At 70.2% G+C, this 115,343-nt stretch carries 96 protein-coding genes, 1 tRNA gene and 1 pseudogene (1 of these 98 running past the window's edge); 61 read left to right on the top strand and 37 right to left on the bottom strand.

The window, feature by feature from the left end; genetic code table 11:
- The 5 genes from AB0K15_RS23575 to AB0K15_RS23555 all read right to left on the bottom strand — a co-directional run.
- Positions 1-1,210, bottom strand: the 5' portion of a protein-coding gene (locus AB0K15_RS23575) for a hypothetical protein (RefSeq protein WP_364054146.1). It extends 461 nt beyond the left edge of the window; 1,210 of the gene's 1,671 nt are visible here — the first part of the coding sequence; the start codon lies at positions 1,208-1,210; the stop codon falls past the left edge of the window.
- Between the two features lie 88 nt (positions 1,211-1,298).
- Positions 1,299-2,750, bottom strand: coding sequence for an SdrD B-like domain-containing protein (locus AB0K15_RS23570; protein ID WP_364054143.1), 1,452 nt, complete (start codon positions 2,748-2,750; stop codon positions 1,299-1,301).
- Positions 2,751-2,805: 55 nt separating this feature from the next.
- The gene (locus tag AB0K15_RS23565; protein ID WP_364054140.1) at positions 2,806-4,899 is read right to left on the bottom strand and encodes a PhoX family phosphatase; all 2,094 of its coding nucleotides are present in this window, start codon (positions 4,897-4,899) and stop codon (positions 2,806-2,808) included.
- 91 nt (positions 4,900-4,990) lie between these two features.
- A complete protein-coding gene (locus AB0K15_RS23560) occupies positions 4,991-6,211 on the bottom strand; it encodes an MFS transporter (protein WP_364054137.1) in 1,221 nt (406 codons plus the stop codon).
- Positions 6,201-6,677, bottom strand: a complete 477-nt coding sequence (locus AB0K15_RS23555; protein WP_364054134.1) for a MarR family transcriptional regulator — start codon at positions 6,675-6,677, stop codon at positions 6,201-6,203. The genes AB0K15_RS23560 and AB0K15_RS23555 overlap by 11 nt, the downstream gene beginning before the upstream one ends.
- Before the next feature lie 65 nt (positions 6,678-6,742).
- On the opposite strand from AB0K15_RS23555, the gene AB0K15_RS23550 reads away from it, so the two are divergent.
- On the top strand, positions 6,743-7,384 hold the full coding sequence (locus tag AB0K15_RS23550) for an HAD family phosphatase (RefSeq protein WP_364054131.1): 642 nt from the start codon (positions 6,743-6,745) through the stop codon (positions 7,382-7,384).
- A 57-nt stretch (positions 7,385-7,441) separates the two neighbouring features.
- Here the strand turns inward: AB0K15_RS23550 and AB0K15_RS23545 are convergent, their stop codons facing one another.
- Entirely contained in the window at positions 7,442-8,530 is a 1,089-nt protein-coding gene (locus AB0K15_RS23545; RefSeq protein WP_360606296.1) for an inositol-3-phosphate synthase, read from the bottom strand.
- Positions 8,531-8,602: 72 nt separating this feature from the next.
- Entirely contained in the window at positions 8,603-9,148 is a 546-nt protein-coding gene (locus tag AB0K15_RS23540) for a PadR family transcriptional regulator (protein ID WP_360606298.1), read from the bottom strand.
- 267 nt (positions 9,149-9,415) lie between these two features.
- Between AB0K15_RS23540 and AB0K15_RS23535 the strand changes: the two genes are divergently transcribed.
- The 3 genes from AB0K15_RS23535 to AB0K15_RS23525 all read left to right on the top strand — a co-directional run bounded on the left by AB0K15_RS23535 (position 9,416) and on the right by AB0K15_RS23525 (position 15,802).
- Complete coding sequence (locus tag AB0K15_RS23535; protein WP_285971410.1) at positions 9,416-9,817, top strand: DUF5318 domain-containing protein; 402 nt, start codon at positions 9,416-9,418, stop codon at positions 9,815-9,817.
- 469 nt (positions 9,818-10,286) lie between these two features.
- Positions 10,287-12,923: a transglycosylase domain-containing protein gene (locus tag AB0K15_RS23530; RefSeq protein ID WP_364054126.1), complete on the top strand. Its 2,637-nt coding sequence runs from the start codon at positions 10,287-10,289 to the stop codon at positions 12,921-12,923.
- Positions 12,924-13,183: 260 nt separating this feature from the next.
- Entirely contained in the window at positions 13,184-15,802 is a 2,619-nt protein-coding gene (locus tag AB0K15_RS23525) for a transglycosylase domain-containing protein (RefSeq protein ID WP_364054123.1), read from the top strand.
- Positions 15,803-15,931: 129 nt separating this feature from the next.
- On the opposite strand, the gene AB0K15_RS23520 is transcribed toward AB0K15_RS23525, so the two are convergent.
- Positions 15,932-16,996, bottom strand: coding sequence for a Gfo/Idh/MocA family oxidoreductase (locus AB0K15_RS23520; RefSeq protein WP_364054120.1), 1,065 nt, complete (start codon positions 16,994-16,996; stop codon positions 15,932-15,934).
- 57 nt (positions 16,997-17,053) lie between these two features.
- Here AB0K15_RS23520 and AB0K15_RS23515 point away from each other — a divergent pair, with 57 nt between their 5' ends.
- Positions 17,054-18,121, top strand: coding sequence for an ROK family transcriptional regulator (locus AB0K15_RS23515; protein ID WP_364054117.1), 1,068 nt, complete (start codon positions 17,054-17,056; stop codon positions 18,119-18,121).
- A 36-nt stretch (positions 18,122-18,157) separates the two neighbouring features.
- Complete coding sequence (locus AB0K15_RS23510; protein ID WP_364054114.1) at positions 18,158-19,741, top strand: glycosyltransferase 87 family protein; 1,584 nt, start codon at positions 18,158-18,160, stop codon at positions 19,739-19,741.
- 187 nt (positions 19,742-19,928) lie between these two features.
- Here the strand turns inward: AB0K15_RS23510 and AB0K15_RS23505 are convergent, their stop codons facing one another.
- Positions 19,929-20,657 carry a TetR/AcrR family transcriptional regulator gene (locus tag AB0K15_RS23505; RefSeq protein WP_364054111.1) on the bottom strand — a complete coding sequence of 243 codons (729 nt, stop codon included), beginning with the start codon at positions 20,655-20,657 and terminating at the stop codon, positions 19,929-19,931.
- 88 nt (positions 20,658-20,745) lie between these two features.
- On the opposite strand from AB0K15_RS23505, the gene AB0K15_RS23500 reads away from it, so the two are divergent.
- A complete protein-coding gene (locus AB0K15_RS23500; protein ID WP_364054108.1) occupies positions 20,746-21,606 on the top strand; it encodes an SDR family oxidoreductase in 861 nt (286 codons plus the stop codon).
- Positions 21,607-21,750: 144 nt separating this feature from the next.
- Positions 21,751-22,012, top strand: a pseudogene (locus AB0K15_RS23495) (IS481 family transposase); the annotation flags it as partial.
- Here the strand turns inward: AB0K15_RS23495 and AB0K15_RS23490 are convergent.
- Positions 22,009-22,782, bottom strand: coding sequence for a deoxyribonuclease IV (locus AB0K15_RS23490; RefSeq protein ID WP_285971404.1), 774 nt, complete (start codon positions 22,780-22,782; stop codon positions 22,009-22,011). The pseudogene AB0K15_RS23495 and the gene AB0K15_RS23490 overlap by 4 nt on opposite strands.
- Before the next feature lie 111 nt (positions 22,783-22,893).
- On the opposite strand from AB0K15_RS23490, the gene AB0K15_RS23485 reads away from it, so the two are divergent.
- From AB0K15_RS23485 to AB0K15_RS23415, 15 genes are all read left to right on the top strand, one after another.
- The gene (locus AB0K15_RS23485) at positions 22,894-23,733 is read left to right on the top strand and encodes a hypothetical protein (RefSeq protein WP_364054104.1); all 840 of its coding nucleotides are present in this window, start codon (positions 22,894-22,896) and stop codon (positions 23,731-23,733) included.
- Positions 23,734-23,869: 136 nt separating this feature from the next.
- Complete coding sequence (locus AB0K15_RS23480) at positions 23,870-24,799, top strand: hypothetical protein (protein ID WP_364054101.1); 930 nt, start codon at positions 23,870-23,872, stop codon at positions 24,797-24,799.
- 184 nt (positions 24,800-24,983) lie between these two features.
- Positions 24,984-25,886: a hypothetical protein gene (locus AB0K15_RS23475; protein ID WP_364054098.1), complete on the top strand. Its 903-nt coding sequence runs from the start codon at positions 24,984-24,986 to the stop codon at positions 25,884-25,886.
- Between the two features lie 92 nt (positions 25,887-25,978).
- Positions 25,979-26,305 carry a 30S ribosomal protein S6 gene (rpsF, locus tag AB0K15_RS23470; RefSeq protein ID WP_220245346.1) on the top strand — a complete coding sequence of 109 codons (327 nt, stop codon included), beginning with the start codon at positions 25,979-25,981 and terminating at the stop codon, positions 26,303-26,305.
- Positions 26,306-26,322: 17 nt separating this feature from the next.
- Entirely contained in the window at positions 26,323-26,835 is a 513-nt protein-coding gene (locus AB0K15_RS23465) for a single-stranded DNA-binding protein (RefSeq protein ID WP_360606988.1), read from the top strand.
- A gap of 43 nt (positions 26,836-26,878) precedes the next feature.
- Positions 26,879-27,127, top strand: coding sequence for a 30S ribosomal protein S18 (gene rpsR / locus AB0K15_RS23460; RefSeq protein ID WP_003098744.1), 249 nt, complete (start codon positions 26,879-26,881; stop codon positions 27,125-27,127).
- An 11-nt stretch (positions 27,128-27,138) separates the two neighbouring features.
- A complete protein-coding gene (gene rplI / locus AB0K15_RS23455) occupies positions 27,139-27,600 on the top strand; it encodes a 50S ribosomal protein L9 (protein ID WP_220245348.1) in 462 nt (153 codons plus the stop codon).
- 222 nt (positions 27,601-27,822) lie between these two features.
- Complete coding sequence (locus AB0K15_RS23450) at positions 27,823-28,368, top strand: DUF3558 domain-containing protein (RefSeq protein ID WP_364054660.1); 546 nt, start codon at positions 27,823-27,825, stop codon at positions 28,366-28,368.
- Positions 28,369-28,497: 129 nt separating this feature from the next.
- On the top strand, positions 28,498-29,076 hold the full coding sequence (locus tag AB0K15_RS23445; protein WP_364054094.1) for a DUF3558 domain-containing protein: 579 nt from the start codon (positions 28,498-28,500) through the stop codon (positions 29,074-29,076).
- Between the two features lie 147 nt (positions 29,077-29,223).
- Positions 29,224-29,592 carry a hypothetical protein gene (locus tag AB0K15_RS23440; RefSeq protein WP_364054091.1) on the top strand — a complete coding sequence of 123 codons (369 nt, stop codon included), beginning with the start codon at positions 29,224-29,226 and terminating at the stop codon, positions 29,590-29,592.
- Between the two features lie 8 nt (positions 29,593-29,600).
- Entirely contained in the window at positions 29,601-30,215 is a 615-nt protein-coding gene (locus AB0K15_RS23435) for a DUF3558 domain-containing protein (RefSeq protein WP_364054088.1), read from the top strand.
- A 39-nt stretch (positions 30,216-30,254) separates the two neighbouring features.
- Positions 30,255-31,628 (top strand): hypothetical protein, encoded by a 1,374-nt coding sequence (locus AB0K15_RS23430; RefSeq protein WP_364054085.1) that lies wholly within the window; start codon positions 30,255-30,257, stop codon positions 31,626-31,628.
- Positions 31,625-32,443, top strand: a complete 819-nt coding sequence (locus AB0K15_RS23425) for an ESX secretion-associated protein EspG (RefSeq protein WP_364054082.1) — start codon at positions 31,625-31,627, stop codon at positions 32,441-32,443. Before AB0K15_RS23430 ends, AB0K15_RS23425 begins: the two co-directional genes overlap by 4 nt.
- Positions 32,444-33,143: 700 nt before the next feature.
- Entirely contained in the window at positions 33,144-34,550 is a 1,407-nt protein-coding gene (gene dnaB / locus AB0K15_RS23420) for a replicative DNA helicase (RefSeq protein WP_360607003.1), read from the top strand.
- Between the two features lie 36 nt (positions 34,551-34,586).
- A complete protein-coding gene (locus AB0K15_RS23415; RefSeq protein ID WP_364054078.1) occupies positions 34,587-35,102 on the top strand; it encodes a GNAT family protein in 516 nt (171 codons plus the stop codon).
- 34 nt (positions 35,103-35,136) lie between these two features.
- On the opposite strand, the gene AB0K15_RS23410 is transcribed toward AB0K15_RS23415, so the two are convergent.
- Complete coding sequence (locus AB0K15_RS23410; RefSeq protein ID WP_364054075.1) at positions 35,137-35,544, bottom strand: hypothetical protein; 408 nt, start codon at positions 35,542-35,544, stop codon at positions 35,137-35,139.
- Positions 35,545-35,569: 25 nt separating this feature from the next.
- Complete coding sequence (locus AB0K15_RS23405) at positions 35,570-36,025, bottom strand: MarR family transcriptional regulator (protein WP_364054072.1); 456 nt, start codon at positions 36,023-36,025, stop codon at positions 35,570-35,572.
- A 65-nt stretch (positions 36,026-36,090) separates the two neighbouring features.
- On the opposite strand from AB0K15_RS23405, the gene AB0K15_RS23400 reads away from it, so the two are divergent.
- Complete coding sequence (locus AB0K15_RS23400) at positions 36,091-36,477, top strand: MarR family transcriptional regulator (protein ID WP_364054069.1); 387 nt, start codon at positions 36,091-36,093, stop codon at positions 36,475-36,477.
- A 69-nt stretch (positions 36,478-36,546) separates the two neighbouring features.
- Positions 36,547-37,314, top strand: coding sequence for a class III extradiol ring-cleavage dioxygenase (locus AB0K15_RS23395; protein ID WP_364054066.1), 768 nt, complete (start codon positions 36,547-36,549; stop codon positions 37,312-37,314).
- Between the two features lie 63 nt (positions 37,315-37,377).
- Here the strand turns inward: AB0K15_RS23395 and AB0K15_RS23390 are convergent, their stop codons facing one another.
- Complete coding sequence (locus AB0K15_RS23390; RefSeq protein WP_364054063.1) at positions 37,378-40,515, bottom strand: PE-PGRS family protein; 3,138 nt, start codon at positions 40,513-40,515, stop codon at positions 37,378-37,380.
- A gap of 219 nt (positions 40,516-40,734) precedes the next feature.
- Positions 40,735-41,799 carry a hypothetical protein gene (locus tag AB0K15_RS23385; protein WP_364054060.1) on the bottom strand — a complete coding sequence of 355 codons (1,065 nt, stop codon included), beginning with the start codon at positions 41,797-41,799 and terminating at the stop codon, positions 40,735-40,737.
- 337 nt (positions 41,800-42,136) lie between these two features.
- Here AB0K15_RS23385 and AB0K15_RS23380 point away from each other — a divergent pair, with 337 nt between their 5' ends.
- From AB0K15_RS23380 to AB0K15_RS23370, 3 genes are read left to right on the top strand one after another with little or no spacing between them, the layout of a single operon-like run.
- Complete coding sequence (locus AB0K15_RS23380; RefSeq protein ID WP_364054057.1) at positions 42,137-43,348, top strand: AI-2E family transporter; 1,212 nt, start codon at positions 42,137-42,139, stop codon at positions 43,346-43,348.
- Positions 43,345-44,502 carry a DUF5931 domain-containing protein gene (locus AB0K15_RS23375; protein WP_364054054.1) on the top strand — a complete coding sequence of 386 codons (1,158 nt, stop codon included), beginning with the start codon at positions 43,345-43,347 and terminating at the stop codon, positions 44,500-44,502. The genes AB0K15_RS23380 and AB0K15_RS23375 overlap by 4 nt, the downstream gene beginning before the upstream one ends.
- On the top strand, positions 44,499-45,149 hold the full coding sequence (locus AB0K15_RS23370; RefSeq protein WP_364054051.1) for a response regulator transcription factor: 651 nt from the start codon (positions 44,499-44,501) through the stop codon (positions 45,147-45,149). Before AB0K15_RS23375 ends, AB0K15_RS23370 begins: the two co-directional genes overlap by 4 nt.
- A gap of 3 nt (positions 45,150-45,152) precedes the next feature.
- Here the strand turns inward: AB0K15_RS23370 and AB0K15_RS23365 are convergent, their stop codons facing one another.
- Entirely contained in the window at positions 45,153-46,046 is an 894-nt protein-coding gene (locus AB0K15_RS23365) for a hypothetical protein (RefSeq protein ID WP_364054048.1), read from the bottom strand.
- Between the two features lie 225 nt (positions 46,047-46,271).
- Between AB0K15_RS23365 and AB0K15_RS23360 the strand changes: the two genes are divergently transcribed.
- Positions 46,272-46,925, top strand: a complete 654-nt coding sequence (locus AB0K15_RS23360) for a DUF1707 domain-containing protein (protein WP_364054045.1) — start codon at positions 46,272-46,274, stop codon at positions 46,923-46,925.
- Positions 46,926-46,983: 58 nt separating this feature from the next.
- Here the strand turns inward: AB0K15_RS23360 and ptsP are convergent, their stop codons facing one another.
- From ptsP to AB0K15_RS23345, 3 genes are all read right to left on the bottom strand, one after another.
- Positions 46,984-48,621: a phosphoenolpyruvate--protein phosphotransferase gene (ptsP, locus tag AB0K15_RS23355; RefSeq protein ID WP_364054042.1), complete on the bottom strand. Its 1,638-nt coding sequence runs from the start codon at positions 48,619-48,621 to the stop codon at positions 46,984-46,986.
- 1,187 nt (positions 48,622-49,808) lie between these two features.
- Positions 49,809-50,681 (bottom strand): ribokinase, encoded by an 873-nt coding sequence (locus AB0K15_RS23350; protein ID WP_364054039.1) that lies wholly within the window; start codon positions 50,679-50,681, stop codon positions 49,809-49,811.
- A 261-nt stretch (positions 50,682-50,942) separates the two neighbouring features.
- Positions 50,943-51,953 carry a hypothetical protein gene (locus tag AB0K15_RS23345; RefSeq protein WP_364054036.1) on the bottom strand — a complete coding sequence of 337 codons (1,011 nt, stop codon included), beginning with the start codon at positions 51,951-51,953 and terminating at the stop codon, positions 50,943-50,945.
- 98 nt (positions 51,954-52,051) lie between these two features.
- On the opposite strand from AB0K15_RS23345, the gene AB0K15_RS23340 reads away from it, so the two are divergent.
- Together AB0K15_RS23340 and AB0K15_RS23335 are read left to right on the top strand one after the other, a co-directional pair.
- Positions 52,052-52,462 carry a hypothetical protein gene (locus tag AB0K15_RS23340; protein ID WP_364054033.1) on the top strand — a complete coding sequence of 137 codons (411 nt, stop codon included), beginning with the start codon at positions 52,052-52,054 and terminating at the stop codon, positions 52,460-52,462.
- 9 nt (positions 52,463-52,471) lie between these two features.
- Positions 52,472-53,209 (top strand): TetR/AcrR family transcriptional regulator, encoded by a 738-nt coding sequence (locus AB0K15_RS23335; protein WP_364054030.1) that lies wholly within the window; start codon positions 52,472-52,474, stop codon positions 53,207-53,209.
- Here AB0K15_RS23335 and AB0K15_RS23330 read toward each other — a convergent pair.
- On the bottom strand, positions 53,206-53,943 hold the full coding sequence (locus AB0K15_RS23330; RefSeq protein ID WP_364054027.1) for a 3-oxoacyl-ACP reductase family protein: 738 nt from the start codon (positions 53,941-53,943) through the stop codon (positions 53,206-53,208). The genes AB0K15_RS23335 and AB0K15_RS23330 overlap by 4 nt on opposite strands.
- A 189-nt stretch (positions 53,944-54,132) precedes the next feature.
- Here AB0K15_RS23330 and AB0K15_RS23325 point away from each other — a divergent pair, with 189 nt between their 5' ends.
- Positions 54,133-54,987 carry an ATP-binding cassette domain-containing protein gene (locus AB0K15_RS23325; protein WP_364054024.1) on the top strand — a complete coding sequence of 285 codons (855 nt, stop codon included), beginning with the start codon at positions 54,133-54,135 and terminating at the stop codon, positions 54,985-54,987.
- On the top strand, positions 54,984-55,766 hold the full coding sequence (locus AB0K15_RS23320; RefSeq protein WP_364054021.1) for a hypothetical protein: 783 nt from the start codon (positions 54,984-54,986) through the stop codon (positions 55,764-55,766). The genes AB0K15_RS23325 and AB0K15_RS23320 overlap by 4 nt, the downstream gene beginning before the upstream one ends.
- Here AB0K15_RS23320 and AB0K15_RS23315 read toward each other — a convergent pair.
- From AB0K15_RS23315 to AB0K15_RS23305, 3 genes are all read right to left on the bottom strand, one after another.
- A complete protein-coding gene (locus AB0K15_RS23315; RefSeq protein WP_364054018.1) occupies positions 55,763-56,362 on the bottom strand; it encodes a hypothetical protein in 600 nt (199 codons plus the stop codon). The genes AB0K15_RS23320 and AB0K15_RS23315 overlap by 4 nt on opposite strands.
- A gap of 95 nt (positions 56,363-56,457) precedes the next feature.
- Positions 56,458-59,346, bottom strand: a complete 2,889-nt coding sequence (gene leuS, locus AB0K15_RS23310; protein WP_364054015.1) for a leucine--tRNA ligase — start codon at positions 59,344-59,346, stop codon at positions 56,458-56,460.
- A 162-nt stretch (positions 59,347-59,508) separates the two neighbouring features.
- Positions 59,509-60,678 (bottom strand): esterase-like activity of phytase family protein, encoded by a 1,170-nt coding sequence (locus AB0K15_RS23305; protein WP_364054012.1) that lies wholly within the window; start codon positions 60,676-60,678, stop codon positions 59,509-59,511.
- Between the two features lie 65 nt (positions 60,679-60,743).
- On the opposite strand from AB0K15_RS23305, the gene AB0K15_RS23300 reads away from it, so the two are divergent.
- Positions 60,744-61,169 carry an SdpI family protein gene (locus AB0K15_RS23300; protein WP_364054009.1) on the top strand — a complete coding sequence of 142 codons (426 nt, stop codon included), beginning with the start codon at positions 60,744-60,746 and terminating at the stop codon, positions 61,167-61,169.
- On the opposite strand, the gene AB0K15_RS23295 is transcribed toward AB0K15_RS23300, so the two are convergent.
- On the bottom strand, positions 61,166-61,747 hold the full coding sequence (locus AB0K15_RS23295) for a YqgE/AlgH family protein (protein WP_364054657.1): 582 nt from the start codon (positions 61,745-61,747) through the stop codon (positions 61,166-61,168). The two genes, AB0K15_RS23300 and AB0K15_RS23295, sit on opposite strands and share 4 nt — an antisense overlap.
- Positions 61,748-61,942: 195 nt before the next feature.
- The gene (locus AB0K15_RS23290; RefSeq protein WP_364054006.1) at positions 61,943-63,235 is read right to left on the bottom strand and encodes a cyclopropane-fatty-acyl-phospholipid synthase family protein; all 1,293 of its coding nucleotides are present in this window, start codon (positions 63,233-63,235) and stop codon (positions 61,943-61,945) included.
- A 178-nt stretch (positions 63,236-63,413) separates the two neighbouring features.
- On the opposite strand from AB0K15_RS23290, the gene AB0K15_RS23285 reads away from it, so the two are divergent.
- The 6 genes from AB0K15_RS23285 to AB0K15_RS23260 all read left to right on the top strand — a co-directional run bounded on the left by AB0K15_RS23285 (position 63,414) and on the right by AB0K15_RS23260 (position 71,888).
- Positions 63,414-64,712 carry an MFS transporter gene (locus AB0K15_RS23285; protein ID WP_364053999.1) on the top strand — a complete coding sequence of 433 codons (1,299 nt, stop codon included), beginning with the start codon at positions 63,414-63,416 and terminating at the stop codon, positions 64,710-64,712.
- Between the two features lie 116 nt (positions 64,713-64,828).
- Entirely contained in the window at positions 64,829-65,194 is a 366-nt protein-coding gene (locus AB0K15_RS23280; protein ID WP_364053996.1) for a hypothetical protein, read from the top strand.
- Between the two features lie 28 nt (positions 65,195-65,222).
- The gene (locus AB0K15_RS23275) at positions 65,223-66,605 is read left to right on the top strand and encodes a TNT domain-containing protein (RefSeq protein WP_364053993.1); all 1,383 of its coding nucleotides are present in this window, start codon (positions 65,223-65,225) and stop codon (positions 66,603-66,605) included.
- Positions 66,606-68,852: an ADP-ribosylglycohydrolase family protein gene (locus AB0K15_RS23270; RefSeq protein WP_364053990.1), complete on the top strand. Its 2,247-nt coding sequence runs from the start codon at positions 66,606-66,608 to the stop codon at positions 68,850-68,852.
- Between the two features lie 28 nt (positions 68,853-68,880).
- Positions 68,881-69,954 carry an ADP-ribosylglycohydrolase family protein gene (locus tag AB0K15_RS23265; RefSeq protein ID WP_364053987.1) on the top strand — a complete coding sequence of 358 codons (1,074 nt, stop codon included), beginning with the start codon at positions 68,881-68,883 and terminating at the stop codon, positions 69,952-69,954.
- Between the two features lie 41 nt (positions 69,955-69,995).
- Complete coding sequence (locus AB0K15_RS23260; protein WP_364053984.1) at positions 69,996-71,888, top strand: TNT domain-containing protein; 1,893 nt, start codon at positions 69,996-69,998, stop codon at positions 71,886-71,888.
- Here the strand turns inward: AB0K15_RS23260 and AB0K15_RS23255 are convergent.
- The 3 genes from AB0K15_RS23255 to AB0K15_RS23245 all read right to left on the bottom strand — a co-directional run bounded on the left by AB0K15_RS23255 (position 71,874) and on the right by AB0K15_RS23245 (position 75,709).
- Entirely contained in the window at positions 71,874-72,713 is an 840-nt protein-coding gene (locus AB0K15_RS23255) for a class I SAM-dependent methyltransferase (protein ID WP_364053981.1), read from the bottom strand. The genes AB0K15_RS23260 and AB0K15_RS23255 overlap by 15 nt on opposite strands.
- Before the next feature lie 22 nt (positions 72,714-72,735).
- Positions 72,736-74,076, bottom strand: a complete 1,341-nt coding sequence (locus AB0K15_RS23250) for an ATP-binding protein (RefSeq protein ID WP_364053978.1) — start codon at positions 74,074-74,076, stop codon at positions 72,736-72,738.
- A 187-nt stretch (positions 74,077-74,263) separates the two neighbouring features.
- Entirely contained in the window at positions 74,264-75,709 is a 1,446-nt protein-coding gene (locus AB0K15_RS23245) for a CCA tRNA nucleotidyltransferase (RefSeq protein WP_364053975.1), read from the bottom strand.
- A 113-nt stretch (positions 75,710-75,822) separates the two neighbouring features.
- Here AB0K15_RS23245 and AB0K15_RS23240 point away from each other — a divergent pair, with 113 nt between their 5' ends.
- From AB0K15_RS23240 to AB0K15_RS23195, 10 genes are all read left to right on the top strand, one after another.
- Entirely contained in the window at positions 75,823-76,329 is a 507-nt protein-coding gene (locus AB0K15_RS23240; RefSeq protein WP_285971360.1) for an NUDIX hydrolase, read from the top strand.
- Positions 76,330-76,343: 14 nt separating this feature from the next.
- Positions 76,344-78,509, top strand: a complete 2,166-nt coding sequence (locus tag AB0K15_RS23235) for a DUF6049 family protein (RefSeq protein ID WP_364053972.1) — start codon at positions 76,344-76,346, stop codon at positions 78,507-78,509.
- A 727-nt stretch (positions 78,510-79,236) separates the two neighbouring features.
- Positions 79,237-80,976, top strand: a complete 1,740-nt coding sequence (gene murJ, locus AB0K15_RS23230) for a murein biosynthesis integral membrane protein MurJ (protein ID WP_364054654.1) — start codon at positions 79,237-79,239, stop codon at positions 80,974-80,976.
- Between the two features lie 82 nt (positions 80,977-81,058).
- The gene (locus tag AB0K15_RS23225; protein WP_364053969.1) at positions 81,059-82,657 is read left to right on the top strand and encodes a protein kinase family protein; all 1,599 of its coding nucleotides are present in this window, start codon (positions 81,059-81,061) and stop codon (positions 82,655-82,657) included.
- A 31-nt stretch (positions 82,658-82,688) separates the two neighbouring features.
- Entirely contained in the window at positions 82,689-83,351 is a 663-nt protein-coding gene (sigM, locus tag AB0K15_RS23220) for an RNA polymerase sigma factor SigM (RefSeq protein WP_364053966.1), read from the top strand.
- Positions 83,348-84,148, top strand: coding sequence for a hypothetical protein (locus AB0K15_RS23215; RefSeq protein ID WP_364053963.1), 801 nt, complete (start codon positions 83,348-83,350; stop codon positions 84,146-84,148). The genes sigM and AB0K15_RS23215 overlap by 4 nt, the downstream gene beginning before the upstream one ends.
- A gap of 104 nt (positions 84,149-84,252) precedes the next feature.
- The gene (gene trxB, locus AB0K15_RS23210; protein ID WP_364053960.1) at positions 84,253-85,245 is read left to right on the top strand and encodes a thioredoxin-disulfide reductase; all 993 of its coding nucleotides are present in this window, start codon (positions 84,253-84,255) and stop codon (positions 85,243-85,245) included.
- A gap of 32 nt (positions 85,246-85,277) precedes the next feature.
- Positions 85,278-85,604 carry a thioredoxin gene (gene trxA / locus AB0K15_RS23205; RefSeq protein WP_220240252.1) on the top strand — a complete coding sequence of 109 codons (327 nt, stop codon included), beginning with the start codon at positions 85,278-85,280 and terminating at the stop codon, positions 85,602-85,604.
- A gap of 280 nt (positions 85,605-85,884) precedes the next feature.
- A complete protein-coding gene (locus AB0K15_RS23200; RefSeq protein ID WP_360609046.1) occupies positions 85,885-87,033 on the top strand; it encodes an N-acetylmuramoyl-L-alanine amidase in 1,149 nt (382 codons plus the stop codon).
- Between the two features lie 2,127 nt (positions 87,034-89,160).
- On the top strand, positions 89,161-89,709 hold the full coding sequence (locus AB0K15_RS23195; protein ID WP_364053955.1) for a DUF4287 domain-containing protein: 549 nt from the start codon (positions 89,161-89,163) through the stop codon (positions 89,707-89,709).
- On the opposite strand, the gene AB0K15_RS23190 is transcribed toward AB0K15_RS23195, so the two are convergent.
- Positions 89,710-90,354, bottom strand: a complete 645-nt coding sequence (locus tag AB0K15_RS23190; RefSeq protein ID WP_364053952.1) for a GNAT family N-acetyltransferase — start codon at positions 90,352-90,354, stop codon at positions 89,710-89,712.
- Between the two features lie 183 nt (positions 90,355-90,537).
- Between AB0K15_RS23190 and AB0K15_RS23185 the strand changes: the two genes are divergently transcribed.
- Positions 90,538-91,857 carry a PLP-dependent aminotransferase family protein gene (locus AB0K15_RS23185; protein WP_364053949.1) on the top strand — a complete coding sequence of 440 codons (1,320 nt, stop codon included), beginning with the start codon at positions 90,538-90,540 and terminating at the stop codon, positions 91,855-91,857.
- A 33-nt stretch (positions 91,858-91,890) separates the two neighbouring features.
- On the top strand, positions 91,891-92,835 hold the full coding sequence (locus AB0K15_RS23180) for a D-alanine--D-alanine ligase (RefSeq protein WP_364053946.1): 945 nt from the start codon (positions 91,891-91,893) through the stop codon (positions 92,833-92,835).
- Here AB0K15_RS23180 and AB0K15_RS23175 read toward each other — a convergent pair whose 3' ends face one another.
- The 9 genes from AB0K15_RS23175 to rpmH form a co-directional block, all read right to left on the bottom strand.
- Positions 92,836-93,447 carry a DinB family protein gene (locus AB0K15_RS23175; RefSeq protein WP_364053943.1) on the bottom strand — a complete coding sequence of 204 codons (612 nt, stop codon included), beginning with the start codon at positions 93,445-93,447 and terminating at the stop codon, positions 92,836-92,838. It lies immediately after the preceding gene.
- A gap of 154 nt (positions 93,448-93,601) precedes the next feature.
- The gene (locus AB0K15_RS23170) at positions 93,602-94,621 is read right to left on the bottom strand and encodes a ParB/RepB/Spo0J family partition protein (protein ID WP_364053940.1); all 1,020 of its coding nucleotides are present in this window, start codon (positions 94,619-94,621) and stop codon (positions 93,602-93,604) included.
- A complete protein-coding gene (locus AB0K15_RS23165) occupies positions 94,618-95,544 on the bottom strand; it encodes a ParA family protein (protein WP_364053937.1) in 927 nt (308 codons plus the stop codon). Before AB0K15_RS23165 ends, AB0K15_RS23170 begins: the two co-directional genes overlap by 4 nt.
- 87 nt (positions 95,545-95,631) lie before the next feature.
- Entirely contained in the window at positions 95,632-96,312 is a 681-nt protein-coding gene (rsmG, locus tag AB0K15_RS23160; RefSeq protein WP_364053934.1) for a 16S rRNA (guanine(527)-N(7))-methyltransferase RsmG, read from the bottom strand.
- Between the two features lie 3,265 nt (positions 96,313-99,577).
- On the bottom strand, positions 99,578-100,153 hold the full coding sequence (locus tag AB0K15_RS23155; protein ID WP_364053931.1) for a R3H domain-containing nucleic acid-binding protein: 576 nt from the start codon (positions 100,151-100,153) through the stop codon (positions 99,578-99,580).
- Positions 100,154-100,181: 28 nt separating this feature from the next.
- The gene (gene yidC / locus AB0K15_RS23150) at positions 100,182-101,405 is read right to left on the bottom strand and encodes a membrane protein insertase YidC (protein ID WP_364053928.1); all 1,224 of its coding nucleotides are present in this window, start codon (positions 101,403-101,405) and stop codon (positions 100,182-100,184) included.
- 4 nt (positions 101,406-101,409) lie between these two features.
- Complete coding sequence (yidD, locus tag AB0K15_RS23145) at positions 101,410-101,742, bottom strand: membrane protein insertion efficiency factor YidD (protein ID WP_364053925.1); 333 nt, start codon at positions 101,740-101,742, stop codon at positions 101,410-101,412.
- Positions 101,743-101,747: 5 nt separating this feature from the next.
- Positions 101,748-102,179 (bottom strand): ribonuclease P protein component, encoded by a 432-nt coding sequence (gene rnpA / locus AB0K15_RS23140; RefSeq protein ID WP_285971342.1) that lies wholly within the window; start codon positions 102,177-102,179, stop codon positions 101,748-101,750.
- Positions 102,180-102,200: 21 nt separating this feature from the next.
- Positions 102,201-102,344: a 50S ribosomal protein L34 gene (gene rpmH, locus AB0K15_RS23135; RefSeq protein WP_285971341.1), complete on the bottom strand. Its 144-nt coding sequence runs from the start codon at positions 102,342-102,344 to the stop codon at positions 102,201-102,203.
- 597 nt (positions 102,345-102,941) lie between these two features.
- Here rpmH and dnaA point away from each other — a divergent pair.
- The 9 genes from dnaA (at position 102,942) to AB0K15_RS23090 (ending at position 115,290) form a co-directional block, all read left to right on the top strand.
- Positions 102,942-104,660, top strand: a complete 1,719-nt coding sequence (gene dnaA, locus AB0K15_RS23130; protein ID WP_364053921.1) for a chromosomal replication initiator protein DnaA — start codon at positions 102,942-102,944, stop codon at positions 104,658-104,660.
- 1,007 nt (positions 104,661-105,667) lie between these two features.
- Positions 105,668-106,801: a DNA polymerase III subunit beta gene (gene dnaN / locus AB0K15_RS23125; protein ID WP_285971339.1), complete on the top strand. Its 1,134-nt coding sequence runs from the start codon at positions 105,668-105,670 to the stop codon at positions 106,799-106,801.
- Between the two features lie 47 nt (positions 106,802-106,848).
- A complete protein-coding gene (gene gnd, locus AB0K15_RS23120) occupies positions 106,849-107,739 on the top strand; it encodes a phosphogluconate dehydrogenase (NAD(+)-dependent, decarboxylating) (RefSeq protein WP_364053917.1) in 891 nt (296 codons plus the stop codon).
- Positions 107,740-107,751: 12 nt separating this feature from the next.
- The gene (recF, locus tag AB0K15_RS23115; protein ID WP_364053914.1) at positions 107,752-108,906 is read left to right on the top strand and encodes a DNA replication/repair protein RecF; all 1,155 of its coding nucleotides are present in this window, start codon (positions 107,752-107,754) and stop codon (positions 108,904-108,906) included.
- A gap of 208 nt (positions 108,907-109,114) precedes the next feature.
- Positions 109,115-109,648 (top strand): DciA family protein, encoded by a 534-nt coding sequence (locus AB0K15_RS23110; RefSeq protein WP_364053911.1) that lies wholly within the window; start codon positions 109,115-109,117, stop codon positions 109,646-109,648.
- Between the two features lie 197 nt (positions 109,649-109,845).
- Complete coding sequence (gyrB, locus tag AB0K15_RS23105; RefSeq protein ID WP_364053908.1) at positions 109,846-111,813, top strand: DNA topoisomerase (ATP-hydrolyzing) subunit B; 1,968 nt, start codon at positions 109,846-109,848, stop codon at positions 111,811-111,813.
- A 48-nt stretch (positions 111,814-111,861) separates the two neighbouring features.
- Entirely contained in the window at positions 111,862-114,465 is a 2,604-nt protein-coding gene (gene gyrA, locus AB0K15_RS23100; RefSeq protein ID WP_364053905.1) for a DNA gyrase subunit A, read from the top strand.
- Positions 114,466-114,500: 35 nt separating this feature from the next.
- Complete coding sequence (locus tag AB0K15_RS23095; protein ID WP_364053902.1) at positions 114,501-115,166, top strand: DUF3566 domain-containing protein; 666 nt, start codon at positions 114,501-114,503, stop codon at positions 115,164-115,166.
- Between the two features lie 50 nt (positions 115,167-115,216).
- Positions 115,217-115,290 (top strand) — tRNA-Ile (locus tag AB0K15_RS23090).
- Positions 115,291-115,343 lie beyond the last annotated feature (53 nt).

The following is a 115,343-nucleotide window of genomic DNA, read 5'->3' as shown; positions in this document are numbered from 1 at the left end:
AGCGCGTCGCGTCGGTGACGTCGACGGCCGCACGCATCACCGGCTCGCCCAGGAAGTCCGACGCGAGCACCGGGTGCTCGTGCCCGGTGACCCACGACCAGTACGCGCGCTCGTCGGTCACGCCGACGGCCGCGTGGTCGTTCGCGTACGGCACGCGCAGCCACCCCGCCGCGGCCACCGACCAGACGGCGACGCCCGCCAGGAGCGCGAACGTCTTGCGCGTCAACGGCAGCGCCATCACCGGCAGCAGCAGCGCGAACAACGCGGGCAGCAACATCCGGCCGTGCATGAAGTCGCCGCCGACGCGCACCACGTACACGGCCAGCAGCACCGCGCCCGCCACCGGCGCGAGGGTGAGGATCCGCGACTTCCGGCTCAGGAACGCGGCGACCGCGAGCACGGGGATCGGCAGCCAGAGGTAGTACGGGTCGACGAGGTCGAGCAGGTAGTCGAACCCGCGTGACCAGTTGCTCGTGCCCGCTTCCTTGGCCAGGGCGGTGTTCGGCACGAGCAGGCCGTAGTAGCCCATGCGGAAGACCTGGTACGCCACCGGCAACGCGAGTCCGATGCCCAGCCAGCCGAACCCGGTCCGCAGGCGCGGGCGTCGCAGCAGGACCAACGCCGCGAACGCGACGATGCTGAACAACGCCAGGTCAGGCCGCACCAGCACCCCGAGCCCGATGACGAACGCCGCGGCCTTCGACGCCTTGCCCCGCACCAGCAGCCACCAGGTCAGGCCGATCCACAGCATCGCCAGCCCGGTTTCGAGGCCGGACGTCGCGAAGTCCCGGAACGGCGGCAGCGTGCACACGATCAGCGCGCCCGCCGGGACGACCGGGCTGTCGTAGAGGCGGCGGGCGCCGTCCATGGCGAAGAACAGCCCACCGACGGCGCAGACCAGGCCGGTGCCGACCGACACCCACTCCAGCGCCGGGCCCGGGATCGTGCCGAGGGCGGCCAGCAGCCAGGTCCACAACGGGCTGGTGCTGGCCTCGACGCGCTCGCCGACGTTGAACACAGGCCCGTGACCGGCGAGGATCTGCCGGACCGTGCGCAGGACGAGCAGCCCGTCGTCCGACATCCAGCGGCGGCGCCACGAGAGGTATGCGTAGAGCGCCAGCGTCGCGAAGGTCAGCCAGGTGGTGGGGGACTTGAGCCACGGCGTGGGTGCCGCCACGGATTTCGTCGTGGCGGTGGTGGCTGTGGTCATGGCCCCTCTCCCCGGTGGTCTTTTCCCAGTCTCGCATCCGGGGGTACGGGTGGCTCGCCGCGCTGGTCGCAGCGGTGCCGTGACTGATTCAGTGCGTGGGTGCCGGGCTCGCCGAAGGGGTCGGGGTTTCCGTAGGTGCCGGGGTTGCCGAAGGTGGTGGCGGGGTCGTGCTCGAGGTCGGGGCCGGTGCTGGAGGCGGCGGGGGCGGCGGCGCCAGCCCCAGGTCCGCGTTCAGGTTCTCGTGCGTCGTCCCGCCGAGGGTGAACGCCGCCGTGCAGCCCGTGGCCGGGTCGACGTCGGAGTCTCGCGCCGCGTCGCCGGCCGCCTGCCGCGTCACGGTGAGCCCGTCCGGCAGGTGCGAGACGTCGAAGCAGACCTGGTAGGTCCCGTCCTTGCGCTTGTCGAACAGGTAGGAGCCGTCCGCCGCGGTTTTCGTGGTGGCGAGGGTGCTCCCGGCGCCGTCCTTGAGCGTCACGGGGAGGTCGGCGACACCGGGCTCACCGTCGTCCTGCAGGCCGTTGCGGTCGGTGTCGCGCCACACGCGGTCGCCGATCTTGTCGATCAGCGGCAGCGGAGTCACGGTGATCGACGCCGTGGCCGACTGGTCGGCCAGCGTGCCGCTCGGCGAGGTGACGCCGGTGATCCGCACCTTGTTCACGTGGCCGGTGTCGTTCTCGGCCAGGTTCGGGTGGTCGCAGGGCACGGCGTTCGACGCGCCGGGCGCCAGGTCGAACGCACCGGGCAGCGACGAGCACCACGAGTCCTTCAGCAGCACGCCGGTCAGCGGCTGCGAGCCCGAGTTCGTGACGGTCGTGCGGTAGTGCGCGGTCTCGCCAGCCGGGATCGTGGCCGACGGGCCCCACTCGCCGGTGGCGGGGTTCTGCACCTCCAGCTTCACGGTGTACGCCGCGAGCTGCAGGTTCACGCAGTCCCACATCACCCAGTTGCGGTTGGTGGTCGCGAAGAACACCACCGACGTCGTCTTGTCCGGCGCGGTCTGCGCGGGGAAGTCCTGGCGCGCGAGCTTGCCGTCGGACTGCACGTCGTGCGTGACGTTCTGCGATTTCTCCAGCAGCGTGCGCCCGGCGGAGTCGGTGAACCGCAGGCCGGTCGACTGGGCGTTGGCGCGGTCGGCCAGCGCGGAGCCGACGGAACCGGTCGCTGCCGAGAGCGTGTAGATGCCGCCCGGCGCCACGGGCAGGGTCTGGGTGGCGGAGCTGACGCGACCGTCGGGCGTCTGGATCTGCGCGTTGAGCTTGCCGTCGGACGCGTGCGCGGTGTCGGTGACGAGCTTCGGCACCTTGTCCGGTGGCGTGCTGCGCGGCACGGGCGCGGCGGGCGTGAAGACGTAGCCCGCCGGTGCTCCGCCGGGCGTGTTCGTCTGCTCCACGCTCGGGTTGGGGGCCACTCCGCCGCACGCCGGGGTGTCGGCTGCCGGAGCGGAACCCGGGAGAACGACGACGAGCGCACCGGCCAGCACCAGGGTGCAGGCCGACGCGCCCGCCGAACGTCCGATCGCGACTTTTCCTGCCCGCCTCACCCACCGAAGCTATTACTCCGCGCGGGTTCGGCGCAGCGGAAGCCACTCCAAAGAGTTACCGCACGCCGATGCGACCGGCGAGACCGAAGCGGCCCTTCCGCCACACCGAAACGATGGCCGGCCGCGGCTGCGAGGTGCCGCCGTCGGGCCAGTGCGACGACGGGTTCGCCGAGCTCGCCGCGTTCTCACCCGGGTGCTGCACGGCCACGAGCACCAGGTGGTCGGTGACGACCGGCCCGCACGTCTCCGCACCCACCGGCACGGACAGGAACTGCTTCACGTGCCCGCGTTCCGGACCCGACACGGGCACGGAGAACAGGCCGTCGTTGGCGCCGAGCGTGTTGCCGTCGGTAAAGATCCACAGGTTGCCGTGCGGGTCGAACGCGACGTTGTCCGGGCACGAGATCGGGCTGACCTGGCTCTTCGGGAAGCCGCCGAAGTAGGTGTCGGCCGTGGCCGGGTCGCCGCAGACCAGCAGCAGGCGCCAGGCGAACCGCGTCGCCGCCGAGTCGCCGCGCGCTTCTTCCCACTCGAGCACGTGGCCGTTTTTGTTACCGTTGCGCGGGTTCGCCTCGTCGACGCCGGCCTTGCCGGCCGCGCCGCGGTCGGTGTTGTTGGTCAGGGCGGCGTAGATCCGGCCGTTGACGGGGTTGGGCTCGATGTCCTCCGGACGGTCCATCTTCGTGGCGCCCGCCTTGTCGGCCGCCTGGCGCGTGAAGACGTACACCTCCTCGGCGGTGAATCCGTCCACAAAGGACTTTTCGCCGCTCGCCAGCGGGATCCACTCGCCGGCGCCGTCGAACTCGCCGTCCGCCGGGAGCTTGCCGGTGCCGTCGATCTCCGCGGCCGGGCTGTCGCCGGTGAACTTCGCGACGTAGAGCGTGCCGTCGTCCAGCAACGCCGAATTGTGGCGGCGGGCCAGCGCGGACGTGCCTTTCTTGTACTTGCCCTTCGACACGAACTTGTAGATGTACTCGAAGCGTTCGTCGTCACCCGAGTACACGGCGACGCGGCCATCGGCGGTGATCTTCACGTTCGCGGCCTCGTGTTTGAAGCGCCCGAGCGCGGTGTGCTTGACCGGCGCGGCGTGCGGGTCGTTCGGGTCGATCTCCACGACCCAGCCGAAGCGGTTGGGCTCGTTGGGCTCGCGCGCCACGTCCCAGCGCTTGTCGAAGCGCTCCCACTTGCGGGTGCTCTCGCCGGTGCCGATCACGTACCGCTTGAGCCGCGCGGCCTGCGCCGGATCGGTCACCTTGTCGGCGTTGGCGAAGTACTGGTGGAAGTTCTCCTCGCCGGAAAGCACGGTGCCCCACGGCGTGACGCCGCCGGAACAGTTGTTCTGGGTGCCGCGCACGCGTTTGCCCGACGGGTCGGCCGACGTCTTGAGGTACTTCGACCCGGCCGCCGGACCACGGACCTCGAAGACCGTGTCGAGCGTGATCCGCCGGTTGAGCGGGCTCGGCACGGTGCGCAGCCCGCCGCCGATCGGGTCGCGCAGCGTCTGGACCACGGACAGACCGTGGGCCGCCCACGCGATCTTCACCTGCTCCTCGGTCGGGTTGGCCGGGTCGTACTGGTCGGCCGGGAACAGGTGCACCTCGGTGGTGTACTCGTGGTTGACCACGAGCAAGTTGCGCACCCTCAGGGAATCCTGCGGGATCAGGCCGACGAAGTCATTGTTGTAGCCGAACTGCTTGGCCTGCGCGGCAGCGGTCTGCCGGTGGAAATCGAACTTCGGCGCGCCCGGCACCACGGCGTCGCCCCAGCGGATGACCACGTGCTGGTCATAGCCCTCGGGGATGCTCACGCGGTCGAGTTTGTCGGGCGCCACGGCGTCGAAGTCGGTACCCGGCACCGGACGCGGGTGGCTGCCGTCGGGCCCGCTGTGGCCGCCGGGGCGGGCCGGCGAGGCCGCGGCCGTGCCGGACAGGGCGGCGAACCCACCGGCCGCGGCGGCCATCACTGCGCCGGCCTTGAACGCGCCACGCCGCGAGACGCCCTTCGCGACGTCGCCGAAGTACTCGTTGTCCGTGGGGTTCGGCGCTTCGTGCGAACAAGCGTTGCCGCAGCGGTACTCGCAGGTCAGGGGAGAACGGCCGCCGGGGTGAGCGGCGAACAGGGGCAGCAGCCGCCCGCGTTCCGTGGACACAGGGCCTCCAGGTCACTTCAGTAGGGAACAAAGCGACCATATGCGGCCAAATCGGACCTTAAGGTGAACAACAGATGTATTCGACCTGGGTTCAGAGTTCCTCTTCGCCCACCAGAGCGGCTTCCTTCGACAGATCGTGCGAGTCGGCCTTCTTCTCCCGCAGCGACAGCAGCACCGCGGCGACGAGGCACAGCACGGCCGCGATCACGAACGGGCCCTGCTCCCAGCCGAGCCAGTCGGCGACGTGCCCGACGAGCGTGGCCGCGACGGCACCGCCGAACCACCGGCAGAAGTTGTAGCCCGCGCTGGCGACCGGGCGCGGTGCGGCGCTGATCGACATCGCGGTGCCCGTGAACAACGTGTTCAGCAGCCCCGAAACCAGGCCGGAGAGCACGATGCCGACGACCACCACGGCCTTGTTCGGCACCGCCAGCACCAGCATCAGCACCGTGTAGCCGGCCACGGCGAGCGCGGCCGCGTGCCGCTCGCCCAACCGCGCGGCGAGCTTCGGCGCCAACGCGACGCCGGCGACCGCGACACACAGGCCCCAGCCGCAGAAGATCAGGCCGACGGCGATCGCGCTCCAGCCCAGCACGAACGGCGACCACGCCAGCACCGCGAAGAACGCCGCCGTGTACAGCGCCGACGCGACCGAAGTGCGCAGCAGACCGGGGTGCTTCAGCGCGCGGATCGGGTCGAGCAGCTTGATCGGCTCACGCTTCTCGTGCGAGTCGCTCTTCAGGAACACCGAGCACAGCACGAGCGCGCCGGCCATCAGCACGGCCGTGCCCAGGAACGGGCCGCGCCACGAGATCGTGCCGAGCAGCGCACCCAGCAGCGGGCCGACGGACAGGCCGACACCCAGCGCCGCCTCGTACAGCAGGATCGCGCCGGACTGCCCACCGGCGGCGGCGCCGACGATCACCGACAGCGCGGTGGCGATGAAGAACGCGTTGCCGAGGCCCCACACCGCGCGCAGGCCCACGAGCTGCTCGATCGAACCGGCCGCGGCGCACAGCGCGGTCGCGGCGACGATCAGCGTCAGCCCGACCAGCACGGTGCGCTTCGCGCCGAAGCGCGCGGACATCGAGCCGGTGAACAGCATCGCGATCACCTGCACGCCGAGGTACGACGTGAACAGCAGCGTGACCTGCGACGGCGACGCGTTCAGGCCCTTGGCGATCGACAGCAGGATCGGGTCGACCAGGCCGATGCCCATGAACGCGATGACCGCGGCGAACGCCGTGATCCACACCTGCTTGGGCTGACCCTTGACCGCGTCCAGCAGGCTCGAGTGGTGCTCAGCGCTCATCGCTGATCAGTTCCTCCTCACTTTTCTTCCCTGGTACGACGTGGAAATCGCGGATCAGCTTGCCGAGCGCGGGCAGGGCGGCGTCGATCGCGGCGCGCTCGGAGTCCGTCAGCTCCAGCAGCCGTTCGCGCATCTGCGCTTCGCGAGCGGCGACGAGCTCGGCGTAGAAGCCTTCGCCCGCTTCCGTCGCTTCCACCAGCACGGCTCGGCCGTCGTCGGGGTCGGGGCGCCGGACCACGAGCCCGAGCCGCTCCAGCCGCCCGACGACGTCGGTCATCGACGGCATGCGCACGCCTTCGAGCTGAGCCAGCCGGCTCATGCGGCTGGGCCCGACGCGCACCAGCTCGGACAGCACCGAGCCCTGAGTGGGCGTCAACGCCTGCGAAGTCTCGCGGCGCACCAGGTAGTAGAGCCGGAACACGACCGGCCACAGGCGGTGCGCGAGATCCACGATTCCGGAAGTCACTTAGCCAGGCTAACAAATTTAGTTAGGGTAGCGAAGTAATTCGCCTCACAGACTAGGCTGGCCCCATGGACGCGGTGATCTTCGACCTCGACGGCGTGCTCGTGGACTCGGAAAAGACGTGGGACGAGGTGCGCCGCGCCGTGGTCGCGGAGCACGGCGGTACCTGGTTACCCGAATCGACCAGGGAACAGCAAGGGATGAGCACGCCCGAGTGGGCTTCGTACCTGGTCGGCACGCTCGGCGCGCGGCTGACGCCCGACGAGATCGCGCGGACGGTGATCGAGCGGATGGCACAGCGCTACGCGGCGGGCCCGCCCGTGATCGACGGCGCGCCCGACGTGGTCCGCGCCGTCGCCCGCCGCTACCCGGTGGCCATCGCGAGCTCGTCGCCGCCGGTGCTGATCCAGGCGTTCCTACAGGCCTGCGACCTCACGTCACTGGTGCCCGTGGCGGTGTCGAGCGAGGAGGTCGGTGCCGGCAAACCCGCGCCCGACGTCTACCTGCGCGCGGCGAAGCTGCTGAACGTGCCGGCCGCGTCGTGCGCCGCCGTGGAGGACTCGACCAACGGGCTGAAGGCGGCGCTGGCGGCGGAAATGGCCGTGTACGCGGTGCCGAACCCGCACTTCCTGCCGGACCCGGCCGTGCTGCAGCAGGCCACCACCGTGGTGCGCGACATCAACGAGCTCCCGGCGGCGTTGGGGCTGTGACTACCGAGAAGGGCTCCCCGGCGAACCGAGGAGCCCTTCTACCGGCGAGGAAACGCGTCAGCGCTCCAGCTCGCCGCGGATGAACTTGTCGACCGCGTCGCGCGCGGTGGAGTCGTCGTACTGCTCCGGCGGCGACTTCATGAAGTAAGACGACGCGGACAGGATCGGGCCACCGATGCCGCGGTCCTTCGCGATCTTCGCGGCACGCACGGCGTCGATGATGATGCCGGCCGAGTTGGGGGAGTCCCACACCTCGAGCTTGTACTCCAGGTTCAGCGGCACGTCGCCGAACGCGCGGCCCTCGAGGCGCACGTAGGCCCACTTGCGGTCGTCGAGCCACTGCACGTAGTCCGACGGTCCGATGTGGACGTTGCCCTTGCCGAGCTCGCGGTCGACCTGCGAGGTCACCGACTGGGTCTTCGAGATCTTCTTCGACTCGAGGCGCTCGAGCTCCTTCATGTTCAGGAAGTCCATGTTCCCGCCCACGTTGAGCTGCATCGTGCGGTCGAGCTGCACACCGCGGTCTTCGAAGAGCTTCGCCAGCACGCGGTGCGTGATCGTGGCGCCGACCTGCGACTTGATGTCGTCACCGACGATCGGCACACCGGCGTCTTCGAACTTCTTGGCCCACACCGGGTCCGACGCGATGAACACGGGCAGCGCGTTCACGAACGCCACGCCGGCGTCGATCGCGGCCTGCGCGTAGAACTTGTCCGCCTCTTCGGAGCCGACGGGGAGGTAGGAAACGAGCACGTCGACCTTCGCGTCGCGCAGCGCGCCGACGATGTCGACGGGCGCCTCGTCGGACTCCGAGATGGTCTCGCGGTAGAACCGCCCGAGGCCGTCGTAGGTGTGCCCGCGCTGCACCGGCACGCCTAGCGGCGGCACATCGGCGATCTTGATCGTGTTGTTCTCGCTCGAGAAGATCGCCTCGGACAGGTCGTGGCCGACCTTCTTGGCGTCGACGTCGAACGCGGCGACGAAGTCGATGTCGCTGACGTGGTACTCGCCGAACTGGACGTGCATCAAACCGGGCACGCGCGTGCCGGGATCCGCGTCGCGGTAGTACTGCACACCCTGGACCAGCGAGGAGGCGCAGTTGCCGACGCCCACGATGGCCACCCGAACGCGGCGGTTCTCGCCCATGCCGGTTTCTCCTTCAATCCGTTACTTCATCTGCAGGTCTGGCCGCGACGTTGCGGCCCGAGCGGCGCGCCCTCACTCCTGCGGGCCACGCTGCTCGGCTTGTTCGTGCGCGATCAGCTCGTTGAGCCAGCGCACCTCCCGCTCGCTCGACTCGAGTCCCAGCCGGTGCAGCTCGCGGGTGTAGCGGTCGATCCTCTCCTCGGCCCTGGCCAGCGCCTCGCGCAAACCTTCGCGACGCTCTTCCACGCGACGCCGCCGGCCCTCCAGGATCCGCATCCTGACGTCGGCCGGTGTCCGCGAGAAGAACGCCAAGTGGACGCCGAACCCCTCGTCGTCCCAGGTCTGCGGACCCGCGTCACCGAGCAGCTCGGCGAACCGCTCCTTGCCCTCGGCGGTGAGCTTGTAGACGCGGCGGCCGCGCCGGGACCAGGCCCGGTCGTCCGCCTCGTCGAGCTCCTCGACGAGGAATCCCGCTCGCAGCAACCGACGCAGGGTCGGGTACAGCGAGCCGTACGAGAACGCCCGGAACATCCCGAGCGTCTCGTGCAAACGCTTGCGCAGCACGTACCCGTGCATGGGGGCCTCATGCAGCAACCCGAGGATCGCGAGTTCGAGCACACCGCACCCCCTCACGGGAACAAACCGCAGCGACCGCCGTTGGCCCAGTTGCTGGTGGGACCTAGCGGGGCGACCGCCTCCGTCAACCTACTCGGCAACTATATCGCGCCGATACATCGAAGTGGCGGAAGTAACCCCCGGAAGTGGGCGGACCAGGGCGAACGTCACCAGAGAGTTATCGAATTTCCGGCGTGTCCGAACGGTCGCCCTGGGTGGCCCCCCGCAGGGGGCACTGCGCACACAGGAAGAGCCCGTACTCTGTTCCTCGTGCTTACCCAGCGGCAGGTCGTGGACTACGCCTTGCAGCGCCGTGCGCTGCTGGCCGGCGTCCGCTCCGGACGCGTCGGCGACCATGAGGTGTGCGACGCGAGCCCGTACCTGCTCCGTGCGGCGAAGTTCCACGGCAGGCCGGACGACCGCGCCTGTCCGATGTGCCGCCGGACGCCGCTGACCCTCGTCTCGTGGGTCTACGGCGACGAGCTGAAGCACGTCTCGGGATCGGCGCGGACACCCGACGAACTGGCCCGCATGGCGGGGCTGTTCGGCGAGTTCACCGTCTACGACGTAGAGGTGTGCCGGACGTGCCATTGGAACCACCTGGTCCTGTCCTACGTCCTCGGCACGGGCGAGCCCCAGCCCACCCGGCCGCGGAGGACAGCGGGCCAGTGACGAGTACCAACACCGCTGCAGAGCACAGGGCGGCGCGCACCGGCTCTTCCCGAACGCCGGTGCCGGCACAGCCGCCCTCGGAGGCCCATTCGTGAACGACGACCGCAACCGCTCCTGGCCCGGCCAGGAGCCCGATGCACCTCGCCGTGCCCAATGGCCGGAGGAAGAACCGGGTCCCGCGTGGCCGGGCGAAGACGCCCCCCGCCGCCCGCAGCGGCAGGGCCCGCAGCGACGCAGTCCCAACGGGGGCGCGCAGCGGCAGCCGCGTGGTGCCGCGCCCGAGTGGCCCAGCGGTGACGAGCCGCGTGGTGCGGACCGCCGCCGTGGTCCAGACCCACGGGGTGCGAATCCACGTGGTTCAGACGCACGCGGTTCAGATCCACGCGGTTCAGCAGATCCTCAGTGGCCCGCCGACGAGCCCCCTCGCCGTCCCCAGCGGCCGCCGCAGCGTCCCCAGCAGTCCCAGCGCGTGCCGAACGCCAACGGCCAGGGCGGCATGCCGGCCCGCCGTCAAGCCCCGCCGCCTCCGCCGCCCCCCGGTGGCCGGCCGCCGGGGCCGAACGGTCCCGCCGCCAGCCCGCCGCAGGGTTTCCGCCAGCCGGGCCCGCCCGGCCCCGGTGGTCCAGGCCGCAACCCGTCCGGTCCCGTCCGCCGTCCTCCGCAGGGCCGGCCGGCGCCGCCGCCGCCCCCCGCGTACCCGGACCGTGAACCGGACCTGATCACCCACGCCGCGCACAACGGCACGGAGTTCGGCTACGACCCGTACGACGACCGATACGACGATCGGTACGACAGCGCCGAACACCCCCAGTACTCGGACGAGGACGACTTCGAGGACGAGGGCCCCGAGCTCGACGAGAACGGCAAGCCGATCAAGCCGCCGCTCACGCCGAAGCAGCGCAAGAAGCGCCGCTGGAAGATCATCCGGCGGATCGCGTACGCGTGCGTGGGTCTGTTCATCGTCGTGCCGGCCGTCGCTTTCGTGATCACGTACTTCCTGGTGAAGGTTCCTTCCCCGCAGGACGTGAAAGCGTTGCAGAGCCAGCCCATCACGTTCTTCTACGCCAACAACCAGGTGATGGGCCGCAGCGTGCCGCCGGGCGGCGACCGTGAGCTGCTGCAGCCGAATCAGATCCCCGACGTCGTGAAGCACGCCGTGTACGCGGCCGAGGACAAGACGTTCGAGACCAACTCGGGCTTCGACATCAAGGGCATCCTGGGCGCGGTGTACAACCAGGTCACCGGCGGTACCGGTGGTGGTTCGACCATCTCGCAGCAGTACATCAAGAAGGCCACGGAGAACGAAGCGCCGACGCTGACGCGCAAGTGGACCGAGCTCGCGAAGTCGTTCAAGCTCAACAACGAAGAGTCCAAATCGGACATCATCACGGGCTACCTGAACATCGTGTACTTCGGCCGGGGCGCCAACGGCGTCGCGGCGGCCGCGAAGGCGTACTACGGCAAGGACGTGGCCCAGCTGTCCCCGTCCGAGGCGGCGCTGCTCGCCGGTCTGATCCAGGGCCCGAGCCGCTCGGAAGACCCGGCGTACACGCAGCGGCGCTGGAGCTACGTGATGGACCAGATGGTGGCCAACGGCTGGCTCTCGCAGGCCGACCGCGCCGCCGCGACGTTCCCGAAGCTCGTGCCCAAGGGCTCCCAGGCGAAGCAGGACGCGGGCACGCTGGACTACTTCATCCAGCAGCGCATCCTCGACGAGCTCGAGGCCAAGGGCTACGACCAGGACAAGCTCTACAGCAGCGGCGCGAAGATCTACACCACGATCGACCCGGCCGCGCAGCAGGCGGCGGTGCAAGCCGTGCAGGACAACATGAAGGGGCAAACCGACCCCGACATCCTGGGAGCTCTGGTCGCCGTCGACCCGAGAACGGGTGGGGTCGTCGCCTACTACGGCGGCCCGAACACGGTGAAGGACGACAACGGCAAGGACACGCTGGCCAACGACTGGGCCAACACGGCGCAGAACCCGGGCTCGTCGATGAAGCCGTACGACCTCACCGCGTTCCTCAAGATGGGCAAGGGCCTCGGCGAGACCTTCGACGGCACCAACAACCGTGAGCTCGGCGGCCGCATCGTCCGCAACGCGGGTGAGAGTGCCAGCTGTGGCCCGCAGTGCACGGTCAAGAAGGCCATGGAGGTCTCGGCCAACACCGTGTTCTACGACATGGTGCTGAACGTGACGAAGCCGGCGCCGGTCGCCGAAGCCGCGAAGGAAGCCGGTGTGCAGCCGGCGCCGAAGGGCAAGGCCAAGCTCGGCGTCAACGACGCCAACATCGCGCTCGGCGGTGGTGAAACATCGCTGACCCCGGAAGACCAGGCCGCGGGTTACGCGACCTTCGCTTCGGGCGGCATCTACCGCCAGCAGCACTTCGTCTCGAAGCTCACCAACTCCCAGGACGAGGTGGAGTTCGACGACACGACGCTGCCGGGCAAGTCGGCGTTCGACCCCGACGAGCAGAAGAGCCAGCAGATCGCGGGCAACGTCACCGACGCGCTCCAGCCGGTCATCAAGGAATCCCACCTGAAGTGTCCGACCGGCCACGAGTGCGCCGGCAAGACCGGTACGCAGCAGTACGACCCGAAGAAGACCGACCCGAAGTCGTACGACAACCGGAACGCTCAGACGTGGATGGTGGGCTACACCCCGTCGATCTCCGCCGCGGTGTGGATCGGCGGTGACGGCAACAAGCCGTTGCACGACAAGAACAACCAGCCGATCTTCGGTGCCACCATCGCCGGTCCGACGTGGCAGGACTTCATGGACACCTACCTCAAGGGCAAGCCCACCGAGAAGTTCCCGAAGGTCGACCCGATCGGCAAGGACGCGGACACCGTCACCCCGACGACCCGCCCCAGCACCTCGGTGACCACCACGCCCAGTACCACCACGACGCCGACGACCCCGAGCACGACGTCGAGCACCACATCGAGCGAGACGTCCACGTCGGAGACCACCACCTCGAGCCGCCCCGGCGGCATCTTCGGCGGTGGCACCGGCAACGGCGGTGGTCCCGGTCGCAACGGCGGTGGCGGCGACGGCGGAGGAGGGGTCGAGGTGACCCCACCACCGAGACAGCCAGGCGGATAACACATGCCGAAGGGCTCCTCTCCGGTCGGAGGGGAGCCCTTCGTCGTGTCCCAGGTCCGCAACCCCGGCTCGGAGTGACCCAGGCGACATCGCCCAGCCGCCGCCCTGGGCGTAGTTTTGTCCGGTTCACGCCGCGCCGGGGCCGTTATCCAGAGATACGTCCCGCCGGTCGAGTGAACCGACCCCACCCACGGTGCGTCCCCTTGTGGAGAGGGGATCTGCGCCCGCAGCACGCCCGCGTCCGAGAAGAGGATCCGCACGTGAACGACGACCGCAACCGCTCCTGGCCCGACCGGGATCCCGATCCGCGGCGTCAACCACCCCCCGCCGGACGGCAGGGACCGCCCCCGTGGGCGCGCAACCAGCCGCCACCGGGCGGTGCTCCCCGGACGCCGCCGCCCGGCAACCCCGCGCAGCCCGGGCAACCGCCGCGTGCGCCGCGGAACCGCCCCGGCACTCCGCCGCCCGGCTTCCGGCAGCCGCCGCCCCCGGGCGCGCGCCGTCCGACGCCGCCGCCGCGTCGCGAGCCGGAGCTGATGACGCACCACGTGCACAACGGCACCGCCGACGACGGCTACGACGCTCGGTACGACTCCGGGGGACCGCTCGACGCCGACGACGTCTACCCGGAGGAGCCGGAGCTCGACAAGAAGGGCCGACCGGTCCTCACGGCCGCGCAGAAGAAGAAGCGGCGCTGGAAGATCATCCGGCGCAGCATCTACGCGTTCGTCGGCGTCTTCATCGTGATCCCCGCGATCGCGTTCGTCATCACGTACTTCAGCGTCGACGTCCCTTCGCCGCAGAGCGTGGCGCAGGGGCAGAGCCAGGCCGTCACGTACCTCTACGCCGACGGCACCCCGATGGGCAAGGACGTGCCCCCGGGCGGCAACCGGCAGATCCTCACGCCGGACCAGATCCCCGACGTGGTCAAGCACGCCGTGACCGCGACCGAGGACGCGACGTTCGAGACCAACTCGGGCTTCGACGTCACGGGCATCCTGCGCGCCGTCTACAACCAGGTCACCGGCGGCACCGGCGGTGGCTCCACGATTTCCCAGCAGTACATCAAAAAGGCCACCGACAACGACGCGCCGACGCTCACCCGCAAGTGGACCGAGCTCGCGAAGTCGTTCAAGATGAACCAGACGTACTCGAAGCAGGACATCATCACCGCGTACCTGAACATCATCTACTTCGGGCGCGGGGCGTACGGCATCGGCGCGGCGTCACAGGCCTTCTTCCACAAGGACGTGAAGGACCTCAACTTCTCCGAAGCCGCGCTGCTCGCCGGGCTCATCCAGCAGCCGGGCCGGTCGGAGAACTCGCAGGTGGCCCACGACCGCTGGAACACCGCGCTCGACCGCATGGTGGAGAACCACTACATCACCGCGGCCGACCGCAAGGCGGCGCAGTTCCCCACGCCGATCCCCCTGGCGGAGAGCAAGGACGACTCGGGCGCGCCGTACCGCTTCATCTCCGACCAGGTGAAGGCCGAGCTCGCCGCGCACGGCATCCCGGAGGACAAGTACTACTCCGGCGGCTACACGATCCAGACGACGATCGACAAGAAGGCGCAGGACCTCGCCGAGCAAGCCGGTGCCGACGCGCTGGCGAACCAGTCGGACAAACGGCTGCTCGACGCGCTCGTGGCCGTGGACCCCAAGACCGGCGGCGTACTCGCGTACTACGGCGGGCCGACGATCGTCGACGTGAACGGCCAGAAGCAGGCCGCGCGCGACTGGGCCGACACGCCGCAGAACCCCGGTTCGTCGATGAAGCCGTACGACCTCACGGCGTTCCTCAAGATGGGCAAGGGGATCAACTCGACCTTCGACGGCCGCAACAACCGGGAGTTCGACGGGCGCATCGTCCGCAACGCCGGTGACAGCGACAGCTGCTCGGAGCAGTGCACCGTCGCCGAGGCCATGAAGATCTCGGCGAACACGGTGTTCTACGACATGGTCCTCAACGTCACGAAGCAGGGCCCGGTCGAGCAGGCCGCCGAGGAAGCCGGGGTGAAGACCAAGGACAACGGCGGCGGCAACTCGCAGATCGACATCTCGAACAACAACATCTCCCTCGGCGGTGGCGACACCAAGATCACGCCGGCCGACCAGGCGTCGGCCTACGCCACCTTCGCCGGCGACGGCCAGCAGCGCGACCGCCACTTCGTCCTGAAGGTGACGAACTCGCAGAACGAGGTGGCCTACGAAGCCCAGGCGCAGCCGGCCAAGTCGGCGTTCGCCGACGGCGACCCCGACCTGAGCAAGCAGATCGCAGGCAACGTGACCGAGGCGCTGAAGCCCGTGATCGGCTTCTCGAAGCTGAAGTGCCCCACGGGCCACGAATGCGCCGGCAAGACGGGGACGCAGCAGCACACGAAGCGCGCGGGTGAGCCGGCTTCGGCAGCCAACGCCAACGCACAGACGTGGATGGTCGGCTACACGCCGTCTGTTTCCGTGGCGGTCTGGGTCGGCGGCGACGGCGACCTGGACCTGCACGGCAAGGGCAACTCGCCGATCTTCGGGTCCACGATCGCCGGCCCGCTGTGGCAGAAGTTCATGACGAACTACCTCGCGGGCAAGCCGGCCGAGCACTTCTCCCAGGTGTCGCTGATCGGCGACGCCGCGCCGCCGTCCGGTCCGCCGAGCGACACGAACATCCCGCCGTCGGACATCACGCCGACCGACAACCCCAACGACCCGGGTAACGGCAACGGCGGCAACCCGGTGAACCCCGGCGACCCGAACGGTCCCGGCGGCCCGGGCGGCAACTTCCCGTCGTTCCCCTCGCATACGCCGAAGCCGCCGAAGCACCCGCCGTCAGGTGACCCCACCGACACCGGGGATCCCGGCGACACGGGCGTTCCCAGCGAATAGCCAGGGAGTCGCAAAGAGAAAGGCTCCCCCCATCCGGGTTCCGGACGGGGGGAGCCTTTTTTCGCGCCCGCAAAGGAAAAGCGGGGAGGCCGCGAGCTCGGCACTGGGGGTTGCCGAGGTCGCGGCGAGCTAGCCGAGCGTGATGACGCGGCCCTCGGCGCCGGAGCGGTGGGCGGCTTCGATCACGCGCAGCGCGGCCACCGAGCCGGCCGGGTCCACGGGGAACGCCGCTTCGCCGCGCAACGCGTCGCGCACCTGGGCGTAGAAGTCCTCGTAGCGGCCGACCTCGGTGGGTACGGTTTCGGTGTGGTCCGTGCCGTCGTCGACGCCGAGGGTGCCGGCGTCGGCCTCGGGCTCGACGCCCCAGCCCTCGTCGCCGGGGCGCAGGCCGTCCTTGATCTGCGGCTCCTGCACGTCGAGGCCGTACTTGGTGAAGGCGGCGCGGTCGCCGAGGACGCGGAAGCGCGGGTTGCGCGTGGCGGCCAGGGCGGAGGCCCACAGGTGCGAGCGGACGCCGTTGGCGTGGTGGAGGGCGACGAACACGTCGTCGTCCACCTGCACGCCGGCGCGGCGGCGGTCGACCTCCGCGTAGACCTGCGTGACCGGGCCGAACAGCTGCAGGGCCTGGTCGACGATGTGCGCGCCGAGGTCGTAGAGCAGGCCGCCGGCCTCGGCGGGATCGCCGAATTCGCGCCAGTTGTCCTTGATCTTCGGCACCCAGCGGTCGTAGCGGGACTCGAAGCGGAACACGTCGCCGAGCCGGCCGGACTCGATCACCTTGCGCACGGTCAGGAAGTCGGAGTCCCAGCGGCGGTTCTGGAACACGGTGAGGCCGACGCCCTTGGCTTTCGCCGCCGCCACGACCTGCTCGGCCTCGGCCGCGGTCGGCGCGAACGGCTTGTCCACGACCACGGGCAGGCCGAGCTCGATGGCGCGCAGCGCGAGCGGCACGTGGGTACGGTTCGGGGTGCTCACCACGACCAGGTCCAGGTCACCCGCCTGGGCGAACAACGCGTCGGCGTCGGGCACGATCTCGGTGCCGGGGTACTCCGCGCGGGCCTGACCGGCGCGTTCCGGGTTCGCCGTCACGATCGCCGCGGGCACCAGGCCCGGCGTCGAAGCCACCAACGGCGCGTGGAAGACGCGGCCGCCGATGCCGTAACCGAGGATGCCGACTCGCAAGTCATCAGCCATGCCGCCCATTAAACAACACTGTTGCGTAACTAGCCAGTTCTTCGGGAGGATCTCCGGATGGCCGAAACCGGAGTCAACCTGCGCGGGCTGCGCCGCTTCAACAGGGCGCTGCTGCTCGGTCACATCCTGCGCGCGGGCGGGCTCAGCCGCGTGGAGCTGGCAGAGCGCACGGGGCTGACGCAGCAGGCCGTGTCGAAGATCGTCGCCGAGCTGCTCGAGACGCAGCTGCTCGACGTCGAGCGCCAGGCCGCGGCCGGCGTCGGCAAGCCGCGCACGCAGCTGCGGATCCGGCCGTCGGCGAAGTGCGCACTCGGCGCGCAGCTGGACCGCGACGGGTTTCTCGTGCTGCGCACGGGCCTGTCCGGCGAGGTCGAGGACACCGTGGAAGGACCGTTGCCCGTCGGCTTCACACCCGAGCAGGCCGTGACCGCCGTGGTGGACGCGACGCGCAAGCTGCTCGCCGACGTCGACCCGGCGCGGGTACTGGGCCTCGGCGTCGGCGCGGTGGGACCACTCGACCACCGCGAAGGCCGCGTCCGCGACGCCACGAACATGCCGGGCTGGCACGACGTGCCCCTTCGCGACCTCCTCGCCGAGCGCACGGGACTGCCGGTGACGCTCGACAAGAACACCAACGCCGCCGCGGTCGCCCACACGTGGCCCGACACGCCGGAGACCGCGACGGCCGTGGTGCTCGTGGGCACCGGCATCGGCGTCGGACTGCTGGTCGACGGCAACGTCTACCGCGGGCCGCGCACCAACGCCGGTGAGTTCGGCCACACCACGATCGCCTACGACGGCCCGCGCTGCGCCTGCGGACGGCGCGGCTGCGTCGAGATCATGCACCGCTCGGCAGCCACCCCCGCCGAGGCCGCGCGGCTGCTGGGAATCGGGCTCGCCGACCTCGTGCAGGTCCTGGACCTGGAGCGGATCGTGTTGTTCGGCCGCACGATCCGCGCGGCACCCGAGGTCTACCGCGACACGGTGGCGGGGCAGCTGCGCGAGCTGCTGCCGGTGCCGCACTGGCAGCGCATCGACGTGGAGCTGAGCGTCCTCGGCGAGGAAGCCGTGGCCCTCGGTGGGGCTTTCGAGGTGCTTGCCGGATTCTACTCCGACCCGAAATGACAGGCGCCTGACCTGCGGGCAGATAGCATCCGCGACGTGCCCGACCAAGCCACCGCCGAAGAGCCGGACGCGGCTCCCCGCACGCTGACGCCAGCGGAGCGGATCGTGCCGAGCTGGAACGACCCGCTGGCCGCCGCGGCGACGAGACCGATCGGCGGGCCGCTCGGCGAACACGCGGCCGTGGGCAGGCACTGGTTCTGGTCACCGCAGCGCGTGGGGCTGGGTCTGGCGATCCTCGCGCTGGTGCTGTGCTGGTTCGGCAAGGCCTCCTGCATCCAGCAGTACCAGGACTCCACCGGCGCCAGCCAGCTCGACTGGCGCGCGGGCCGACCGTTCGTCGCGATGTGCTACTCGGACATCGTGCCGCTCTACAGCTCCGAGCGGCTCAACGACCCGAAGACCTTCCCGTACGTCTCGTCCTGGCAGGAAGACACGCAGACCGCGGAGAACCAGACCCGCTACATGGAGTACCCCGTGCTCACGGGCCTGTTCCAGTGGGTCAACGCGAAGCTCGCGGCGGGCTGGCTCTCGGTCGCGAACTCGGGCTGGCTGCCCGGCGCGCTGCCGGTGGCGATCTACTTCAACATCTCCGCGTTCTGGCTCTCGCTCGCGTGGCTGATCACGGTGTGGGCGACCGGGCGCACGATGAAACGCCGGCCGTGGGACGCGGTGCTGGTGGCGATCTCGCCGCTGGTGCTGGTGCAGGCGTTCACGAACTTCGACGCCATCGCCACGGCGTGCACCGCCGCCGGGATCCTCGCGTGGTCGCGAAAACGGCCGGAGATCGCCGGCGTGCTGCTCGGGCTCGGCGCCGCGGCGAAGCTGTACCCGCTGCTGCTGCTCGGGGTGCTGTTCGTGCTCTGCCTGCGCGCCGGGAAGCTGCGCACCTGGGGCAGAACAGCGGGATTGACCGCGCTGACCTGGCTGGTCGTGAACGTGCCGTTCATCCTCGTCGCCACGCGCGGGTGGTGGGAGTTCTTCCGGCTCAACACGTTGCGGCCGATGGACCCGGATTCGCTCTACAACGTCATCTCCTACACCACGGGGTGGACGGGCTTCGACGGCGTGCTCCAAAAAGGACAGACGCCGGCGATCCTCAACACCGTGATCGCGGTGCTGTTCCTGCTCTGCTGCGCGGGCATCGCGTACGTCGCGCTCACCGCGCCGCGGCGGCCGCGCTTCGGCCAGCTCGCGTTCCTCGTGGTGGCGGCGTTCCTGCTGACCAACAAGGTGTGGAGCCCGCAGTACTCGCTGTGGCTCGTGCCACTGGCGGTGCTCGCGATCCCGCGCTGGCGGCTGCTGCTGAGCTGGATGGTGATCGACGCGCTGGTGTGGGCGCCGCGGATGTTCTACTACCTCGGCGTCGACCACAAGGGACTGCCGGAGGGCTGGTTCCTCGGCACGGTCGTGGTGCGCGACCTTGCCGTGGTGGGCATCTGCGTGCTGGTGATCCGCGAGATCTACCGGCCGCGCACGGACCTCGTCCGGCTCGCCGGCGACGACGACCCGGCGGGCGGGGTGCTCGAACGGGCGCGTGACCGCGTGACGTTCCCGGGCTTCGGGAAGCACCGCCGGGCCGTGCCGACGGTGCCACCCGCACCCGGAGTGGCCGAGTCCTAGGCGTATTGACCACGAGTGTTGTCAACCGTGGGCGGTGGCGCCGTGGTCAAGGTCGGCGGCGCGTTATGGACAGGGGGAAGGCCGACCTGAGCCGTGCGGCCGCCCTTGGTCCTTCTCGATGGACGCCGCTTCATCGAACGATCTCTCCTCGGGAGGTCTGACCGGCACGAGGGGTCCTGACGCGCGATCAGGCATGCGGAGCGCCACCGTCCGCTGCCAGGCGGGTGAGCCACTCGCGCAGCAGGTGCTGCTCGGCGTCGCTCAAGACATCGGCCTCGTCGGGGAGAGCGGCGCGCAGCGCGCGGGCTGCCGCGGCGGGGCCGGTCTCCGCGGCGGGGACCGTCGGTTCGGCGCGGGTGATGGCGGCGATCATGGCCTCACGGAGGATGGACAGCAGCGCCGGATTGCGGCGTTCCGCCGGGGTGGAGTGCCAGGTGGTGACCGCGCCTCGGCCGGTGGCCTGGATGATCTGGGCGGCCAGCTCCTCGTCGACCCGCAGCCACCCGCCGGCCGCCAGGCGGCGCACCCGGCCGTGGAGGATCTCCAAGCCCGCGCGGTGCGCTATGTCCACCCCCCGGCCGGTGGCCCTGCTCATTACCGCGAACAGCTCGGGGCGGGAGATCCCGAACTCCACCACCAGGTCCCAGCCGCGGCGCAGGTCCTCCACCGCGTCCTGCGGGTCAGGGTCGAGCTGCGCACGCTTGCTCTCCAGGAACTGCGCGTAGCCGTGCTCGGCGACAGCCTCGAGGAGCCCCTCCTTGTCGCCGAAGAGGCGGTAGATCGCCGGCGGCTGCATTCCGGCCGCGGCGGCGACCGCGCGGGTGCTCACCGCGTCTGGACCGCCGCTCTCCAGTAGCTCGACGGTTGCCTCGACAATGCGGTGACGAGGGTCGGCGGTGGTGTCGCGCGTGGCCATGAACCAATGATATCGAAGATTTGGTTCCGCTGATATTCCAGTGTTACCATCAAAATGATTCCACTGGAAACAGCGTCGGGAGAACCTCATGATCATCGTGACCGGAGCCACGGGAAACCTCGGCCGCCGGGTCGTCGAACGCCTCCTGGAGCGCGTCCCCGCCGACCGCGTCGGCGTCAGCGTCCGCGATCCCCGCAAGGCTCAAGACCTCGCCGACCGCGGCGTTCGTGTCCGGCAGGGCAGCTTCGACGACTCCGACTCGCTCGTGCATGCCTTCGAGGGGGCTGAGCAGCTGCTCCTCGTCTCCCTCGACCGCACGGGCGAGGAGTGCGTCACTGGCCATCGCACCGCTGTCGACGCCGCCGTGCAGGTCGGCGTCGGCCGCATCCTCTACACCAGCCAGATGGGTGCCGCGCACGACTCCCGTTTCCAGGCATGCCGCGACCACGCCCAAACCGAGGACCTGTTGCGCGCCACCGGCCTGCCCTGGACCGCGCTGCGCAACGGCTTCTACGCGGCCAGCGCCTTGCAGTTGGTGGAGCCCGCCCGCCACACCGGCGACATCGCCCTGCCCGCCGACGGCCCCGTCGCCTGGACCGGCCACGACGACCTCGCCGAGGCCACCGCGGCGATCCTCACCGAGGAGGGCCGCTTCGAGGGGCCCACCCCGCCACTCACCGGCTCGGCGGCGCTCGACTTCAGCACCATCGCCGAGATCGCGTCCCAGGCCATCGGACGGCCCTTCACCCGCACCGTCGTCTTCGACGACGCGTTCCGCGAGCAGGCATTGGCGCACGGCGCCCCGGCACCGATCGCCGACCTGATGCTGAGCATCTTCGCGGCGGCGCGGAATGGCGAGTTCACCGCCGTCGACTCGACGCTGGCCAAGCTCATCGGGCGAGAGCCCGCCACCTTCGCCACCCTGCTGGAGCGTGCCTGGGCCGAATAGACCCTGCGGGGCGCGCAGAAGGCGTGGGCCCGCAGGGACGCACCCGGCCACGCGCCGTGATCACCCTGTGGAACACGCGCCCCTGACGCCCCAGACCAACGCGGGCGTCAGGGGCTCGCCTCCCGCGAAGTCATGACCGACGAGCGCGTCCTCACGGACAACTGCGCTGCCTCAGATCCAGGCTGTTCGGCCAGACTCTCAGCACCGCGAGCAGCATCCACCAGCGCACCCGCCCGTTTCGTCCGCAGACGAACGGCAAGGTGGAGCGACGGAATCGCACCCTGCTCGGAGAGTGGGCGTACGTACGTCCATGCTCCAGCAACGCCGAGCGCACCGGCGCCGTATCGCACTCGACGGAAAGCCACCCATCAATCGAGTCCGCAACCCTGCGGGTCGCTACACCTAGGCGGTCTGCTTGCGCAGGTAGGCGATGTCGGCCGCCTGGCCCTCGCTCGGCGTCTCCACGACGACGGGCGCGCCGGCCTTGCGGACGACGTCGGCCAGCAGCTCGGGGTCGATGGTCCCCTCGCCGCCGACGACGTTGGCGTGGCGGTCGCGGTTGGAGCCGAACTCGTCGCGCGAGTTGTTGAGGTGCACCAGGTCGATGCGGCCGGTGATGGCCTTGACCTTCTCCACGGCGTCGGCCAGCTCCCAGCCCGCGGCGTAGGCGTGGCAGGTGTCGAGACAGAACCCGGCGCCGAACTCGCCGACCTCGTCCCACAGACGCGCGATCACGTCGAGCTCGCGGGTCATCGCGTTCTCGCCGCCCGCGGTGTTTTCGATGAGGATCGGCACGGCGAAGCCGCCCTTGTCCGCTTCGCGCTCGAAGAGCTTGCGCCAGTTGGCCAGCCCCTCGGCCACATCATCGCCGGCGCCCACGTGGCCGCCGTGCACGATGAGTCCCTTCGCGCCGATCGCGGCGGCGCCCGTGGCGTGCTGCGCCACGTTCTTGCGCGACGGGATGCGGATGCGGTTGTTCAGCGACGCGACGTTGATCAGGTACGGCGCGTGGATGAACACCTCGACCGGCGACTCCTTGATCGCGTCCCCGAACGGGTGCGGTTTCGGAGCCTTCCACCCCTGCGGGTCGGACAGGAAGAACTGGACGACGTCGGCTTCTCGCTCGGCGACGGCGGCCAGTGGATCGTCGTCGCGGACATGGGCGCCAATCTGCATGACAGCACGCTACCCCCGGGTGAATCCGCACCTGACGCCCCAGTTGGTGACGCTCGTGGAGTACCGTGAGCGCGTTCCGTGATCCAGTTCGGGCCGACGGAGGGGTTTTGCATGGGGAAGCACGCCGCCCGGATCACCACGTTGGGGATCGCCGTCGCGCTGCCGGTTTTCTCGGCCGCGCTCACGCTCCCCGCCACGGCGTCCGCGGACCCGAGCCCCACGCTCGACGGCGACTGCTCGGCCACGCTGCAGAACGGCAAGTCCGGCAACGGCCTGTCGCTCGACGCGGGCGCGCCGCTCAACGCCCCCGACCGGCTCACCGTCGGCCTCGATTCGAAGGCGAAGCAGTCGGACGGGAGCAACCCGCTCTTCACGCTCCCTGTGGGCGACGTCGTGCGCACGCTGGGCGTCGGCGAGGTGCCGGTGGTCGGTGACGCGGCGACGAACGCCGTCTGCCCGCTCGCGCAGAACACGGCCAACGGCGTCGGCAATGCCACGCAAAGCCTGGTCAGTGGCGTGACCAAGCCGGTCGTGCCGCCCGCCGACAATCCGCCTGGTGACAACCCGCCCGGCACGCCTCCCGGCACCCCGCCCGGTGGACCCGGCGGACCCGGTGGGCCGGGCGAGCCCGGCACTCCCGGTAGCAGCCTCGACCCGGTGATCACCGGCTCGGGCGATCTGTCCGGCCTCGACTCCATGGCGGGCATTTTCACCAACGCCGCCATGCTGCCGTCCGGGCTCGTGCAGGCGCCGCCGGTGATCACGCAGGTCATCCCCGGCCAGCTGCCCCCGGACCAGGTGCCGACCGTCGACGCGAAGAAGTCGGGCACCGCCCAGGCGCTGCCGGCCGTGACGCCGCCGGCGAAGCTGCCGATGCTGATCGCGGTGCTCGCGCTGGCCATCGTCGCGGCGGCGCTCGTGCGGGCGTGGCTGCGCCGCAAGACCGCCTGACCTCCTGATCGACACGGGCGGTGACACCCGCTTCCACCCGAATGCCTGACATCGGTGGCTGAGCGGGCGTCACTCGTTCCCGTTACCGTCGTTGTCCAGGGGAGACAGGTTCGGACCGGACGCGGTGGAGGGCTCAATGGCCAGGCAGCACCGCACACGCAGGGCCACCGCGGTGGGAGCCGCCGCGTTCGTGCTGGCCGGCTCGGCCGCGCTCGCGGCGCCGGGCACAGCGTCCGCCGACACCCTGACCACGCCGTGCGGGTCCACGATCACCGCGAAACCGGGTGACAAGGTCAAGGCGACGACGCCGTTGCTGGGGATCCCGCTCGACCTCGGTGTGGTCGGCCAGGTGTCCGGCGTGCTGACCGGGACCGTCAACGCGCTGCTCGGCACCGTCTGCAAGGTCACCGTGAACGTGGTCGACACCGTCGTCGCGCCGGTGCCCGTGGTCGGCGCGCCCGCCGCGGGGGCGCTGAACCAGACCGTCTCGGGGACCACGAGCACGCTGCAGCAGGGCGTCGATTCGACCCAGCGCGCGCTGTCGGGCGGGGCGCCCGCGCAGCAGAACCCCGGCAGCCCGCAGCAGCCGCCGGCGACCGGTCCCGGCGCGCCGCAGGGCGGCACTCCCGCCGGCCAGACACCGATCCCGCCGCCGAACAGCCCGTTGCTGCCGCTCTCAGGTGGGGGCGGCGGCGGTCTCGCGTCGCTGTTCCCGGGCTTCGCGAACTTCTCGAACCTGCCGTTCAGCACCGGCTACGCGCCCATGCGCGACTACAGCGACATCCCGATGGCCATGGCCGGGCTGTTCTCGCCGTCGCCCGCACTGCGCTACGGCAGCCAGATCCCGGGGTACGCGCCGCAGTACGGCCTCTCGAACCCGGGTCAGCCGGCGGCCGGGAACGCGAGCGTGCAGAACGCGGGCGAGGCGCAGGCGTTACCGCCCACCGGCGACAACCACACGAACGGGTTGGACTGGCCCGTGCTGGTGGCAGTTCTTGCACTCTCCGGAGTCAGCGCGGGGCTGGTTCGGACCTGGGTGCTCCGCCGAATGGCCGCTGCGAGTTAGGCCGACTCACCAGTATCTTTTCGGGGTCCCGCTCGTTGACCAATCGGGCCGAAAGCAGGCGGGTACCCAACCGGACATTACTGGTCTGGCAACAATTCCCGCCGTGGCTGTGGTCTGATTGGCAAAGATCAACACAGTACCTGTCGCGATGGTCGACGCCCATGGACCCTGGAGGACAGCGCTCGTGCCGAAGAACCCCACCTGGCTGAGAACCCGGCGTGCACTCAGCGTCACCGCGCTGGCCGCCCTGGTGACCGGCGGCGCGTTCCTCGGCTCGGGCACCGCTTCGGCGGCCACGACCCTGGCCAACCAGTGCACGGGCTCGGTCAGCGGCAGCATGGGCGACACCGTCGCATTGCCGGGCTCCTCCGTCAGCGCGCTCGCGAAGCAGGCCGCGACGGCGAAGCAGCAGTCACTGCTGTGGATCATCCCGCTCAACGGCGTCGACCCCAACGGCGTGGCCAACGCGCTGGCCGCGAAGACGCTCACCGTCGGCACCGTGCCCAGCTCGTCGGGCGGCACCATCGACGGCAAGACCATCGGCAGCGTCGTCAACCAGGCGCTGCAGGGCAACGCCGCGCTCGGCTGGAGCGCCGACACGAAGAAGCAGGTCCTCGACGCGATCACCAGCTCGGTCACGGCGAACTGCGGCCTGACTACGCTGGCCACGAACTACACGCCGCCGGCCTCGTCGTCGACGCCGCCGAGCAGCAGCTCGCCGTCGACTTCGCCCTCGTCCTCACCGGGCTCGGACGGCGGCCCGCTCGCGAACCTGATCCCCGGGTCCACGGGCACCGCGCCGCAGCGCGACTACACCGGCATCCCGACCGCGACGCCCGGCACGGCCGTCGCCCCCGGCATCCGCTACCCGGCCAACGGCACGCTGCCCGGCTCGGCCGCGCCCGTGACCGGCGGCCAGGACACGCAGAGCCAGAGCCCGGACGTGCGCAACGCCGGCAACGCGGAGTCGCTCGCGACCTCCGGCGACGCGCCCGACATCCAGCTGCCGATGCTGCTCGCGGTGATCGTGCTGGCGGGCGTGACGGCCGGGCTGGTGCGCACCTGGGCGCTGCGCCGGGCCTCCTGACAGCTCTGTCGGTACCCCCAGGTACCCTTACCTGGACAAACCCTCCTGCCACGGACAGTCCGTGGCCGCGAGCCCATAGGAGGTGAGTGGTTGTGTCACGCCATTACGAGGTAATGGTCATCCTGGACCCCACGCTCGACGAGCGCACGGTCGCCCCCACGCTCGACAACTTCCTCAACGTGATCCGCACTTCGGGCGGAAGCGTCGAGAAGGTCGACGTCTGGGGCCGTCGTCGCCTGGCGTACGAGATCAAGAAGCACGCCGAGGGCATCTACGCGCTGCTCGACCTGAACTCCGACTCCGACGCGGTCAAGGAACTCGACCGTCAGCTGTCGCTGCAGGAGACCGTGCTGCGCACCAAGGTCATGCGCCGCGAGGTCAAGCGCGCCGCGGCCAAGCCCGTCGCCGCCAAGGCCTGAGCCGAAGGGACGTCCCCGTGGCTGGAGACACCGTCATCACGGTGGTCGGAAATCTGACCTCCGACCCGGAACTGCGTTTCACCCCGTCCGGCGCGGCGGTCGCGAACTTCACGGTCGCGTCCACCCCGCGCACCCTCGACCGCCAGTCGGGCGAGTGGAAGGACGGCGAGGCGCTGTTCCTGCGCTGCAACATCTGGCGCCAGGCGGCGGAGAACGTCGCCGAGTCGCTCACCCGCGGCGCCCGTGTGGTCGTGCAGGGCCGGCTCAAGCAGCGGTCCTTCGAGACCAAGGAAGGCGAGAAGCGCACCGTCGTCGAGCTCGAGGTCGACGAGATCGGGCCCTCGCTGCGGTACGCCACGGCGAAGGTCAACAAGGTCAGCCGCGGAGGCGGCGGTGACTTCGGCGGCGGCGGTGGCGGTGGCAACCGCGGAGGCGGCGGTGGCGGCGGCATGCCGGCCGACGACCCGTGGGGCTCCGCTCCGCCCGCGGGCGGTGGCGGCGGCGGTTTCGCCGACGAACCCCCGTTCTGATCTCGCACCTTTACACCACAAGATTTGAATCCAGGAGAACACAGTGGCCAAGCCACCCATCCGTAAGCCCAAGAAGAAGGTCTGCGTTTTCTGCAAGGCCGAGAAGAAGGGCCGCCCGGAACTGATCGACTACAAGGACACCAACCTGCTGCGGAAGTACATCTCGGACCGCGGCAAGATCCGTGCCCGTCGCGTCACCGGCAACTGCAGCCAGCACCAGCGTGACATCGCCATCGCGGTGAAGAACTCGCGCGAGATGGCGCTGCTGCCCTACACCTCGACCGCTCGCTGAGGAGGCTCGTCATGGCGAAGATCATTCTCACCACCGACGTGGCGAACCTCGGTGGCCCCGGCGACATCGTCGAGGTCAAGGACGGTTACGCCCGCAACTACCTGCTGCCCCGCGGCTACGCCATCGTGGCCAGCAAGGGTGCCGAGAAGAACGTGCGCACCATCCAGCGCGCGCAGGAATCCCGGCGCATCCGCGACCTCGACCACGCCAAGGAGATCAAGGCGACGCTCGAGGGCCTCGGCGCCATCCAGCTGACGGGCAAGGCCGCGGAGGGCTCGAAGAAGCTCTTCGGCTCCATCACCGCCGGCGAGATCGTCGACGCGATCAAGGCCCAGGGCGGCCCGCTCCTCGACAAGCGCGTCCTGGACCTCCGCGACCACATCAAGACGGTCGGCAAGCACTCCGTCAACGCCCGCCTCCACCCCGACGTGAAGGTCGACGTCCGCCTCGAAGTCAAGGCGACTTCGGTCTGACGGTTCAGCCCTGACGAAGCGCCCCTCGGGTTCCGACCCGAGGGGCGCTTCTCTGTGCCGAGGTGCCGCTCAGGGAGCCCATCGACGACTGTCCGTTATCGTCACGGCTGATCTTTGATCCGTGGACAAGACCTGGAGTCTGAGCGCCGCCATGCTGGCCCGCACCGTCCGCTTCGTCGCGTCCATTGTCACCGCACTCACCGTGGCCGGCCTGCTCGCCGCGTGCAGCGGCGGCGACAGCGGAGGCTCGACGCTCCGTCCAACGTTGCGAACCCGACAAGCTCCGCGGCCGGAGGCGCCGTCGACCCAGCACTCAAGGTGTCGACGCCGCTGCCCACCGACGCCGTCCTGAACGACCCGTGCGCGTTGTTGAGCGCGGGCCAGGCCGGAAAGATCGGCCTGAAAACCCCCGGCAAACTCGACGACCGCACTCCCAAAGCGTGCACCTGGGAGTCATCGGGCAATGCCGAGAACTCGGTGGGAATCGGCGCGCTGCCGCAGAACAAGAACGGGCTTTCCGACATTTACTCGGGCAAGTCCTCTGCCGCCTACTTCACCCCGGTCACGATCGAGGGATACCCGGCGGTCTTCACCGACAAGTCCGACGACCGCTCCAGCGGCTCGTGCCAGCTGTGGATCGGAATCACCGACCAGCTCGCCGTCTCGGTGGGCACGGTGATCAACGTCGGCGCGAACAAGCCGGACCCGCGCCCGGTCGCACAGAAGGTGGGGCAGACGATGATCGACCACCTCAAGAGCGCGGCGTGACCGTCGTCGAACCGAAAACCCACCTCGAACCCCTTTCGGGTGACTGACACTGCGGAAAGAAACCGAGTGAGTTCGGTGCGTTATCCCCGCCGCTGATCTTGCTGGGGTTTCGCAGGCCGGGGTTTCGCAATGGCACGCCGCTCTGTCCCGCTGATGGTCTCGGTCGCTGCGGCTGCCCTGCTGACCTCGTGCAGCGGAACTGCCGAACCTGCCGCCCCAACCACCACGGCGCCCGCCTCTGGACCCCGGGTCCCCGGCCCTCTCCCGACGGACAGCCTGCTCCACGATCCTTGCAGCATCCTCACCGAAGCCGAAGCCGCCCAAGTCGGCCTGGCTTACCCCGGTCGACCGGTCAACGAGACTTCGGCCAGCTGCTCGTTCAGGTCCTCGGGCAACCCACTGAACTCCATCAGCATCGGTGCCGTTCCACAGAACCCGCACGGAATCAGCGACATCTACGACCAGAAAGCCAGATCAGCGTACTTCGAGCCCGTCTCGATCAGGGGCTACCCGGGCGCTCTCGCCGACATCCACGACGGCAGAACGTCCGGCAACTGCCAGCTCTGGGTCGGCGTCACCGACGAGCCAGCGGTCTCGATCATCCCGCAGATCTCCGCGGGGCCGAACAAGAACGACCCGTGCGGCCTGGCGCAGAAGTTCGCAGCCGCGATGATCGGACACCTGAAAGCCGAATCCGGACGGTCCTGAACCGCTGGTCCGGACCGCCGCAAGATCGATTTCGGCCTACTCTCGAACTCGCCTGAACCCGAGCGGGAACCAACGGCCGTGCGTTACCATCCAACCTGCTGATCTCGCCGTTTGGGGAGCGAGAGGTAGCCAAAGGGGGTAACGCCGATGTCCGAAGTCCCACCACCTGCGCCGATCAAGGTTGGCAATTACGGGACTGCCGGCGGGTACCAGTTCAGCGAAGAAGAGGTTGACGGCGTCATCAAGAAGTGGGGCGACCTGCTCGTCGAGATGCAGCAGGACCTCCGCCGAGCCGAGCGAATTGCTTCGGTCAAAGCCCCTGCCGCGGAGTTCGCAAGTAACGACTTCGTGAGCAAGGGTGCGAACCCATCAGGCAACACGCTGCTCGAGCAGCACCAGCGCATGGTCGACTACGTAACCAACTACATCACGGCCCTGAATGCGGCAAAGAACAAGATCACCGTGGCCGAGCAGGAAGCCCGCGACGCCGCAGCCAAGCAAGGTCAAGGAGTCTGAGCGCACTCATGCAGTCCCGCACCGTTCGCCTGGTCGCCTCCACCGTCGCGGCACTGACCGCGGCTGGTCTGCTCGCTGCCTGCAGCGGCGGAGACTCCGGAGGGTCGACCACCCCGTCCAGTGCCCCGAGTTCCGGGAGCTCGGGCGGAGACGGGGTCGACCCGGCGCTCAAGGTTCCCGCCCCCTTGCCCACCGGTGACCTGCTCAACAACCCGTGCGCAGTCCTCTCGGCGAGCCAGTTGACCACGATCGGTCTCAAGACGGAGGGCGTGCCCGACGACAGGACCCCGAAGGCCTGCTCGTGGGTCTCATCAACCCTCGCACAGAACTCCGTCGGCATCGGAGCTCTGCCTCAGAACGCGGCCGGCATCAGCGACATCTACGACGGAAAGTCGTCGGCCGCGTACTTCACGCCGACCACCGTCGACGGTTACCCCGGCGTGTACACGGACAAGGCGGACCTCCGATCGAGCGGCACATGCCAGCTCTGGGTCGGTGTGACCGATCAACTTGCCGTGGCAGTCGGTACCACCATCGGCGTCGGGTCCAACAAGTCGAACCCGTGCCCGATCGCAGAGAAGGTCGCCACGGCGATGATCGAACACCTCAAGGGGGCGGCGTGACAGCCGTCGACCTGGAAGCTCGAGAAGGAGTGGCTCATCATGGGGAATGACGCCAACACCATGGGCAAGGAAGTCAAGGGGATGGCGATCGGTGCCGGGTACGGCGCCGTGATCGGTTCCGTCGTCCCCGGTGTCGGCACCGCGGTCGGTGCGGGCGTCGGCGCGGTCGTCGGCGGCCTGGTCGGCATCTTCAGCGGCGGGCCCGAAGCCCAGCACGCCGAGGCTGATCTGGGTGGTCGGTCCATCGACGCACGCGCGATCTGGGAAGCCATTCACCCGGGCAACGCGGACTCCTTGAAGGACGGCGCTGCCGCCGCCTCCGATCTGGAGAAGGACCACTCCGCGCGGTCCACCCACATCGGCGATCTCAACAAGGCGATGGACGCCGCTTGGCAGGGTGGCGGTTCCACCGCCGCGCAGGCCGGCGCGCACCCGCTGGGGATCTGGCTCGACAACTCTGCCGGAAACCTGCAGAAGAGCCACACCTACCTGAACACCCAGGTCGACTGCTTCAGCACCGTGCACAACAAGGTGCAGGAGATCGCCAAGGACCCGCCGTCGGCCGGCTTCCTGGACGGCGTCAACCCGTTCAGCGACAAAGACGACGAGATCAACAAGTACAACCAGGTCGGCACGGCCAACGTTCAGGCCTACACCGCGTACTTCAACGCTTCGGGCGCCAACGCCCAGGGGCTGCCGCAGTACAGCGCCTGGCAGGGCAACAACATCTCCGACGGCGGTGGCGGCAACAACTTCGGCGGTGGCCCCGGTGGTGGTGGCTTCAGCGGTGGTGGCGGTCCCGGCGGTGGCGGTGGCGGCAGCTTCAACCCCGCGAACATGCCCAAGTTCGACGCGAAGCCGACCGACTTCTCGACCAGCCACAGCGGCATCAACGACCCGAACAACCCCAACAACACCGGCATCCCGACCGGGACCTACAACCCCACGGGCTCGGACAGCACCACGGCGCAGGGCTTTACGCCGTCGTCGTTCGATTCGAGCGGGTTCGGGCCGGGCGGTGCCGGTGGCGGGTTCGGGCCGGGCGGTGGTTTCGGCGCAGGCGCCGGCGGTGGCAGCGGGTTCGGTGGCGGCGGTGCCGGTTCGGGTGCGGTCGCGGGCTTCGGGCCGGGTGCGTTCGGCGGCGGGTTCGGGCCCGGGGGCGCGGCCTCCGGGGCGGCGGCCGGGCTCGGCGCCGGTGAGGGCGCGGCCGGCGCAGGCATGCGTGGCGGTGCCATGGGAGGCGCGGCCGGGAAGGCCGGCGCGTCCGGGATGGGCGGCATGGGTGCGGGCGGCGCCAAGGGCGGCAAGGGCACCGAGGACGAGGAACACCAGACCAAGTACCTCGTCGAAGAGGACGCCAACGAGCTGTTCGGCACCGACGAGCTGACCGCGCCACCCGTGATCGGTGAATGAGGCCCAACGACGTGATCACCCTTGATCAACCGAACAAGTTCACCCTCCCGACGCTGTTCAACCTGATCAAGCGCCGGGGCGGTGAGCCGCACCAGGTCATCGCGGACATGCCGGTCTTCTTGGACCCGGATGCCGAGCGGACGATCGACCAGGACGTGAACAAGGTCCTGACCGAGATCGGGCTGATGGGTCCGCGCGGCATGGACCGCGACCTGCTGGCGCTCATCGAGTCGATCTGCCACCCGCAGATCGAGTACTACGGGTGGTTCGACGGGCAGTTCGACGACGGCAGCCCCTCGAACTACGCCGTGCTGGTCGGGAGCGGAAACGGCGGCGGGTTCGCGCTGCTGCGGGTCGTCGGAGAGCAGACGGTCACCGTGGTCCGGCAGCGGCCCGATCTGCTGCTCCCGACGTTCCTGGACATGATGCCCGCAGGCCAGGGTGCGGCGGGGCAGCCGCTGGTCACCAGCAAGTCCGAGTTCGAAAGTGGTCACGCCGCGGGGTCCGAGGACGTGTCGCAGCGCTCGATCATGCAGACCGGGCATGGGCGGAACGAGGCGCTCGCGCCGTTAAAGGAGATTCAGCGGATCCTCAAGGCGCCGCGGACCGGGGCGGGGTCGTTGTACGTCGCGACGCGGCCGAATGGGGGGCGGCGCCGGCGGATTCCGAAGCCGATCAACTTCGTGGACACCGCCGAGGGGCGCTGGCTGATGGAGGAGCGGCCCGGGCGGGACGACTCGCTGGTCGTGTTCACGCCGGGCACGCCGAAGGCGATCGGGGATCGGTTGCGGACCGCACAGAGCGCGTTGGGCTGACCCGTTAGAGCGCTACTCCGGGTGGGGTTTCGAGTGCGGCACGTTCAGGTGACCGCCAGGTGAACCCCACCCGGTTTTTGTGTTGCGACCGGCCTACCAGCGCGTTCTCACTCAGCGGTTACTCAGCGCACCAAAACACCGGTGCGCGAACGGCGTGGCCGCTCGTTCAGCCCACCGTGTCACGCTTCTACGCTCCGTAGCATTCATCCACAGGGATGTGTGCACGCGCCCAGGCGACACGCCGAACAACGCACCTCGCGCGACACGCCGGACGAGTTTCGACAAAGTTCTCCACAGTCTCTACACAGGCCTTGACCTGGGGATTCTATGAAGCTGATCAGTACTGTCCCCAACTTGTCCACAGCGTGGCGGCTACCTGTGACTGGTTACCTCCAGTCGTCCACAAGTTATCCACAGGACGGTCAACACCCGGAATTGCGCTCGTCCGTCCGGGGGATCTAGCGTGCCCTCTCGGTCAGCACTCACGGTGGCGCCCGGCGTGGCAAGTCATCGGTGAGGGGGACGCCGGTCCATCATCAACGAGGGCCCGGCGGTTGGGCTGGGAAAGTCGGAGAGGATCCGGCATAATCGAACAGGTGTTCGCACGAGGAGGGCTCGCGCGGCACCGTTCGACACAGGACGTGACGAGTGCAGGGGATGACCGCGGCTTTGCCCGCCGGTCGAGGAGGTGTCCGGGGCGGTGGCGCTCACCGACGACCGCGGTCCGATGTACGACGCGGACTCCGACCCGGGGCCGAGTGACCCGGGTCCGGGCGGGTTCGACCGGCAGCCGCCGCAGGACATGGCGGCCGAGCAGTCGGTGCTGGGCGGCATGCTGCTGTCGAAGGACGCGATCGCCGACGTGATCGAGGCGCTCGGGCCCGGCGACTTCTACCGGCCCGCGCACCAGGCCGTGTACGACTGCATCCTCGACCTCTACGGCCGCGGCGAGCCCGCCGACCCGATCACAGTGTCGGCGGAGCTGGAGCGCCGCGGCGAGCTCGGCCGTGTCGGCGGGGCGCCGTACCTGCACACGCTCATCGCGACCGTCCCCACCGCGGCCAACGCCGGCTACTACGCCGAGATCGTCGCCGAGAAGGCGGTGCTGCGCCGGCTCGTGGAGGCGGGCACGCGCATCGTGCAGTACGGCTACGGCGCCGCGGCCGCCGACGGCGCGAACATCGACGAGGTCGTCGACCGCGCGCAGGCCGCGATCTACGACGTCACCGAGCGCCGCACCAGCGAGGACTACGTCGCCCTCGAAGACCTCCTGCAGCCGACCATGGACGAGATCGACGCGATCGCGTCGCGCGGGGGCCAGTCGCAGGGCATCCCGACCGGGTTCGCCGACTTCGACGAGCTCACCAACGGCCTGCACCCCGGCCAGATGATCATCGTCGCCGCCCGCCCCGGTGTCGGCAAGTCGACGCTGGGCCTGGACTTCGTGCGTTCGGCGTCCATCCGCCACGGCCTGACCAGCGTCATCTTCTCGCTGGAAATGAGCCGCACCGAGATCGTGATGCGCATGCTCTCGGCCGAGGCCAAGATCCGCCTCGCCGACATGCGCGGTGGCAAGATGTCCGACGACGACTGGACCCGCCTGGCCCGCCGCATGAGCGAGGTCTCGGAGGCGCCGCTGTTCGTCGACGACTCGCCGAACATGACGATGATGGAGATCCGCGCGAAGGCCCGGCGGCTCAAGCAGCGCCACGACCTCAAGCTCGTGGTCGTCGACTACCTCCAGCTGATGACGTCGGGCAAGCGCGTCGAGTCGCGGCAGCAGGAAGTCTCGGAGTTCTCGCGTCAGCTCAAGCTGCTCGCGAAGGAGATCGAAGTACCGGTCATCGCGATCTCCCAGCTCAACCGTGGTCCGGAACAGCGCACCGACAAGAAGCCGATGCTCTCCGACCTCCGTGAGTCGGGCTCCCTGGAGCAGGACGCCGACATCGTCATCCTGATCAACCGCCCCGACGCCTGGGAACGCGATGACCCCCGCGCCGGCGAAGCCGACCTGATCCTGGCGAAGCACCGCGCCGGCCCGACGAGCACGATCGTCGTGGCACACCAGCTGCACTACAGCCGCTTCGCCGACCTCGCGCACGACTAGCCCGCTTTGTCCGACGCGACCCCCACCTTCGGCGACGTGCGACTGCGCGCCTTCGAAGACCGCGACGTGGACATGATCGTCGACTTGTCGACCGATCCCTACATCCCGACCATCGGGTCCCTCGTCGGCAACGCCAGCCGGGACGACGCCCGCGCGTACCTCCGGAGACAGCACGACCGCCTCGACGCCGGGCTGGGCTACGCGTTCTGCATAGCGTCCGCGAGCACCGACGAAGCACTGGGCACGATCGGCCTGCACCTCACCGCTCTCGCCGCCGGCCGCGCGAGCGCGGGGTACGCCATCGCCCCCGCCCACCGCGGCAAGGGGTTCGCGCGGCAGGCGCTCACCGCGCTGACGCGGTCCGCCTGGTCGATCCCGGACCTGCACCGGATCGAGCTGTACATCGAACCGTGGAACGTCGGCTCCGTGCGCACGGCCGAGGCCGCGGGCTACGAGCGCGAAGGCCTGCTCCGCAGCCACCAGGAAATCGGCGGCCGACGGGTCGACATGCTGCTGTACTCAGCCATCAAACCGGCTGACCGGCCAACGTAGGCAGACCGGCGGCCGGCCCCGCGGCACGAGCGGTTCAGCTGGGGCGCCAGGCGGCCATCGCCGTGTACTCGGCGCGCAGGACGGGCGGCAGGGTCGCCGCGGCAGCGGCCTGTTCGGACGCGGGCAGCGAGGTGAACATCTCCACGAAGCCGACCGCGATCGCGTTCTCGGCCCGGGGGTCGGACTTGAGCTCGGCGTCCAGCACGGCCGCGACGGCGCGTGCTTGCGTGAACTGGTCGGGGTCGATGGCGCGGTGGCGCCAGGTGGTGAGGTACCACGCGCCGAGGGTGTCGAAGTACAGCGTCGGCAGGAGTTCGCCGTGGGCGGAGAGGTGTTCGGTCAGCAGGGCGGCCGCGTGTGGGGCGGCAGCGGCGGCGGCCTGGGCCACGCGGAGCTGCTCGGGGGATGCGAACGGTGCGTCACCTCGGTCGGGGTCGTCCATGTCGATCACCCTGCCACCGTGAGGCTCAGCGGCCCAGGGCCTCGTAGTTCGTGGTGAAGCTCGTCAGCAGGCGGGCGAACGTCGCACGGTCCTCGGCGCTCCACGGGGACATCGCCTCCGCGAAGACGGTCCGGCGGAACGTGTGCAGCTCGTCCAGGCGGGCGCGGCCGGCCGGGGTCAGGGCGAGGACGGTGCGGCGGCCATCGGATTGGTCGGCTTCGCGGTACAGGTCGCCCTGGTCGACGGCGCGGGCGACGAGGCGGCTGGCGCGCGGCTGGTCGACGCCCAAAGCCGTGGCCAGCGACGTGACGGTGGCCGGCTTGCCGCGGTCCGCGAAGTCCTCGACGACGTCGAGCAGTTCGATCACCGGGTCGAGAGCCTGCCGGCCGCGGTCGCGGGCGATGCGGGTGAGGGCGCGGCGCTGCTGGCTCCGGCGGATGGCGATCATGGCGCGCTCGACGTCGGCCACCGGGTCCGGCATGGGTGTCCCTTCACGGAAATACATGTATATTTACATGTAGTTGCTCTTCAGCATAGGGAGTATCCATGAAACCGCTCGGCTACTGGCTACGGCACAACCACGAGTTGCTCGAAGAGGCCTTCGACCAGCCACTCGGCGCCCACCACCTCACGCGCCGGCAGTGGCAGGTGCTCAACGCGGTCGCGCAAGGGGCGCACACCGCGGACCAAGTCGACAAAGCGCTCGAACCGTTCACGGTCGACGAAGGCAGCATGGCCCCGCACCTCGACGAGCTTCAAAACCGCGGTTGGCTCACCTCGGACCACCGGCTCACCACCGAAGGCCGGGAAGCCCACCGAGAGATCGAGGCGAAAGTTCAGACCTTCCGCGCCCGAGCCACCCACGGCATCAGCGAGGACGACTACCTCACGACCGTCCGCACCCTCGAACGAATGGCTGAAAACCTCACCTGACGAAATATCCCCGGGCCGCACAGCGACGAGTACCGTAGTAGTTGAAGTTTCAAACACTTGGAGGCACGCATGGCCCGCACCCCAGTTCTCTACCTCAGCCACGGTGCGCCGCCGCTCGCGGACGACGCCAGGTGGACGCGGCAGCTCGCCGGCTGGTCCGCGGACCTGCCGAAGCCCCAGGCGATCCTCGTGGTCTCGGCGCACTGGGAAGAGGCGCCGCTGACGCTCGGGGCGACCGAGACCGTCCCCCTCGTGTACGACTTCTGGGGCTTCCCCGACCGCTTCTACCAGGTGAAATACGCCGCGCCGGGCGCGCACGAGCTCGCCGCGAAGGTGCGCAAGCTGCTGCACTCGACCACGCCCGTGCACGACGCACCGGAGCGCGGTCTCGACCACGGCGCGTACGTGCCGCTCGTGGAGATGTACCCCGACGCCGACGTTCCCGTGCTGCAGGTCTCGATGCCCTCGCTCGACCCGCAGGCGCTGTTCGACCTCGGCCGCAAGCTCACGCCGCTGCGCGACGAAGGCGTGCTGATCATCGGCAGCGGCTTCTTCACCCACAACCTCAGTGCCATGCGCGAGACCGACGGCACCGACGGCACGCCGCCGCAGTGGTCCACCGAGTTCGACCACTGGGGCGACGAGGTCATCAACCGGGGCGACGTCGACGCACTGCTCGACTTCCAGCACAAGGCCCCGGCCGCCGCCGTCGCGCACCCGCGCATCGAGCACTTCGCGCCGTTGTTCGTCACGCTCGGCGCGAGCGAGACGACGGGCCGCACCGTGATCGACGGGTTCTGGCACGGCCTCGCGAAGCGTTCGCTCGAATTTTCCTGACGCACAAAGAAAACGGGCCCGGAAGCTGGCTGCTTCCGGGCCCGTTTCGGGTTGGCTACTTGCTCACTTCTTGAAGAAGCCGGTCACCTTCGCGGCCAGCTGCTGGATCATCGCCAGGGGCGAGGAGTCCATGCCCGACAGCGCCGGGACCTGAGCCACGGGCAGCGCCGGAACGGCGGGCAGCGCCGGCAGCGCCGGCAGACCCGCGGTCGGCAGCGCCGGGACACCCGACGTCGGCAGCGTGGCGGGCACGCCCGGCAGAGCCGGCAGCGCCGTCACGGCGGGGAGCTGCTGCAGCGTCGGCAGGTTCGCCTTCACCGGGAGCTGAGCGGGCAGCGCCGGCAGAGCCGGAGCGTCGGCGCGCTCGCCGCCGAAGGGCAGACCCGGCAGGTGCACGCCGTTACCCAGGCCCGACACGGTCGGCAGGGAGGTGGCGCCCTTGAGCTGGCCCAGCTCGTTCAGGGCCGACAGCCCGCTGACCGGCAGGTCGGCGCGCTCGGCACCCGGCAGCATCGCCATGGCGGGCAGGCCCGGCAGAGCACCGGCGTCCGGCAGGGCCGGCAGCGCGGGCAGAGCCGGCGTGGCGCCGGACGTCGGGAGCGACGCCAGAGCCGGCAGCGCGGGCAGCTGAGCCGCACCGAGCTCGTTGCCGAGCGGGGTGTCGATCGACGGCTCGGACACGACGGTGTTGTCGGTGCCCTCCGCGGTCGCGGTGCCCAGCAGCTCCAGCGGGACGCCGAAGACCGGGACGTTGACCGGCAGGTGGTGGTAGAAGTTGTAGCCCGAGAGCGCACTTCCGTCACCGTCGGTGGTGGGGGTGCCACCGTTGGTCGCGGTGATGTTGTTGTCACCGGTCGCGTGGGCGACACCGGCCGCGGAAACGGCGTTGGTCACCACGTGCGGCACCGCGCTGACGGGGATGTCGAGGATGTTGCCCGAAACCGAGCCCTCGAGACCCGACGTGGTGTCGTCACCGGCAGCGGTCACGTCCTGCGAGTTCATGCTGTCGGCGGAGGACACGCCCGCCGCGGACACCGAGTCCGCCACGACCGGGACGGCCGCCAGCGGGTCGGCACCGATGACGTTGCCCGCCACCGCGCCCGCGTTGCCGTTGGTCAGCGAGGAGCCGCCCGCGGTCGACGCGACGTCGTTCGAACCGGCCGCGTGGCCCAGCGCCGCACCCGCGACACCGGTGCCCGACGGGTTCACCGCACCGGCGATCGGCGCCTTGATGATGTTGCCGGCGAGGCCGCCGCCCTTGCCGTCGGTGAGCGCGTTGCCACCGGCGGTCGAGTCCGTCAGGTTGTCGGCCTGCGCGGTGCCGATGCCGGCCACCGCGCCGCCGATCCCGTGGCCCTGGACGGGCAGCGAGACCGGGGCTTCGATGATGTTGCCCGCGCCTGCACCCCCGGTGCCCTTCGCGTGCGTGTCCCAGCCGGCACCCGAGGTGGTGTCGCCGGTCGCGTTGCCGTGGCCCTGGCCCACGAACGCGGCGCCGATGCCGAAGACCTGCACCGGGGCCGACACCGGGGCGGTGCCGAGGTTCGAGCTCAGGAAGCCGTTGTCGTCGTCGGTGTTGCCACCGCCGCCGCCCTGGACGACCTTGGTCTCGTGCGCGTCGGCCGAACCCTGGCCGATGAACGAGCCACCCACGCCGAAGACCTCGGCGGGCACGCCCACCGGGACCTGGACGACGTTGCCCGAGCCCGAGGAGTCGTTGCCCTGGCTGCCGTCGTAGCCACCGGCCGTGACGGTCTTGGTCTCGTTCGACGTGCCGGAGGCGTTGCCGATGTGGCTGCCGCCGATGCCGTGCACCTCGGGAGCGCCCGCCACCTGGCTGTTGACGACGTTGCCGCCCAGCACGGTGTCGTTGCCGCGGGTGTAGCTGCCGTTGCCCGCGTTGGCGTCGGTGGTGTTGTCGCACGCGGCGTGCGCGTTGCCGATGTAGGTGCCGCCGACGCCGCACACCTCGACGGGGAGGGCCACGGCCGGGTCGACCACGTTGCCCGCGCCCGCGGCCTGCTGGCCCGAGGTCTTGACGAAGCCGCCGGAGTCGACGGTGCTCGAGTGCGAGCTGCCGACCGAACGCTCGGGCGACATGCCCGTGGTCGCGTTGCCGATCCACGAACCCGCCACGCTCGCGACGTTCGCGATCGGGCTGAGCTGAGCCGCCACGGCGTTGCCGCCGAGGAACGACTTGTCACCGTCGGTCTCGAGGTAGGTCGGCGTGCCGGCCAGGCTGCCCGGCCGCTTGTCGCCGGCCTTCGCGTCGGCCGAGGAGGAGGACGACGCGTCGGCGTCCGAGCCCCACACGCCACCGGCGTTGCCGTTGAACTTCACCGGCAGGGCGATGGGCGCGCCCACCACGTTGCCGGTGCCCGCGCCGCCCTTGCCGTCGGTCAGCGCGGAGCCGCCCGAGGTGGCCGTGGTGTCGGCGGTGTACTGGCTGTAGCCGTTGCCCAGGATCCAGGAGGCGGCGTTGCCGGTCACCTGCACCGGGGTGGCGAACTGGCCGGCGACGACGTTGCCGGACAGGCCGGAGCCCTTGCCGGTGGTGTCGATGTTGCCGGTCTCGGTGGTGCTCTGGCTGGCCGAGCCGCCGTGCACCGCGCCGGAACCGCCCGCGAGGCCGACGCCGTTGCCGGCCAGCTGCACGGGGAGCGCCCAGTCGAGGGCGACGACGTTGCCCGCGAGCCCGGAGTTCTTGCCGGAGGTCGCGATGTCCTGGTTGTGCGAGTAGGTCTGCTCGTGCGACTTACCGTCGACGTTCGCGTCACCCAGCACACCGACGGCGTTGTCGACGATCTGGATCGGCACGACGAGGTCGCCGGAGACCTTGTTGCCCTTGAGGGCGTCGTGGGTCGGCGTCAGCTGCCGCGGCGCGTCGGCCTTCGGCAGGCTGTCCGTCAGGTTGCTCGCCGCACCGCCGGGGCTCTTCGCCGAAGCGAGAGCGTCCTTCACGGCGGAGGTGACGGGCTTGGTGCTGACCTCACCCTGGTAACCAGGAACGTCCACCTGACCCAGCGGGGTGCCGATGGCGTTGTTGTCGACGTCGACCGGAACGGTGACGTTGAGGTCGAGCGGGGAGGCCGGGGTGTCAGGGTTGACGTTTTCGTCGGCCGAGGCGATGCCGGTGCCCAGCATCAACAACCCACCCGTGACCAACGCGGTCTGGAGTCCGCGCTTTGCCCAGGTCTGCATGGGGTTTTTCTCCTTCATTTCGGGTTCCCTTGCGGGCTTGTGGGGTGCGCTTTTCGCTGTGATCAATTGAGGGAAAGCGCACCAGAGGGGTGGTGCGGTGCGAGCGCGGAAAAGGGCGCATCGCGAGAAAACCCGCGGGGTTCAGTCGGTGACGCGAAGCCGGCACGACGAAGGTGCCCGAGCTTCAGGACGCGTCAGCGACCCCGCGGGTGAGGTGAATCAGTCAGGAGTGACGCCGGGCTGCTCGCCCGGGCTGAGCGGCGTGTGCCGCACACCGGCACGGGTCGAACCCGCCACGGCGTTGTCGACGGCAGCGGTGACCCAGGAGGGGACGCCGAAGTTGAGGCCGTCGAGGTGACCACCGGGGGCGGTGTTGTTGCCGCCGCCGGGGACAGTCGGGATGGAGGGGGGCGCCATCGGGAGCTGCGCCGGGGAGAACGGGTCGGGCAGGTTGCGGTGGTCGCCACGCGAAGGCGTGTCGACGCTGTCGCCTGCTGCCGCGAGGTCCTCGTGCGCGGAGCGGGAGAAGATCGCCCGCAGCGCGTCGGAGGTGGAAACCGCTGCGGCGCCGAGGTTCTGCGCCGTGTCACCGGTGGTGCCGGTGGCGGCCGAGACCGGAGCGGCCGGCTCGACGGGCGAACCCGGGAGCCCGGGGAGGTCGACCAGTGACCCCGTGTGGCTCGGGTCGAGCAGGTCCCACACCTTGCGGCCGAAGTCCTGCGCCTCGGGCGACGGGGCCGTGGCCTCGTCGATCACGCGGCGGGTGTCCTCGGGCTTGCGGGCGATGTGCTCGATCGCGCCGAGCGTGCGCGACGCCGGGTGCAGCACGGCGTCTTCGCCGAGGTCGGTCACGGCGTCGCTGACGCGCCCGGACACCTCGTGGTCGGCCGTGGTGCGCACCTGGTCGCGGTGCGGGCCACCGATGTGGTCACGCGGGTCGAGCGAACAGATCGGCCGGTCGTGGCCAGGCGCGGACCACGTGGTGGCGTCCTGCTCGCACGCGGAGACATTCTGCACGGCGCCCGCGGCGGTACCGGCGACGTTGCCGGCGAACTGCGAGACGCCGCGCGTGACGTCGCCGAGGTTGGCGACGGTCGCGTCGGTCACCGGCGTGACGCTGGCGCCGACCTCACCGGCCTGGATGGTGTCGGCCGAGGCGGCAGAGGAGGAGACGGCCCACGCGGCGGCGGTCGCGGCGACCGCGCCACCGAGGACGAACAGCGCACGCGACGCGAGGCGGCCGACGCGCTTCGCGTCCCGCCCCTCGTTCGCCGCGTTCGTCACTCGTGCTTCTCCTCAACTCAAAACGTCTGGCTCGGAAAAAACTTTCGGGCTTTTCGGCTTTCCGGGAATCGTCGGAATTGCGTTCCCCATCGCCGGGTGTGCGACCGAGAAAACCAGGAGCCACACCCGTCACGCATCCTTGACACGACTTGATGCCACCATCGTGTGAACAACACAGAGTGTGGCCCGATCTCACGTTCGGTGATCTCCACTGGCGGAGCCGGGTTACTCCGCAGTCGGCTGTCAAGCGCCACTTCGGGCGAACCGACGGACGCGCCGCCGTCCGCGGCACCGCGATTCGCCCGGAATGACAGGGCGGACCGATACGGTGGGCTTCGTGAGCCAGCCACCACGCGGACGGCGCGAGCAACCGTTCCTCACCGAGAAGACCGACATCACCGGCCTCGTCCCGCGCGGACTGCGGGTGGCCGCGGCATTGGGATGGCGGTTCATCGTCGTGATCGCCGCGCTGTACGCGGTGGTCTGGCTGATGGGTTACCTGGCGGCGGTGGTCATCCCGGTGTCCATCGCGCTGCTGCTCGCGGCGCTGCTCGCGCCCGCCGTGGAGAAGCTCGTGCACGTCCGCTTCCCACGCGGGTTGGCGACGGCGATCGTGCTGATCGCGGGCCTGGCGGTGCTGGGCGGGCTGCTGACGTTCGTGATCACGCAGTTCTCCAGCGGCCTGCCGCAGCTGCAGCAGCAGCTGAACAACAGCCTCAACCAGATCAAGGACTGGCTCACCAACGGCCCGATCCACCTGCGCCAGGAGCAGATCCAGGACTTCCTCGACAATGCGATCGGCTTCATCCAGAACAACCAGGCCTCGCTCACGAACACCGCGCTGACCACGGCGGGCACCGTCGGCGAGATCCTCACCGGCTTCGTGCTCACGCTGTTCGTCACGATCTTCTTCCTGGCCGGCGGCAACCAGATCTGGTCGTTCCTGGTGCGCGGCATCCCCCACCGCGTGCGCAAGCGGGTCGACGTCGCCGGGCGCCGCGGTTTCGCGTCACTCGTCAGCTACATCCGCGCGACGGCCGCGGTGGCCGTGGTCGACGCCGTGGGCATCGGCGTCGGGCTGTGGATCGTCGGTGTGCCGCTGGTGATCCCGCTGGCGACGCTGGTGTTCCTCGGCGCGTTCATCCCCATCATCGGTGCCGTGATCGCGGGCGGCGTCGCGGTGCTGATCGCGTTGGTGACCAAGGGTTTCATCGGCGCGGTGATCGTGCTGGCGATCGTGATCGGCGTGATGCAGCTGGAAAGCCACGTGCTGCAGCCGCTGCTGCTCGGGCGCGCCGTGCGGTTGCACCCGCTGGCCGTGGTGCTCGCGATCGCCACCGGCCTCGTCGCCGCGGGCATCGCCGGCGCGCTGCTGGCCGTGCCGCTGCTGGCCGTGCTCAACGCGGGCATCCGGTCGCTGCTCCACGAACAAGATCCCGATCCCGAAGCCGTCGACGTGCTCCACGACCAGGCGGCGCAACCCAACAACGCCGAACCGGGCTCCGACGACGCCGAAGTGCCGACTCGGGGCGACGACGAGGAGAAGTGAGCACGCAGGCCACCCGCGACCCGGCGACGCCGCTGTGGCGCGGAGTCGTGCTGCTGCGCGTGGTCACGTGGGCGTTCGCGCTCGGCGTGGTGATCGCGCACCGCAGTGAGTTCCAGCGCGCGTGGCTGGCGTGGGCCGTCGTCGGCGCGATGGGTGTGTGGACGCTCGTGTCGGGCGTCGCGTACCTGCGCGAAGGCGGCCGGCGGCAATGGCTGGTGGTGCTCGACGTCGTGCTGACGACGGGGCTGATGTTGTTGTCGCCCTTCATCTTGTCGCCGACGCAGTACGCCGAGGCCGCGCCGCTGATCACCACGGTGTGGGCCGCGGTGGGACCGATCGCGGCGGCGACGCGCTTCGGCGCGGGCGGTGGGGTGCTGGCGGGACTCGTCGTGGCCGTCGGCACCGGCATCGCGCGCGAACGCCTGGACCTCGACGTCTTCCGCGACGGAGTGCTGCTGTGCGCGAGCAGCATGCTGGTCGGCATGGCGGCCACCACGGCGCGGCGCTCGGCGGAGGCGCTCGCGCTGGCGTTGCGCACGGAAGCCGCGACGGCCGAACGGGAACGGCTCGCGCGCTCGATCCACGACAGCGTGCTGCAGGTGCTCGCGCGCGTGCGCCGGCGTGGCATGGAGGTCGGCGGCGAGGCGGCCGAACTGGCGCGGCTCGCGGGTGAGCAGGAGATCGCGTTGCGCGCGTTGGTGACCACCGAACCGTCGTGGGCGGTGGCGAGCAACGGGACCGCGGACCTGCGTTCGGCGTTGCAGCTGCTGGCCACGCCGTCGGCGCAAGTGGCGACCCCCGCGGGCACGGTCGACCTGCCGGCGCACGTGACTGCGGAACTGGTGGCCGTCACGCGCGAAGCACTGTCCAATGTGGAGAAACACGCGGGACCCGACGCCCGCGCGTGGGTGCTGCTGGAGGATCTGGGCGACGAGGTCGTGGTGAGCATCCGCGACGACGGCCCGGGCATCCCCGAAGGACGGCTGGCGCGCGCGGAGGCCGAAGGGCACCTGGGTGTGGTGGAGTCCATCCGGGGCCGGGTGCGTGATCTCGGCGGCACCGCGGCCCTGGACAGCGCTCCGGGCCGCGGCACGGAGTGGGAGGTGCGCGTGCCGAACAAGGCCGTGCCGAACAAAACGAGGGGCGGACGATGACGATTTCCGTGATGGTGGTCGACGACCACCCCATCTGGCGCGACGGCGTCGCCCGCGACCTGGGGGAAAAAGGCTTCGACGTCCGGGCCACGGCGCCCGACGCCCCCGCCGCCGTCCGCATCGCCCGCACGGTCCGGCCGGACGTCGTCCTCATGGACCTCAACCTCGACGGCACCTCCGGCGTCGACGCGACGCGCGAGATCACGACGGAGCTGCCGGACACGCGGGTGCTGGTGCTGTCGGCGTCCGGCGAGCACTCCGACGTGCTGGAGGCGGTGAAGGCCGGCGCCTCGGGGTACCTGGTGAAGTCGGCGTCCGTGGCGGAGCTGGTGGACGCCGTTCGCCGCACGGCCGAGGGTGATCCCGTCTTCACGGCGGGTCTCGCCGGTCTGGTGCTGGGGGAGTACCGGCGGATGGCCGACGCGCCTTCGTCCGCCGAGCCGGCGCCGCCGCGGTTGACCGAGCGGGAGACGGACGTGTTGCGGCTGGTCGCGAAGGGGCTGACCGCGCGCCAGATCGCGGAGCGGCTGGTCCTGTCGCACCGGACCGTGGAGAACCACGTGCAGTCGACGCTGCGGAAGCTGCAGTTGCACAACCGCGTGGAGCTGGCGCGGTACGCCATCGAACACGGCCTCGACGAGGACTGACCGCTACGAAGCGCTGACTGCGGCCGTCTGCAGGGCGCCGGTCAGCTTGGCCTTCCCGAGCCGCCACGCGGGTTCGCCCGGGTGCCAGGCCGCGACCACCCCGTCGTCGAGCACGAGGTCGCCGTCGTCGGTCCAGTCCAGCGACGAGCGCTTGAGGTTGTCGGTGGAGAACGGCATCGACGGTGCCTGCTGCCAGGTCAGATCCGAGAGGTCGAGCAGCCACACGTCGCGGGTCTGGATGTCGGAGCTGTGCCACGCGGGCGAGCCGAAGTCGACGGCCGCGAAGGTGCCTTCCCGGCTCGGGACGACCAGGGGGTTGCTCTGGACCACCGGCGGCTGGATCTTCTCCCGGCTCCCGTCGCGCAGGTCGACGACCGTGAGGTCCGTGAGGCCGCCGAGGATCAGCCGGTCGCCGATCGCGGCGAGGATGCTCGGGGCCTGCTGCACCGTGCGTCCGGTGTCGGGGTCGATGAGGACGTCGACGGTTTCGGCGGTGCCGTTGTTCACGGTGATCAGCAGGCCGCGCGAGGTCTCCTGCCGCAGGACCGTGGTGCAGCTCGCCACGTTGCCGCCGCCCAGCTCCGAGCCGGCGAGCGACACGTGCTCGAGCCGGCAGCTGTCCGGGGCGTCCTGGCGGATGACCCACACGCTCTTGGCGTCGGCGCCCGGCGCGAGGCTCACCGCCTGGCCGAGCGGCGTGGCCACGCCCGCGTAGGCGTAGACGTCGAACGGCTGGCAGGTCTGCTGGCACGGGGGCGAGGTGAGGATCACCGGGGTGCGGCCGACGCGCCGCAAGCCGACCAGCCGATCGCCGCCCGGCACGCCGGGCACCAGGCCGTTCGCGCCGGTGTCGGCGTCGAACAGGGTCGGCGGCGACGTGGCGAGCAGGAGTTGCACGTCGATCCCACCGGTGGTGACCGACCCGGTGAGCCCGCTCGGCGGCGGGCCGCTCGGCCGGGGCGTCGCCGTGGCCTCGGGGGCCGGAGCCGGGGTGGGGGCCTCGCCCGTACACGCGGCCAGGAGGAAGCTCGTCGCAACGAGGGCGACGCCGGCGCGAAATACGGGTCTGTTCAGGGTTTTTCCCCGATCTGACGAGGGAAATACGGTTCTACCATCGTTTGCATGGCCGAGGAAGAGACGACCGGCGCGGAGGCCGCGACCGAGACGAAGCCGTTGACCGCACGCGACATCCGGGTGTCGGACGACGAGCGCGAACACGTCGTCGCCGTGCTCCAGAAGGCGATCGGGCTGGGGATGCTCAACCTCGACGAGTTCACGGAGCGCACCGACAAGGCGTTGGCGTCGCGTACACGCGGCGAGCTGAACGCCGTGCTCACCGATCTGCCGGGGCTGCTGCACCCGGAGGCGGCACCGAGTTACCCCGCCTACCAGCCACCGACCAGCACGTATGCGCCTGGTCAGCGGCTCGAGCTCAACGCCAAGTACTCGTCGCTGCAGCGCGGCGGCCCGTGGCTGGTGCCGCCGGCGATGGTCGTGCGCAACAAGTACGGCAGCACGAAGCTGGACTTCACCGAGGCCCAGGTGTCGACGCCGGTCGTCGAGATCGAGCTGGACTCCAAGTGGGGTTCGGTCGAGATCATCATCCCGCCGCAGGCCGCGGTGGACTACAACGCGATCACCGAGATCAAGTTCGGTTCGCTCGACGACAAGACCGGCAGCAACGGTCGCGCCGGCAACCCGCGCTACATCATCACGGGCCGTATCCACGGAGGCTCGCTGGTCATCCGCAACCCTCGGCGGGGCTTTTTCGGCTGACCAGCGATGCGGTGCCGGACCCGGTTTTCCATCCGTCGGCCGGGTCCGGCTCCGTCTTTCAGTTCGCTGCCGCGCGTGCCGCGACGGGATCCGCACTGGCCAGCGCGTTCGTTGCTTTCGCCTCCGCCTCGGCCAGCGTGACCGTGGCCAGCGAAGCGCCGACGGCCCGCACGGCCGCCGCGTTCATCGACAAGCTCGTGAGGCCCAGGCCCGCGAGCACCACGGCGAGCCGCGGGTCGGCCGCCGCTTCGCCGCACACGCCGGCGGGCTTGCCCGTCGCCTTCGCCGCGTCGCCGATCAGCTTGAGCAACCGCAGCAACGCGGGCTGCCACGGGTCGTTCAGCTTCGCCACGGCGCCGAGCTGACGGTCGGCGGCGAACGTGTACTGGGCCAGGTCGTTGGTGCCGACCGACACGAAATCGACGACGTCCAGGATCTCCCGCGCGGACAGCGCGGCCGCCGGGATCTCGATCATCACACCGGCGCGCTCGATGCCCGCCGCACGCACCCGTTCGGCGAACCACGCGGCTTCCTCGGCCGTCGCGACCATCGGGGCCATCACGGAGACCAGCGCGCCTGAATCCCGGGCCGCCCCGGCGATGGCCTCGAGCTGGCGGTCGAGGACGTCGGGCCGGTCGAACGCCACGCGCAGCCCGCGCACGCCCAGCGCCGGGTTGGGCTCGTCGTCGGGGTTGAGGAAGGCGAGCGGCTTGTCGGCTCCGGCGTCGAGCGTCCGCACGATCACCGGCTTGCCGCGGAACGGCGCCAGCACCGCCGCGTACGCCTTGCGCTGCTCCTCGACGGACGGCTCCGCCGGGGCGTCGAGGAAGCTGAACTCGGTGCGGAACAGGCCAACGCCCTCCGCGCCCGCCTCGGCGGCCGCCTGCGCGTCGGCGGGCGAGCCGACGTTGCCGTAGACCTTGACGACGTGCCCGTCCGCGGTCGCGCCGGCGCCGTTCCACTCCGCAGGCCCCTGCGCGACGGCGGTGATGATCGGGTCGGCCGGGTCCGCCGGCTGGATGAGACCCGTGTCGCCGTCGACGGTCAGCGCCTTCGCGTCGAGCTCCAGGATCCCCCGCACGGCCACCACCGCCGGAATCCCCAGCGCCCGGGCGAGGATCGCCGTGTGACTGGTCGGACCGCCCTCCTCGGTGACCAGCGCGAGCACCTTCGCGGGATCCAGGCCCGCCGTATCCGCCGGCGCCAGGTCCCTCGCCACGAGCACGCTGGGCGACGGCAACTCCGGCACTCCCGGCGGCTGCTGCCCGAGCAGCTCGGCCACCAGGCGGTCCCGCACATCACGGACGTCACGCACCCGCTCGGCCATGTACCCACCGGCCGCGGCCAACGCCTCGGCAAACCCCTCAGCCGCCTGGTACACCGCGCGCGCCGCGGGCAAGTTCTGCTCCGTCACCAGCTTCTTGGCCTGCGCCGCCAACGCCGGGTCGCCCGCCATGGCCGCGGTGGTGATCAGGATCGTGGCGGCCTCCCCGGTCGCCGCCTCCGCCTGCGCCTCCAGCCGCTTCGCCACGACCTCCGCCGCCGGCTCGATCCGCGCGGCCTCCACCAGCGCATCCCCGGGCGCCGGCGTACTCGCCGGCTCGCCCATGGGCTCCGCCACCCGCACGACAGGCCCCCTCGCCCGCCCCGGACTCACCGCAACCCCGCCCAGCCCCGCTGTCGTGCTCTCAGACATGGTCTAGACCATATCCCAGATACCCGCGGACGGCTCGCGGTGTCGGCCACACCACCCGGCTCTCTTGGATGCGTTGCACCCGCGCCACCTCCTACCTCGCTCTACCTCGCCCCGCCTCCCCGCGCTCCCGTGTGACGCTCGCGCTTCCCCGCCCCGCACCACAACCCCCGCCCTCTCCGGGGGGCTGCCCCGATCCCATTTTACCGAGGTCAGGGGCCTGAAAACGGGTGGTGAGGAATCTGTGGACAACTCGGGGGCCGTGGAGGCGGCTGTGGATAACTCGGGGGTGGGATGGGGGCGCAGCGGCTGCGACGCAGTGGGAGGGGTGCGGCGGGAGCGGGCCGCAATGGCACGGCAGCAGGATGAGCGGGGATGGAACTGAGGGGTCGCGGCGGTGAGGGTCCGCAGCAGCGGGGTGCGCACCGAAGGAGACATACAGGGGAGGGACGGTCGAGGGAGGCAGGCACGGACTTCGGCGCATATCGACACGGTCCGGTCAACCGCGGCAGCGGCGAAGCAACGCCCAGACCACGGAACAGCGCCGAGCGATGATCACCGGGCGCTGAGCGCGGCCGCAGGGCTGAGGACGAATGAGGCCTCCCGCCAGGTCGAAGCACGACAGCCGCCAGCGCAAACCCGGGCAGCCGATTCGCACGCTGTGAAGTCGAACAAGAACCCCACCAGCACAACCCGCGTAACTGACTCAAACACTGCGCAGTCGAACGAGAGACCTCGATCTGGGCGAGCGTGACCTCGCCGGAGCCCGTGCGGCCGCGGCCGAGCACGTCGCAGCCGCGAGCGTGTGCACCAGCGTGGCTTCCTGGATCCGCGCACACCAGCCCAGCCCCGCAGCAGCCGGGCCGTCGATCTGGGCGAGCGCGGCCTCGCCAGAGCGCGAGCCCGTGCGGGCGCGGCCGAGCGCGTTGCGGCCCGCGAGCGTGGCTTCCCATCGGCGCGAGCCAGCCCAGCCCCGCAGCAGCCGGGCCGTCGATCTGGGCGAGCGCGGCCTCGCCAGAGCGCGAACCCGTGCGGGCGCGGCCGAGCACGTCGCAGCCGCGAGCGTGCGCGCCAGCGTGACTTCCCATCGGCGCAAACCAGCCCAGCCCCGCAGCAGCCGGGCCACAGGAAAGCCCAAGCCTCCAAACCCAGTCGGCACCCTCAAGTAAAGGAGAACTCAGCCCAGCGATTCAGCCGAGTTCCGCAGCCGTCGGGTACGAAGGCTGTGCGCCAGGCCGTGTGACGCTCACCGCGGCGACGGTGGCCGCGCGTCGTGCCGCGGCGGCGAGATCGGCGCCGTCGGCCAGGGCGGCCGCGAGTGCTCCGGCGAAGGCGTCGCCCGCGCCGGTCGTGTCGACGGCCTCGACCTTCGGCGAGGCGACTTCGGTGACCCCGTCGGCGGCCACCACCACGGCGCCTTTCGCGCCCAGGGTGACGACGGCCGCGCGCGGGCCCAGATCGAGCAGCTTGCGTGGATCGGCGTCGTCCGAGCCGAGCAGGTACGCCGCTTCGTGCTCGTTGACCAGCAGGACGTCGAGCGCGCCGAGCGTCTCCGGAGACAGCTGCGCGGCGGGTGAGAGGTTGAGCAGCACCGTCGCGCCGGCGGCGGCCGCGCGTCGGACGGCGTGCTCGACCGTCGGCAGCGGGACTTCCAGCGACAGCACCACCACAGCGACGTCAGCGAGCGCCTCGGAGGTGATGTCGGCGGGCGTCAGGGCGGAATTGGCGCCGGGGGAGACCAGGATCGAGTTCTCGCCGTCCGGTGTGACGGTGATGTAGGCGATGCCGGTGGGACGATCGACGGTGCGCAAGTGCTCAGTCCGAACCCCGGCGCCGGACAGCGAATCTCGCAGCAGCGCGCCGTACGGGTCCGAACCGACGGCGCCCAGCAGAGCGACATCCGCACCCAGCCGGCCCGCCGCGACCGCCGTGTTCGCGCCCTTGCCGCCCGGGGACAGCACCGTGTCGCCGCCCAGGACGGTTTCGCCACCGGCCGGGCGGCGGTCGACGGGGACGACGAGGTCGGCGTTGGCGGAACCCACCACCAGCACGGCTGCGCACATGGTCGACACCTTGCCACGAGTGCGCTCGGGCGCAGGTCACCCACCGTCCGTGCGCAAAAGTGAAGGTTTTTGTAACTTATCCGGCGCCCAGTGCGACAATCAGGCGAGCAGCGGATGCCCGTCACTCGATCGGGGGATCCATGTCCCCCAGGCGTCACTTCTGAGACGGGTTCCGCTCTTGTGAAGCGTCACTGTCCTTGAGCCAGTGGCGTTGCCCCGACCGGAAGCGCACCGGAGAGGGCATCGGGTCGCCGGCGCCGATCACGTAGCCCCCCGAGTGATCGGCGTCGGCGGCGCCCCGACCAGCGCGGCCACGGCCCGCGCGGCCGGCATCGAAACACCCGAAGCGAGCACGAATTCACCGCCCTCGCGCGGAGTCACGCGGACGACACCGCCCGCCTCGGCCGTCAGGGCGGAAATCTCGTCGCGCCGCACCACGACCCCGTTGTCGTACCGAGGGATCCACGTGACCCCCTGACCGTCCACGGTGAACACACCCCGCGTGCCACGGTGCCGCGTCCAGACCAGCGCGCCGACGCACAAGGCGACCGCGATCAGCCCGGGCACCGTGACCGGCAGCCACATCCGCACGATCAGCACCGCCATGAGCAACGCCACCGTGCCCCCGATCGCCGCCTGACGCGCACCGGAAGCCTTGCTCGCGCGCACCTTCACGCTCTCGCCGGCCACCGGCGCCCGCTTCACCGACGCCCACCGCACCACCGTCACGGCCGTGCGCTGCAAACCGAACCCGCCGCGCCGGACCTCCAGCGACGGCCAGCGCACCAACCCGGGCCGCACCGTCTCGACGGCGGCCGCCAGCCGGTGGGCCTCGCCGGGTTCGAACAACGTCGACAGGACGAAGCCGTGGGGACCGCGGCGGCTGAACTTGTCCGCCCACCGCTGTTCGTCGGCCGGCGCCAGGTACACCTCGACCCGGTTGTGCTTCTCGACCAGCACCACCGCGCTGAATTCGTCCCACGGCAGCACCAGCCGCGCGTCGCGAACGGGGAACCGCAGGCCACGCGCCGCGACCTCGACGCTCAGCCGCTCCTTGCGCAGGCCGCGCCGCCCGAGGGGGATGCAGCCGAGCAGCACGAGCCCGATCAGCGCGATCACCGAGCCGGCGTACAGCCCGGCGCGGCTCGCCGTCATCAGGAGGCCGCCGAAGCCCGCGATCAGGAGCCCCGGAACCAGCAGCAGCAACGTCGCCAGCCGCACCTCGTCCGGCGGCACGGGCGCGGGGTAGGTGACCGTGGTGATTTCGTCCATCTCGGACGAAGTGTGACAGAACGCGGTCGGGGTTTCCCTACCCCGTTCGGCGGACGTCCGGGTGTTTTCGCAGCTCAACGGCCCCTAGCGTCGAACGCATGAAGATCTCGGACTGGAAACGCGCGGTCTACGCCCTCCTCGCCCTGCCCGCCTGTTTCGGCGGCAGACGCGCCCGGCAGCTGCTGGCGAGCCGGCTCCTGAACGTCCCGCCGCGCGAAGGGACCCCTCGCTATCTGGCCGCGGCCGGGGTGAGCGTGGTGGCCATCCCCTTTTCGCTGCTCATCGGGTTCCTGGTGTGGCGGATCGCGACGTACGGCCTGTTCTGGGACCCCTCGACCGCCGACGAATCGTGGGGTGGGCCGTCGCTCGCCGGGGCCTGGCTCGTGCACTTCTGGTGCGCGCTGGGCATGGTCGTGGTGGCCATGTGGGTGCTGCGCCCGCTCACCGATCTGCAGGCCCGGCTGCTCTCCGGCCGCGTTGTTACGGGAACAACCGTGCCGACCACCTAGAATGTCCGGATGAGCAGCCCCACGCGAAGGGGCCGCGCGCGAGCGGCTACCGAGCAGGACATCCGCCGGACCGCCCGGAGACTGCTGGTCGAACAGGGTCCGGACGCCGTGACGCTCCGGGCGATCGCCCGGGAGCTGGGCATCACCGCGCCGGCCCTGTACCGCTACTACGAATCTCGCGACGACCTGGTCGAGAACCTGCGCCTCGACGTCATCGCCGACCTCGCCGCCGAGCTCGCCGAGGACGTCGCCGTGCTGCCCGACGACGGCATGGCCCAGCTCTTCGCCATCTGCAAGGGCTTCCGCAGGTGGGCGCTCACGCACACCAAGGAGTTCACGCTGGTGTTCGCGTCGCCCACGGGCGGCGTCGGCACCACGGCGGGCAGCGCGCTGCACCGCCTCGACGAGCCGTTCGGCCGCATCTTCCTCGCCGCCGCCGGCCAGGTCCTCGCCACGCACGACCTGGTGATGCCGCCGAACGACGTCGTCCCGCCCGAGCTGCGCGACGACCTCACCGCGTTCCAGAGCGAACTGCTCGCCGTGCTCGGCGAGTCGGGCCGCGCGATCGCGCCCGAGAAGCTGGACCTCGGGCTCACGTACCTGATGATCCAGTTCTGGGCGCGCCTGTACGGCCACGTGACGCTCGAGGTGTTCGGCAACTACCCGATCCCCGTCTCGAAGCCGGACATCCTCTTCGAGGCCATCCTCACCGACCTGGCCCGCGACGTCGGGCTCTACGCCGGTTAGGCGGCGTGGCCGCCGTCGACCGACAGCGTCGCGGCGGTGATGTACTCGCTCGCCGGGCCGGCCAGGTACGTCACGGCGTCGGCGACTTCCCCTGCCGTGCCGTAGCGCCCGGCGGCGGTGAGGGACCGCTGGTCCTCGGCGAACGGACCGTCGGCCGGGTTCATGTCGGTGTCGGTCGGCCCAGGGTGCACGAGGTTCACGGTGACCCCGCGCGGCGCCAGCTCCCGCGCGAGTGCCTTCGTCAGCCCGACCATCGCCGACTTGCTCATCGCGTACAGCACCATGCCCGGCCCCGGCACGCGATCGGTGACGCAACTGCCGATGGTGACCACGCGCCCGCCTTCGCCGAGGTGCTCGGCCGCCGCCTGCGTCGCCAGGAACACGCCGCGCACGTTCACCGCCAGCACGCGGTCCAGATCCGCCAGCCCGGTCTCCGCGACGGGCGCGACGAACCCCACGCCCGCGTTGTTGACCAGCACGTCGAGCCGTCCGAACTCCGCGACCGCGGTCTCGACCGCCGCCCGCACGGCTTCGGCGTCCGCGCTGTCCGCCGCGATCGCCAGCCCTCTGCGCCCTGTCGCCTTGATCTTCTCCACGACCTCCGTCGCGCGCTCGGCCCCGCGGACGTACGTAATCGCGACGTCGGCGCCTTCCTCGGCCAGCCGCTGCGCCGTCGCTGCTCCGATTCCTCGGCTGCCGCCGGTCACGAGCGCCACTTTGCCGTCGAGCTCCATCCCCAGATCTCCTTCGTGGAAGCCGGTTTTCCTGATGACTCCATCGAATCGACCGGAGAGTGGGGGTGCTGGCGCGTTTCGGCCGTGGCGCTCGATGGTTCGGTTTTGCGCACGGCCCGACACGGTTTGTGACAAACTCACCTCCGATCTTGAAGGGGAGGGCCGGGGGTTGCTGCACGTCCAGGGCTGGTGAAGGACTACGACGGGCGCCGGGTGGTGGAGAACGTGTCGTTCGCGTTGCAGCCCGGCACGGTCACCGCGTTCCTCGGGCCGAACGGCGCCGGGAAGTCGACCACGCTGCGCATGATCTGCGGCCTGACCCGCCCCACCGCGGGCACGGCGACGATCGCCGGGCGGCGGTTCGGGGACTGGCCCAACCCGGGACACGTCGCGGGCGTGCTGCTCGACGCGGCCGCCGTGCACCCCGGCCGCACGGGCCGCCACCACCTCGTGAACGGCGCCAAGCTCATGCGCCTGCCCAGCTCACGCGCCGACCAGGTGCTCGCGCAGGTCGGGCTCAGCGACGCGGCGAACCGCCGCATCGGCAAGTACAGCCTCGGCATGCGCCAGCGTCTCGGGCTCGCGCACGCGCTGCTCGCCGACCCACCCGTGCTCATCCTCGACGAGCCCATCAACGGCCTCGACCCCGAAGGAATCCGCTCCACGCGGCAGCTTCTGCGCGGCTACGCCCAGCGCGGCGGCACGGTGCTGCTGTCGAGCCACGTACTGTCCGAAGTGGACCAGACGGCCGACCGCATCGTGATGATCGGCCACGGCCGCGTCGTCGCCGACGGTCCGCTCACCAGCTTTGCCGGCCCCGCGCGGACGGTCGTGCGCACCAACGACGTGCCCAAGCTCGGTACGGCCCTGCAACGCGCGGGCCTCGACGTCCGCCAGACCGGCCCCGACGCGCTTTCCGTCGCCGCCCCGACGGAGCGCGTCTCGGAGATCGCGTTCGCCGCGCAGGTGCGGGTGCTCGGGCTGGCCGAGGAACAGCAGAACCTGGAAGAACTCTTCTTCCGCCTCACGGGAGGTCCGCGATGATCCCGATGCAGACGGCTACGCAGCAGCAGCCGGCGTGGGCCACCGGTGCGGCGAAGCGCGCTTCATTCGGCACGGTGGTGGGTGTCGAGCTGCGGAAGATGAGCGCGACGGTGGCGGACAAGATTCTGCTCATCGCCGCGCCCATCGGGCTGGTGGTGCTCTCGATCATGTTCATGGTCGACTCGTCGCGCCCCAACACCCTCACCCGGCAGCTCGGCCCGGTGTTCCTCACGGTGCGGCTCGCCGCGGTTCTGGTCGACCTCACGCTGGTGAAGCTGATCGCGGCCGAGTGGCACTACCGGAGCTCGCAGCCGACGCTGCTGGTGCAGCCTTCGCGGATGCGGTACGTGTTCGCGCAGGCCACCATCGCCGTAGGCGCGTGGCTGCTGATCGGCGGCGTCCACGTCCTGATGACGTTCACGTTCTACTCCGGCCGCCTCGACGCGCGCGACATCCAGAACCTGCTCACCTTCCGGCCCGGCATGGTCGTCGCGGCGTGTTTCGTCGGCGCGCTCTGCATGACCCTGCTCGCGGTGACGGTCGGCTGGCTCATCCCCAACACCGCCGGCGCGATCACCACCTACGTGCTGGTGTCGCTGCTGTTCGCGATCCTGCAGGGCAACATCGACTTCGCGGGCTGGGTCGACCCGATCGAGCCCGCGCGGCAGCTGTCCGGCGTGTCCGAACACGGGGTGATCGCGCTGGTCACCTCGCTCGTCCTGTGGCTAGGGCTGGCCGCGGTCGCGATCTTCCGCGCCGGCACGCGGGAAGCCGCTTAACGGGCGAGCGAGCCGCCGCCGGGATCGACGATCTTGAGGTACGTCTCGGCGAGGCGTTCGGTCTCCGGGCAGGACTTCGCGGCGATCCGCCGGTCGGCGTCGACGCTGTCTCCCGCCAGCTCGCCATCGCTCTCGTTGAACTGGAGGGAGACTTCAAGGACCTGCTTCGCGCCGGTGTTCACCGAAACCGTGCACCCGTTCACGTCGAGGCTGTCGACCGCGTAGTAGCGATTTTCCTGTAGCAACGTTCGCCGGAAGTGGTGCAGCGTGTAGGAGTAGGCGCCCCAGGTATCCACCCAAGGATCCGGAACCCGGTCGCTCGGATCGAGTGCGCCCACGAAGGCGGTCGGGCCGCTGGCGCGGGTCAGCGAGCACAAATTCTGGTACTCGTTGAACTGCATCTTCTCGACCTCGAACGCGGCGCGGAGCTGCGCATTCTGTTCGAACTGCGCGCACGTGCCCGGAAACAGCGGCGCGCGGCTGGTGATCACCGGCAGCTGGTCGTAGGCCACCGAGTCGGCGGGCAGCGCCGGGGCGGGCTTGCCGGGGGCAGGCGCGGGCGCGACGGCGCACCCGGCGAGGGTCAGCGCCAGCAACGGCAGAACGGTGAGCGATCGACTACGCACGGCAAGCACGTTACCGGCCCGGGCACGAGACCCGGGCCGGAACGCACGAATTCACCAGCACCGGTTCACAGCACGATGTTGACCAGCCGCCCCGGCACCACGATCACCTTGCGCGGCGTCTTGTCGCCCACCAGGGCGGCCACCTTCTCCTCCGCCAGCGCCGCGGCCTGGACCACGTCCGACGACGCGTCCGCCGGCACCGTCACGCGTGCCCGGACCTTGCCGTTGACCTGGATCGGGTACTCCACCGAGTCCTCGACCAGGTACTTCTCGTCGACGACCGGGAACGGCCCGTGGACCAGGGAGTCGACGTGGCCCATGCGGTGCCACAGCTCCTCGGCCACGTGCGGCGCCAGCGGGGCCAGCAGCAGCACCAGCGGCTCCGCCACCTCGCGCGGCGTGCCGGCCGCCGAGCCGTACACCTTGGTCAGGTGGTTGTTCAGCTCGATCAGCTTCGCGCCCGCGGTGTTGAAGCGCATCTCCGCGTAGTCCTCGCGGACGCCGGCGATGGTGCGGTGCAGCAGCTTCCGGTCGGCCTCCGACGGGTCGTCGGCGATCACGCGCAGCTCACCGGTTTCCTCGTCGACCAGCAGGCGCCACAGGCGCTGCAGGAAGCGGTGCGCGCCGACGACGTCCTTGGTCGCCCAGGGACGGGACATGTCCAGCGGGCCCATGGACATCTCGTACACGCGGAAGGTGTCGGCGCCGTAGGTGTCCGACATTTCGTCGGGCGTCACGGCGTTCTTCAGGCTCTTGCCCATCTTCCCGTACTCCTGGGTGACCTCCTCGTCACCCAGGAAGAACTTGCCGTCGCGCTCCACGACCTCGTCGGCGGGCACGTGGACGCCGCGCTTGTCCTTGTAGGCGTAGGCCTCGATGTAGCCCTGGTTGAACAGGCGCCGGTACGGCTCCTTCGACGACACGTGGCCCAGGTCGTACAGCACCTTGTGCCAGAAGCGCGAGTACAGCAGGTGCAGCACCGCGTGCTCGACACCGCCGACGTACAGGTCGACGCCGCCCGGGTCGTCGACGCCGTGCTCGGCCGGGCGCGGGCCCATCCAGTAGGCCTCGTTCTCCGGCGCGCAGAACACGTCCGGGCTGTCCGGGTCGACGTAACGCAGCTGGTACCAGCACGAACCCGCCCACTGCGGCATCACGTTGGTGTCGCGGCGGTACTTCTTCGGCCCGTCGCCCAGGTCCAGCGTGACCTCGACCCACTCGGTCGCGCGCGACAGCGGCGGCGACGGCTCGGAGTCGGCGTCGTCCGGGTCGAAAGTCTTCGGCGAGTAGTCGTCGACGTCCGGCAGCACCACGGGCAGCTGGTCCTCGGGCAGCGCGATCGGCATCCCGGTCTCGTCGTAGACGATCGGGAACGGCTCGCCCCAGTAGCGCTGGCGGGCGAACAGCCAGTCGCGCAGCTTGTACTGCACGGTGCCCTCGCCGGCGCCCTGCTCCTCCAGCCACGCGATGATCGTCTTCTTCGCGTCGGCCACGCCCATGCCGTCCAGCGAGACGGTGTCGTTGGCCGAGTTGATCGCCGCGCCGTCACCGGTGAACGCCTCGCCGTCGAAGCCCTCACCCGGGTCGACCGTGCGGACGATCTCCAGCTCGAACTTCTTGGCGAAGTCCCAGTCACGCTGGTCCTGCGCCGGGACGGCCATGATCGCGCCGGTGCCGTAGCCCATCAGCACGTAGTCGCCGATGAAGACCGGGATTTCCTTGCCGTTGACCGGGTTCACGGCATACGCGCCGGTGAAGACGCCGGTCTTCTCCTTGTTCTCCTGACGATCCAGATCGGACTTGCGCGACGTCGCCAGGCGGTACTCCGCGACGGCCTCGGCCGGGGTCTTCGCGCCGCCGGTCCACACCTGCGGGTGCTCGCCGGGCCACTCGGCCGGCGTCAGCTTGTCGACCAGCGGGTGCTCGGGCGCCAGCACCATGTAGGTGGCGCCGAACAGCGTGTCGGGCCGGGTCGTGAAGACCTCGATCTTTTCGTCGCCGGAAACAAAGGCGACCCGCGCGCCCTGCGAGCGCCCGACCCAGTTGCGCTGCATGGACTTGACCTTCTCCGGCCAGTCCAGCAGGTCCAGGTCGTCGACCAGCCGATCCGAGTACGCGGTGATCCGCATCATCCACTGGCGCAGGTTCTTGCGGAACACGGGGAAGTTGCCCCGGTCGCTGCGCCCGTCGGCGGTCACCTCTTCGTTGGCGACGACCGTGCCCAGGCCGGGCGCCCAGTTCACGGGCGCCTCGGAGATGTAGACCAGGCGGTGGTCGTCGATGACCTTGCGGCGCTCGACGTCGCTCAGCTCACTCCACGCGCGCCCGTCCGGCGTCGGGCGCTCACCCGCGGCGAACGCCTTCTCCAGCAGCTCGATCGGACGCGCCTTCTGCGCTTCCTCGTCGTAGTAGGAGTTGAAGATCTGCAGGAAGATCCACTGGGTCCACTTGTAGTAGTCCGGGTCGATCGTCTCGATCGAGCGGCGCTCGTCGTGGCCCAGGCCCAGGCGCTTCAGCTGGCTGCGCATCGTGGCGATGTTCGCCTCGGTCGTGGTGCGCGGGTGCGTGCCCGTCTGCACCGCGTACTGCTCGGCCGGCAGCCCGAAGGCGTCATAGCCCAGGGTGTGCAGCACGTTGCGGCCGATCATGCGGTGGTAGCGCGCGTAGACGTCCGTGCCGATGTAGCCCAGCGGGTGCCCGACGTGCAGGCCCGAGCCGGACGGGTACGGGAACATGTCCTGCACGAACAGCTTGTCCGACGGCACCGGCTCACCCTCGACCGCCAGCGCGCCCGTCGGGTTCGGCGCGTGGTAGGTGCCGTGGTCGGACCAGTAGTCCTGCCAGCGGCGCTCGATCTGCCCCGCGAGCTCCGCGGTGTAGCGGTGCGGCGGGGTGTTCTCGGCGCCGGGAGCGCCGTCACCCGTGGTCGGGGTGGGCGCCGTGGACTCTGTCATCGCCGTCTTCCTCCGTGATCGGACCACTCCAGAAACAACTCGACCCCTCAAGCCCGAAGGCATGAGGGGTCGCCGCGCCGGCCGGGCCAAGGGTTGACCGAGTCAGCGCGGCAGGCCAAGGAGCAGCCGAGCCGTGTTCATGAGCTCATTTTAACGTGGCGGTCAAAGTCGTTCTGAAGGGACCGCCAAAGCGATGACCTGCGTCACCTGGCTCGCGGAGAAGTTGTTGTCGCTCACGAAGACCAGACTGCGCTCACCGTTCGGCAGCGCCGGGCCCCAGGTCATGCCCTCGACGTTGTCCACCGCGGAAACGTAGTCCGACAAGTCGGCGATCAGCTTCTTCTTCACCGGCTTGATCCCCTTGGCGCCGGCGAGCGATTTCACGTTCAGCACATTGGTCGCGCCGGACGTGTCGATCTCGTACACCCGCACCTTGTTGCCGACGCCGGTGACGAACGAGCGCTCCATCATGAGGAACTTCGTCGGGTCGAGCTGGTTCACCGCGAGCATCGACGACACGCCGGTGTCGGCGAACGCGTCGGCCGGCACCGGCGTCGCGAACAGCTTCTCCTGCGGGTACGCGTACTGCGCCAGCACCGGGCCCGTCCGCGCCTGCAGGGTGACCCGCGAAAGCGCGCCGGACGTCGGGGTCGGCGGCGGGCCGTCCTGCAGCAGCGGCGCCTCGACCTCGCTGGCCAGCAGCGCGCCGAACCCGGTGTAGGCGAGGCCTTCGAGCACGTAGTTGCGGCGCGGGCCGGCGTCGGCGGTCATCTTCTCGTCGGCCGGCAGCGGCAGGTCCCGCACGTAGCGGCCGTCCCGGGTGGCCTCGCGGATGGAGGGCTGGATGACCGAGTCGGCCAGCCGGTCGCCTTCCTGCGACCAGGTGTAGCCGCCGGTCCACGGGTCCACGCGCAGCTCTTCGGGGTCGATCGTCTGCTCGTTCTGCGGCGCCGTCGGGTCGTTCTGCGCGAGCGGCGGGTACGGGGTGCCATCGGGGCGCAGCAGCGGCTTCGTACCGGTGAAGGTCACCGGGCCGAGGTGGTGGGCGTCGAGGGAGAACTTCGCCGTGTAGAAGCGGGCGGGGTTGATCGCGGAGCGGTCGTCGCAGATGAAGGCGTAACCGCCTGTGCGCGGGTCGAAGTCGATCGACGACAGGCCGCCGACGGTGGTGCCCTGGAACTGAAGGGCGCCTGCCACGATCTGCTCGCCGATGAGGCGAACGGGGCGGGCGTGACTCTCCGCAGCAGTCGCCGCCGGAGCGGCGAGCAGGGAAAGGGGCAGTACCCCGATCAAGGCAGCGGTGAGCACGCGGCGTCGCTGGGACGAAGACATGGCGTGTAGCACAACGGACGAGGGTATCCACCACGTTGCCGCGAGGTCACGCTTATCCTCAGGGGGTGTTCGCTATCGCGCTCGTCCCGATCGTGCTGGGTCTCGTCGTCGGCTGGGGTGGCTTCCTCGGCTTCCGCGAACGGCTGACCCGCGAAAGCGGTACCGGTGTCCGCACGGCGGCTTCGCTGCGCAGTGACGACGCCTTCAAGCTGGCCAACCGGGTGGCGAGCGTGCCGACGCTCGCGGGCGGCGCCGTCGGCGTGATCGCCGGGCTGGCGGGCCTCGCCACGGGCACCACGGCCGGGATCATCGCCGCGGCTTTCGTTGGCGTGCTGGGCATGCTGGTGCTGGTCGCGGGCGGCGGGGTGCTCGGCGCCCGTGCCGCGCTGACCGTGCCCGCGCCGGCTCCGGCCGCCCCCGCGGGCTGCAGCGGCTGCGCGTGCGGTTCGGGTGGCTGCGGCGTGTTCCAGAAGGTCGACGCCGAAAGCTAGTTGCGCTGCAGGTCGCCCGGGTGGGTGGCCAGCAACGCGATCGGCACGCCCTGGCGGCGCAGCACCTGACCCCAGAGGTCACGGTTGGGCGAGGCCAGGATGTCGCTCGGCAACGCGGGCACGATGACCCAGTCGTCGCGCTCGATCTCGCCCGCCAGCTGCCCGGAGTCCCAGCCCGCGTAGCCGGCGAAGACTCGTACGCCACGCACCTTCGGCACCAGCGCTTCCGGGTCCGTGTCGAGGTCCACGAGCGCAACCGGCCCCCGCACGGCGATCACGCCGGGCACGCTCGCCGCTGTCTCACCCGTGCGCAGCGCGGCCAGGCACAGCGCCGTTTTCTTTTCCACCGGACCGCCGACGAACACCGACTGCGGCTCCGCCACGTGCCCACCCCAGTTGGGCAGCACGTCGTACACCGGGACGTCGCTCGGGCGGTTCAGGACCACGCCGAGCGTGCCCTCGTCGCGGTGGTCGATGACGAACACCACGGTCCGCTTGAAGTTCGGGTCGAACATCGTGGGTGCGGCGACCAGGAGCGTTCCCGGTTCAACCTCGGCGTCCGCTGGCACGCCGCCAATCCTCCCACTTCCCGCCACGAGAATTTCGTCGGCACGGGAACACCAACCACTCGTGCCCCGTTGGGAACAGTAGGCCGGCGCACTCCGTGTCCCCCGGGCTCACTGAAGAACAGCCTTTGTGGAATACCAGTTCGGCTGGAGCCACACTGCGCCAAGCCGCCGAGAGGCGACCAAGTGCGCCGGCCGCCAGCTTTTTCAGCCGTGCCACGTCCGCGGCCGCAGCGGCAGACCCGACACGCCCTCGTCCGGAGTCCGCACCGCCAGGACCTGGTTCACGCCGATGCGATTGCTCTCGAACGCGAGAGCCGACGCCGCCATGTACAGCCGCCAGACGCGGGCGCGGCCGGCTCCGGCGAGCCGCGCGGCCCGGTCCCAGTCGGCTTCCAGGTTGGCGACCCAGCGGCGCAGGGTCAGCGCGTAGTGCTCGCGCAGCGCTTCGACATCTCGCACCTCGAACCCGGCGCGCTCCAGCTGCGTGACGGTCGTGCCGATCGGCGCGAGCTCGCCGTCGGGGAAGACGTAGGCGTCGATGAACCCGTCGAGCTGGTACTCGGACTCGTCCACGCGCGGCCGGCGGCCGATCTGGTGGTTGAGCAGCTTGCCGCCCGGGCGAAGCAGGGCGTACAGGTCGCGGGCGTACTCCAGGTAGCTCTCGGCTCCGACGTGCTCGGCCATGCCGATGGAGGAGATCGCGTCGTAGGGACCGTCGGAGACGTCGCGGTAGTCCTGCACGCGGATCTCCACGCGGTCGGTCAGCCCCGCCTCCGCCACGCGCTTACGGGCGTACGTGGCCTGCTCCTCCGAGAGCGTCACGCCGACGACGCGCACGCCGTGCTCGCGCGCCGCGTGCAGCGCCATCGAGCCCCAGCCGCAGCCGACGTCGAGCAGCCGCTGCCCTTCACGCAGGCCGAGCTTCGTGCAGACGAGTTCGAGCTTGTCGCGCTGGGCCGTCTCCAGGGTGCCGCTTTCGGACCAGTACGCGCACGAGTAGACCATCGACGGGCCGAGAACGAGCTCGTAGAACTCGTTGCCCACGTCGTAGTGGTGGCTGATCGCCCGCTTGTCGCTGCGCCGGGTGTGCAGGTGGCGGGGCCGGCGCACCTCCTCGGGCGGCCGCGCGGGAGGCAACGGCGGTCCGGCGAGCTTGAGCAACTCGGCGATGGCGCCCCGCACCTCCGGGTCCCGCAGGGCGCTGAGGACGCCGCCGCTGTCCGCTTCGTCGCGCTCCCAGATCAGCCCGGCCATGGCTCCGAGCGCGGTGTAGAGGTCCCCTTCGAGGCCGAGATCGCCGGAGACCCAGGCACGGCCAAGGCCCAGCTCGCCCGGCTTGAACAGCAGACGGCGCAAGGCGCGGCGGTTGCGCACCACGAGCACGGGCGCGCCCTCCGGACCGGCCTGGGAACCGTCCCACGCACGGATCTGCAGCGGGAGCTCAGCCCCGAGCAGCTTCTCGGCGGCACCCACCAGCCGCGACGCGGCGCCGGTCATGGCCACACCCCTCTCTCGGCGACGACAGTCGGACGTCTGTCCTCTCAGTGAAACGCTTTCACGCCTCTTCGCAGTCCGCCACCGGCGTCACAGCTCAGTAAAATGCCGCCGGCCCACTGGGCGAAGTGCGCTCATTAGGACCTTCTGAGCCGTTCACCCCGTAGCTACGCTGGCCCCCGTGACGATCAGCCCGACAACGGAGCGGATCGGACCGAAGCTCCTGGTCCGTGATCGCGAGTTCCGCAGGCTGCTCTACACCCGGTTCGCCGCGCAGTGGGGCGACGGGGTGTACCGGGCGGGCCTCGCGGGCGCCGTGCTGTTCAACCCCGAACGCGCCGCCGATCCGCTGGCCATCGCCGAGGGCTTCGCGGTGCTGCTGCTGCCGTACTCCGTGGTGGGACCGTTCGCGGGCGCGCTGCTCGACCGGTGGGACCGCCGGCGCGTGCTCGTGTTCGCGAACCTGCTGCGGGTGGTCGCCATCCTCGCGTCGGCCGCCGCCGTGGGCACGGGCCTCGGCGGACCGGGACTGTTCTCCCTCGCGCTGCTGGCCGAAGGCTTGTCACGCTTCATCGGCTCGGGTCTGTCGGCTTCGCTGCCGCACGTGGTCCCGGCGGCGAGCGTCGTGTCCGCCAACGCCTTCGCGACCACGCTCGGCTCGGCACTGGCCGTGGTCGGCGGCGGGTGCGCCATCCTGCTGCGCGCGGTCTTCGGCGCCGACAACCTCGGCTCGGCCGAGACGACGGCGTTCGCCGCGCTGGGCGCGCTCGTCTCGGCGCTGATCGCCCGAAGGTTCACGCGCGGGGTGCTCGGGCCGACGGTCGTCGACGAGCCACCGAACCCGTTCCTCGCCGTCGCCCGCGGTCTCGCGGACGGCGCCCGCCACGCCTGGCGCGCGCCGAGCGTGACGGCCGGGTTCATCGCGCTGTTCGCCCACCGCGCGGCCTACGGCATCTCGCTGCTGGTCACCGTGCTGCTGATGCGCAACTACTTCACCGACGACGGGGTCTTCCGCGCCGGTCTGCCCGGGCTCGGGCAGATGGCGGCGCTCGCCGGCGCCGGCATCCTGGTGGCCGGGCTGCTCACCGCGCGGCTGATCCGCGGCTTCGGCCGGCTGCGCGCGATCCTCGGCGCGCTGCTGGTGGCCGCCGTCGCCCAGTCGGCGCTCGGGCTGCCGATGGTCCTGCCGCTGGCGTTGCTGGCGTCGTTCCTCATCACCGGCGCGGGCCAGGTGCTCAAGCTGTGTGTCGATTCGTCGATCCAGCTCGACGTCGCCGACGAGGCCCGCGGCCGCGTGTTCGCCCTGTACGACACGCTGTTCAACATCACGCAGGTGGCCGCCGTGGCCATCGGCGCGGTCTTCATCCCGGACAACGGGTACTCGCCGGGGCTGATGATCGCGGCCACGATCTGCTATTTCCTCGGCGGCGCCGGTTATCTCGTGGCACGCCGCCGCGCGGTACCGGACGGGCCGAGCTGATTCGCTGCCGCAAACCGTTGGACCGAACGGGGTCAGTGATCGTCGCATTGGCATTAGAGTGACGCGTGACCCAGCCGGGTGACCCCCGGCGAGTGCAACCGACACGGGGGGCCACCGTGAGTACCGCAGGGGACGACCGCGCCCTGGAAGCCGCTCCTGCAGTGCTGACGTCTCCTGACGGGCTGGTCCGGGCCACCGTCGGCAGCGGCGGCACGCTGGGCCGGTTGGAGTTCGCCCCGGACACCTTCCAGCGCACCACTCCCGCCCAGCTCGCGTTCACCGTCCAGGCCCTGGTGCAGCAGCTCGCCGAGGCCCCGCTCACCGACGCCGCGCCGCACCAGATGCCGTCCCCCCGGCCGACGCCGCGCCGCGTGCGCCCGCGTACGGCGCCGCAGAGCCCCGCCACGCAGGGCGCGGTGAAGCCGCAAGGACAGCTGCCTCCGCGAAGCGCCGTGCCCCAGCACCGGCGCCGCGGCTACTGACGCCGCGCACCCGGATGTGCTGAGACCTGTGGAACCACCACTTTCCGAGTCCGACCAACACGGCCGGCTCGTCGAGATCGGGCGGCTGATCCGCGCCCACCAGCCCGATGAGAGCGCGCCCGCCGGCATCGGCTTCGCGCAGGTCGGCGGCCACACCGAGGTCCAGCCGCGCAACACCGAGGCCGGCCCCGAGCTGATCGAAATGTTCCACGCGCTGCGCGCCGGCATGTACCGCCAGGGCCGCGGCACGTGGCTGCAGGCGCGGTTCGTGCTCGCGCCCGGCGGCACGTTCGACTTCGACTTCTTCGTCGACGGCGAACCGCAGTGGACGACCCCGCCCGAACCCGGCGCCTACCGCGACGAGCTCGAGACGTTCCCCCGCGAGGACGAGCACATCCCCGACTGGTGGCGGCTGCGCACCGGCCTGCCGCTCAACGTCGAGTTCCGCCGCGCCCGCCCCGCCGAGGTGGGGGAGGAGCGTGAGCCGCTTGCCGACGAAGAGCTGCCGCTCGTGCTGCAGTACCTCGAGCGCGAAGCGCTGGTCGGCGACACACACCGCACCGACGGCACGTGGCTGTGGCCCGAGACCGTGCCCCACCAGCTGCGCCGCCACGGCATCGCGCCCGAGCCGGAGCTCGTCGCGCACATCCGTGAGCTGGGGTTCCAGCCACCGTACGTCGAGCACCTCGTGCGCCGCACGGCGGAGGCCGACCTGCTCGGCCGCCCGCGGCCGCGTCCCGAACCCGAGGACGGGCAGCGCACCGCCGGCGACGTCGCCGCCGAGCTGGAGACCAGCCCCGACCCGGACCTGGCCGACGAACAGCTGCTGGTGATCCTCGTGCAGCGGCTCGGCTCGTTCGGTGTGTGGTCGCAGGCCTACCGGATCGGCGCCGCCGAGGCCGGTAAATGGTGCCTGACCAGGGACGACGACGGCTGGACCGTCACCTCGGCGGCCGGTGAAGGCCAGACCTTCGAGCACCTCGCCGACGCGGCCCAGCAGCTGCTCGGCGCGCTCCTGCTGCACCCGGCCCGCCGGACGGGCGGACGCGAGACCCCGCTCGAGACGGCGAAGGAAGTGGACGACTGGCCCATCCAGCCGACCGCGGGTGACCCGCCCCTCACCCTGCTGCGCAACAAGAGACTCACCCGGCTGCCCGAAGGTACGGTCGTCCTGCGCTTCGGGGAGGAACCGGGCAACCTGGTCCACCACGGCCAGGTACGGTTCGCCACGACGTCACTGCCACTCGAACGGGAACGAGTGGCGCACACCTACCGCCTACGACGGCCACTCTACGTGGTCACCGGAGTCACGGTGCCCTGGGCGAACCTGCCGGGCGGAGCAGTGGCGTACGTGTTGCCCAAGCCGATCGCGGAGCACGAGTCCGACGGAAGCCTGGAGAGGATCGAGTAGGTGGAAGCGGCGGAAGCGATGGAGAAGGTCGTGAACTGGCTACGCGCTGTGCACGGTCCCCAGATCGCCGGTCCTGGTGGGCTGCGGGTCGACCACGACCGCGTGCTGCGCATCCCCGAAGGCTGGTCGATCCCGTACAACACCACCGCTTTCCTTGACGACGGGCGCCCGGACAAGGAACTGTTCCCCCCGCCGTCGGTGGTCGTGCGCGAGCCCGACGGCGAGCTGCGCCAGGCACCCCCGAACCCAGGAGGGCTGAGCATCCCCGTGGCGTTCCCCGGCCAGGAGAGCTGGCGCGAAGTCGTGGACCCCGAGTACGTGAAGGCCGGGTTCGGCGAGCTCGGTGTGCCGCTGCAGGCCGTGGCCGGCTGGGTCAAGGTCGACAACGAGGGCCACCAGACCGGCGACGAGCGCGAGAACCCCGAGTACAAGGCCGGTCCGATCCGCCGCGGCTACCCGAAGCCGGAGAACACGCTGGAGACGCTGCTCGCGTTCGCCAGCGTCGGCTGGCTCACGCGTGAGCAGCTGCTCATCGGCCTGCTGCGCTGCGACGTCTTCGTGCCGCTCGACCCGAAGACCGGCGCCACGGACCGCTTCTACTTCTCTGAAGAGCGCAACGAGCTGCGCGTGTTCAGCGCGACGCGCCACTTCCCGCCGCGCGAGCACTCCTGGTGGCGCGTGGACCTCGCGACGCTGGCCGAGTTCGAGCACCCGCCGAACCTCGTGATCAACGGCGGCCCGGCGACGTTCGAGGACGTCTCCGGCGAGGACCTCACGGCCATCGCCAAGCGCTTCCCGCGCCACGAGCCGCGCATCGACCGGCACGGGCGCGGCCCCGAGGCCGAAGAGGACCTCGAGCGCCTCACCAGCGACACCGCCACGCGGATGGGCCTGCCCGAACCGGTGGCCGTGCCGCTGGTGGCCGCCGAGAACGCGCGCCGCCACGGCTTCGAGCTCACCGCCGAGGAGTGCCAGCGCACCGTGCTGGGCCAGTCGTGGCTCAACCGCCTCGCGATGGCGGAGCCGCCGCGCAGCAAGCCGAACGACTGGCGCGCCAACGGTCTCGTGCCGGGCTGGGACAACCTCGGCCGCGTGATCCCGCGCCTCGACACGTTCGGCAAGTACCCCGACCGCGACCTCGAGAACTTCCGCTACGGCTGGCAGCGCGTCGCGGGCGCGTACGTGGGCTTCGCGCTCGGCGAGGCGCTCGGCATGGCCGTGGACCGGATGCGGCTCGACGAGATCGTCACGCAGTTCGGGTCCGAGGGCGTGGCCGACCTGCCCGTCGCGTTCGACCAGGCGGGCCGCATCGGCTCGCTGACGCAGCGGCTGCTGTTCTACACCGAGGCCGTGATCCGCAGCCCGCACCGCGAGCAGCCGGAGTCGCGTGACGTCGAGCAGCAGTTCCCGTCGGTGGTGCGCGGCGCGCTGATGCGCTGGCTGCACACGCAGGGCGCGCCGTACGACGACGCCGACGGCTGGCTCGTGAAGGTGCCCGACCTGCACGTCCGCCGCACCGCGGACGACGCCGAGCTCAACGCGTACCACGCGCTCGTCACCGGATCTCCGCAGGCAGTGCCGATGACCGGGCCGACGTCCTTGATCGCCGCGCTGCCCGCCACACTCATCGCCGCCGGCCCCGGCACGGGCTTCAGCGGCGGCGTGCGCCAGGCCGTGCGTGACCTCGTCGGCGTGACGCATTCGCACGAGGACGACCTGTCGGTGGCGACGTACCTGGCGTGGCTGTTCGAGCCGGTGCTCACGAAGGACGCGTTCAGCTACCCCGTGTGGAACCTCTCGCGCGAGATCCTGACCGAGCACAACACCACGTTCGTCAACGGTCCGGAGTGGGCGCCGGTGAAGGCGATGGTGGCCGAGTCGGTGCCGTTCTTCGGCGAGCACGGGTTGCCGGACCTGCGGATGCCCGAGCTCATCGGCGACGGCCAGGGCACGCTTTCGGTGCTCGGCCGCGCGTTCGCCGCGTTGTCCGGGTTCGAGAACTACCCCGAGCAGGCCCTGCTGCGCGCCGTGAACCACTCCGGGCGCAGCGCGCTCACCGGGGCGATCACCGGTGCGCTGCTCGGCGCCCGCGTGGGCGTGCCCGGGCTGCCGCAGAAGTGGGTCGAGCAGCTCGAGCTGCGGCACCTCATCGAACAGGTCGTCACCGACGCGTTGTGGCACTTCGACCGCCGCTCCGCGCTGAGCTTCCTGGGCGCAGAGTGGGTGCAGCGCTACCCGCGGCACTGACGCCGCGGGGCTTCGAAAAGATGGGGTCATGGAGGCACAGCGGCTGAGGGGCTGCCTGCTCGCGGGCGCCATCGGCGACGCGCTCGGCGCGGCGACGGAGTTCGATTCGATCGAGCGGATCCGCGAGCTCACCGGGTCCGCCGGCATCACCGACTTCATCCCCGCATACGGCGGCGAAGGACGCTTCACCGACGACACGCAGATGACGCTCTTCACCCTCGAAGCGCTCATCCGCGCCCACGCGCAGCAACGGCGGACGGGCAGCGCCGACGTCGTGCAGTCCGTGCAGCTGGCCTACCAGCGCTGGCTGCACACGCAGGGCGTGCCGTGGGAGCGGGCGCGTGGCCCGCACTCCGCCCTCGCGGCGCCCGACGGCGAGCTCGTGACGCACGCCGCGCTGTTCAGCCGCCGCGCGCCGGGGCTGACCTGCTTCGGCGAGCTGGAGGCGTACGGGCGCTCGGGCGTGCGCGGCAGCGTCTCGCGGCCGGTGAACAACTCGAAGGGATGCGGCGGTGTGATGCGGGTGGCGCCGGTCGCGCTGTGGTCCGCCGACCCGGCCGAGGTGTTCCGGCTCGCGGCCGAGTTCGCGGCCCTGACCCACGGTCACCCGAGCGGGTATTTGTCGGCCGGCGCCTTCGCCGTGATCGTGCAGCAGGTGCTGGCCGGTTCGCCGCTGCCCGACGCCGTCGCTGTGTCCAGGGCCGAGCTCGTGCGCCACCCGGGTCACGAAGAGCAGGAAGCCGCGTTGGCGCAGGCGCTCGCGATGTCCGGACCGCCGACGCCGGAGCGGCTGGCCGAGCTGGGTGAGGGCAACGTCGGCGAGACGGCGCTGTCGATGTCGGTGTATGTCGCGCTGACCACCGAAGATCCGGATTCCGCACTGCTCGCGGCCGTGAACCACGGCGGCGACAGCGATTCAACGGGTTCGGTCTGCGGAAACCTCGTCGGCGCGATGTACGGCGAAGCGGCGCTGCGCGTCAGCTGGCTGGAGCGGCTCGAACTGCGGGACGTGATCACCAGGCTGGCGGACGACGCGCTCGCCGAGTTCGGCCCCGACTCACCGAGTGACGAGGGTTGGTTCACGCGTTACCCGGTCGACTAAGTTCTTTCCCGGTCACCGGGGGAATTGGGGAGGAACCTGACGTGCGCTACCGGGTTGAGGCGGGAGACCGCCCGGACGGCTTGTACGCGACGCTGGAGGACCGCACGTTCGCGGCCGAGCGCTCGACCACCGACGGCACACTGCTGCTGTCCGTGCTGCCGGACGAAGAGACACCCGACGGGTTCGACCGCGAGCACGAGGGCCGTCCGGCCCGCGTGGTGCTGGCCACCGAGGTGCCCGCGACGTTCACGCTGCGCACGTACTGCGAGTTCGAGGACGAGCTGTTCGAGGTCGCGCCCGGAGACGGCAAGGAGCTGACGCTGCGCTGGACGCAGCACGACCCCGCGCGCGCCGCGCAGCTCGGCCTCACTGACTTCTCGACGACCGCCGAGGCCAAGCGCGTCACGGGCCTGTGGCAGCTGCGCCGCGACCAGGGCGAGCCGCGCCCGGACCTCGACGCCGACCACGGCGCCCTGCTGCGCGCGATCGGCCGCACGCTGCGCGCCGTGCCCGGCGGCTGGACGCGCGTCGCCGCGCAGTTCCGGCAGGTCGGGGACTACGCGGAGCTGGAGGTCCGCGCCGTCGGCGACGAGAACGGGCCGGTGTCCGTGTCGCTGCCCGCGCCGCCGAAGCTGAGCGCGCTGTTCGCGCGGCTGCGCGCGGCGATGTACTCGCCCGACACCGGCACGTGGTTCCAGGGCACCTTCACGCTCGACACCGAGGCGCAGTTCGATTTCGACTTCGACTCCGAGCACGAGCCGGCCTGGCGTGTCCCGCCGAACGACGGCGGCCGGCCCGCGCCCGAGTCGTACGTCGTGGAGCTCGCGCAGTACCCGCGTCCGCCCAAGGAGCTGCCCGAATGGCTGGCCGCGAAAGCCCGTCAGCCCCTCGACGCCACCTTCCGCCACGCCCGCGTGGTCGACGCGCACAACGAGAACGAGCGCCCGGTCGTCAACCGGCCGCCGGTGCCGCCGGACCAGCTGCGCGGCGTGCTCGACTACCTGTTCCGCGCACCGCTCGTGCTGCACCGACCGCAGCCGCAGCACGACATCTTCGCTCCGGGCGCACCACCCGACGTGCCGCACGCCTTCCACACCGACGGCACGTGGGTGTGGCCCGCGGCCGTGCCGCACTACCTGCGCAAGTACGGCGTGCCGCCGGAGCCCGAGCTGGTGGACCACATCCGCGGTGCCGGCTTCCGCCCGCCGCTCGTGCGCGAGCTCGTCCGCGCGACGGCGGAGGCCGAGATCCTCGGCACCCCCCGCCCGACGCGTTCGGAAACCGAGCTCCCCGACGACAGCCGTCTCGCCCGCGCCCTCCGCGGCGACGACCTGGGCCTCGACCTGCACGCCGCCGAGACGCTGACCTTGCTGCACCAGCGCCTGGTCGAACACGGCGTGCCCGCGAGCGCGTACCGGATCGGCGCCGACGAGGTGCCGGTCGCCGACGTGTGGACCCTGCGCCGCGCCGAGAACGGCTGGGAGGTCTCCCGCCCGCCGGCCGTCGCGCCCGTGGCTTTCGGCAGCCTGGCCGACGCCGCCCGCTTCCTCCTCGGCACGCTGCTGATGCTGCCGCCGCGCGCCGCGGACGAGTCCGACCAACCCGCCGACTGGCCGATCCTGCCGTTGCGGGGCGAGCCGCCCTTGAGCTTCTTCCGCGGCAAGCGTGTCGTCGTCCTCCCCGCCGGCACCACGGTGCTGCGCTTCGGCAACGACGCCGGCAACCTCGTCCACACCTCCGGCACGCGCTTCACCGAGACGTCGCTGGCTCCCGAACGCGAACGCGAGCGCCACGAGTACCGGGTGCAGCGGACGTTGCGCGTGCTCACCGGCATCACGGCGCCGTGGGGACCGCAGCCGGGCGGGGCGACGGCTTATCTGCTGCCGCGGCCGATCGCGCACCACGTGGAGGCGGGGGCGCTATCCCGCGTGTGAACCACGCGCGGTGATGAGCACGGCGGGCGACCACCAGTAGTCCGCGAGCGGCTCCACCACAACGTCGGTGAAACCCGCGATCTCCAGCTGAGCCACCCACGCCGGCGCGGGCTGCTCCCAGTTCGTCCGCTCCGCACCCGCGGCGACGCCGAGCAGCACGGGCAGCAGGAAGCCTTGCGCCACAAGGGAAGCCTGATCGCCGTACTCGGCGACGCCGCGTTCGTAGCGCGTCACCAGCGACTGCAGAAACTCAGGCGACCCCTCGTCCAGCACGGGGATGTCGAACTCCGCCAGCACCAAGGTCTCCGTCCGCGGTCGCAATTCGCGCAGTACCGCGGCCCGCACCGGCGGCGTCATGGACTGCATCGCGAACGTCGACTGCGCAAGGTTCCACGTGGAACCGTTCTCCCCGAGGAAGCTCTCCGCCGTCGCCTCGAAGCGGTTCGCGCCGGGCAGATCGACGTCTGCCAGCAAAGCCGCCGACGGTTCCACCAGGTCGATCCGCCCCGGCCGGAACGACGACTGTGCCAGCGCCGGGACCACGGCCAGGCCGTCGCCACAACCCAAGTCCAGCAACGATTCCGGGCGCAGCACCGCGTACTTCGCGGCCAGCGCAGCGCTCAGCCGCTCGTACAGCGAGACGTTGCCACCACCGCGGATGAACGCGGTGAACGCCGCGGGCTGCTCGTACACCGGTCCGGAGCCATCGGTCGCGAGGTACGCGGAAAGCTCGGCGCCCAGCGGTGAATCAGCCCGTGAAGCGAACTCCGAAGCCCGCGAAACGTCTCCGGCCCGGTAGGCGGCAAGCGCATCGGCAAGGATCACGCGCTCTTGTGTAGCAGGCCGATCAGAACGGCACCCACAACGTCACCCGCGTGCCGCTGCCGGGCGTCGACTCCACCAGCGCCGTGCCGCCGACCTCGCCGAGGCGTGCGTTGATCGACTGGCTGATGCCGAACCCCGCCGGCCGGGAGTCGGGACTGAACCCCTGCCCGTGGTCGCGCGTGATCACCGCGATGCCGCCGTCGCGTTCCTCCACGCGCACCACGACCTTGTCCGTGCCGGAGTGCTTCATCGTGTTGCGCAGCGACTCGCGCACGGCGTCGCGCAGCGCGATCTGGCGGACTTCCGACAGCGTGTCCTCGTCGAGCTCCGCGATCACCAGCTGCGCGCGCAGGCCGTCGCGCGCCATTTCCGCCGCCAGCGCCGCGAGCTTCTCGCCCAACGGCCGCGACGCTTCCTCCTCGCGCTGCGCCGCCGCCGTCTCGATCGTCTGCCGCAGCTCCATCGCCTGCGCGCGGGCCAGCCGCTGCACCTCCACGAGCCGGTCGGCCGACTCGCCGGTGCCGCCGAGCGAGATGGCCTCCAGCGTCTGCAGCACGGTGTCGTGCAGCATCCGGTGCTGCTGCGCGCGTTCGGCGAGCCGGCCGTTGCGGATGCCGTAGGCCAGCGCGAGCCGCGTGCCGAGGCCGAGCAGGATCAGCGCGCCGATGCCGGTGAACAGGACCCCGAACATCGTCGGGTAGAGCGACCAGGCCTGGGCGAAGTTCGCCGAGCCGCTGTTGAGGAAATCGGACAGCAGCCGCACGGGCAGGCTCAGCGCCGCGAGCGCCAGCCCCGACGGGATGCCGATCGCCAGCGTCAGCAGCGCGATGTCGCCCAGCAGGTGCTTGTCCGCGACCCCGAGCGCGTCGTGGAACACCGACGTCGGCTCGGTCAGGCCGATGACCAGCTGGAACGCCACCGTGATGATCAGGTCGGCCACGAGCAGCCGCGCCGCGAGGTCGGAGCGGAAGGGCGACGAGCGCAGCATCCAGTAGATCCCGAACGCGCTCATCGCCATCGAGCACAACGCGACCAGCGCCACGGGCACCACACCGGTCGAACCGTGCGCCGACACGAACGCGCCGAACGCCCCCGGCACCGCGACGATCCGATAGGCCAGCGGCACCAGCACCACGTACCGGGCCGCCCGCAGCAGCAGCCCGTCGTTGTACCTGGCGTCGACCGCGCCCGCCATGCGCGAGATCCGCTTGAACGCCCGCAGCGGCGTCGGGTCGGCGATCTCGTCGGTGAGCCCGGTCGTCGCCGTCGCGAGCGCGGGCGTGCCGCGTTTCAACAGGGTGACGAGGAAGCTCGACGTGCGGGGCGGCCGGCCATCCTGGTCCTCAGTTGCCTGCGCCGTCATCGATCTCCCCGGTTCGGGGCGCGCCCCCTCCGGCAGCGCCCGGGGCAGCGAGTATTCCCGCTCGCCGGGCCGCGTTCCAGAGGCCAAAGGGGGATCTTGGCGGATTCGCGATCACGAATTCGACTCGTGTTCGCTCGCAAGGCCCCGCGACGACCCCAGGGTGATCACCCGTGCCCGCAGCGCGAGATCACTCGGCGGGCGTGATGCCCTCCGACTCGGCCCACTTCTTGAGCTCGGCCACGGCCTCGTCGTGGTCCAGCGGACCACGGTCCAGCCGCAGCTCCTTGAGGAACTTCCACGCCTTGCCGACCTGCGGACCCGGCTTGAGCCCGAGCAGCCGCATGATCTCGTTGCCGTCGAGGTCGGGGCGGACCCGGTTGAGGTCCTCCTGCTCCTTCAACGTCGCGATGCGCCGCTCGAGGTCGTCGTACGTCGCCTGCAGCGCGGCCGCCTTCTTGCGGTTGCGCGTGGTCGAGTCGGCGCGCACGAGCTTGTGCAGCCGCGTCAGGAGGTCGCCGGCGTCGGTGACGTAGCGGCGCACGGCCGAATCCGTCCACTCGCCATTGGCGTAGCCGTGGAACCGCAGGTGGAGGAACACGAGCTGCGAGACCTGCTCCACGATCTCCTTCGAGAACTTGAGCGCGCGCAAACGCTTGCGTGCCATCCGCGCGCCCACGACCTCGTGGTGGTGGAAGCTCACGCCGCCACCGGGCAGGAACTCGCGCGTCTCCGGCTTGCCGACGTCGTGCAGCAGCGCGGCCAGCCGCAGCACCAGGTCGGGCTCCGACGCCGGCTCGTGCGTGGTCTCCAGCGCGATCGCCTGCGCCAGCACGGTCAGCGAATGCTGGTAGACGTCCTTGTGCTGGTGGTGCTCGTCGATCGCCAGGCGCATGCCGGGCAGCTCGGGCAGCACGTGATCGGCCAGGCCCGTGTCCACGAGCAGCTCCAGGCCGGGCCGCGGGTCGGCGGCGAGCATCAGCTTCGACAGCTCCGCCTGCACGCGCTCGGCCGTGATCCGCTCGATCTCACTCGCCATCGACGTCATCGCCTCGACCACGCGCGGCGCGGCGGTGAAGCCGAGCTGCGCGGAGAACCGGGCGGCGCGCAGCATGCGCAGCGGGTCGTCAGCGAACGACTCCTGCGGCGTCGCCGGGGTGTCGAGCACCTTCAGCCGCAGCGCGTCCATGCCGTCGTGGGGATCGATGAACGTCTTCGTGACCAGGTCGATCGCCATCGCGTTGACCGTGAAGTCGCGGCGCAGCAGGTCGCCCTCGATGGTGTCGCCGAAGGTGACCTCGGGGTTGCGCCCGACCCGGTCGTAGCTGTCGGCGCGGAACGTGGTGATCTCGAGGGTGGTGCCCTTCTTGGTGACCCCGACCGTGCCGAAGGCGATGCCGACGTCCCACACGGCGTCGCCCCAGTCGCTCACGATCTGCAGCACGCGGTCCGGCCTCGCGTCGGTGGTGAAGTCGAGGTCGCTCGAGAGCCGGCCGAGCAGCGCGTCGCGCACGCTGCCACCGACCAGGTAGAGACTGTGGCCGGCTCGCGCGAACCGCTCCGCCAGCTCGTCGGCCAGGGGGGACACTCGCATCAGTTCCGTCACCGCGTTCTGCTGGGCGACCAGGTTGTTCACTTCATCCCACCATTAGCTGACAACGGGAAGTGACGTCCACTACTACGGACGCCGTCGGACACGGACACGGAGAGCCAGCGTACCTGGGCAACCGTTTGCTCTAGCATCGCAGCATGCCTGGATCTGCCGGCCGCGCCGGAGCGCCGAAGCCGCGCCGCCGGCGCAGGCGGCAGCGAGGCAGGCGCCTGACCACGGTCGACGAGACGTCGGCCGGCGGACTGGTCGTCGACGCCGGGCGGGAACACGCGGTGCTGATCGGCCGCCTCGACCGGCACGGCAGACTGCTCTGGTCGTTGCCGAAGGGCCACATCGAGGACGGTGAGACGGTGGAGCAGACGGCGGTGCGCGAGGTGAAGGAAGAGACGGGCATCTCCGCGCAGGTCCTGCGTCCGCTGGGCACCATCGACTACTGGTTCGTGGCCGAACGACGCCGCGTGCACAAGACCGTGCACCACTTCCTGCTCGAGTCGACGGGTGGCGAGCTCTCCGACGAGGACGTCGAGGTCACCGAGGTCGCGTGGGTGCCGCTGGCCGAGCTGGAGACGACGCTGGCCTACGCGGACGAGCGCAAGCTGGTCCGCAAGGCCAAAGAACTTTTCGCGCACGACGAGCGCGCCTGAGAGGGAGCACCCGAGTGAAGCGGCCCGCCGCCTTCTTCCTGTCCCTGCTGGTCTTCGCAGCAGCCGCCCTCCTCGGCGCGCCCGCGCAGGCCCAGGACGCCGCCAGCCCCGAGCCCCCGCGCCTGCGGCTCGACCTCGACCAGCTCAACCCGCGCGTGATCACCACCTCCGCGAAGACGCTGACCGTGTCCGGCACCGTGACGAACATCGGCGACCGCCGCATCTCCCGCCCGCAGGTGCGGCTGCAGGTCGGCGAGCGCCTGACCGGCGACCGTGAGTTGAAGGACGTGCTGGCCGGCGAGCCGATCCAGGACAGCCCGCTCACCGACTTCACCACGCTCACCGAGACACTGGAGCCGGGGCAGAGCGCCCACCTCGACGTCAGCGTGCCGCTCAACGGCCTGCGCGGTGGCGAGCTCGGCCGTCCCGGCGTGTACCCGATGCTGGTCAACGTCAACGGCACGCCGGAGTTCGGCGGCCCCGCGCGGCTCGCGGCCGTGAGCCTGCTCATGCCGGTGCTGTCCGCGCCCGGGAAGCCGTCGTCGCCGGGCAAGCACGCCGACGTCAGCGTGCTGTGGCCCATCACCGACAGCGCCCCGCACGTGCTGTCGTTCCCCTACGGTGGCCAGCTCAGCCTCACCGACGACACCCTCGCGGCCGAGCTGAGCCCCAACGGACGGCTGCACTCCCTCGTCGCGGCGGCCCGCGCGGCCCAGCAGGCCGACCCGGCGGTCGGCGACTCCCTGTGTTTCGCCGTCGACCCCGACCTGCTGCGCACCGTCAACGCGATGACCGGCGGCTATGTCGTCGCCGGCGCGCCCGGCAAGGGCTCGCAGCTGGCGCAGGACTGGCTGGCGCAGCTGCGCACGCTCGTCAACGGCCACTGCGTGATCGCCCTGCCCTTCGCCGACGCCGACCTCACCACGCTGGGCAAGGTCCGCTCCGCCACCGGCACGCCCGACACCGGCCTGCTGAGCACGGCCCTCAGCGGCGAGGCGACCATCCGCGACCTCCTGCACACGCAGCCGCGCCAAGGCGTGCTCTGGCCCGACGGCACGCCCGACGACCAGGCGCTCACCGCGATGTCGGCAGCCGGTGTGCACACCGTGCTCACCGACGGGTCCAAACTGCAGGCCGACACGCCCGTCAGCGGCCCCGTCTCACTGCCCGGCGGCCTGCGCGCCCAGCCGATCGACAGCGTCATCGCCGGCGCCATGACGAGTTCCGTGCCCAACCCGCAGAACCCGACCACCGTCGGCGCCGCGACGCAGCCCGCGATCGCGAGCCAGAACGGCCTCGCCGCCATCGCGTTCGAAGCCGGCCTCGGCCGCACCGGCATCGAGCCGGGCACTCAGCTGCTCGTCGCGCCGCCGCGGCGCTGGGACGTGCCGGTGGGCGAGCTCACCGCGTTCCTCCAGAACGTGGGCCAGCTCCTCGGTCCCGGCGGCGTCGCGGGCGGCACGCCGCTGCCCGACCTGCTGGACCAGGACGCTTCGGGCACGGCGTCGTTCGCGGCCGGCACCCACGACCAGCCGCTGTCGGGGGGCGGCGACGTCGCCGACGCGCTGACGGACCTCGACGGCCAGGCCGCCGGCCTGCTCTCGGCCATGCGGATGGACACCACCCGTCGCGTGCCGCCGGAGGCCATCGTCGCGCCGGTACGCGACGCCCTCGTGCGCGGCGCGTCCACGGCCTACCGCACACCTTCGGCCGGCACGGCCGGCGCGAACGCCGACGCCGAGCTCGCCGCGATCCGCGATCAGGTGACGGTCGAGCAACCGAAGCAGACGATCGCGCTTGCGTCCGGTTCGTCGCCATTGCCCGTGTTCGTGAGCAACGACCTCCCGGTGGGCATCACTGCGCAGATCGCGCTGAAGAACGAGGTCGGCATCCGCCCCGAGCAGGTGCAGAACTGGTTCTTCCCGGCCAAGGGCGGCAAGAACGAGCTGCTGCAGATCGAGGCCCTGCGCGCCGGGCGCCTCAGCGTCGATGTGTCCTTGACCACCCCGGCGGGCACGCAGCTCGGCAGCACGGCGCGCTTCGAGCTGACCTCGACGGAGTACGGCCCGATCACGATCATCATCACCGTCGTCGCTGGTTGTGCCCTGCTCCTCCTGGCGTCGCGGCGGATCTACCGGCGGGTCAAGGAAGGCCGGGCCGCCAGGGCCGAATCGCGCTGAGTCCTCGGGGGACCGGGTATCGGAGGCCGTTCCCGATTACCCTGGGTCGACCGCTGCCACAATGGCAGGGACCCTGGCACCGAGGATTGGGCGCGCGTTGGACAGAGAGCCGGGCTTACCACCCGAGCGTGCGAGTCGTCCTCGGCGCGAGGGCGCGCCTCCTCGTCGCGGCGAACGCACCGAGCAGCCGCGCCGCGCCGCCCGTGAAGGCCGACGCCAGCCGCCGCCCCAGGGCCAGGTGCCGCCCGAGCGTCGCCAGCCACCGCCGGCGAACGGGCGCACGCGCCACCTGCCGGTCCCCGCCGAAGAGCGCCTCCCGGCGCCCGACGAGCGCGCGGACCGGCCGAAGCGCCGCGTACCTCCGCCGCCGCAGCAGGGACAGCCGCGTCAGGCGTCCCGCGCGCAGGCGACCCCGCCGCCCACACGACGGCAGCCCTTGCCGCCGCCCCCGCCGTCGGGCCGGCAACCTCTGCCGCAGCCGTCCGGACCACCCGCGCCCGCCGGACCACCGCCGTCCGTACCTCTGCCGCAGCCCTCGGGCCCACCTTCCGGCCCGCAGCCGCTGCCGCCTTCGGGACCCGTCTCCGGGCCCCAGCCGCTGCCCCCGGCCCCCGCGCCGCACCGCGGCCGCGGCCCGCGTCCAGGCGCGCCGATCCGGCCGTGGCAGGAAGAGGCGCTGCGCGACCCGGAGGCCACCCGCTTCATCCCGCGCACCGCCGGCGTCCCCATGGCGGCGTCGCGCTGGCCCGTGGCCGACCCCGACTCGATGCGCCCGTACGACGCACTGGCCACCCAGGTCATGCCGCGGATCGGCGACGCGCCACTGGTCCGGCCCACCGAACCGGGCTCCACCGGTGAGCAGCCGGCCACTCCGGCGAAGGCGCCGTCGATCGCGAAGGCCAGCGGCCGGATGGCGATCGCGTCGCTGATCTCCCGCATCACCGGCTTCCTGTGGAAGCTGCTGCTGGCGGCGGCGATCGGCACGGGCATCGCCAACGACTCGTTCAACGTCGCCAACACGATGCCGAACATCATCTTCGAGCTGCTCATCGGCGGTGTGCTCACGAGTGTCGTGGTGCCGCTGCTGGTGCGCTCGCAAGATGATCCGGACCACGGCGCGGCGTACGCCCAGCGGCTGCTGACGGTGGGGCTGACCCTGCTCCTGGCGGGCACGCTCATCGCGGTGATCGCCGCGCCGGCCTTCACCTCGCTGTACGTCGATTCCTCAGGTCAGGCCAGCGCCGGCCTGACCACGGCCTTCGCCTACCTGCTGCTGCCCGAGATCTTCTTCTACGGCGTGTTCGCGCTGCTCTCGGCGATGCTCAACGCCAAGCAGATCTTCGGCCCGACCGCTTGGGCGCCGGTGATCAACAACCTGGTGGTCATCTTCACGATCCTGGTCGTGTGGGTGATGCCCGGCTCGATCGACACGGACCACCCGTCGATCACCGACCCCAAGGTGCTCACCCTGGGTCTCGGCGTGACCGGCGGCATCGTCGCGCAGGCGATCATCCTCGTCCCGCCCCTGCTGCGCTCGGGCTTCCGGCCCAAGTGGCGGTGGGGCATCGACAAGCGGATGAAGGAGTTCGGCGGGCTGGCCCTGTGGGTCATCGGGTACGTCGGCGTGAGCCAGATCGGCTACACGATCACCACCCGCGTGCTCACCAACGGCGCGCCCGGCGGTGTCACCGCCTACACGAACGCGTGGTTGCTGTTCCAGCTGCCCTACGGCGTCATCGGCGTCTCCCTGCTCACCGCGATCATGCCGCGGATGAGCCGCGCCGCAGCCGACGGCGACAACAAAAAGCTGATCAGCGACCTGTCCTACGCATCGCGGATCTCCACCGTCACGCTGCTGCCGATCTCGGCGGTGATGACGATCGTCGGCTCCTCCATCGGTGTCGCCCTGTTCACGTTCGGCAAGGGATCGCTGGAAGGGGCCACCCGGCTCGGCGAGGCGCTGGCGGTCTCGTCGTTCGCGCTGCTGCCGTACGCGCTGGTCATGCTCCAGATGCGCGTGTTCTACGCGATGAAGGACGCACGCACGCCGACCTTGATCATGATCGTGATGACCCTGGTCAAGGTGCCGCTGCTGTACCTGTGCCCCGTGGTCCTGTCGCCCAACAACGTGGTGCTGGGCGTGATGATGGTCAACGCGCTCACGTACGTGGTCGGCGCGGTGCTCGGCCAGGTCTGGCTGTGGGTCACGCTGGGCAACCTGCGCAGCAAGCGCATCATCGGGGTGATCCTGTTCACCGTCGTCGCGTGCGTGCTCGGCGTGGCCGCCGCGTACGTCGCGGGCCTGATCGTGCCGTCTTCTCTCGGCCCGACTTTGCAGGCCTGGATCAAGCTCTTCCTGCAGGGCATCGTCGGCATCGGCGTCTCGTTCGGCGTGCTCATGGCCCTGAAGGTGGAAGAGCTGAGGCCGGCCACGTCCAGGATCACCCGATTGATCAAGCGCGGGTAACGATTGATTCACGACTGACGACGCTTCCTCCAGACCTGATCCGGGTACCCTCGGTGCGGGAGCGCGACGCGGGAGAGAAGCGGTGGACACGAGACGGAGCGAACAGGCAGGGGAGGCCAACCGTGCGGGCATCCGTGCCCAGGGCGGTTCGCTGGCCCCGGGCCGGGTCGTCGGCGACGGCCGGTACCGCCTGCTCGCGCAGTTCGGGGTGGACGAACGAGCCGCCGCGCACCTGTGGCGGGCACGCGATGGGCAGCTCAAGCGTGATGTCGCGCTGACGCTGCTGGTCGGTGATCCGGCGGATCCGGAGGCCGCGAGGCTGGCCCGGCGAACGCTGGAGCGCGCGGCGCACGCGTCGAAGTTCGGCCACGGCGGGGTCGCGCGGGTGCTCGACGTGCTCAGCCTCGGCAGTGGCGTGACCTCGAACGAGGGACTTCTCGGCGTCGTCGTCGCGGAATGGACCAAGGGCAGCGATCTGGTGGACCTGGTCGCGCAGCGGCCGGTGGCGCCCGCCGCGGCCGCGCGGATGGTGCAGGCCCTCGCCGAAGCGGTGGAGCACGCGCACCAGAACGGCCTGGTCCTCGGTCTGGACCACCCCCAGCGGCTGCGCCTGACGCCCAACGGCGCGTTGAAGCTGGCGTTCCCCGGCCCGCTGCCGGACGCGACGCTGCGCGACGACGTGAAGGCCCTCGGCGCCGTCCTTTACCTCCTGCTCACCGGACGCTGGGCGCTGCCGGGCGGGCCGCCCGCGATCCCCGCGGCGCCGCTGACCCCCCAGGGTCAGGTCGTGCCGCCACGGACGCTGGTCCCGGCCGTGCCGCCCGAGCTTTCGTCGCTGGCCGTGCGCACGATCGAGGACGGTGGCAACGGCGGCATCCGCACGAGCTCGGCCATCCTGCGCGTGCTCGACCAGGCCGCCGAGGCCGAGGAGCGCACGCAGCTGATCAAGGCCGTCGGCGAGGACGCCACGGCCGAGGCCGACGGCACGATCTGGACCACGAAGAAGCCGGTGAAGGACGTCGCGCGGCGGCGGAAGCTGGCGTTCGGCGTGACCGTGCTGGTCGTCGCCACCGTGCTGATCCTGGCGTGGGGCGGGTTGATGCTGATCAACCTGTTCCAGGGCGACTCCAAGGCGAGCGGCCCGACGATCAACGTCGCGGCCACTCCCACCTCGACCGCCCCGCCGCCCGCGAACTCGGCGGCGCCCCCGCCGTCGTCGCCGGCCGCGCCGAAGCTCGGCCAGGCCGTGGAGCCGAAGGCGGCCACGATCTACAACCCCAAGGGCTCGGGCGACAACTCCAGCCGGGTGAAGAACACGATCGACGGCGACCCGGGCACGGTCTGGCGCACCGACCAGTACCAGCAGCAGCTGCCCGCACTGAAGCCCGGCGTCGGGTTCGTGGTGCAGTTCGACGACCCGGTGAAGCTCGCGCAGGTGAAGATCGCGGCCGACAGCCCCGGCACGAAGATCGAGATCCGCTCGGCCGACAGCAAGAACCCGAAGCTGGACGACACCAAGGTGGTCGGCACCGGTGACCTCAACGGCACCGACACGACGATCAACCTCGAGACGCCGACGGAGAGCCAGTACTTCGTCGTGTGGATCACCCAGCTGGGCGACGACAGCGACGGCGGCTTCATCAGCGAGATCGGAGACGTGAGCTTCCTGCCTGCGGGGTGAGCGACATCTCCCACTCAGTAGGCTCTGCCGGGTGACGGCTGCAGCTCCCACGGACGCGGATCTCATAGCGGCGCACGCCGCCGGAGACCCGCATGCGTTCAGCGAACTCGTCCGGCGGCACCGGGATCGGCTGTGGGCCGTGGCCCTGCGCACGCTGCGTGATCCGGAAGAAGCCGCCGACGCGTTGCAGGAGGCGTTCATCTCGGCCTTCCGCGCGGCGGGCAACTTCCGCGCCGAGTCGCAGGTGACGACGTGGCTGCACCGCATCGTCGTCAACGCGTGCCTCGACCGCATCCGCCGCAAGCAGGCGCGCCCCACCGTTCCCCTGCCTGAGGCCGGCTTCAACGAGCCGGCCTCGCCGCGCGACTCGATGTCCGAGAGGGAGACGAGCCTGCTCGTGCGCGAGGCGCTGGAGCAGCTGCCCGAGGAGCAGCGCGCGCCGATCCTGCTCGTCGACGTCGAGGGCTACTCCGTGGCCGAGACGGCGAAGCTGCTCGGCATCGCGGAGGGCACGGTCAAGAGCCGCTGCGCGCGAGGAAGAGGCAAACTCGCGAAGGTTCTGGGGCACCTGCGGAACCCGGATGCGAATGCGAACGTCCCAACTCACGAAAGCAAACGCAGGAGCGCCACTTCGGACGGGTCCCGGAGTGCCGGGCGAGCCGACCGCTCGCCGGGGAACGGGGAGGCACGATGACGGACGAGAGTCGGGGGGTCGGCGGGACCGTCGGTCCGCCTTGGTCTGTCGACGTGCTGGCCGACCTCCACGCCGGGGTGCTGGACGAACACGAGGCGGCGCGGCTGTGGCCGCGGGTCCAGGCCGACCCCGAAGCACGCGCGATCATCGAAGCCCTCGAGGCGACCACGGCCGACCTGGCCGCGCTGGCGGACGAGCCGGCGCCGCCGATGCCGGCCGAGTTCGCCGCGCGGATCGACCAGGCGCTGGCCGCGGAGGCCGCGTCCCGGCAGGCCGCCTCCTTTCCGGCAGCGGGGTCGGCACCGGTTCCGGCCTCGCCTGAGCCCGGCGTGGCGCCCGTGGTGGACCTCGCGGCAGCACGGCGGCGGCGGAACAAGCGGCTCGGCTGGGGCGCGGGGATCCTGACGGCGGCCGCGGCGGCGATCGTCGCGATCGCCGTGACGGTGCCCGGCACTACCCAGGAAACCGGCACCGGCGTGGCCGCTCCGGCACCGGCGGGACCGTCTGTGGGCGGCGACGGCAGCGGGGCGGAAGCGCTGCTGGGCGGGGCGATGGGCGTCCGCGACTTCGGCCCGCTCCAGGACGAGCAGCACCTCGACGCGTGCGTCGGCGCGGCCGGTCTGGACCCGGACGTGCGGCCGGAGGGCATCCGGCCGGTGACCGTCGACGGCAAGCCCGGCGTGCTCGTCATCTACACGACGGGTCAGCTCGCGCAGTTCCGGCTGGTGGCCTTCGGGGCCGACTGCGGCCCGGGTCACGCCAACGTGCTGTTCGACAAGGTCGTCGGCAAGAAATAACCGCTGGTCGGGACGGGTGAGTAGCGGCCGTCACCGTCGGGAACACCGCCACCTACCATCGTGTTGAGACCAGTGCACAGGTCACTACGAGCGGAGGTTCACGGGTGGCTGCCGAGGAAATCAGGAACCTGATCATCGTCGGGTCGGGTCCCGCCGGTTACACGGCCGCGGTCTACGCGGCGCGCGCGCAGCTCGAACCGTTGGTGTTCGAGGGCACGCAGTTCGGTGGTGCGCTGATGACGACCACGGAGGTCGAGAACTTCCCCGGCTTCCGAGACGGTATCCAGGGCCCGGACCTGATGGAAGAGATGCGCAAGCAGGCCGAGCGCTTCGGCGCCGAGCTGCGCGCGGAGGACGTCGAGTCGCTGGAGCTGACGGGCGACGTCAAGTACGTGGTCGCGAACGGCAAGCGGTACGCCGCGCGCGCGGTCATCCTGGCGATGGGCGCTGCGGCGCGCTACCTGAACGTGCCCGGTGAGCAGGACCTGCTGGGCCGCGGTGTGTCGGCCTGTGCGACGTGTGACGGCTTCTTCTTCCGCGACCACGACATCGCCGTGGCCGGCGGTGGTGACTCCGCGATGGAGGAGGCGACCTTCCTGACGAAGTTCGCCAAGTCCGTCACGATCGTGCACCGCCGTGACGAGTTCCGCGCCTCCAAGATCATGCTCGAGCGCGCCCGCGCGAACGACAAGATCAAGTGGCAGCTGAACTCCCAGATCACCGGGGTGGAAGGCGACGGCAAGGTCCAGGGCCTGAAGGTCACGGACACCAAGACCGGCGACGAGAAGACGCTGGACGTCACCGGTTTCTTCGTCGCGATCGGCCACGACCCGCGCAGTGCTCTCGTGCGCGGCCAGGTCGACGTCGACGAGGACGGCTACGTGGTGACGCAGGGGCGCACGTCCTACACGAACGTGCCGGGCGTCTTCGCGGCCGGTGACCTCGTGGACCGCACCTACCGTCAGGCCATCACGGCGGCGGGTTCCGGGTGCAGCGCGGCCATCGACGCGGAACGATGGCTGGCGGAGCACGGCGACGAGAACGCCCACGAGGCGTCCGAGCTGGTCGGCGGCGGCTACGGCGCCGGCACCCACTGACTTTCCGATACCGACCACCCGAAGGAGAAACCATGGGCAACAACACCGTCAAGGTGACTGACAAGTCGTTCGTGGACGACGTCCTGACCAGCGAGAAGCCGGTCCTGGTCGACTTCTGGGCGACCTGGTGCGGGCCTTGTAAGATGGTCGCCCCGGTGCTCGAGGAGATCGCGGCCGAGAACGGCGAGAAGCTGACCGTGGCGAAGCTCGACATCGACGAGAACCCGAACACGGCGCGTGACTACCAGGTGATGTCGATCCCCACCCTGATCCTGTTCCAGGGTGGCAAGCCGGTGAAGCAGATCGTCGGCGCGAAGCCGAAGGCGGCTCTGCTGTCCGACCTGAAGGACGTCCTCTGATCGAGCCGGCGCTGTCCAGCTGCTGAGAACCCGGGCCTGCGGGAACGCCTCGCGGGCCCGGGTTCTCGCACGTTCGGGCGAAGTGTCCGTGGCCATGATCACGCAGGTGCATGGGCGTGTCCGACCAGTGGCGGCTTGCGCACTCCCGGGGCACACCGACCGGGCCTGCGCGCTCACCGAGAGTTCACAGGGCACAATAGGTGCCCTGGGCTTACACCCACACAGGTTTTCTGTTTTCGCATCGAGCTGGTTTCGGTGCCCTAGGAAGAGCGAGGAGTGCATGCGGGTACTCCGCCGCGGTGACGCCGGTCCGGACGTCGCCGAGATCAGGTCGATCCTTGCCGGGATGGACCTGCTCCCGCCGGTGGCGGGGACCGAGCAGTACGGCACCTTCGACGCCGCCGTCGAGCACGCCGTACGGGCCTTCCAGCAGCGTCGTGGGCTGATCACCGACGGGGTGGTCGGCCCCGCCACGTTCCAGGCGATGAAGGGCGCGAGCTTCCACCTGGGGAGCCGTCCGCTGCAGTACATGCTGTCCTCGCCCGTGCAGGGCGACGACGTCTTCGCGCTGCAGGAGCGCCTCACCGAGCTCGGCTTCGACGCCGGCCGCCCCGACGGCTACTTCGGCCCCCAGACCGAACGCGCCCTGCGCACCTTCCAGCGCGACATGCGCCTGGAGCCCGACGGCATCTGCGGCCCGGCCACCATCCGCGAGCTGCACCGCCTCTCCTCGCCCCGCGCCCGCGGCGGCCGCCCCGTGTTCCTGCGCGAACAGGAGCAGGTCCGCCAGGCCGGCCCGCGCCTGCGCGGCAAGCGCATCGTCATCGACCCCGGCCACGGCGGCGAAGACCTCGGCGTGGTCGCCGGCGGCCTGCGCGAAGCCGACATCGCCTGGGACCTCGCGCGGCGGCTCGAAGGCCGCATGCAGGCCACCGGCATGGAAGCTTTGATCTCGCGCGGCCCCAACCACAGCCCCACCGACTTCGAACGCGCCCGCTTCGCCAACGACGCCGGCGCCGACCTGTTCCTCTCGCTCCACAGCGACAGCAACCCCAGCCCCCGCGCCCAGGGCATCGCCAGCTTCCACTTCGGCACCGGCAACGGCACGACCTCCACGGTCGGCGAACTCCTCGCCGGCTTCATCCAGCGCGAAGTCGTCGCCCGCACCGGCTTGAGGGACTGCCGCACCCACTACAAGACGTGGGAAATCTTCACCCGCACGCGCTGCCCCGCCGTCCGCGTCGAGATCGGCTACCTCACCAACCCGGACGACAGCCGCAAACTCGCCGACCCCGCCTTCCGCGACATCGTCGCCGAGGGCATCCTCATCGCCGTCAAGCGCCTCTACCTCCTCGGCGAAGGCGACCAACCCACGGGCACCTTCACCTTCGCGGACGTCTTGGCGCACGAGCTGGCCAAGGCTGAGTAGAGCTTTTCTGCCCTGCTTCTTGACCTCGCATCTTCTCGGCTGAGCCGGGCCCTCTTTCCCGAGGCCCGGCTCACGTCTTTTGGCTTTCGCCTCGCTTGTTTCGCTTTCGCGGCAGTAGTTTCGCCTTCGCGCCGCCTGTTTCGCCTTCGCCCTGCCTGTTTCGCCTTCGCCCTGCCTGTTTCGCCTTCGCCTCGGTAGTTCCGCCTTCGCCTCGGTAGTTCCGCCTTCGCCTCGGTAGTTCCGCCTTCGCCTCACGTCTTCTCGCCGTTGCCGCGACCTCCTGGTGACCCGCCACGAATTGCCGAGGACTCGACCGCCATGCCGAGCTCTGGCCACCGGCCGTTGATCGTCGCCCGATCAGCGGCCACCGGGTCAAGCTCTCCGGACTCCACACTGGCCCACCAACCACCGGCCACGACCTCCGATGACTGAGCCCTATCGATTTCCGCAGCCAGCCGCGCGGCTCTTGCTCCGACCACGGCGCCGGCCGCGATCGCTACAGACTGGGCACCCGATCGCCGTGCAATCCCACCGATCTCCGGAATCAGGCCGCTGCTCCAGACTGGCTCCGGACTGCGCTGCAGCTCAGCAGCGCCGACGCCGCCGCCAGGAACTACCCACTCGCGTCCGCGCCCAGGCGCAAGCCGCGGCATCGGACTGATTCCCGTTTAGCAGCCGGTCGCTGGAACCGGCTTCTGTTCGCCAGCCCTTGAGCGATCCTCACTGTTCAGCCGGCACCGAACACAGACCCGTCCGCTGCCGGACCTGTCGTCGAGGCCAGTCTCCGCCGACCGGCGCGGAGAAACGCGAGCCGAGTCCTGACCACCAGCCGTCGAACCCCACCAAGCAGACCTCGCTGGTCGGTGGCGCCAAGGCCGATCTACCGGTCGATGTGCACTGCATGCTGAGGCCTGGCCGCAAGACCCGGCTCCCAGGTTCGTCGCGGCACGCCTTCCGCGGCCAGCCGTCGCTCGCTGGTCACCAACTCAGCGCGCCGCAGTTGATCACTCCAGCTCGAGGCCACGAGGGGTCCGGCATCAGAACGCGTCGGCGCCGTTGGCAGCCCCGCACTGGTACCGCCGTCCGGCGCCTTGGCTAACGCCGCCGTCAGGCACGGTCTGGTTGACGTCGCCGTTGGAGTCCTGGTTGACGCCCCGTTGGGGCGTTGGTTGGCGCCGCCGTTTGGCGCTCTGGATGGCACGGCCGCTGGGCGGTCTGGTTGACGGCGCCAGTGGACACCTGGTTAGCGCCCCGTTGGCAGGTCTGGTCGGTGTCCCGTTGGCAGACCCGGTCGATGTCCCGTCGGCAGACCTGGTCGGTGCCGTGCTGGGGGCGTCGGTTGGCGCCGCACTATGGCGCTTCGGATGACACCGCCGCTGGGAAGCCCGGTTGAGTGCGCCGACTGTAGGCCTTCGACCGGGGTGCCGAAGCCAGGTCATCCGGGACCGGTGTCAGCCCGCCGGCTCCGAGCGCTGATCCACTACCACTCCGGCCAAGGCGCTCGCCCCACCTGAAGCCCTTCGCTGATCCCGAGCTCGACCCACCACACCCAACCCGGCCGAACCCACCCTCACCGCAGCCTCGCACCCGGCCCAACCCGGACCCAGCCGCGGCACCTCCGATGGACTTACCCACAACCACTCTGGGTAGTCATCCACATTCCCCACAACCAGCCGCACCCACCGCCCGACGCACCACCCACCGCTGGCGCCCTGTGCACAACCGCGGCCCGAACCTCACCCCAAGCGGTGCACGGGCCGACCCAGGTGGAGTAGTCCACCGCCAACCCTGCAACCGGAGCCGCGCAACCGTTTCGGCCGCCCCCGCCGACCGCCACAACCCATTGCGCCCGCCCCGCCGCGGACACACCACACCTTGGGGCAGCCCCCGCCCTCCTCGGGGGGCGTCCCCAGATCCAGTCTACTCATCCACAGGTTTTCCACGGCGTCTATCAGGGATCTGTGGATAACTCGGGGTTTCTTCCACAGTTGTGCACAGCTGGGAGAATCGGGTATTTCGGGCTGGGTAAGACCGTGGTAGGCGGAGGTCGCGAAGATCTTTCGGGGGGTGTGTCGAAGGGGCGGGGTCGGTGGCGACGTTCCGGGTGACGAGACAAGGAGGGCTGCCATGGGTGGCACGAAGTTGACCTCGGACGATGCGGTGCGTACGGCAACCGGGCGAGGATTCGGCGAGTGGGGTGAGCTGCTCGACGCGTGGGGAGCGCGTGGTCAGAGCCACGGGGACATCGTCAGTCGGCTCATCGAGGAGCATCGGATGGGCACTTGGTGGGCACAGACAGTGACCGTCGAGTACGAGCGGTCCCGGGGGTTGCGGCCGCGCAACGGGGGTCGGGACGGGCGCTTCACGGTGAGTGCGAGCCGGACGATTGAGGCGAGTGTCGAGGACGTCTACCGAGCCGTGATCGAGCCGGCCACGAGGGCACAGTGGCTCGACGGCGATCGGCTCGCCACCAGAACGACGCAGCCGAACAAGTCGGCGCGGTTCGACTGGAGTGACGGAGCCACGCGCGTCAACATCGGATTTGTCGACAAAGGCACGAAGACCCAGATCGCCTTGGCACACGAGCGCATCGTCGATGAAGAGACGGCCAATTCCTTCAAGGCCTACTGGCGCGACAGCCTCACCAAGCTCATGCAGCAGCTCGAGAGCAGCTGATCAAGCCCGCCCGAGACTCGGCTCCGCGGTCGTGATCGTCACCTGCCCGAGCAGCCGCTCCAACGCCGCCTCGACGTCTTCCTTCCAGGTGATCGCCGAACGCAGCTCCAGCCGCAGCCGCGGCCACTTCGAGTGCGGCCGAACCGTCTTGAAGCCGACGCTCTGCAGGAAACCCGCCGGCAGCACGCACGTGTGCTGGCCCATCGGGTCGACCTCGTCGGGTACGGCGTCACCGAACGCCTCGATGGCGCGGACGCCGCGTTTGGTGAGGTCCTTCGCCACGGCCTGCACGAGCATCCGGCCGAGGCCGCCGCCGCGGAACTCCGGCAGGATCTGGAACGCGGTGAGCAGCACGGCGTCGGCGCTGGGCGGCGACGTGGGGAAGGCCAGGGAGCGCGGCACGGCGTTCGGCGGCGCGTACAGCACGAAACCGACCGGCAGGGTGTCGCTGTAGACGATGCGGCCGCAGGAGCCCCACTCCAGCAGCACGCTGGAGACCCACGCTTCCTTCTCGACCTCGGTCGAGCCGAATTCCTCGGCCTGGGCCTTGAGGTGCGGCGCCAGCTCCCAGTAGACGCACCGGCGACAGCTCTTGGGCAGGTCTTCGAGGTTGTCGAGTGTGACGCCCACCACGCGACGCGACACCTGAAACCTCCCCGAATCCCTCACGACCGGCATCCGCTCCCCGCAAGAGCGCAGGAACCACCGGAAGAGCCACTCGAAGAATAGGACGATGTGATGAGCGCCGGAAGAGCGGGGACCAGGAAGAGGCCCTGGTTACACTCGATGGATCTACCCGCAGGTACCACCGAGCCCTCAGGTGTGTCGATGACCGAGAACCGCCCCGTCAAGCCGCAAGCCGGCCGCCACAATCTCGACCCTCACCTCGACCGGTACGCAGCGCGCACCGCCGGGATGACCGCTTCGGAGATCCGGGCCCTCTTCGCGGTGGCGAGCCGGCCCGAGGTCGTGTCACTGGCCGGCGGCATGCCGAACCTCGCCGCGCTGCCGCTGGACACGCTGTCGGCGCAGGTGGCGGAGATCATCGCCGACGAGGGTCTGGTGGCGCTGCAGTACGGGTCGGCCCACGGCATTCCCACGCTGCGTGACCAGATCTGCGAAATCATGGCCCTCGAAGGCATCAAGGCGCACCCGGACGACGTCGTGGTCACCGTCGGTTCGCAGATGGGCCTCGACATGGTCACTCGCCTCTTCTGCGACCCCGGTGACATCGTGATCGCCGAAGGCCCTTCGTACGTCGGCGCGCTCGGCTCGTTCGCGGCGTACCAGGCCAACGTCGTGCACGTCGCAATGGACGATCAGGGCCTGGTGCCCGAAGGCCTTCGTGAGGCGCTTCGGCAGGCCGAGAAGACGGGCCGGCGCGTCAAGTTCCTTTACACCATCCCGAATTTCCACAACCCGGCCGGCGTCACGCTCGCCGTGGATCGCCGCGTGGAGATCGTGGAGATCTGCCGTGAGCACGGCGTGCTGATCGTCGAGGACAACCCGTACGGCTTGCTCGGCTTCGACGGCCAGACCTACCCGGCGCTGCGCTCGCTCGATCCCGACAACGTCGTGTACCTCGGTTCGTTCTCGAAGACGTTCGCCTCCGGCCTGCGCGTCGGCTGGGTGCTCGCACCGCACGCCGTGCGCGAAAAGCTTGTGCTGGCAGCGGAATCCGCGACGCTGTGCCCTCCCACGTTCAACCAGATGATCGTCTCGCGTTACCTCGCGACGCACGATTGGAAGGGCCAGGTCAAGAAGTTCCGCGAGAACTACCGCGAGCGCCGCGACGCGATGATCTCGGCCCTGAACCAGTACCTGCCGCCGGGCTGCTCGTGGACGATGCCCGAAGGCGGCTTCTACGTGTGGGTCACGGTGCCGGAAGGTGTTGACACCAAAGCGATGTTGCCGCGTGCGGTCACCGCGCGCGTGGCGTACGCGTCGGGCACCGGCTTCTACGCCGACGGTTACGGCTCGCGCCAGATGCGCCTGTCGTACTGCTACCCGACGCCCGAACGGATCCGCGAAGGCGTACGCCGGCTCGCGGCGGTGCTGGAGTCCGAAATGGACCTCAGCCGCACCTTCGGTAGCGTGAAGGCACGCACCATCTCGGGGCCGGAAACCCCGTCGCCGGACACGGTCTGACCGGTCCGCAGCAAAACCTAAGGAGTTCCCACGGTGGTCGACCGTACCGTTGCCGTGCTCGCAGGCGGGCTTTCCCACGAACGCGACGTCTCCCTCCGTTCGGGCCGCCGGCTTTCGGCCGCGCTGCGCGCCGAGGGACTCACGGTCGAAGAGTGGGACACCGATGCCGGGCTGATCGAGCGCCTGCGCACGCAGCGTCCCGACGCGGTCGTCGTCGCGCTCCACGGCGGCGAGGGCGAGAACGGCTCCGTGCAAACGGTGCTGGAAATGCTCGACGTGCCCTTCGTCGGAACTTCGAGCATGGGCTGCCGCCGGGCGTGGGACAAGCCGACCGCGAAGGCGTTCGTGCAGCAGGCCGGTTTCTCGACGCCGGACTGGATTGTGTTGCCCCACAGCACTTTCCGTGAGCTCGGCGCGCAGTCGGTGCTCGACGCGATGGTGGAGCGCCTCGGCCTGCCGATGATCCTCAAGCCCGACCAGGGCGGCTCGGCGCTCGGTACTCAGGTCGTGCGCGAGGCGTCGGAGCTGCCCGCGGCGATGGTCGGCTGCTTCGCGTACGGCGACACCGTGCTGGCTGAACGCTTCATCGACGGGGTCGAGGTGGCCGTGACGGTCGTCGAGGGTGAGCACGGCGCTGAGGCGCTGCCGGCCGTCGAGATCGTGCCGGAGAGCGGCGTCTACGACTACACCGCCCGCTACACGGCCGGCCTCACCGATTTCTTCACGCCGGCACGCATCTCCGAGGAAGCGGCGAAGGCCGTCGGCGAGCTGGCCGTGGCGGCGCACCGCTGGCTCGGCCTGCGCGACATCTCGCGCACCGACGCCGTGATCACCGCCGACGGCACGGTGCACTTCCTCGAGGTGAACCTGTCGCCGGGTCTCACGGAGACGTCGACCGTGCCGATGGCTGTCGAGGCGGCGGGGAAGTCGCTCGGCTCGGTGTTCGCGGATCTCGTGGCGCGGGCCGTCGCGCGCTGATCACCGCGCTCGGTAGAGGTCGCGCAGCAGCGCGATTTCGGCGCCGTGGTGCAGCACTTCCTGGTTGACCCACCACGCGACCTCGAGGAACGGCTCGTCCGAGTCGCTGCCGTGGGGATAGGTGCACAGTCCCACGGTGTCGAGCGCTGCGTCGTCGACGCCCAGCAAAGCCCTCCGCCACGCAGCCGCGCCAGTTTGGAACGCGGCGTGCGCGGTTGCGGCGTCACCGGTGTCGACGTAGTCGTCGCGGGTCAGCGTGTGGCTGCCTGACGTGTGGTCGGTGCGCAGCAACAGCATTTCGCTCAGGTGGCTCAGCCGCCACGCGATCGTCGTGACGGGCGGCGGCCACGGGTGGGGGTGGGGCGCCGAGTCTCGGCCCCACTCGCCGCGGCCGGCGAGGAACGTCGCGCGCGGCCCCGGCCCGTCGAAGCGCCGCCGCACCGACCAACAGTCGGGCGTCGGCTCCCACCGGAACTCATCGTCGGTCATCGGGTCGACGGAGACGGGAATTCCGTCGCCGCTGTCGACCGTCGGCCCGCCGAGCCGATCGACGAGTCGTTCGCACGCGAAGTCGAACTGACTCAGCAACGGCGCCAGACGCGGAGGGATCACGAGACGCTCCTTCGGGAGAGCTGGTTCCGCCAACTCTCCCGGATTCCGCGCCGCGCGACCGCCGATTTTTCCCGCGCTCGCGACGACCACCCAGAGTGCCGGTCGCCCTTCCGGTGAGCAATCATCACCGTGACGAAACGACCCTGGGTGATCCCTAGTCGGTTTCCTCTGTCTGATTCGCCGTTTTTTCGCTCGAGTTCGCGTCGATGATCGAGACGATGCGTTCGAGATCGTCGACCGAGCCGAACTCGAGGACGATGCGTCCCTTGCGGCGGCCGAGGTCGACCTTCACACGGGTGTCGAAGCGATCGGACAGGCGGTTGGCCAACTCTTGCAGACCCGGTGCCTGAATCGGCTTGCGGGGAGCGGGCTTCGGCTTCGCCGGCTTTTCGCTCTTCTTCAGCGTGACGGCTTCCTCGGTCGCGCGCACCGACATGCCCTCCGCGACGATCCGGGCCGCCAGCTCTTCCTGGCTCTCCGGATCTTCGAGCGACAGCAACGCCCGAGCGTGCCCGGCCGAAAGCACACCCGCGGCCACGCGACGCTGCACGGCGAGCGGCAGCTTGAGGAGGCGGATCGTGTTGGTGATGACGGGGCGGCTGCGGCCGATGCGGCTGGCGAGCTCTTCGTGTGTCACCGCGAACTCGTCGAGCAGCTGCTGGTACGCGGCCGCCTCTTCGAGCGGGTTCAGCTGGACGCGGTGGATGTTCTCCAGCAGCGCGTCGCGGAGCATGGACTCGTCGGCGGTCTGCCTGACGATCGCGGGGATCGCTTCGAGCTCCGCCTGCTGCGACGCCCGCAGGCGCCGCTCGCCCATGACGAGCTCGTACTCGCCGTCGCCGAGTTCGCGGACGACGATGGGCTGCATGAGCCCGAACTCGCGGATGGAGTGTTCGAGTTCGGCGAGCGCATCTTCGTCGAAGACTTGGCGGGGCTGCTTCGGGTTCGGCTTGACGGCGCTGACCGGGATCTCCCGGTAGACCGCGCCGGCGACCTCGCCGCTGACGGGAGTCGCCGCACCGTTGGCCGCGAACCAGCCCTTGTCCTCACGCGCCGCCTTGTCCGCGGACGTGCCACCTTCGACGGGGGAGGGCACCGGGCCGGCTGTGGTGGCCGGCCCGGTCGGGATCAGGGCCGCGAGCCCCCGCCCCAGCCCTCCTCTGCGCTCAGTCATGCGGTACTGCTCCTTCCTTCGGTCGCGCCACGCTCCGCGATCTCCTTGGCGGCATCGAGGTAGCTCATGGCGCCACGTGAACCGGGGTCGTAGGAGAGCACGGTCTGACCGTAGCCAGGCGCCTCCGAGACCTTCACACTGCGCGGGATGACGGTCTTCAGGACAGTGTCGCCGAAGTGGTTGCGGACCTCGTTCGTGACCTGGTCGGCGAGCTTGGTGCGCCCGTCGTACATCGTCAGCAGGATCGTGGAGACGCGGAGCTCGCGGTTGAGGTGCTGCTGCACGAGCTCGATGTTGCTCAGCAGCTGCCCGAGACCTTCCAGCGCGTAGTACTCGCACTGGATCGGGATGAGCACCTCCTGCGCGGCCACCATCGCGTTGACGGTGAGGAGGCCGAGCGACGGCGGGCAGTCGATGAAGACGTAGTCGACGCCGATCTGGTCGAGGATCTCCGACGAGAGCGCCTCCTTGAGTCGCGTCTCGCGGTTCGCCATGGAGACGAGTTCGATCTCCGCACCGGCGAGGTCGATCGTCGCGGGCACGCAGAACAGGTTCGACGACTGCTCGCTGACGGCGGCCGCCTCGGCGAGCGACACCTCGCCGATGAGCACCTCGTAGATCGACGGCGTGCCGGAGCGGTGATCGATGTCGAGCGCGGTGCTGGCGTTGCCCTGGGGGTCGAGGTCGATCACCAGAGTCTTGAGCCCGTGCACAGCGAGGGCGGCAGCGAGGTTGACGGCGCTCGTCGTCTTGCCGACGCCGCCCTTCTGGTTGGCGACCGTCAGCACGCGGCGACGGAGCGGGCGGGGGAGCGTGCCCTCCTTCGGGTGCAGGACGCTCGCGGCTCGGACGGCTTCTTCGGCGATCGGCGTCCAGCCCAGGTCGTGGCCGGTGCTCGCAGGGTCGGACGGTCGGGGATTCACCGGTCTCGACACCTCCTCTTGATAGACGACTCGTTGGCGTTCGGACCGCGGCGTTTCACGTGGAACGTCGCGGCCGCACTCGTACGCTTAACTCCGCCTGCCACGAGGCCGAGACGGCTTCGATGGCAGGCGGCGGATCATCACGACCGTGCTGGGGACCTCGAGCACTGCCTTCCCGCACTCGGCGAGTTCTGGATCGGCACCGCCGGCCTTCCGCACAGCCACGCGGTCCCGCTCGATTTCCTCTCCCGCGCTGGCCCCCTTGAGCGCAACCAGACGACCTTCGGGGCGAACCAGCGGAAGACACCAGCCCGCGAGGCGAGCGAGAGGAGCAACAGCGCGAGCCGTGACGACGTCTGCGCCACCCAGCTGCTCACGCACAGACCGTTCCTCGGCGCGTCCACGCACGATGGTGATCGGGAGTTCCAGCTTCTCGGCGACCTCGGCCAGCCAGTCGACCCGGCGGGCCATGGGTTCGAGGAGAACGATAGCGAGGTCCGGTCGAGCGATCGCCAGCGGCACACCCGGAAGCCCAGCCCCCGACCCGACGTCCACCACGCGCGCCCCGTCGGGAATCTGCTCCCCGATCACAGCCGAGTTCAGCACGTGGCGCTCCCACAACCGCTCCACCTCACGCGGCCCGATCAGCCCCCGCTCGACCCCATGAGTAGCCAGCAACTCCACATACCCAGCCGCCCGGTCCACCCGCTCCCCGAACACCTCCGCCGCCGCAGTCCGCACCATCGCGGTGGCGCCGTCCAAGCTCACGAAACCCACTCCTCGGTCCGCGCGTTTCACGTGAAACGCGCTCGCTCGATTGTCCCCGATGCCGAGCCCAAATCGAGCCGACAGACCGCAACTGTGGACAACTCCACTCGCGGAGCCGAGTGTCCACAGCCGTGTTCCACGTGAAACCACGACGGCGAGTGCCCGACCGGGGAGGCGTGGCGTTTCACGTGAAACGCCACGCTTGTAATTCCCTCCGCCTGACTGGCTACACGAACCGACCACGGAGATCGGGATCGCCCGGCCAGCCCACGAACGAATCAACCGGCAGCCGAGCGAACATGCCGCCACGAGAGGTGACCGGCCGACCGATCCAGAGCCCGACCAGTGAGCGGCCGCGGCAGCCGGCCAGGAACGCGAGCGGGGAGTCGCAGAAGAGCTGCTAGCAGTCCACCGTCAGACATCGGTGGCAGCGGCCGCCTTGCGCGGGCGCACCCGGGCACCCGCTCGGCCACGGCCCAGGGCAAGACCGGGCGCTTGGCTGTAGATGAGAGACGCGGGTCGTGCGTGCACGAGAGCGCGGATCCGAAGCCTCAAGCAGTTAGAGACGAGGCGCCGCGATGAGTCGCGCTGCGTGAGGCAGACTCCGCCGCTACGCCGCCGCCGGGCGAAACCGGCGGGTTCGTGCGAGGTGACAGGGTGAGGGTCGCGGCGAGTACCGGTCTCGTGATGCGGTCGGGTGGGGGTCGACCGGTGTTGTCCGAACTGATCCGGCCAGCCCGGACGGGCGGACGCACGGCACCCGAGCCAGTCCGGCGCACCAGTCGGCGAATGAAGGGCAGAGGCGCCACCGGAGGCGGTCCACTGGGGTCGGATCCACTTACGCCAGGCGATCCGCGGAGCGGCGGGACGGAGAGCAGGTTCCAGCGAGCGCGGGCTGAGGCGAGCCGGTCGGGGACCACCGAGACGTGTCGAGGCGCGCTGGGAAGTGCGTCCGGTCACCCGCGACGGCAGCACCGGAGCGAGTCCGGGCGGCTTGGGCAGGCGCGGTCTCGGTGGTGCGGAGTTGCGATCAAGACCTGCGGGGCCGGCAAGACCCGTGTGCGCGGCGCGTTCAGATCGGCTCGGCGGGCGGGAGCGGAGAACCTCGCCTAGTTGGTCGATGGATGGAACGGAAGCCCTCGGTGGAGCCGGATGTCTGAAGGCACGCGAGCGACGGAGCCGCGCTGCCGCCGAGGGTTTGCGGACGCAGCGACTGCGGGGCCGTGACAGGAGACGGCGAGGTTGAGCCGTCATGACCGGAGATGCGCGAGAGTCGCGAGTGGTGATTCGGGTGGACGCGCCGGAGCACGTCGATCGGGTTGGGAGTGTGCCCGGCCGGTGCGTGCCCGGGTGGAGGCCGGGAGCGGCTGGAGATCCGGCGACGGAGCAGCCCGTCGCTCGCGCAGCCTGAGTGACACGGGGGAGGTCGCGACAGATAGTCGGACTGGGTGGAGATGAAACGGAGTCGCGGTGAGGTCAGCGCCGCTACGGAGTTAGGGACGAAGCAGGCGTGGAGTCCCGCCCCTGCAGTCCGGCACCTGCGAGCCACGATGCCGGCGCGAAGGTCCGGTGCCCTGAGTAGCTGCGCGGCCAAGAACACCGGGGCGACGGCCGCAGTAGCTGGTTCGGCCCAACGCGTGCGACGGCAAGTGCGAGATCGGCTCCGAGCCGAAGTTGCGAGACGGAAACGCGATCAGCACGGGGGCGAGCCCGGGTCACGACAGCCAGACGATAAGCACGGCAGAGGGTTCACGCCTTGGCGGCACAGCGACGAGCGGGGGAGCAGGTTTAGGCGATGGCCCGGCAGCCGCCCGGGGCACGACAGCAACCTCCGAAGCGGATGCGAGCCACGGGGGCCAAGGCGATGGGCACGAGAGGGAGTTCGAGCCGGCGGGCCAACGCGATGGGGCAACAACGAGTTCCGGCCCCGGTGCACAGCGACGATCGCGGGCATCAGTTCGAGCCACTGCGACAAGAGAGTCGGCGTGGAGAGCGGGTCTCGGAGCGGCGATGCACCTGCCGAGCATGGGGAGCAGGTTCACGGCACAGAGGCAAGAGAGTCGGCGTGCGGAGCGCGTCCGGCGTACGACCGTGAGACCCCGAGCGAGGGAACTGGTCCGGGCCATGGCGGCCAGTGGACGAGCTCAGGGAGCGGATCCGGGCACGATAGGGAAACCCCCAGCGCGGGAGCCGGTCTGGGGCACAGCGGCCAGCGGACGGGCGTGGGGAGAGCCGGTTCGGGGACACAGCGGTGAGGTCGCCCAGTGCAAGAGCCGGTTCGCCGGCATGGCGGCTAATGGGCGGGTGCCGCGGCCGGTGGGATGGCGTGGGAGCAGCCGGTGTGGGGACGCGGTGGTGAGACCGCTCTGCACGAGAGTCGGCGGCGCGTGTGGGCGTGGAGAACCACGTCTTGGCACGCAATGAGGCGATGAGCGCGACAGGAGAGCGCGGGGCACGACGGCAAGAGGACCGTCGCAGGGGAGGCAGTCCGGGGGCACGATGGCGAGGCTGCCTAGCGCGGAGTCGGCGGCGGGCGCGGGCGGTGGAGACCGGGCGCTGGCACGCAATGAGGCGATGAACACGGCAGTGGCGCGCGAGGTCTGGCGGCGAAGCGCGGAAGCGGAGCCGGGACATGGCGGCAAGGTGACCGGCAGAGGAGCCGGCTCGGAGCACGGTAGCGAGGCCACCAGGGCCGGCAGCGGTCCAAGACGAGAGGGCGCCCCGAGTGGGCCCAGGACGAGAGGCGACTCAAGGCAGGAGAACCCTCGCAGGAGCCGGCCTAGAGCGGGAGCCGGCCCAAGGCGGGAGCCGGCCCAAAGCAGGAGGTGGCGCAGAGCAGGAGACGGCCCAAAGCGGGAGGCGGAAGCGACTGCGCGTGGCTCGGGGTGCATCCCAACACGGTTCGGTACCGCTCGGGGTGATCCGGAAAATGCTCGATGTCGACCTGGACAATCTGAGCAACCGGCTGGTTCTGCACCTCCAGCTCGCGGTACTGGAACTAGAGCGGGAGCCGGTCCAAGGCGGGAGGCCACTCAAAGCAGAAAGCAGCACAAGGCGAGAGGTGGCGCAGAGCCAAAGGCGGCCCAGGGCAGCAGCCTGCCGCGTGCAGTACGGCGGAACGAGCAAGCACCGAGCGCGGGGACAAAAGAAGCGGCCCACCGGATGTCCGGCGGGCCGCTTCTGCTCAGTGCTTCGTAATACTCAGTGACGCATCCAGGTCACCCGCATCAAGCCGCGACAGGGGCGGCAGCGCGGGGCAGGAGGCTCAGCCCTCCGGGAAGATCACCACGCGGCGCTTCGGGTCTTCGCCCTCGCTTTCGCTCGTGACGCCGTCCACGGTGGCCACCGCGTCGTGGACCACCTTGCGTTCGAAGGGGCTCATGGGCTGCAGGCGGACGCGTTCGCCGCTCTGGAGCACTGACTCGGCGGTGGAGCGGCCGAGTTCGCGGAGCTCTTCGCGGCGGTCGGCGCGCCAGCCGGCGATGTCGAGCATAAGGCGGCTGCGGGAGCCCGTCTCCTGCTGGACGGCGAGGCGGGTGAGCTCCTGCAGGGCCTCGAGCACGGTGCCGCGGGGGCCGACGAGCTTTTCGAGGTCCTCGCCGCCGTCGATGCTGATGATGGCGCGGCCGGCTTCGACGTCGAGGTCGATGTCGCCGTCGTAGTCGAGCAGGTCGAGCAGGCGCTCGAGGTAGTCGCCGGCGATGTCGCCTTCCTGCACGAGCAGGTCGTCGCCGCCCGGCTTCTCCTCGGCGGCGTCGGCGGGGGCACCCGCCGCGGGTGCGGCCGAGGCCGTGGTCTCTTCGTCCTGATCGGCGTCGATCGTGTCGACCGTCTCCGACATCATTCGTCTCCTCTCCGAACCGGCTGCGTCAGCGACGCTTCCGGCCCGACTTCCTGGTCGAGTCCTTGAGGAGCCCGGAAACCCCGGTTCCGTTCTCCTTGTTCGATCCGTTCTGGGCCGGCTGCTGCGCCGGCTTCGACGGGGTCGCCTTGGTGTCCGGCTCGGACGGCTCCGATGGCTCGGACGACTTGGCCTGCGCGGCCGCCTTCGGCTGGGAGGCGGCTGCGGCCTTCTTGCTCTCCACGCCACCAGAGGAAGACGGGGGCTTCGTCTGCGCGAAACCGTGCGCCGAACCCGCCTTGGTCACCTTGCCCTGCTGCTGACCGTTGCCGGACGGGTTGTTCTTCTTCTGCTGCACCGGCTTCTGCCCGACCTTCGGAGCCGTCGGCTTCTGCCCGGGCTTCGGCCCGAGCGACGCTCGCTTCTCCGCGGCCTCCGCCTTGCGCGCGGCCTCTTCCTTGTCGATGCGCGTGTACACGAGCCGCTGCTGCATCAGCGTCCAGCCGTTGTTCGCCAGCCAGTAGAAGAGCAGGCCGAGCGGGAACAGGGCACCGAACACGAGCACGCCGAGCGGGAAGATGTACATCGTCAGCTTGTTCATGATCGCGGTCTGCGGGGTGGCCGACGCGGCGTTCTGCCGGGCCACGGAGTGCCGCGCGGTGAGGTGCGTGGCGATCGACGCGACGATCATCAGGGGCAGCGCCACCGGCAGCACGCTCCAGTGGAACCCGACCGCACCGGTCTGGCCACCGGCCACCACGCCGACGCCGTTGTAGACCGCCTCACCGAGGTTGACGCCGAAGAGCTTCGCGTTGACGTACGACTGCACATCGTGCTGGCTGAAGAAGTAGTTCTCCGTCTTCACCCCGCCGCCGGGCGGCTGGATCGTGAAGGCACGCAGCACGTGGTTCAGACCGATGAACACCGGGATCTGAAGAAGCATCGGAAGACAGCTGCCCAGCGGGTTGACGCCGTGCTCGCGCTGGAGCTTCTGCATCTCCTGCGCCTGGCGCTGCTTGTCGTTCGCGTACTTTTTCTGGAGCTTCTTCATCTCCGGCGCGAAGTCTTGCATCTTCTTCATCGACCGGACCTGGTTCACGAACGGCTTGAACATGATGCCGCGGACCGTGAACGTCAGGAAGATGATCGCGAGGATCCAGGAAATCGCCGACGCTTCCCCGAACGCGAACCCGAATACCTTGTGCCAACACCACAAGATGAAGGACACGGGGTAGTAGATGAAATCGAGCACTGAGCTACTCCTCGATCGGTGTTTCAGGCAGGTGGTGGCGCCACGAGAACTTCTCGGGTACCGGATCGCGGCCCGGCGGTGTCCACGGGCCGCACCGCCCCAGCCGGCGCAGCGCGAGGTAGGAGCCGCGGCCGGCACCGTGCCGGGTCAGGGCTTCGACTGCGTACGCGCTGCAGCTCGGGTAGAAGCGGCAGGCCGGCGGCAGGAAAGGCGAGATCGCCTTGCGATAGAACTTGATGGGGAGGAGCAGCACCCACGCGACCGGCCCGGGGCGGCGCGGGGCCGTCTCCCCGGTGACTTCGGTGCCGCCGTGGGTGTGCTCGGGAGTGGCTTGCATAGCCGTTACACCGCTGATCCGTGGTCGGGGGCCGCGTCCTGCTGACGCGGTTGCCGGGGAGCACCTTCCCCGGCGGTGCGGCGGGACGAGGTGAGTCCGAGCCGGCGCAACGCCGCGTCGAGATCGGCGCCGAGCTCCGCGCTCGAAGCGGACGCCGCCGGAGGTAATGCCCGTACGACCAACGAGCTACCCGGGGGCAGTGTTCCGAGCCGGGCCGAAACGAGATGACGCAGTTGCCGGGTCACTCGGTGGCGCACCACCGAGTTCCCGACGGCCTTGCTCACCACAAAACCCGCCCTGGCCGCATCGGGTGCGGCCGCGGACGGGTCCGTGGTCAACGCGTGAACGACGAGGCGACGCCTGCCTGCCCGGGAGCCCCGGCGGAGAACGACCCGGAAGTCCTCACTCCGCCGTAGACGTGCGGCTGCGGGCAGCACGGCGCGCCTCGACGAGCCGGATCAGGCGGACAGCGCGGCGCGGCCCTTGCGACGACGAGCGCCCAAGATGGCACGGCCGGCACGGGTCCGCATGCGGAGGCGGAAACCGTGGGTCCGCGCGCGTCGGCGGTTGTTCGGCTGGAAGGTGCGCTTACCCTTGCTCACTGCTACTCCTGTGTCTCGGCCGTCGGGCGACGGATTTCGGCCGTCTACCGGCATGTCGTGCGGGCGCACGGCAGTCTCTGGTGTCTCCTACCAACGTGTGGCCTCGTCACGACGAGCGACGACATACGTGGGCACGCGAAACGCACCCGTCGCTTACGGGAGACCTTACGAGGGTACGCACCCCGGTCGGGAGCCGTGTAGGCACCCCCTCCGCCACGCTCGGCGACCGGCCCGTGACCTCGCCTTCCCGCACGCCGGGGCACCGAATGGCAACACGCCGTACACCGTGAAATGCTTGCGCGCGACGATGCCTTGTGGCAGCGGGCGAGGCTTGTTAGCGTGCCTCTTCCGGGTCTCCGGTCGCGAGGCGAGCGGCGGGATCGCCACCGGGGTGTGGAGGCGCCCACGGCGAACGTCGAGCCCGCAGGTGGCGTGGCTGCGGGCAGCCGTACATTAGTGCACAGCTGTGGACAACTATGTGGATATTCGCTGTGCCCGCGCGCAGGTCGGTCCAAGATGACGTCCAGGGGAGTGTTTCGCGGGCGTGCTTGGGGTGATTCCGCCGTTCACGCCGACGAGGGGAGGGGAGCCAGACAGGTGTCCGAGCACCAGCACAATCTGGGCGTCATCTGGGAGCAGGTGGTGCGGGAGCTGTCCGACGGCACCCTCTCGCCGCAGCAACGGGCCTGGATGCGGGTGACGAGGCCCATCGGCCTGCTCGACGGCACCGCCCTGCTGGCTGCCCCCAGTGACTTCGCGAAGGAAGCGATCGAACGCGCCCTGCGGGGCGCGATCACCGACGCCCTTTCCCGCCGGCTCGGCCGCGCCGTGTCGCTCGCCGTGAAGGTCGACAGCGCCGAGGCCATCGCGCCCGCGTCGCGCTACGTGCCCTCACCTCCTCGGGTGGAAAACGGGCACCCCGACAACGGCCGCGTCGACAACGGTCACCTGGAACCCGGTCACCTCGACCCCGCGCACGTGGAGAACGGCCGGCCCGACAACGGCCGCCTTGACCACGGGCGGCTCGAGAACGGTTCCGCCACGCAGCAGCGCCCGCCGATCGACGGCGCCTCCATGGCCGCCGCGCGCGCCGCCCGGCCCGAGCCGCCGCGCCAGCGTCCGGTGCCGCAGCCGGCCCCGCTCGAGGAGTCCGACGACCCGAACGAAGAAGTGGACGAGGAAGGCGAAGCGCTCGCCGCCGTCCACGAGATCTGGCCGACCTTCTCCGGTCAGCCGATCGCCGGGCAGCCCTACACCGCGCCTGCGCAGCCGCAGACGTCGAAGACGAAGCTCAACGAGAAGTACACCTTCGACACGTTCGTGATCGGCGCGTCCAACCGGTTCGCCCACGCGGCCGCGGTGGCCGTGGCCGAGGCGCCGGCCCGTGCGTACAACCCGCTGTTCATCTGGGGTGAGTCCGGGCTCGGCAAGACGCACCTGCTGCACGCCGTGGGCCACTACGCACAACGGCTGTTCCCCGGCATGCGCGTGCGCTACGTCTCGACCGAAGAGTTCACCAACGACTTCATCAACTCGCTGCGAGACGACCGCAAGGTCGCCTTCCAGCGGCGCTACCGCGACATCGACATCTTGCTCGTCGACGACATCCAGTTCCTGGAAGGCAAAGAAGGTACGCAGGAAGAGTTCTTCCACACCTTCAACACCCTCCACAACGCGAACAAGCAGATCGTCGTCAGCTCCGACCGCCCGCCCAAGCGCCTCGAGACGCTGGAGGACCGGCTGCGGACGCGGTTCGAGTGGGGCCTGATCACCGACATCCAGCCGCCCGAGCTCGAAACCCGCATCGCCATCCTGCGCAAGAAGGCCGCGCAGGACCGGCTGGCGGTGCCGGGTGAGGTGCTGGAGTTCATCGCCTCGCGCGTGGAGGCGAACATCCGCGAGCTCGAGGGCGCGCTGATCCGCGTCACCGCGTTCGCGTCGCTCAACCAGCAGGCCGTGGACGTCGGGCTCGCCGAGATCGTGCTGCGCGACCTGATCCCCGACTCGCACGCGCCGGAGATCACCGCGCCGACGATCATGGGCGTCACCGCGGAGTTCTTCGACGTCACGCTCGACGACCTCTGCGGGCCCGGCAAGACGAAGGCCCTCGCCACGGCGCGCCAGATCGCGATGTACTTGTGCCGCGAGCTCACCGACATGTCGCTGCCGAAGATCGGGCAGACGTTCGGCGGCCGCGACCACACGACCGTGATGCACGCCGACAAGAAGATCCGCAAGGAGATGGCCGAGCGCCGGCGCATCTACGACCAGGTGCAGGAGCTCACGTCGCGGATCAAGCAGCGGGCTCGGCAGTAGCTCGGAGTTCGTGAAGGAGGGCGTCGTCTACGGGCGGCGCCCTCCTTTTGTATGGGGCCCGGCGCGCACAACGGCGCTCAGCGAGGCCCAGTCGGCGCTGAGACCCCGCACCGGGCCCGCGAGCCGTCCACAGCGAGACCGGTTTCCCTTACCACAAAACACCTTCCACAACGCCACGGGTCCAACGTGGACGAAGCACCCGTACACAGGCGAAGCAGCGAAGCAAGCGGCTGTGCCTTCGCCCACGTACGCACGCGTCCACAACCATCCCCAAACCCATTGATACACAAGCAGTTTTCCCCACCCTGTGCGCAGTTTGTGCACAACTCCAGCAGATCCGTCAGCTGCACCGACGCCGAAACGGTCCACATCCCGCCCACACGGAATCCACAGACTTTCCACAGGGCTGTCCACGGGGATTCCACAGGTTGCCCACACGTGATCCACATCGGGAGCCCGTCACTCTCCAGGGCGATTCGGACCCGTTTCGGCACCCACAGAACCTGGGTACAACTCCCCCCACACCTGGGGACAACCATGGGGACAACCGGCCCGAGATGTGGATGGATCGCGGCCGGGACGAAACCATCCACGGATCGCCCAAACCATCCACCGATCCACCACCAGGACTCTCCACACGCCGACGCACCCGCCGACCTGCGCGAACGAGCTCTGTCCACACAACCCACAGCCCCTATTACTGCTACTGCTCTTAGATCTTTTGAAAGAAAGAACAAAACAAAAACAGGCGATGGACGAAGTTGGGGACAAGCCGTCGAGCCTGTCTCCTTGTCGACAAAGTCAAGGGGAGGCCGAGGTGACGGGACCCCCGGTGACGGCCTAACGTGGATGCCTGCACCTGGTCCGTTCCTGCGCGCCGATCCCGGCACGCCGAAACGGGCCGGCCCGGTGGGGACTCGGTCGCGGCGTACTGGCGCAGTACTCGTGAACCGCCAGCCGCCGACCCTTCACGAGCCGAGGGGCTCGGCTGTCGAAAGGATGCGCGCATGAAGATCCGCGTCGAGCGCGACGGGCTTGCCGACGCCGTCGCCTGGGTGGCCAGGAGCCTCCCGTCCCGGCCTCCGGTGCCGGTGCTGGGCGGTGTGCTGCTCGACGCGGGTGCGGACGGGGAGTCCGACGCGCTCACGGTGTCCGGGTTCGACTACGAGGTCTCCGCCACGGTGGGCGTCCCCGCGACGATCGCCGACGGTGGCCGCCTCCTGGTCTCCGGCCGCCTCCTCGCCGACATCACCAAGGCGCTGCCCGCGCAGCCGGTCGAGATCTCCGTCGACGGCGCGCGCGCCACCATCACGTGCGGCAGCGCGCGCTTCTCCCTGCCGACCATGCCTGTCGAGGACTACCCGCAGCTGCCGTCCCAGCCCGCCTTCGCGGGTGAGCTCACCGGCGACACGTTCGGCCAGGCCGTGACCCAGGTCGTCACCGCCGCCGGCAAGGACGACACGCTCCCGATGCTCACCGGCATGCGGCTGGAGATCTCGGGCGAGACCCTCACGCTCGTGGCCACCGACCGCTTCCGCCTCGCCATGCGCGAGTTCACGTGGAAGCCGGCCGAGGGCCTGCCCGACGCCGCGGTGCTCGTGCCCGCGCGCACGCTCGCCGAAGCCGCGAAGACGCTCGGCGGCGCCGGCAGCACCGTGCGCCTCGCGCTCGCCAGCGGCGAAGGCCTGCTCGGCCTTTCGGGCAACGGCCGCTACACCACCACCCGCCTCCTCGATGCGGAGTTCCCGCCGTACCGGCAGCTGCTGCCGGCGACCCACACCTCGCGCGCCGTGATCGAGGTGTCGGCGCTCGCCGAGTCGATCAAGCGCGTCTCGCTGGTCGCCGAACGCGGCACGCAGGTGCGGCTGGAGTTCGCCGACGGGTCGCTGCGGCTTTCCGCCGGCGGCGACGACGAAGGCAGCGCCGAAGAAGAGCTGCAGGTCGACTACGAAGGCGAACCGGTCACCATCGCCTTCAACCCCGGCTACCTCGTCGACGGGCTCGGCGCGCTGCACAGCGACCGCGCGGAGCTCACCTTCACCACCCCCAACCGGCCGGCGCTCATCAAGCCCGCCGACGCCGAGGGCAACGTCGTCCCCGGTTATCTCTACCTGCTGATGCCGGTTCGCCTCCCGGGCTGACCGGTCCGTCACAACCGAGGATTTTCGTTACTAACTAAGGGGATCTCATGGTTCAGCTCGGTCTCGTGGGCCTGGGCAAAATGGGCTTCAACATGCGCGAGCGGCTGCGTGCCGCCGGGCACGAGGTCGTCGGCTACGACCGCAACCCGGCCGTCACCGATTCCGAGTCGCTCGCTGACCTGGTGTCCAAACTGGACGCGCCGCGCATCGTCTGGATCATGGTCCCCGCCGGCGACCCGACGCGGCAGACCGTGGTGGAGCTCAGCCAGGCGCTGTCCGAGGGCGACCTCGTGATCGACGGAGGCAACTCGAAGTTCACCGACGACAAGCTGAACGCCGACCTGCTGGCGGCCAAGGGCATCGGCTACCTCGACTGCGGTGTCTCCGGCGGCGTGTGGGGCAAGGACAACGGCTACGGCCTCATGGTCGGCGGCGCCGGTTCCGACGTCGCCCGCGCGATGCCGATCTTCGACACGCTGCGTCCGGAAGGCCCGCGTGAGGAAGGCTTCTCGCACGCCGGCGAGGTCGGCGCAGGTCACTACGCGAAGATGATCCACAACGGCATCGAGTACGGCATCATGCAGGCCTACGCCGAGGGCTTCGAGCTGCTCGAGGCCGCGCACGTGGTCAAGGACGTGCCCGCCGTGATCAAGGGCTGGCAGCGCGGCACCGTCGTGCGGTCCTGGCTGCTCGACCTGCTGGTGCGCGCGCTGGAGGAGGACCCGGAGCTCGACGACCTCGAGGGTTACGTCGAAGACTCGGGCGAGGGCCGCTGGACGCTGGAGGAAGCCGTGAACAACGCGGTGCCGGCGCCGGTGCTCTCGGCGGCGCTGTTCGCCCGGTTCTCCTCGCGGCAGAAGGACTCCGCGGCGATGCGGGCCGTCGCCGCGCTGCGCAACCAGTTCGGTGGCCACGCTGTGAAGAAGGCCGGGAGCTAGCCTCCCCACCCCGTGTATCTGCGACATCTCCAGGTCACCGACTTCCGGTCCTGGCCGCAAGCCGACCTCGCCCTCGAGCCGGGGCCGGTCGTGCTCGTCGGCCAGAACGGCCGGGGGAAGACGAACCTGCTCGAGGCGATCGGCTACGTCGCGACCCTGGGTTCCCACCGGGTCGCGACGGACGCCCCGCTGATCCGGCACGGGTGTGAGCGCGCGCTCGTGCGCGTCGCCGTGGTCAACGACGACCGCGAGCTCACCGTCGAGCTCGAGATCACGGCCGGACGCGCCAACCGCGCCCGCGTGAACCGGGGCGCGGTCGGCAAGCCGCGCGACGTGCTCGGGATCCTGCGCACGGTGCTGTTCTCCCCGGAGGACCTGGCGCTCGTGCGCGGGGACCCGAGTGAGCGCCGCCGGTTCATGGACGAGCTGCTCGTGCTGCGCGCGCCTCGGTACGCGGGCGTGCGCGCGGACTACGAGAAGGTGCTCAAGCAGCGCAACGCCCTGCTCAAGACCGCGGGCAAACGCCGTACCGGCAAGGAGGACCCGTACGCGCTCTCGACGCTCGACGTCTGGGACGACCACCTGTCGGTGGCCGGCGCCCAGCTGCTGGCGGCGCGGCTGAACCTCATCGCCGACCTCGGGCCGTACGCGGCGGAGGCCTACATGGGGGTCGCGCCGGACTCGCGGCCGGCGTCGATCGCGTACAAGTCGTCGCTCGGCGAAGCGCTGCCACCGGGCTACGGCGTGGCCGGCGGCGAGCGGGCGGACGCGGAAGTGCTGCGTGAGCTGCTGCTCAAGGCGCTGGCCGACGTCCGGCGCAACGAGCTGGAGCGCGGCATCAGCCTCGTCGGCCCGCACCGCGACGAGCTGGAGCTGATCCTCGGCGAGGCGCCGGCGAAGGGGTACGCGAGCCACGGCGAGTCGTGGTCGTTCGCGCTGGCTCTGCGGCTCGGCAGCTACGAGCTCCTGCGTGGCGAAGCGGGCGAACCGGTCCTGCTGTTGGATGATGTGTTCGCCGAGCTCGACCGCAAACGGCGGGCGCGGCTCGCGGAGGTCGCCGCGGGTGCCGAGCAGGTGCTCATCACGGCGGCGGTGGACGAGGACGTGCCGTCGGAGCTGGCCGGCAGCCGGTTCGTGGTGGCGGATGGCGAGGTCAACCGTGCCTGAGTCCCCGGCCCCAAGATCAAGTCGGCCACGGCGGGTGACCGCGGTCACAGAAGTTACCCACCGATCTGGGGACAAACCTGTGGACAGTGTGGATAAACCCGGGAACGGGTTATCGCCGCGCGTGACGAAACGGCCTGATGAGGGCCTTGACATCCCTCGAGCGGGGAATCACCCACGTGGGCAAGCCGATTCCGGCACCGAGCGTGACGTGTCCGCTGGGCCGAACGGGAAGCCCTCCGGGCGGGACCTGGCGCACGCCGCGCTCGAGGCCGCGAAGGCCAAGGCGAAGGAACGCGGTGCTCCGCCGAACCTGCGCCGCGGCCGGATCACGGGCGGCGGGGGCCAGAACCCGCGCCGTCGTCGCTGGTCCGGGCCCGGAGCCGACGCTCGCGACCCGCAGCCGCTCGGCCGGCTCGTCTCGCGGCTGGTCTCCGACAGCGGCTGGCAGGACACGATGACCAACGCGCGCGTGTTCGGGCAGTGGGCCCGGCTCGTGGGTGAGGACGTCGCCGAACACGCCCAGCCGGTGGCGCTCAAGGACGGTGAGCTGACCGTCCGCGCGAGCTCCACGGCGTGGGCCACGCAGCTGCGGCTGCTGCAGGGGAAGCTGCTCGCGAAGATCGCCGCGGGGGTCGGCAACGGCGTGGTGAAGCGCATGCGGATCCAGGGTCCGACGGCGCCGAGCTGGAGGAAAGGACCGCGGGTCGTGCCGGGTCGCGGGCCGCGTGACACGTACGGCTGACTCCGGTTGCGTGTCGGCGGGTGAGTTCCCCGAGAACCGCTTGACAACCCGCGAGCTACGAGATGACTCGCCTTTGAGCGATTTCGCGGCTCTGTGACGCAGTGAGGGGTGTCCTTGCCGCATGTCAGCGCGCGCGGGCAAGTACACTGGAGGAGTAGCGAGCGTCCGCTCGGGCGAGACGAGGAGAAACAACGCCGGTGACCGAGAACAAGAGCGAGTACAACGCGTCGTCCATCACCGTGCTCGAAGGCCTCGAAGCGGTCCGCAAGCGCCCCGGTATGTACATCGGTTCCACCGGTGAGCGCGGTCTCCACCACCTTGTCCAAGAGGTCGTGGACAACTCCGTGGACGAGGCGATGGCCGGCTACGCGACCAAGGTCGAGGTTACTCTCCTCGCCGACGGTGGGGTGCGCGTCGTCGACGACGGCCGCGGCATCCCGGTGGACATGCACCCCAAGGAGCAGAAGCCGACCCTCGAGGTCGTGCTCACCATCCTGCACGCGGGCGGCAAGTTCGACAGCGACTCCTACGCGGTGTCCGGCGGCCTGCACGGCGTCGGCGTCTCGGTGGTGAACGCGCTGTCGACGAAGCTCCTCGCGGAGATCAAGGTCGGCGGCCGCAGCTGGCGCCAGGAGTACACCAACCAGATCCCCGGCCCGCTGGAGGACCTCGGTCCGGCCGACGGAACCGGCACCACGATCACCTTCTGGGCCGACCCGAACATCTTCGAGACCACCACGTACAACTTCGAGACGATCTCGCGTCGTCTGCAGGAGATGGCGTTCCTCAACAAGGGCCTCACCCTGTCGCTGCGCGACGAGCGCGTGGCCGACGAGGAGACCGAGGAAGACGCGGAGGGCAAGCAGGCCCGCGTCAAGGAGAAGGTCTACTGCTACCCCGGCGGGCTCGAGGACTTCGTCAAGCACATCAACGGCAGCAAGGACCCGATCCACGAGAGCGTGATCTCGTTCGACGCGAAGGGCCCCGGCCTCGAGGTCGAGGTCGCGATGCAGTGGAACAACGGGTTCACGCCGTCGGTGTACACGTTCGCCAACACGATCAACACCCACGAGGGCGGCACCCACGAAGAGGGCTTCCGCGCGGCGCTCACGCGCGTGGTCAACGCGTACGCGCGCGAGAAAAAGCTGCTCAAGGAGAAGGACGCCAACCTCACGGGTGACGACGTGCGCGAGGGTCTCGCCGCCATCGTCTCGATCAAGCTCTCCGAGCCGCAGTTCGAAGGCCAGACGAAGACGAAGCTGGGCAACAGCGAAGCCAAGACGTTCGTGCAGCAGCAGTCCAACGAGTGGCTGGCAGACTGGTTCGAGCGCAACCCCACCGAGGCGAAGACGATCATCAACAAGTCGATCTCCTCGGCGCAGGCGCGCATGGCCGCCCGCAAGGCGCGGGACCTGGTGCGCCGCAAGGGTGCGCTGGAGATCGGCGGCCTGCCCGGCAAGCTCAAGGACTGCCGCTCCAACGACCCGGGCGAGTGCGAGCTCTACATCGTGGAGGGCGACTCGGCCGGCGGCTCGGCCAAGGAAGGCCGCGACTCGATGTACCAGGCGATCTTGCCCATCCGGGGCAAGATCATCAATGTGGAGAAGGCGCGCATCGACCGCGTCCTCAAGAACACCGAGGTCCAGTCGCTGATCACGGCGCTGGGTACCGGTATCCACGACGACTTCGACATCTCGAAGCTGCGCTACCACAAGATCGTGCTGATGGCCGACGCCGACGTCGACGGCCAGCACATCACCACGCTGCTGCTCACGCTGCTGTTCCGCTTCATGAGCCCGCTGATCGAGCACGGCCACGTCTTCCTCTCGCGGCCGCCGCTGTACAAGATCAAGTGGCCGCGGTCCGAGCCGGAGTACGCGTACTCCGACAAGGAGCGCGACGCCGTGATCCAGGCGGGTGTCGAGGCCGGCCGCCGGCTGCCGAAGGACGACGCGATCCAGCGCTACAAGGGTCTCGGCGAGATGAACGCCGAAGAGCTGTGGGAGACCACGATGGACCCGGCCAACCGGCTGCTCGGCCAGGTCACCCTCGACGACGCCGCGCAGGCCGACGACCTGTTCTCCGTCCTCATGGGCGAGGACGTGGAGGCCCGGCGCTCGTTCATCACGCGCAACGCCAAGGACGTGCGCTTCCTGGACGTGTAGCCGTCCGCTGCCCCCTGACTGCCCAGACCTTTCCCCGAGAAGGAACCCATGACGGAAACCTTGCCGCCGGAACACGACCGCATCGAGCCGGTCGACATCCAGCAGGAGATGCAGCGTTCCTACATCGACTACGCCATGAGCGTGATCGTGGCGCGGGCGCTGCCGGACGTGCGCGACGGTCTCAAGCCGGTGCACCGCCGCGTGCTCTACTCCATGTTCGACTCCGGTTTCCGGCCGGACCGCGGGTACAACAAGTGCTCCCGCGTCGTCGGCGACGTCATGGGCAACTACCACCCGCACGGTGACTCGGCGATCTACGACGCGCTCGTGCGCCTGGCCCAGCCGTGGTCGATGCGCTACCCGCTCATCGACGGGCAGGGCAACTTCGGTTCGCCGGGCAACGACCCCGCCGCCGCCATGCGGTACACGGAGTCGCGCCTCGCGCCGCTGGCGATGCAGATGCTGGCGGACATCGAAGAGGACACCGTCGACTTCCGCGACAACTACGACGGCCGCACGCAAGAGCCCAACGTGCTGCCGGCGCGGTTCCCGAACCTGCTGGTCAACGGCAGTTCCGGCATCGCGGTCGGCATGGCGACCAACATCCCGCCGCACAACCTGCGGGAAGTCGCCGACGGCGTCGTGTGGGCGCTGGAGAACTACGAGGCGTCCGACGACGAGCTGCTGGCGGCGCTGCTCACGCGCATCAAGGGCCCGGACTTCCCGACCAAGGCGATGATCCTCGGCACCTCCGGGATCGAGGACGCGTACCGCACCGGCCGCGGGTCCGTGCGCATGCGTGCGGTCGTCGAGGTGGAGGAGGACGCGAAGGGCCGCACCACGCTCGTCGTGTCCGAGCTGCCGTACCAGGTGAACCCGGACAACCTCGTCGAGAACATCGCGCACCTCGTGCGCGACGGCAAGCTCACGGGCATCGCCGACATCGCCGACGAGTCCAACAGCCGCTCCGGCATGCGGATCGTGATCACGCTCAAGCGCGACGCCGTGGCGAAGGTGGTGCTGAACAACCTGTTCAAGCACACCCAGCTGCAGCAGAACTTCGGCGTGAACATGCTGGCGATCGTCGACGACGTGCCGCGCACGCTGCGGCTCGACCAGATGATCCGGCACTACGTGAAGCACCAGGTCGAGGTCATCGTCCGGCGGACCAAGTTCCGCCTGCAGAAGGCCGAGGAGCGCGCGCACATCTTGCGCGGCCTGGTCAAGGCGCTGGACATGCTCGACGAGGTCATCGCCCTGATCCGGCGTTCGCCCTCGGCCGACGAGGCGCGTCCGGGCCTGATGGAGCTCCTCGACATCGACGAGATCCAGGCCACGGCGATCCTCGACATGCAGCTGCGCCGGCTGGCCGCCCTCGAGCGTCAGCGCATCATCGACACCCTGGCCGAGATCGAGCTGGAGATCGCGGACCTCAAGGACATCCTCGAGAAGCCGGAGCGCCAGCGCGCGATCATCCGCGACGAGCTCATGGAGATCGTCGACAAGTACGGCGACGACCGGCGCACGAAGATCATCCCGTTCGACGGCGAGGTGTCGGTCGAGGACCTGATCGCGCAGGAAGACGTGGTCGTCACGATCACGCGCACCGGCTACGCGAAGCGCACGAAGACCGACCTGTACCGCTCGCAGAAGCGCGGTGGCAAGGGCGTGCAGGGTGCCACGCTGAAGCAGGACGACATCGTGCAGCACTTCTTCGTGTGCTCCACGCACGACTGGATCCTGTTCTTCACGAACAAGGGCCGCGTTTACCGCACCAAGGCGTACGACCTGCCCGAGGCCAACCGCAACGCGCGCGGCCAGCACGTGGCCAACCTGATGGCGTTCCAGCCCGACGAGCAGATCGCCCAGGTCATCGAGATCCCGAACTACGAGGTGGCGCCGTACCTGGTGCTGGCCACGCAGAAGGGGCTCGTGAAGAAGACCAAGCTGACCGACTTCGACTCCAACCGCGCGGGCGGCCTCATCGCCGTCAACCTGCGGGAAGGCGACGAGCTGGTGGGCGCCGTGCTGGCGGCGGCGGAGGACGACCTGCTGCTCGTGTCGGCCGGCGGCCAGTCGATCCGCTTCCACGCCACCGACGAGGCGCTGCGCCCGATGGGCCGCGCGACGTCCGGCGTGCTCGGCATGCGGTTCAACGACGGCGACGAGCTGCTCGGCATCAGCGTGGTCAAGCCCGACAAGTTCCTCCTGGTCGCGACCGACGGCGCGTACGCCAAGCGCACGCCGATCGAGGACTACCCGGTGCAGGGCCGCGGCGGCAAGGGTGTGCTGACCATCCAGCACGACACGAAACGTGGGAGGCTGGTGGGTGCACTCATCGTCGACGAAGACGACGAGCTGTTCGCCATCACCTCGAGCGGTGGGGTCATCCGCACGCCGGCGCGCGACGTGCGCAAGGCCGGTCGCCAGACCAAGGGCGTGCGGCTGATGAATCTGGCGGAAGGTACGACTCTTCTCGCGGTCGCACGCAACGCGGACGAGGGGTCGGACGTCGCCAATGGTGGCGAGGACTCCACCGAGCCCGCGGAAGCTTCCGTGGACGAGGCTGTGGAGACCCCCGCCGTCGACGGCGAGGTGACCACCGCGCCCGAGGAGAGCACGGAAGAAGACGGCACGGCGCCGGAGCAGTGAGCGGCGCCCCACGCACGGGTAAGGACTGACTCTTCGTGACACCATCCGAGAAGGCCGACGGCACGTCGTCGAGCCCACCCTGGCAGCGCACCGCCAAGGACGGCGGCGGCGACTCCGAGGCCACGGTCTCGACCGGGATCGCCACCGACGATGTGGTCTACTCGGATCATGAGCAGGGCGGACCGCGCGTGAGCGAGAGCGACTACCCCGCGGTGAGCGGCACGGCCGCGCCCCGGCTCTTCGGAGCCGAGGGCGCGCCGCCGGCCGCCGCCGACGTGCCCGCCGCCGGCCGCACCCGCCCCACTCCGAGCGCCCTGCGCCGCCCGGGCCGTGGCCCGCGCCGCGCGTCGCTGCAGATCAAGCGCTTCGACCCGTGGTCGGTGCTGAAGCTGTCGCTCGTCCTGGGCGTCGCGATGTTCTTCGTGTGGCTGGTCGCCGTCGGCGTGCTCTACACGGTCCTCGACGGCATGGGCGTCTGGGACAAACTGAACGGCACCTACTCGTCCCTGGTCGGCGGCGAGGGCGCCAACGCGTCCACCGAGCCCCTCATCAGCGCCGGCCGCGTGTTCGGCATCGCCGCCATCCTGGGCGCGATCAACATCGTGCTGGTTTCGGCCCTGGCCACGGTGAGCGCCTTCATCTACAACGTGTCCGCCGACCTGGCAGGCGGCCTCGAAGTCACCCTGTCGGAAAGGGAGTAACCCGGTTGCAGGGCCCCTCCGGGGGTCCTGTAAAGTTCTCCTCGTTCGACGGGCCCATAGCTCAGGCGGTTAGAGCGCTTCGCTGATAACGAAGAGGTCCCAGGTTCAAGTCCTGGTGGGCCCACGCAGGTCAAAGGCCGGTTCGCAGGTACGCGAACCGGCCTTTTTCGTGACCGC

Origin of the sequence: Amycolatopsis sp. NPDC049253 (assembly GCF_040678995.1) — a bacterium.
GTDB lineage: Bacteria > Actinomycetota > Actinomycetes > Mycobacteriales > Pseudonocardiaceae > Amycolatopsis.
Note: the sequence above shows the minus strand (reverse complement) of the source record. Positions and strands in the feature narration are given on the sequence as shown.

Excerpts from the sequence above, each read along its gene's own strand:
- AB0K15_RS23560 (WP_364054137.1), bottom strand. The coding sequence starts at position 6,211 with ATGAGCGCTGAGCACCACTCGAGCCTGCTGGACGCGGTCAAGGGTCAG.
- AB0K15_RS23550 (WP_364054131.1), top strand. The coding sequence starts at position 6,743 with ATGGACGCGGTGATCTTCGACCTCGACGGCGTGCTCGTGGACTCGGAA.
- AB0K15_RS23545 (WP_360606296.1), bottom strand. The coding sequence starts at position 8,530 with ATGGGCGAGAACCGCCGCGTTCGGGTGGCCATCGTGGGCGTCGGCAAC.
- AB0K15_RS23520 (WP_364054120.1), bottom strand. The coding sequence starts at position 16,996 with ATGGCTGATGACTTGCGAGTCGGCATCCTCGGTTACGGCATCGGCGGC.
- AB0K15_RS23515 (WP_364054117.1), top strand. The coding sequence starts at position 17,054 with ATGGCCGAAACCGGAGTCAACCTGCGCGGGCTGCGCCGCTTCAACAGG.
- AB0K15_RS23505 (WP_364054111.1), bottom strand. The coding sequence starts at position 20,657 with ATGGCCACGCGCGACACCACCGCCGACCCTCGTCACCGCATTGTCGAG.
- AB0K15_RS23500 (WP_364054108.1), top strand. The coding sequence starts at position 20,746 with ATGATCATCGTGACCGGAGCCACGGGAAACCTCGGCCGCCGGGTCGTC.
- AB0K15_RS23490 (WP_285971404.1), bottom strand. The coding sequence starts at position 22,782 with ATGCAGATTGGCGCCCATGTCCGCGACGACGATCCACTGGCCGCCGTC.
- AB0K15_RS23485 (WP_364054104.1), top strand. The coding sequence starts at position 22,894 with ATGGGGAAGCACGCCGCCCGGATCACCACGTTGGGGATCGCCGTCGCG.
- AB0K15_RS23480 (WP_364054101.1), top strand. The coding sequence starts at position 23,870 with ATGGCCAGGCAGCACCGCACACGCAGGGCCACCGCGGTGGGAGCCGCC.
- rplI (WP_220245348.1), top strand. The coding sequence starts at position 27,139 with ATGGCGAAGATCATTCTCACCACCGACGTGGCGAACCTCGGTGGCCCC.
- AB0K15_RS23445 (WP_364054094.1), top strand. The coding sequence starts at position 28,498 with ATGGCACGCCGCTCTGTCCCGCTGATGGTCTCGGTCGCTGCGGCTGCC.
- AB0K15_RS23440 (WP_364054091.1), top strand. The coding sequence starts at position 29,224 with ATGTCCGAAGTCCCACCACCTGCGCCGATCAAGGTTGGCAATTACGGG.
- AB0K15_RS23435 (WP_364054088.1), top strand. The coding sequence starts at position 29,601 with ATGCAGTCCCGCACCGTTCGCCTGGTCGCCTCCACCGTCGCGGCACTG.
- AB0K15_RS23430 (WP_364054085.1), top strand. The coding sequence starts at position 30,255 with ATGGGGAATGACGCCAACACCATGGGCAAGGAAGTCAAGGGGATGGCG.
- AB0K15_RS23425 (WP_364054082.1), top strand. The coding sequence starts at position 31,625 with ATGAGGCCCAACGACGTGATCACCCTTGATCAACCGAACAAGTTCACC.
- AB0K15_RS23410 (WP_364054075.1), bottom strand. The coding sequence starts at position 35,544 with ATGGACGACCCCGACCGAGGTGACGCACCGTTCGCATCCCCCGAGCAG.
- AB0K15_RS23405 (WP_364054072.1), bottom strand. The coding sequence starts at position 36,025 with ATGCCGGACCCGGTGGCCGACGTCGAGCGCGCCATGATCGCCATCCGC.
- AB0K15_RS23400 (WP_364054069.1), top strand. The coding sequence starts at position 36,091 with ATGAAACCGCTCGGCTACTGGCTACGGCACAACCACGAGTTGCTCGAA.
- AB0K15_RS23395 (WP_364054066.1), top strand. The coding sequence starts at position 36,547 with ATGGCCCGCACCCCAGTTCTCTACCTCAGCCACGGTGCGCCGCCGCTC.
- AB0K15_RS23390 (WP_364054063.1), bottom strand. The coding sequence starts at position 40,515 with ATGCAGACCTGGGCAAAGCGCGGACTCCAGACCGCGTTGGTCACGGGT.
- AB0K15_RS23370 (WP_364054051.1), top strand. The coding sequence starts at position 44,499 with ATGACGATTTCCGTGATGGTGGTCGACGACCACCCCATCTGGCGCGAC.
- AB0K15_RS23360 (WP_364054045.1), top strand. The coding sequence starts at position 46,272 with ATGGCCGAGGAAGAGACGACCGGCGCGGAGGCCGCGACCGAGACGAAG.
- ptsP (WP_364054042.1), bottom strand. The coding sequence starts at position 48,621 with ATGTCTGAGAGCACGACAGCGGGGCTGGGCGGGGTTGCGGTGAGTCCG.
- AB0K15_RS23350 (WP_364054039.1), bottom strand. The coding sequence starts at position 50,681 with ATGTGCGCAGCCGTGCTGGTGGTGGGTTCCGCCAACGCCGACCTCGTC.
- AB0K15_RS23345 (WP_364054036.1), bottom strand. The coding sequence starts at position 51,953 with ATGGACGAAATCACCACGGTCACCTACCCCGCGCCCGTGCCGCCGGAC.
- AB0K15_RS23340 (WP_364054033.1), top strand. The coding sequence starts at position 52,052 with ATGAAGATCTCGGACTGGAAACGCGCGGTCTACGCCCTCCTCGCCCTG.
- AB0K15_RS23335 (WP_364054030.1), top strand. The coding sequence starts at position 52,472 with ATGAGCAGCCCCACGCGAAGGGGCCGCGCGCGAGCGGCTACCGAGCAG.
- AB0K15_RS23330 (WP_364054027.1), bottom strand. The coding sequence starts at position 53,943 with ATGGAGCTCGACGGCAAAGTGGCGCTCGTGACCGGCGGCAGCCGAGGA.
- AB0K15_RS23320 (WP_364054021.1), top strand. The coding sequence starts at position 54,984 with ATGATCCCGATGCAGACGGCTACGCAGCAGCAGCCGGCGTGGGCCACC.
- leuS (WP_364054015.1), bottom strand. The coding sequence starts at position 59,346 with ATGACAGAGTCCACGGCGCCCACCCCGACCACGGGTGACGGCGCTCCC.
- AB0K15_RS23305 (WP_364054012.1), bottom strand. The coding sequence starts at position 60,678 with ATGTCTTCGTCCCAGCGACGCCGCGTGCTCACCGCTGCCTTGATCGGG.
- AB0K15_RS23290 (WP_364054006.1), bottom strand. The coding sequence starts at position 63,235 with ATGACCGGCGCCGCGTCGCGGCTGGTGGGTGCCGCCGAGAAGCTGCTC.
- AB0K15_RS23265 (WP_364053987.1), top strand. The coding sequence starts at position 68,881 with ATGGAGGCACAGCGGCTGAGGGGCTGCCTGCTCGCGGGCGCCATCGGC.
- AB0K15_RS23250 (WP_364053978.1), bottom strand. The coding sequence starts at position 74,076 with ATGACGGCGCAGGCAACTGAGGACCAGGATGGCCGGCCGCCCCGCACG.
- AB0K15_RS23240 (WP_285971360.1), top strand. The coding sequence starts at position 75,823 with ATGCCTGGATCTGCCGGCCGCGCCGGAGCGCCGAAGCCGCGCCGCCGG.
- murJ (WP_364054654.1), top strand. The coding sequence starts at position 79,237 with ATGGCGGCGTCGCGCTGGCCCGTGGCCGACCCCGACTCGATGCGCCCG.
- AB0K15_RS23215 (WP_364053963.1), top strand. The coding sequence starts at position 83,348 with ATGACGGACGAGAGTCGGGGGGTCGGCGGGACCGTCGGTCCGCCTTGG.
- trxA (WP_220240252.1), top strand. The coding sequence starts at position 85,278 with ATGGGCAACAACACCGTCAAGGTGACTGACAAGTCGTTCGTGGACGAC.
- AB0K15_RS23200 (WP_360609046.1), top strand. The coding sequence starts at position 85,885 with ATGCGGGTACTCCGCCGCGGTGACGCCGGTCCGGACGTCGCCGAGATC.
- AB0K15_RS23195 (WP_364053955.1), top strand. The coding sequence starts at position 89,161 with ATGGGTGGCACGAAGTTGACCTCGGACGATGCGGTGCGTACGGCAACC.
- AB0K15_RS23185 (WP_364053949.1), top strand. The coding sequence starts at position 90,538 with ATGACCGAGAACCGCCCCGTCAAGCCGCAAGCCGGCCGCCACAATCTC.
- AB0K15_RS23170 (WP_364053940.1), bottom strand. The coding sequence starts at position 94,621 with ATGACTGAGCGCAGAGGAGGGCTGGGGCGGGGGCTCGCGGCCCTGATC.
- AB0K15_RS23155 (WP_364053931.1), bottom strand. The coding sequence starts at position 100,153 with ATGTCGGAGACGGTCGACACGATCGACGCCGATCAGGACGAAGAGACC.
- yidD (WP_364053925.1), bottom strand. The coding sequence starts at position 101,742 with ATGCAAGCCACTCCCGAGCACACCCACGGCGGCACCGAAGTCACCGGG.
- dnaN (WP_285971339.1), top strand. The coding sequence starts at position 105,668 with ATGAAGATCCGCGTCGAGCGCGACGGGCTTGCCGACGCCGTCGCCTGG.
- gnd (WP_364053917.1), top strand. The coding sequence starts at position 106,849 with ATGGTTCAGCTCGGTCTCGTGGGCCTGGGCAAAATGGGCTTCAACATG.
- gyrA (WP_364053905.1), top strand. The coding sequence starts at position 111,862 with ATGACGGAAACCTTGCCGCCGGAACACGACCGCATCGAGCCGGTCGAC.